Origin of the sequence: Mesorhizobium sp. L-8-10, from assembly GCF_016756635.1 — a bacterium.
Taxonomy (GTDB): domain Bacteria; phylum Pseudomonadota; class Alphaproteobacteria; order Rhizobiales; family Rhizobiaceae.
This window is the reverse complement of record NZ_AP023263.1, coordinates 1,929,857-2,044,649: the sequence shown is the minus strand read 5'-3', so window position 1 is coordinate 2,044,649 and position 114,793 is coordinate 1,929,857. Positions and strand designations below refer to the sequence as shown.

Sequence of the window (114,793 nt, the reverse complement as noted above, 5' to 3'; positions counted from 1 at the left end):
GCGGCTGCGTGGCCCATGTCTGCCCGGAGGTATCACCCCCCGGGGCGCAACGGATAGACTCGCGAGTGCACACCCGTCTGGACGTATGAAAAAGTTAGGCTATTGTCGGGTAACGGACGTTTGCGGGCCGTAACGGGTCTTGTCCTTGCCCGGAAGACGCATCATATTTCGCTGAGGCATGCTGGAGTCCCGCCAGCGGCGCCTGGGCGATCGTAGGTCCGACACCCGACGGGACAGTAGCAACAGAGGAAATCCATGGCTGACCTTCGTAACTATCAGGCACGCGTCGCGGCCGGCAGCCGCGCCGACGCTGCCATCGACGAAGGCCTGCGCGCCTATATGCTCAAGGTCTACAACCTTATGGCGCTTGGCCTTGTCATCACCGGCGTCGCCGCCCTCGGCACGATCATGCTGGCCACGACCAATGATCCGGCTTCGGCTGTCGCCACGCTCGGCAACGGCAAGATGCTGACTGCCTTCGGCGCCGCCATCTACGGTTCGCCGCTGCGTTGGGTCGTCATGCTGGCCCCGCTCGCCGCCGTCTTCTTCCTGGCCTTCAGGGTCCAGACGATGAGCGTAGCGGCCGCGCAGACGGCGTTCTGGGTCTACGCCGCGCTCGTGGGCCTCTCGCTGTCGTCCATTTTCCTGGTCTTCACGGCGCAGAGCATCACTCAGACCTTCTTCGTGACCGCCGCCGCCTTCGGCGCGCTCTCGCTCTACGGCTACACGACGCGTCGTGACCTCACCGCGATGGGCTCGTTCCTGATCATGGGCGTGTTCGGCCTGATCATAGCGATGCTGGTCAACATCTTCCTGCAGTCGTCGGCCCTGCAGTTCGCCATCTCGGCGATCGGCGTGCTGGTCTTCGCCGGCCTCACCGCCTACGACACGCAGAAGATCAAGGAGATGTACTTCGAGGGCGACGACGTTCTGGTCGCCGGCCGCAAGGCCATCATGGGCGCGCTGACGCTCTATCTCGACTTCATCAACCTGTTCACCTTCCTGCTGCAATTCCTGGGCAACCGCGAATAAGCAGGGCAGACAGGCAAATAAAAAGGGCGGCCTCGTGCCGCCCTTCTTATTTGCGCATCGCGGGTCTTGCCCCGTCATCTGCACTTCATCGAGGTTCCGCATTTTCACCGCGATGGGTCGTAAAACCGGCATCATCTGCTACGATAGTCCAAAAGCATGCGGCGAGAGGGACAGAGACGCCATGGTTGCCAGCCAGAAATCCAAGGCTGTGGTCAAGGGGGCGTCCGCCTCCGACAAGCGTGGGGGAGCGGCCGGGAAGCTGGCCGAATATCTGCTCGACCGCGCAGCGGCCGAGGATGTGGCGGCCTATGCGCCGGCCGACCTCGATAAGGCTGCCGCGCTCGCCTGGCAGGCGGTCGCCAGGCATCGCAAGGGCTCCAGTGTCGTCGCCGTCGACAACGGCCGGGAGGTGGAGCGCCAGGACCGGCCGGTGACAGTCATCACCGTCGTCAACGACAACATGCCTTTCCTGTTCGATTCGATCCTGGGCGAAGTGACGGACAGCGCCGGCGAGGCCATGTTCGTCGTCCACCCCGTGCTTGCCGTGAAGCGCGGCCGCGACGGGATCACCGACATCCTCGGCGACGCCGCCCATGCCAAGGGCGATCCGGACCGTGTCAGCGTCATCCATGTCCATGTCGGGCAGATCTCCGATCAGCACGCGGCCGGCTTGCGCGAAAGGCTGCATAAGATCCTCGACCAGGTCCGCGCCGCGGTCACCGACTGGAAGCCGATGCTGGCGCGCCTCGACCAGGCCATCTCGGAATTCCGCTATGCGCCCGTGCCGCTCGACAAGGACGATGTCGGCGAGGCGATCGCCTTCCTCGAATGGTTGCGAGACGACAATTTCACCTTCCTCGGCATGCGCGAGTTCAGATATTCGGGCGGCGAGAAGAGCGGAACCCTGGAGCGCGCCGACGAACCCGGCCTCGGCATCCTCGCCGACCCCGACGTGCTGGTGCTGAGACGCGGAACCGAGGCGGTCACGACGACGCCCGAGATCCGCGTGTTCCTGCACGGGCCCGACCCGCTGATCGTCACCAAGGCCAACGCCAAGTCGGTCGTCCATCGCCGGGCCTATCTCGACTATGTCGGCGTCAAGACCTACGACAAGAAGGGCAAGCTTTCCGGTGAACTGCGCATCGTCGGCCTCTTCACCTCCACGGCCTACACGCGCTCGGTGATGAAGATCCCCTATCTGCGTTCCAAGGCGCAGGCGGTCGTCGCCCGTTCCGGCTTCGATCCGAACGACCATTCCGGCAAGGCCCTCATCAATGTGCTGGAATCCTATCCGCGCGACGAGCTGTTCCAGGTCGCGGTGCCCAAGCTGCGCAAGCATGCCATGGCGATCCTGGCGCTGGGCGAGCGGCCGCGCGTGCGCGCGCTCGTCCGTGTCGACCAGTTCGACCGCTTCGTCTCGGTGCTCGTCTTCGTCCCGCGCGACCGCTACGATTCGGTCGTGCGCGAAAGGGTCGGCGCCTACCTGAAGGACAAGTTCGACGGCCGCCTCTCCGCCTACTACCCGGCCTTTCCGGAGGGTGGGCTGGCACGCGTCCATTTCATCATCGGCCGCTCCGGCGGCAAGACGCCGAAGGTCGAGCAAACGACGCTGGAAGCCGGCATTCGCGACATCGTACGCACCTGGGAGGACGGGCTGCGCGAGGCCGCAGCCGAGTCGGGCGCCGGGACGGAGCTTGCCGAAATCGCCAGGCGGTTCCCGGAAAGCTATCGCGGCTCCTTCACACCAGCCGAGGCGCTGGTCGACGCCGGCCGCATCGCCGAGGTCGGGCCGGACAACCCGATCGCCATCGACTACTACCGGCATGCCGCGGAGAAACCGGAACAGGCCTCGCTGAAGATCTATCATTTCGGCGCGCCGGTGGCCCTGTCGCGGCGCGTTCCGCTCCTGGAGAATATCGGCTTCCGCGTGATCAGCGAGCGCACCTTCGAGGTCGGCGACGCCGATCACGACACCGTCTTCGTCCACGACATGGAACTGGAGAACGCCTTCGGCCGCCCCATCGATCTCGCCGACGGCGGCGCGTTGTTCGAGGAAGTGTTCCTGTCGGTCTGGCGCGGCCTCAACGACAATGACGGCTACAATGCGCTGGCGCAGACCGCCGGCCTGAGGGCCGCCGAGATCGCAGTCCTGCGCGCCTATGGCCGCTACCTCCAGCAGGCCGGCATCCCGCAGAGCCAGGACTTCATCGCTACGGCGCTCAACCGCTATCCCGAATTGGCGCGCGGCCTCTACCAGCTCTTCGTCGCCCGTTTCGACCCGGCCGCCGAGGACGGCGAGGTGACGGCCAGGCATCTCAAGGCCAAGATCCGCGACGAACTGGAAGCGGTGCCCAGTATCGACGACGACACCATCATCCGCCGTTTCCTGAACCTTATCGAATCCTCCCTGCGGACCAACTACTTTGCTTCGGTCATGTCGTCCGATGGCGTCTCCCTGGCGATCAAGCTCGATTCCAAGGCGATCACCGGCCTGCCGGAGCCGCGCCCGTGGCGCGAGATCTTCGTCTATGGTCCCGAGGTGGAAGGCGTGCATCTGCGCTTCGGCCCGGTGGCTCGCGGCGGGTTGCGTTGGTCGGACAGGGCCCAGGACTACCGAACGGAAGTGCTCGGCCTGGTGAAGGCGCAGCAGGTCAAGAACGCCGTCATCGTTCCGGTCGGCGCCAAGGGCGGCTTCTTCCCGAAGCGCCTGCCGGCCGGCGGCAGCCGCGACACGATCTTCGAGGCCGGCAAGCAGGCCTATGTCAACTTCGTCTCGAGCCTCCTGTCGGTCACCGACAATCTCGAGGGCGATCGAGTGGTGACGCCGGACAAGGTAGAGCGCCGCGACGGCGAGGACCCCTATTTCGTGGTCGCCGCCGACAAGGGCACGGCCACCTTCTCCGACACCGCCAACGCCATCAGCGAGCGGCACGGCTTCTGGCTCGACGACGCCTTCGCCAGCGGCGGCTCGGCCGGCTACGACCACAAGAAAATGGGCATCACTGCCCGCGGCGCCTGGGAAGCGGTCAAGCGGCATTTCCGCGAGATGGACCGCGACATCCAGACGACACCGTTTACGGTCGTCGGCGTCGGCGACATGTCGGGCGACGTCTTCGGCAACGGCATGCTCTTGTCGGAACAGACGAAGCTGATCGCCGCCTTCGACCACCGCGACATCTTCATCGACCCCGCACCCGACGCCGCCGCCTCCTTCGCCGAGCGCAAGCGCATGTTCGATCTGCCGCGCTCGAGCTGGCAGGACTATGACAAGGCCAAGCTGTCGCCGGGGGGTCTTGTTGCCTCGCGCTCCCAGAAATCGATAGCCCTGTCGCCCGACGCGGCCGCCGCGATCGGCCTCGCCAGGACGACGGCCACCCCGGCGGAGATCATGAGCGCCATATTGAAGGCGCCGGTGGACCTGCTCTGGTTCGGCGGCATCGGCACCTATGTCAGGGCGACGTCCGAGACCAACGCCGATGTCGGCGACCGCGCCAACGACGCGATCCGCGTCACGGCGGCCGAGCTGCAGGCCAAGGTCATCGGCGAAGGCGCCAATCTCGGCGTCACGCAGCGGGCCCGCATCGAATTCGGGCTGAAGGGCGGCGCGTGCAATTCCGACGCGATCGACAATTCGGGCGGCGTGAACTCCTCCGACGTGGAGGTCAATATCAAGATCGCGCTGGCGGGCGCGATGCGCAAGGGCGCCCTCACCCGGCCGGCCCGCAACAAGCTGCTCGCCGAGATGACCGGCGAAGTGGCCGATCTCGTGCTGGCCAACAACTACCAGCAGACGCTCGCCATCTCCCTGGTCTCGAGGCGCGGCCTGGCCGAGCTGCCCCACCAGGCGCGCTTCATGACGGCGCTTGAGCAGCGCGGGCTGCTCGACCGGGCCGTCGAGCAACTGCCGTCGCCGGCCGCGCTTGCCGAACGCGAGGCGCGCGGCGAGCCGCTGACGCGCGCCGAGATCGGGGTGCTTCTGGCCTATGCCAAGATCGTGCTGTTCTCCGACATCGTCGACAGCGGCCTTCCGGACGATCCGCATTTCGACAGAGACCTGCTCGACTATTTCCCTGAGCGCATGGCGAAGAAATATGCCGAGGAGATCCGCGGCCACAGGCTGCGGCGCGAGGTCATCGCGCGGGTGGTCGCCAACGACCTCGTCAATCGCGGTGGCCCGACCTTCGTCAACCGGCTGCAGGACCTGACCGGCCGCAGCGCGGCCGACGTCGTGCGCGCTTTCACCATCGTGCGCGACGGCTTCGGCCTTGCCGGCGTCTACCGCGACATCGATGCGCTGGACAACAAGATCGACGGCCAGGCACAGCTCGACTTCTATGCCACGGCCGGCCGCCTGATCGTGGCGGCGACGGCGTGGCTCCTGAAGAACGACCGGGACGACACGCCGATGGAGACCCGTATCGCCGAGCTGCGCGACGCGCGCAAGGCGCTCGAGCCGAAGCTCGACAGCCTCCTGCCGGCCTTCATGCGGGAACGCCTGGACGAGCGGCGGCACGGCTTCTTCAAGGCCGGCGCCCCGGAGCCGCTCGCCGCGCAGCTGGCCGCATTGACCGTGGCGGAACTGCTCCCTGATATCGCGCTGGTGTCGCGCAACAGCGGCGCCGACCTCGTCGTGTCTGCGAAGGCCTTCTTCGCCGCGAGCGACGCATTCCGTATCGCCCGCATCGAGGATGCCGCCCGGGGGCTGCAGCCATCCGACTATTATGACGGCCTCGCGCTCTCCCGCGCCAATGACATGATCGGCGCGGCGCGGCGCGGCATTGCCGTTTCGGCGCTATCGTCCTTCGGGCAGGCGGCCGATTCCGTCGCGGCCTGGCTGGAGGCCGGCGGCGAACGGGTGGCGCGCACGCGCGAACGGCTGCAGGCGCTGACCGAGGGCGGCGAGCTGACCGTGTCGCGGCTCTCCGTCGCCGCCGGGCTGATGAGCGATCTCGCCGGACTTTGAGCTCGTGAGGCCGGCGACTGTCGCGCCCGCAATGGAAGAGGGTGAAAGAGGGTACGCCTGTTCCACTGGCGCTCTTCCCTGCAGGGCGGGTTTCAGAAGAACGGCTTTCCGGTAAGCTGCGGCAACGCTGAGCCCGGTCGGACTCGACCGGGCTCAGCCATGCAGGTCTGCTTGGGGCAAGGAGGGGGCATGGCATCGGTGGAAGTTTCGGCGCGACGAATTTCGACGCCGCGGCGCGGCATCTGGGGATGGATGCTGTTCGACTGGGCTGCGCAACCCTTCTTCACGGTTGTCACCACCTTCATCTTCGGCCCCTATTTCGTCTCGCGCATGGCGGCCAATCCTGCCGATGGCCAGGCCGCCTGGGGCTACGGCATCGCCGCGGCCGGTTTCGTGATCGCCATATTGTCGCCTGTGCTGGGATCGATCGCGGACCAGACCGGGCCGAGAAAGCCATGGATCGCCTTCTTCGCGGTCATCAAGATCGTCTCGCTGTCGCTTCTTTGGACGGCGGCACCCGGCTCGCCGCTTGTGCCGATCGTGTTGCTTTTCTCGCTCGCCTCCGTCGCGGCGGAGTTCTCGATCGTCTTCAACGATTCGATGATGCCGCGGCTGGTCTCGAAGGAGGAGATCGGCCGGGTTTCCAACATCGCCTGGGGGCTGGGTTATGTCGGCGGCATGATCACGCTGATCTTCGTCATCGCCTTCCTCGCCGCCTCACCCGAAACAGGACAGACGCTCGTCGGCGTCGATCCGCTCTTCGGGCTCGACCCGCTGAAAGGCGAGGATGCACGCGCGACCGGGCCATTGGCCGCGGTCTGGTATCTGATCTTCATCCTGCCGATGTTCCTCTTCACGCCCGACAGCGGCAAGGGCCTGCCGATCGGCAAGGCCGTGAGCGCCGGCCTCGCCGAGCTCAAGGAGACCATTCTGGAAGCTCGGCGGCGCGCCGGCATCTTCCGCTTCCTGATCGCCCGCATGATCTACCAGGACGGCGTCAATGCCCTGCTTGCGCTGGGCGGCGCTTTTGCGGCTGCGATGTTCGGCTGGTCGATAACCGAGATCGGCCTCTACGGCATCATCCTCAATATAGTCGCGATCGCCGGATGCCTCGCGGCGAGCCGGTTCGATACCCGGCTCGGCTCCAAATCCGTCGTGCTGATCTCGCTGGTCCTGCTGTCGCTCGCCACCCTGGGAATCGTGTCGACCGGCCCGGGCTACACACTCTTCGGCTTCCTGCCGCTGCCCGGCGCCGACACCGGCGGTCTGTTCGGCACCCCTGCTGAGAAGGCCTATATCGCCTTCGGCCTGCTGATCGGGGTGGCTTTCGGCCCGGTCCAGGCGTCGTCGCGCTCCTACCTGGCGCGCAGCGTGTCCGCCGACGAGGCCGGCCGCTATTTCGGCCTCTATGCCCTGGCGGGCCGCGCGACGAGTTTCCTGGCGCCGTTCCTGGTCGCCACAGTCACGGCGGCCAGTGGCTCGCCGCGGCTCGGCATGGCGGTGATCATCCTGTTCCTGGCCGGCGGTCTCGCCGTGCTCCTTGGAACACCCTACCCGGCTGCAAAGCCGGAAGAATGATGCCGGCGGCTGCGGAGCATCCCCTTCGGCCCGGGCCCGGGTCTCAGAAGTCGCTGGTGAGGCCCTTGATTTCCCAGTCGCCGTAGCGGCCGGGCTCATGGCCGCCGCGGCCGCCGATCTCCTTGGGCATGGCGGCCTCGCGCTCATAGTATTCGTCGCGCCGCGCCTCGGCTTCGGCGAGAGCCCTGAGCGCCGCGGGAGACAGCTTCCGGCGGACGGGCTCCGCCTCTTCATCGGCCTTGTTGGAACCGTCGCCCATGCTGGCTTCCCTCGCAGGCTTTGCTATGCAAAGCATTGAAACGTGTCTTTTCCCGTCCCATCATATAGACAGCCCGGCAGGACGGATCGACCCCCTTTCGAGGAACGAATATGAACATCATGCGCACGGCCATGCTGCTGGCCCTGATGACCGCGCTCTTCATGGGCGTCGGCTACCTGATCGGCGGATCGGGCGGCATGACCATCGCCTTCTTCATAGCTGCGGCGATGAACCTGTTCAGCTACTGGAACGCCGACAAGATGGTGCTGCGCATGCACCATGCCGCCGAGGTCGACGAGCGCAGCGCGCCCGAATACTACGGCATCGTGCGGGAGCTCGCCCAGCGCGCGGGCCTGCCGATGCCGAAGGTCTATATCATCGAAAGCCCGCAGCCCAACGCCTTCGCCACGGGCCGCAATCCGCAGAATGCGGCCGTCGCGGCCACGACAGGGCTTCTGCAGCGCCTCTCCTATGAGGAGGTGGCGGGCGTCATGGCGCATGAACTCGCCCATATCCAGAACCGCGACACGCTGACCATGACCATCACCGCGACACTGGCCGGGGCGATCTCCATGCTCGGCAATTTCGCCCTCTTCTTCGGAGGCAATCGCGAGAACAACAACAATCCCCTGGGCTTCGTCGGCGTGCTCGTGGCCATGATCGTGGCGCCGATGGCCGCCGCCGTGGTCCAGATGGCGATCAGCCGGACGCGCGAATATTCGGCCGACCGGCGCGGCGCGGAGATCTGCGACCATCCGCTGTGGCTGGCCTCGGCCCTCGACAAGATCGCCCGCAATGTCCAGCGGATCCACAATCCCGATGCCGAGCGCAACCCCGCAACCGCTCCGCTCTTCATCATCAATCCGCTCTCGGGTGAGCGCATGGACAATCTCTTCTCCACCCATCCCGCGACGGAGAACCGCATCGCCGCGCTGGAGGAGATGGAGCGCACATGGTCGAGCAATGCGCCCGCGCAGTCGGAGCCACACGCGGCACCCCGCGCCCGGGAGAGGCCGGCCGAAGCGCCACGCGCCCAGCCGGGCCCTCAGCCCGGTTCCGGACCCTGGAGCGAGGGGGCTTCCAAGCCGGCTGAGCCACGTTCGTCCGGGCCATGGGGCCGCAACCCGAGTGGACCGAAATCCGGGCCGAAGGGCCCGTGGTCGTGAGTTTCGCGACAGACAAGCCCAGCCGTCCAAGGGGAAAGACCGACAGACCCGACGAGAACGTGCCCGGGCTGCCGGCACGCAAGGCAGCGGCAAAACTGCTCGCGGCCGTCGTCGACGCCGGAACACCGCTCGACGGGCTCACGGATCATGAGCACGGCCACCCGCAGTATCGCGCGCTTGATCCGCGTGACCGGTCGCTCGTGCGCGCCATATTGGTGACGGCGCTGCGCCACCGCGTCACCATCGGCCGACTGATCGAACGACGCCTGGAGCGCCCATTGCCGGCCAATGCCCATGCGCTCGGGCACATATTGCATGTCGCCGCTGCCCAGGTCCTGTTCCTCGATGTCCCCGACAGCGCCGCGGTCGACCTTGCGGTGACCCACGCCAAGTCCGACCCGCGGACCACACGTTTCTCCGGCCTGGTCAACGGAGTGCTGCGCGCTCTGGTGCGCGTAAAGGAGCGGGCGCTGCCGGCCGAGCTCGCAAAGAACGACGACGCGCCGGACTGGTTCTCCCGGCGGCTTGCCGACGCCTATGGCGAGGACAAGGCGCGCGCCATCCTCGCCGCCCATCGCCTCGAGGCGCCGATCGATTTCACCGTCAAGTCGGATCCGGACGAATGGGCGGAGCGCCTCGGCGGCATCGTCCTGCGGACAGGCTCGGTGCGGGTGGAGCGCCTGACCGCGCCGGTCACCGAGTTGCCCGGCTTCGCCGAGGGCGAATGGTGGATCCAGGACGCCGCAGCAGCCTTGCCCGCCAGGCTGCTGGGCGACATTGCCGGCCTCGAGGTCGCCGACCTCTGCGCCGCACCGGGCGGCAAGACCGCGCAGCTCGTCCTCGCCGGCGCGCGCGTCACGGCGGTCGACATGTCGAAAAGCCGGCTGCGACGCCTCGCCGCCAATCTCGAAAGACTGCGCCTTTCGGCCGACATCGTCGAAGCCGATCTGGCGACATTCACCCCGCCGAGGCTGTTCGACGCGGTCCTGCTCGACGCACCCTGCTCCTCGACCGGAACGGTACGACGGCATCCCGACGTCCCCTGGACGAAGTCGCTGCAGGACATCGGGAAGCTCGCCGGCGTCCAGCGCCGGTTGCTCGCCCGGGCCGTGCAATTCGTGAAGCCCGGCGGGCGCATCGTCTTCTCGAACTGCTCGCTCGACCCGGCGGAAGGCGAAGAGCTGCATGCGGCCTTCCTGGCCGAAAGCCACGGCATCTCGGACGACCCGATCCGGCCAGGCGAGATCGCCGGCGCCGAGGGCTTCGTGACGCCGGCGGGCGCTCTGCGGACGACGCCGGCCGACATGAATCTCGGCACATCGGCGCTTTCCGGCATGGACGGTTTCTTCGCCGCGCGCATGCGCCGTACGGGCTGAGCCGCGGCGCTAACCAAATATTCACCGTCGTGGTAAACCATTGATCAACCAAACTGGCCGCGTCCGATTCCACGTCAAGTCCCCGAAGGGCGACGACGCCGACCAGGTAACTTGTTGTTTCTGATTTTTGTTTTGGATTTGAGTTCCCGAACGCCGATGTCGACGAAACAGATGGGAACAGCAAATCCTCCAATAGGAGCGGCCCTTGGCCCGTCGCTCCGGAAAGCCTTGTCCGGGGTGGCGGAGACGGGAGCAGGAGGGATCTTCTTGGCGAACGCGGCGGGCGGCTCACCGCGTCTGTGGGGGCTTGTGGCGCGCGAATTGTGGCGCCGCACGCGCCGGCGCCTGCGCGCCGGCCCGGTCTATCGCTGGCGGTTCACCGGCCGCACACCCGAACGCGTGCTCATCGCTCCGCCGGACCTGCGGCTGGCCGATCCGCAGATCGCCATAGAGATCTACTACGGACGCTTCCCTTTATCCGGCCATCTGGTCGAGACCGGCGGCCAGTCACCCTTCCAGATCGAGGTCGCCAATCGCGGCTGGCAGAAGTCGCTGCACGGCTTCCGCTGGCTGCGCCATATGCGCGCCGCGGGCACCGAGCTGGCTTCGGCCAATGCGCGGGCGCTGGTGTCCGACTGGATCGCCATCCATGGCGGCCGCATAGCCGGCCTCGCCTGGGATCCCGCCGTCACCGCGCGCCGCATCATCGCCTGGTTGCAGCATTCCTCGGTCGTACTGCAAGGCGCCGAATTCCCCTTCTACCGGGCGTTCCTGAAGTCGCTCGCCATCCAGATCCGCTATCTGCGCTCCATGGCGCCCGAAATGCCCGACGGGAGCGAAAGGCTGCGCGCCAGGATCGCCCTGGCATTCGCCAATCTCTCGCTGCCCGCTCCCGCCTCGGCACTGCGCAACGCCACGCGCAACCTGTCGGAGGAGTTGGAACAGCAGATCCTGCCGGATGGCGGCCATGTCTCGCGCAACCCTTCGGTGGTGATGGAGCTGCTCGCCGACCTGCTGCCGCTGCGCCAGACCTACGCCAACCAGGCGGAGTCGCCACCTCCCGCATTGCTCGGCGCCATCGATCGCATGCTGCCGGCACTGCGTTTCTTCCGCCACCAGGACGGCAGCCTCGCCCGTTTCAACGGCATGGGGGTGACCATCCACGACCGCATCGCCGCGATCCTGCGCCACGACGACACGGTCGGCGCGCCGCTACTGCACGCCCCGCATTCGGGCTATGAGCGGCTATCGACCGGCGGCGTCACTGTCATCGCCGACACCGGCGCGCCTCCGGCAGCCGAACTGTCGGAAGACGCTCATGCCGGATGCCTCTCCTTCGAGATGTCGTCGGGGCGCCAGCTCTATGTCGTCAACAGCGGGGTCGACACGTTCGGAGCCGACGACTTCCGGCCCCTGGCGAGGGCCACTGCAGCGCATTCGACGGCAACCCTCAACGACACCTCGTCGGCGCGCTTCACCCATTCGTCCAGCGTCAACGACCTCATCGGCCGGCCCCTTGTCGGCGGCCCGAAGGAAGTGCCTTGCGAACGCACCGACCAGGACGGCAAGCAGGGTTTCGTCGCCAGCCATGACGGCTATCTCGGCCGCTTCGGTCTCTACCACGAGCGCGAGATGCTTCTGTCGCAGGACGGCAACCAGCTCGACGGCGCCGACCGTTTCTTCGGCGCCAAGGGCGTCCTGCCCCGCAACAATGGCCGCGATGTGGTGACGCTGCGCTTCCACCTGCATCCCGATGTCAGCCTGTTGCGTGACGAGTCGGGCCGCTTGATCCTGACCGCGCCCGGCATGGACAGCTGGCGCTTCATGGCGAACGGCGTCCAGCCCACGATCGAGGAATCGATCTTCTTCGCCGGCCTCTCCGGGCCGCGGCGCTCACGCCAGATCGTAATCAGCTTCAAGGCCTCCGAAGTGCCGGAGATGCGCTGGCGCATGCTGCGCATCGGCACCGCCGCGCAGCAGGCCAGACGTTGACCAAAGCATGTCTCCCGAAAGCGGGTACCGGGTTTCGGGACAAAGACATGCGTCAAATCAAAGACCTGCAGTGTGTTGCGTGAATCCGTCTTCACGCAACACGCTGCAGGCACTGATGTTCCGATGCAGGAAGCCCCTCCGGAGCGGGGCTGGTTTGCCGACGATGCCGATCGGAGAGCCGCGGAGAAGCGCTATGCGGCCTATTCCTCGTCTTCGTCCTGCTTCGCCTTGAGCGAGGAGAGCTTGGCGAAGACCGCGTTGGGGTCGAGTTCGCGCTCCTCGTCGTCGTGCCTTTCGGCTTCCGGTGCCAGGCGTTCGGTGAGTGCGGCCGGCAGCAGCGTATCGCCGACCGGGGCGGCCGGCTGCTTGCCGTGCGATGCGCGCTGGACCTCGATGTCGAGGTCGACCTGCGAGCAGAGGCCGAGCGTCACCGGATCCATCGGCACGAGGTTCGACGAGTTCCAGTGGCGGCGTTCGCGGATCTGCTCGATCGTCGACTTGGTGGTGCCGACGAGGCGCGAGATCTGCGCGTCCTTCAGCTCCGGATGGTTGCGCACCAGCCACAGGATGGCGTTCGGCCGGTCCTGGCGCTTCGACAGCGGCGTGTAGCGGGGACCCTTCCGCTTCGATTCCGGCACACGAACCTTGGGCTCGGAAAGCTTCACCCGGTAGTTGGGGTCCTTCTCGCCCTTGGCGATCTCGTCGCGCGTCAGCTGGCCGGTCATGATCGGGTCCATGCCCTTGATGCCCTGCGCGGACTCGCCGTCGGCGATCGCCTTCACCTCCAGCGGATGCAGCGTGCAGAATTGGGCGATCTGGTCGAAGGAGAGCGCGGTGTTGTCGACGAGCCAGACGGCGGTCGCCTTGGGCATCAGAAGCGTGTTGGCCATGGAGTAAAATCCTCTCGTTCGCTCGCGTCCCTGGCGCGAGCGGTGGATGGAAGCCACCAAAATGGGGAAATCACGGAGTCATATAGCGGTTCCGCTCCTCATTCGCAACGATTTAGCAAAAGCGAATAGCGAATAGCGAGTAGGGAATAGGGAGCCTGCGGCCTTTCCCCCTACTCGCTATTCGCTACTCGCTATTCGCTCAAGTAACGTCGAGCACGATCTTTCCGACATGCTCGCCTTCCTCCATGCGCTCATGGGCACGCCAGGCCTCGCGCAGAGGGAAGATCATGTCCATGACGGGCGCGATGCGACGGCTGGCGAGCAGGGGCCAGACCTGCGCCTCAAGAGCTGCCGCTACGCCTGCCTTGAACTCGGTCGTGCGCGGCCGCAGCGTCGAGCCGGTATGGGTGAGGCGCTTGACCATCAGCTTGGCGAAATCGGCGCTGGCGATCGCCCCGCCCTGGGTGGCGATCTGCACGATGCGGCCGTCGACCGCCGCGGCATCATAGTTACGCGCGACATAGTCGCCGCCAACCATGTCGAGGATCAGATCGGCGCCGCGGCCGCCGGTCGCCTCCTTGGTCGCGGCGACAAAATCCTCGTTCCGATAGTTGATCGCGCGGTCGGCGCCGAGCTTCAGGCAGGCGGCGCATTTCTCGTCGGAACCGGCGGTCGCCAGCACATGGGCACCGAAGGCCGAAGCGAGCTGGATCGCCGTGGTGCCGATGCCCGAGCTTCCGCCATGGACGAGGAAGGTCTCGCCCTTCGTCAGCGCGCCGCGCTCGAAGACGTTGTGCCACACGGTGAAGAACGTCTCGGGAAGCGCGGCGGCCTCGGTGAAGGTGAAACCCGCCGGCAGCGGCAGCGCGTTGGTCTCGTGCACCTTGGCATATTCGGCATAGCCGCCGCCCGGCGTCAGGGCACAGACTTCGTCGCCGACACGCCAGCGCGACACGCCTTCGCCAAGGGCGACGACCTCGCCCGACACTTCCAGGCCCGGCAGGTCCGACGCGCCCGCCGGCGGCGGATATGCGCCCTTGCGCTGCAGCACATCCGGCCGGTTCACCCCGGCTGCGCGGACCCGGATGAGGATCTCCCCCTGGCCGAGCTCCGGCACGTCCCTTTTCTCCGGCTTCAGGACACGCGGCCCGCCCGGCACCGAAATGGCGATGGCCGTCATCCTGTCGGAAATTTTCTGTGCTTGCGCCATCCTCTCACCATCCCTGTCTCGCCTGTCGGCGGCATATTTGCGTCATTGTTTCCCGACTATGTATTGTCACGGGCGGAACAATCAAACCGGAGAAGCGAGATGGCGATCTTCGACGAGGAACCCGTCAAAAAGCAGCGTGTCCATGAGATCGGCCAGGATCTGTCGCTTCTTTCGGTCGGCGAGCTCACCGAGCGGATCGGTCAGCTCAAGGCCGAGATAACCCGGCTTGAAGCCGAACTGAAGAGCAAGGGTGCGACGAAGGCGGCGGCGGAGGCGCTGTTCCGACGCGAAACTTGAAGCCGATGCCGCCGGCGCGCCGCCGAAAAGCCTGAAAGCCTGTATTGTCAGGCAACATCCGTTCCCGAATCGCTTGCCGGATCGCCGTATGTTCGTTGCCTACCGCCCGATCATTTCGCTCCTGCGCGGCACCGCCTTCCTGCTCGCCGCCACCGGCCTTCACGGGCTCTTGCTGCCGCTGCGCGGGCAGCTCGAAGGATTCTCGACCGCCGCGCTGGGCCTGATGGGAACGGCCTGGGCAGCCGGTTTTGTCGCCGGGTGCTTTTTCGCGCCGCGGCTCGTGCGCCGGGCCGGCCATGTCAGGGCCTTCGGCGCTTTCGCCGCGTCGGGGGCCATCATCGCGCTGCTCACGGGGCTGCTGATCGACGAGTATTTCTGGATTCTGCTTCGCGCCTGCACCGGCTTCACCATGGCCGGCGCCTTCATGGTGATCGAAAGCTGGCTGAACGAAAAGGCCACCAACGAGAACCGCGGCCGGGTATTCGGCCTCTATATGATGGTCACCTATACCTCGATCATGGCCGGCCAGATGATTGTCGCGGTCGGCGATGTCGGCGCGGCCTCTCTGTTCATGGTGACCGGCATCTTGTTCTGCTGCTCGCTGATCCCGACAGCCGTCTCCACCCAGGCCCATCCCAAGCCCCTGCAGGATGTGTCGCTCGACCTCAAGGGCCTCTACGCGAATTCGCCGGTCGCCTTCGTCGGTTGCCTGTTGGTCGGCGTCGCCAACGGCGCCTGGGGCACGCTCGGCGCGGTCTATGGCGCGCGCATCGACCTTTCGACGGCGGAGATCGCCCTGATGATGAGCCTCGTGGTCGTCGCCGGCGGCGCACTCCAGCTGCCGGCCGGGCGCATCTCCGACAGGACGGACCGTCGTTATGTGCTTGCCGCCGCGGCACTGGGCGCGGCCGTCATCGGCGTTTCCATCTTCCTGGCTGCGCCGCGCATCGGCTCGCTCGTCATCGTCATGACCGCGGCCTATGGGGCGCTCGCCTACACGCTCTATTCGATCGCGGTCGCCCATGCCAACGATCACGCCGATGCCGCCGATTTCGTGAAGGTCTCCGGCGGGCTGCTCCTGCTCTACGGCTTCGGCACGATGATCGGCCCGCTTCTGGGCGCCGGTCTCATGGGGCTCCTGTCGCCGGAAGGCCTGTTCCTGGCCACCGCCTTCGCCCACTTCGCGCTCGCCGGCTACGCGGTGCTGCGCATAGGTCGCCGGGCGCCCGTCCCCCTCGAAGAACGCGAAGCATTCAAGACCTTGCCGGCAGAACGTGCCGTGACGCCGGAAGCATTGCGGCTCGATCCTCGTACCCAGGCCGACGAGGGCAGTTGATATTCCCGAAGTGCTGCCGCAAAAGGAGGCATGATCCTCGACGATGCTTTTGTGGCCATCTCAGATCCGAACCGGCGATTTCTTCTCGAAGAACTGCGCCGCGGCCCCAAGACGGTGAACGAACTCGCAGCAGGCCTGCCGGTGTCGCGGCCCGCCGTTTCCCAGCATCTCAAGGTCCTGCTGGATGCAGGGCTGGTCAGCGCCAGACCGGAAGGCACGCGCCGCGTCTACGCCATCAGCACGGAAGGCTTCCTGCGCCTCAACATCTGGCTCGATCAGTTCTGGGACGGAGATACGAACGGCCTATAGACCGTTGCGGCGTGGGGCACGCACCCCTGCGTCGCCAAATGATTGATCTGCAGCTTCCGCGAGCGCATCACGACGCCTCACGCAGCAGGGGCAGATTTGTCGATGGAACGCACCGCTGCTAGAGATTTGACACGATCGTAGGACCGATCCGTCCGTGTCGACGCGCAGCAGGACAGTCGGCGCTATCGTCTTTCCGCCCACCCTTTCATTCTCAACGGCGTGCCCGAAGCACCGCAGCCGTCCTCGACGCCGGTAGGCGCGGCTTGAACGGCATGGCGTTCGCTCTGCCGCACCAGTCGGAGCCACGCCTCAAGGGGAAGATTTGGACATGGATCAAGCCCGGCCGACGGCTGTGCGGATTACCTCTTGCTATTCCGCAACAAGTGCGCCCCACCGCCTTGGTCGAAGTCAGCTTGTAACACCGCGGCACACTGCCCTGATTAACCTGAAACGAATGAAACACTTCTCAACGGCGCCGGAAAAACACCCGATACACGTCACTGCTAAGGTCTTTCAGGATGCCGGACGAGCAAGCGTCTCCCATCGGGCATCCTCCAAAGCCGCCACCGGTTGCAAATCTCGCTCGTCCGGCGTCGTGGCGACCTATCGCCGGGAACAGGCGCCCTGGCGCCAAGCAAGGAAGGACATGCAATGGCTGTAACTGCCTTTTTTAGTCCCACCACCGGCGTTCTGACGGTGTTCGGGGACAATCTCGACAACAATATCGTCATCAGCCGCAACGCCGCCGGCCAGATCCTGGTCAATGGCGGGGCGGTCGCCATAATCGGCGGTACGCCGAGCGTCGCCAACACCGTGCTGATCCAGGCGTTCGGCCAGAACGGCAACGACACGATCACCCTCGATGAATCGAATGGCGCGCTGCCCAGGGCCAATCTGTTCGGCGGCGCAGGCAACGACATCATCACCGGCGGTTCGGGCAACGACATGCTGTTTGGCCAGAGCGGCAACGACGTTCTGCTCGGCAAGAGCGGCTCCGACGTCCTGTTCGGCGGCGCCGACGATGACACCCTCACTGGCGGCAACGACGACGACCAGGTGTTCGGCGAGAGCGGCAATGACCGCATGATCTGGAACCCGGGCGACGACACCGACCTGAATGAGGGCGGCGGCAACACCGACGTCACCGAGGTAAACGGCGGCGGCGGTGGCGAGACCTTCAGCCTGACGGCGAACGGCACGCGGGTGCGCTTCGACCGGCTCGATCCTGCGCCGTTCTCCATCGATATCGGCACGACCGAAAACCTCGTCCTCAACATGAATGGCGGCAACGACAAATTTAGCGCCACCGGCAATCTGGCGGCGCTCGTCAACGTCACCGTCGACGGCGGCGCGGGCGACGACACGATCCTGGGCAGCAATGGCAACGACCTTTTGCTCGGCGGCGACGGCAACGACTTCATCGACGGACAGCAAGGGAACGACACCATCCGCCTGGGCGCCGGCAACGATGTGTTCCAGTGGGACCCCGGCGACGGCAGCGATATCGTCGAAGGCGAGGACGGAACCGACACGATGCTGTTCAACGGCAGCGCCGGCTCCGAACTCTTTGCCGCCTCGGCCAATGGCGGCCGGGTTCTGTTCACGCGCAATCTCGGCAACATCGTCATGGATCTCGACGACGTCGAGCGGATCGATCTCAACGCACTCGGCGGAACGGACAGCGTGACGGTGAACGACCTTTCGGGAACCGATGTGGTGGAGGTGAATGTGAACCTCGCCGGCACGGTCGGCGGCACGTCGGGCGACGCTGCGGCAGACGTTGTCACCACCAATGCGACGAACGGCAACGACATCATCGACGTCGTCGGAAGCGGGACCTCGGTCTCGGTCGTCGGCCTTGCCGCACGGGTGAACATCTCGAACTCGGAGGGCGCCAACGATTCGCTGGTCATCAACGGCCTCGGCGGGGATGACGCCATCACGGCCACGACGCTGCCGGCCGGCGTCATCAAGCTGACGCTGGATGGCGGCGCCGGCGACGACACCATTCGCGGGAGCCAGGGCGCGGACACGATCCTGGGCGGCGCCGGCAACGACTTCGTCTTCGGCGACAACGGCAACGATGTTGCGCTCATGGGCGCCGGCGACGACGTCTTCCAGTGGGACCCGGGCGACGGCAACGACACGATCGAGGGCCAGGAAGGCGACGATACGATGCGGTTCTTCGGCTCGAACGCCTCCGAGAACATCAACATCGTGGCAAACGGCGGACGGGCCCTGTTCCTTCGCGATGTCGCCAATGTGACGATGGACCTCAATGACGTCGAGAACATCGACTTCCGCGCACTCGGCGGCGTCGACAACATCGTCGTCGGCGACCTGAGCGGCACGGATGTGAAGAAGATCGGCATCGACCTTCGCGGACCGAACGGGGGTGGCGACGGCGCGGCCGATACCATCACCGTCAACGGGACGCAGGGCGCCGATGTGTTCGGCGCGGCAGGCGATGCCGGAGGCGTCACCGTGTTCGGCCTGCAGGCTGGAGTGAACATCTTCTCCCCGGAGGCGGCCAACGATCGGCTCGTCCTCAACGGGCAAGGCGGCGACGACGTGATCGACGCCACGAGCCTCGAGGCCGACGGCATCAAGCTCACCATGAATGGCGGGCTTGGCGCCGACGTGCTGCTCGGCGGCGAGGGCGACGACCTCTTCAATGGTGGCGACGGCAACGACCTGGCGTTGATGGGCGCCGGCGATGACACCTTCGTCTGGAACCCGGGCGACGACAACGACACCCTCGAGGGCCAGGCGGGCTTCGACACGATGCTGTTCAACGGTGCCAACGTGAATGAGATCATCGACATCACGGCCAATGGCGGACGGACCACATTCTTCCGCAACGTCGCCGCCGTGACGATGGACCTGAACGACGTCGAGAGCATCGACTTCAACGCGCTCGGCGGTGCCGACCTGATCCGCATTGGTGATCTCAGCGGCACGGATGTGACCGAGATCAACATCAACCTCGCCGAATCCCCTGCGCTCAGCGGAGCCGACACGGTCAGTATCGACGCCACCAACGGCGACGACGTGATCCTGGTTGTCGGCGATGCCAACGGAGTGACCATTCTGGGTCTCGGTGCCGCAATCAACATCACGGGCTTCGAGGCCGCGAACGACCGGATCGTTATCAATGGTCTCGACGGCGACGACGTGATCGAAGCCTCCGGCCTCGCGGCCGGGGCTATCCAGCTCACCGCAAACGGGGGCAACGGCAACGATGTCCTCGTCGGCCGCGACGGCAACGACGTGCTGACCGGCGGCGACGGCGACGATGTGCTGATCGGCGGCCTCGGCCTCGACGTCCTCGATGGCGGAGCGGGCGACAACGTCGTGATCCAGTAGGCGGTGACGCAGGAAACACCGCCAATCGCCGGGGCGCCTCGACATCGAGGGCGCCCCGACTTCCCGAACGCAACTAGATTCACGTTTCGGTTCTTATGGGGAACTCCGTGACACCCTCAATCTCGTCGGGCTCGAGCAAGAACCCGTTCTCGACCGCCCTCGCTCGCTCCCGCGCGGCGCTTACCTTCGTTGCCTTCTATTCCGGCGCGATCAACGTGCTGACGTTGACCGGCTCCCTTTTCATGCTCCAGGTCTATGACCGCGTCCTGCCGAGCGGCAGCGTCGACACGCTCGTCGCGCTCGTGGTGATCGTTGCCTTCCTCTATAGCGTGCAAGCCGTGCTCGAGACCGTGCGCACGCGCATGCTGACCCGCGTCAGCCGCCGCCTGGATGAAGATCTTTCCGGCCTTGCGTTCCGCTCGGCCACAGCGCCGACGACGGCGGTAAATGGCGAGCGCGGCGACCCCGTCCGCGACCTCGACCAGATCAGGCAGTTCTTCGCGACGCCCGGCCCGGCTGCGCTGTTCGACCTGCCGTGGATGCCGCTCTACCTCCTGATCAGCTTCCTGTTCCACCCCTGGCTTGGCTGGCTGACGGTCGGCGGCGCGACGACCGTCTTGCTGCTTGCCGTCTGGGGCGAAGTCCGGGGACGGGCAGCCGCCAGAAACAACGCCCGAACGGCGGCGCAGCGTCAAAACCTGGTCGACCGCACGCGGCAGAACGCCGAGGTGCTCGCGACCATGAACCTGCGCGCGCGCTTCGAGCGGCGCTTCGAAGTCGTGACGCTGGACTTCCTGTCGGTCGTCCAGAAAGGCAGCGACCGCGCAACGGGCATGAGTTCGGCGGTGCGGGCGCTGCGGGTGCTTCTGCAATCGCTGGTGCTGGCCCTGGCCGCCTGGCTCGCGATCCGCGGCGACATAACGATGGGCACGATCATTGCCGCGTCGATCCTCGCCTCTCGCACCCTCGCGCCGATCGACATGGCCGTTTCGCAGTGGCGGTACTTCGTTGCCGCGCGCCTCGCCGCGAAGCGCCTCCAGCGCTCCCTGGCAGAAAGTGACGTTCGAGAGCCAACGACGCGCCTGCCTGCACCGCACGCGCGTCTCGAAGTCGAGGACGCCTATGTCGCGCCGCCGGGAACACGCGTCGCAACCCTTTCTGGGGTCAGGCTTTCGTTGCAGGCGGGCGATGGTCTCGGGATCATCGGCCCCTCGGGTTCCGGCAAGACGACCCTCGTACGTGCCATCACCGGCGTCTGGCCGGCCATGCACGGCGAGGTTACCCTCGACAGCGCTCCAATCGCGCAATACTCGGCCGAAGATCGCGGCGCAGCGATCGGCTACCTGCCGCAGTATGTCGAGCTGTTCGACGGCACGATCGCGGAAAACATCGCGCGCTTCGATCCCGACCGAGCCGACCAGGCCGTGGTTAGGGCTGCGCAGCTCGCCGACATCCACCGCATGATCCTGAAGCTCCCCGGGGGCTACGACACCAGGATTGGCGAAGGCGGCCTCCAGCTCTCCGCCGGCCAGCGCCAAAGGATTGGGCTGGCGCGCGCGATCTACGGCGATCCCTTTGTCGTCGTTCTCGACGAGCCGTACTCCAACCTGGATGGCGACGGCGAGATCGCACTCGGGCGGACGCTGGCCGGCATCAGGGCTCGGGGCGGCATTGTCGTGGTCATAGCCCATCGCCGGAGCGCACTGGCGGCAGTCAACAAGCTGGTCGTCATCTCCGACGGCAAGCAGATGGCGTTCGGAAGGAAGGAAGAGGTTTTGGGACAGGTCGGCACGATGAGCGAAGCAGCGGAATCCGCCATCGCGTCCGAACGTCCAAGCAATGTGAGGGTCCTGAGCCATGCGAGCCGTTGACATGACCGCCAAGCGCAACGATGGCTCCATCCGCAACCACGCGATCTTCGGCCTGCTGATCGTGTTCGGCCTGCTCGGCGGGTTGGGCACATGGGCGGCGATGGCCGAGATATCCGGCGCTGTGATCGCTCCCGGGCGCATCGCCGTCGACAGCAACGCCAAGAAGGTCCAGCACCCGGAGGGAGGCGTCGTCGCCCGGCTCGAGGTGCGCGAAGGCGCCCATGTCGGTGCCGGCGACCTGCTGATCGTGCTGGACGATACGATCCTGCGCGCCGATCTCGCCATCGTATCCAAGGCGCTCGACGAACTTGGCGCCCAGCAAGCCCGGCTGGTCGCCGAGCGCGACGGCTTGGACGAGGTGGCGTTCCCCCTGGAACTGGAGAACGCGGCGCGATCGAACCCTGACGCCAGGGATTCGATCGAGGGCCAGCGCATCATCTTCGAAAGCCGCAAGCGTGCGCATGAGACCGCCGAGACCCAACTCTCCGAGCAGATCGCGCAGCTCGAGTCGCTGATCGAAGGCCTTACGGCGCAGCGCGCAGCGCGAGAAGAAGAGCTGACGCTGATTGGCACGGAACTCGAAGGCGTGCGCGAGCTCTATGAAAGGAAGCTGGTGCCGCTTCCGCGCCTCGTTGCGCTGGATCGGGACCGCACGCGCATCGCCGGCGAAAGCGGCAAGCTGGTTTCGGACATCGCGACCGCCCGCGGATCGATCGCCGAGAAAAGGGTCGAAATCGTGCGCCTGAACGACGACTTCCACTCGGAGGTCGTGAGCGAACTCGCCGAAGTGCGCAACAAGATCAATGAGAACGCCGAGCGTAAGATCGCGGCAACCGTGCGCCTCTCGCGAATCGAGATTCGCGCGCCGGTGTCCGGGAAGGTGCACCAGCTCAGCGTCTTTACGGTCGGCGGCGTCATAAGCGCCGGCGAGGTCGCCATGTTGATTGTGCCCGAGGACGACCAGCTTGTGGTAGACGCACAGATCGAGCCGCGCGAGATCGAGGAACTGCGGATCGGGCAGAAGGCGGTCGTTCGCTTCAGCGCGTTCGCTGATCCCAACCTCCGGGACGGAGCGGGGGAGGTTACGATGATCTCTCCGGACTTGTTGACGGACGAGAAGACTGGCCGGGCCTACTATCAGGTGAAGCTCTCGGTCGATGCGCCATCAGGCGCGAATGGAACCGCCCTGAAGCTGGTGCCCGGCATGCCCGTCGAGACCTTCATCACGAAGGGCGACCGCACCGTGCTCGCCTATCTCACGCGGCCGGTCAGGGATCAGATGCAGCGCATATTCAGGGAGTAGGTGGCCGGATGAGCTCAAGGGCGCAAGCATGGCCGCCACCGGCGGTGTGCTGGATCCCGCTGCATGGTCGATGACATGGAGCCACGTCCCGTCGGCCTTTCGGCGGACCAGTTGGGCGCCCCTCCCCGAAACGACGAGCCTGCCCCTCACGCTGCACGAACTGCCCGGCATCACGCCCAAGGTCATGGCCGAACGGCCGGATGCGCCTGGGGACGGCGGGCTCGTCGCCCGATCCCGGCTGTCGCGGTTTCCGCGCGGCTTCTTCTACGATGTCACGCATCGCGGCAGGGCGATTATCCTTATCCTTGATCAGGTCGAGACCCGGGCGGCGCAAGGGTAACGGCCCGGCATGGAACGGCGAGATCGGTCGCCGCGATGTCAGTCAAGAATGACCATTGTGTTACACCAAACCCGCACCGCGGCTCGCCGCGGGCCGCAAGTCCGATTTGGCACGATGCAGAGCGTCCCCGTCTCCTTAGGACACGAGAGCGACGCTCTGCATTCTTCGTTCAACGCGTTCGAAACTTCGCCCCGTTCCCGGAACGACGCGGAAGAGGACCTCCCTGGGTCAGTGGGTCGTGCGCGACCTCAGTTTCTCAATCTCGTCCTTGAGCGCCAGCTTGCGCCGCTTGAGATTCACGATTTCGAGATCGTCCACCGACGGATGGGCCATCGCCTCGTCGATCTCGCGTTCGATATCGCCGTGTTTCCGCTGCAGCTCCTCAAGATGGGATGCAAGAGACATGATTGGCTCTCCCTTTCATGGTTGCTCGACGCACCATCACGGCCCCACCCGCCGCCAGCCTGTGACGGTACTGTGACACTCTGGCATCAAGTCATATGAATGTCGAACGTGCGGTAGTAGCATTTCCCGACGCTTTGAAATGTGGTAAGAGCACCGCGCCGGATTCGAAAGTTTCCGGACCCGCCGGTGTGGCGCCATGACGGGGCGCCGGAGACTCTGCAGACGGTAAGCATGTCGGAACAGGAACAGGCCGAAATTCGTCTCGAGTTCGCGCGCTTGAAGCAGGAACACGCCGATTTCGACGCCGCGATCAACGCGATGATCGCCATGGGTTGCGACCCGCTGCAGATCCAGCGTATGAAGAAGAAGAAGCTGGTGCTGAAGGACCGGCTGAAAGCGCTGGAAGACAGGATCATTCCCGACATCATAGCCTGACGACGCCCCGTCGGCCGCACTTCTCGGTCGACCCTGGAGCGCCGCGCGTCCATTTGGGCGCGTAACGGACGCTCCACACTTTTCCGCATACGCATCGTGCTTTCCGGGAATCGATTTCCGATCTTCGGGCCGATGCAGAGCGCCCGGTGCCGTTGCGGTCGACAAGCATTTCGGCTAAGCCGCCGCTGACGATTTTTGGGGAATTGCTGGTGCAGCACAAACGCGCCGATGTCGCGATCATCATGGGCAGCCAGTCCGACTGGGCGACCATGAAACACGCCGCCGAGACCCTCGAGGCGCTCGGCGTCTCTCACGAGGCGCGCATCGTCTCGGCCCACCGAACGCCCGAAAGGCTCTACGACTTCGCCAGGGGCGCAAGGGAGGCTGGTTTCAAGGTGATCCTCGCGGGCGCCGGCGGCGCCGCGCACCTGCCGGGCATGACCGCCGCACTCACCCCGCTGCCGGTCTTCGGCGTCCCCGTCGAATCCAAGGCGCTGTCGGGGCAGGATTCGCTTCTCTCGATCGTGCAGATGCCGGCAGGCATACCGGTCGGCACCCTGGCCATCGGCCGGGCCGGCGCCGTCAACGCGGCCCTGCTCGCCGCCGCCGTCCTCGCCCTTACCGATCCCGCGCTCTCCGGCCGCCTCGACGACTGGCGCTCCGCGCAGACCGCCAGGGTGGCCGACAGACCGTCGGACGAGGCATGAAGCCCGTCGGACGAGGCATGAAGCCACTTCCGCTCGGCGCGACCATCGGCATCGTGGGCGGCGGTCAGCTCGGCCGGATGCTGGCGATGGCCGCGGCCCGCCTGGGCTACCGGACGGTCGTGCTCGAGCCGCAGGCGGACTGCCCGGCCGCGCAGGCCGCGAACGGCCAGATCGTTGCCGCCTATGGCAGTCCGGACGCCCTGGCCGAGCTTGCCCGCCGGAGTGCCGTCGTCACCTACGAATTCGAGAACGTCCCCGTCGAAGCCGCGGCGACGCTTGCCGCAAGCGTGCCGGTCTTTCCGCCGCCACGTGCACTCGAAGCGGCTCAGGACCGCCTCGTTGAGAAGACCTTCCTGAACGGCATCGGCATCGCCACTGCCGGGTTCCGCCCCGTTGACGACGATGCGCAGTTGGTCGAGGCGCTGGCCGTGTTCGACGGAGCAGGCATCCTGAAAACCCGGCGCCTGGGTTATGACGGCAAGGGCCAGCGCCTGTTCCGTGCCGGCGACGGCCAGGTCCTCACCGGCGCCGTCGCCGCCATGGGTGACGTGCCGCTCATCCTGGAGAGCCTGGTGCCCTTCACCCACGAGATTTCGATCATCGCTGCACGCGGCTTTGACGGCGCGCTCGCGGCCTACGACCCGGCCGAGAATGTCCACCGCGACGGCATTCTGCACCGCTCCACCGTGCCCGCCAGCATTTCTCCAGACACGGCCGATGCGGCGCGCGAGGCGGCCTTTGCCATACTGACGGCTCTCGATTATGTCGGCGTGATCGGGGTCGAGTTCTTCGTACTCGCCGACGGCAGCCTGCTAGCGAATGAGATCGCCCCGCGCGTCCACAATTCCGGCCACTGGACCGAAGCCGCCTGCGCGATCTCGCAGTTCGAACAGCATATCCGCGCAGTCGCCGGTCTCCCGCTCGGCGACGCCCGCCGGCATTCCGACTGCGAGATGGAGAACCTGATCGGCGACGAGGTGCTGCGGACGCCTGAACTGCTCGCCGAACCCGGCCTCGTGCTGCATCTCTATGGCAAGGCGGAGGCGCGGCCCGGCCGCAAGATGGGGCATTTCACGCGTCTGACGGGATGAGTATAGAATGTCGGATCCGGCGAAGTACTTCTGCCGCTCTTAGCCCTTCCAGGAAATGGTCCCGCTGCACTGGATCGAAGAACGGCTACGGCGCTCGTGAGGGCGCGCTCGCGAGCGGCTGCGCTACCGCCGGGCTACGCCACTCGGTGCGACGCGACCCCCGGGCCGGTCGGGATCAGCTACCCGAGACGCGGGGAGATTGCGTGATTTGAACCCTTCGCTGATCTTGTCGAGCGCCGATATCGGGCCCTTCGGTGCTGAAGAACGTGGGATCGAAGACGCCGGGGGCGGTCTCGAAGAGATGCTCGATCAGCCGTCCCGAGGCCAATTTGGCGCCGATCACGACGAGTTTCTGTGTCATCATTCCTTCCCTATTCCGCGGCGATGGCTTTGAGCCGGGACTTGGTAGAGGAGGTCCGACCCATCCGTTTCTGTTTGATCTGTTCGAGGAGCGCGGGGTCCGGCTTTGCCCCGCCTTCGTAGGCTTCGAGGAAATCGAGGAGTTCCTCGCGATAGGCGTAGTAGTCGGGGTGAGCGAGCAGCGCCTTGCGCGAACGCGGGCGCGGCAGGTCGACCTCCATGATGTTGCCAATCCTGGCGCTCGGACCGTTGGACATCATGACCACGCGGTCCGCGAGCAGGATTGCCTCGTCAACGTCGTGCGTGACGCAGACCGCCGTCACCTGAGTGCGCATCCAGACCTCCATCAGGACATCCTGAAGCTCCCAGCGTGTGAGAGAATCAAGCATTCCAAATGGCTCGTCGAGCAGCAACAGCTTCGGTGAGAGGGCAAAGGCCCGCGCAATGCCGACACGCTGCTTCATGCCGTTCGACAGGTCGGTCGCGAGCTTGTGCATGGAATCGCCAAGCCCGACACGATGCAGGTAGTATTCGATGATGTCCTTGCGCTCGGCGGGCGAAGCATCGGGGTAGACCCGGTCGACCCCGAGGGCAACGTTCTCGCGCGCGGTCAGCCACGGCATCAGCGACGGCGCCTGAAAGACGACGGCACGGTCGGGTCCGGCTCCGGACACTTCCTTGCCGTCCAGGATGACCCCGCCGCTCGAAATCTTGTTAAGCCCGGCCACCATCGAAAGCACGGTCGACTTGCCGCATCCCGAATGGCCGATGAGCGTGATGAACTCGCCCTTCTTCACCTTGAGGTCGAAGCCGTCGACGACGGTGAGCGGACCTTTCGGCGTCGGATAGACTTTGCGCACGTCGCTGAATTCGACATAGCGCTTCTCGATCGGCGAATGGGCTGCCTTGACATAGGCCTCCGGCGGGGGCCGCGTCGAGACTTTCCGTGTGATCGGCACGACGTTCGGCAGTCTGATATTTGTCTCCAGTTCGGTGCCACGCTCCGCACCGACATCCATGAGGTAGGCCGTTACTTCCGCGCGCAGCTTGATGAAAACCTCGTTGTGATTCATCGCGGCGCGGTCGCGCGGCCGCGGCAGATCGACGGTGAACGAAGGTCCCAGCGTCGCCTTCGGTCCAGGATTGAGGGGGACGATCCGGTCGGCAAGCAGGATCGCCTCATCCACATCGTTGGTGATGAGGATGATCGTCTTCTTCTCCGTCTGCGAAATGTCCGCCAACTCGTCCTGCAGCTTGGCGCGCGTCAGCGCGTCGAGCGCCGAAAGCGGCTCGTCGAGCAACAGGATCTCCGGTTGGATCGAGAGGGCGCGGGCGACCGCTACGCGCTGGCGCATGCCGCCGGAAAGCTCCGCCGGCTTGCGATCCGCGGCATGGCTGAGCCCGACCATTTCGATATATCTGCGCGCGATCCGATCACGCTCGGCCTTCGGCTTGGCGTTGAACACATTGTCGACTGCCAGCGCGACATTGCCGTAGACCGAAAGCCACGGCATCAGCGAGTAGGACTGAAAGACGACACCGCGGTCGGGACCCGGTCCGTCGATCTTCTTGTTGCGCACCAGCACGCCGCCTTCGTCCGGCTCGATCAGCCCGGCGATCGCCGAGATCAGCGTCGTCTTGCCGGAGCCGGAGAAGCCCACGACGGCAATGAACTCGCCCTCTTCGACCTTGAGGTCGATGCCCGAGAGGATCTCGGTCCGGTTGGCGCCGTGGCCGTATGACTTCGAAAGGCCGGTGATTTCGAGGAATGCCATTCTTCACCCCTGTCAGCGGCTCGAAGAGAAAGTGAAGGCCGACTGCAGCGCGTACATGATGCGGTCGAGCACGAAGCCGATCAGCCCGATGGTCAGCACCGCGACCATGATGCGGGCGAGCGAAGCCGACGAGCCGTTCTGGAATTCGTCCCAGACGAATTTGCCCAGCCCTGGGTTCTGCGCAAGCATTTCGGCCGCGATCAGCACCATCCAGCCCACACCGAGCGAAAGCCGCAGGCCGGTGAAGATCAGCGGCAGCGCCGAGGGCAGGACCAGCTTGCGGATGGTGGTCGGCGTCGAGAGCTGCAGCACCTTGCCGACATTGACGAGGTCCTTGTCGATCGAAGAGACGCCGAGCGCGGTATTGATCAGCGTAGGCCATAGTGAGCAGAGCGTCACCGTTACGGCCGAAATCACCAGCGATTTCGGAAGTGCGTCCGAGGGATTGAGATAGAGCGCCGAAACCACCATCGTGACGATTGGCAGCCAGGCGAGCGGCGAGACCGGCTTGAAGATCTGAATCAGCGGGTTGATTGCGCCGCTGAACGTCTTCGACAGGCCCGATGCGATCCCGAGAGGCACGGCGATCAGGGTGGCGATCAGGAAACCCAGGCCAACCGTCTTCAGCGATGTCAGGATCTGATCGAAGTAAGTCGATTTGCCTGTATAGCCGCGCCACTTGATCTTGTCGGCCTTGCCCTCGGATTCAAGCTTGGCGTTGCGCTCCTCCTGACGGACGTAGAAGGCTGCTTCCTTCTCGCGTTCGGCTTTGTGATCGGCATAGAGGTTGAGCGCCTGATTCCAGACCTGTGCAGGGCCGGGTATTGCGCCGAGCGAGGTCTGGACCTTTGGAGCCAGGAAACCCCACGCAAGGAGGAACACCACGATCCCCATCAGCGGGATCACCAGCACGCGCTTCAATTCGTTCAACTGCTCGGCCGGATTGTCGCCGGCCGCAATCTTCAGGATGGGCGTCAGCCACCCGAGACCGAGGGCGTCGAGCCAGCCGGCGGCCTTGTTGATACGCGTGAACAGCCGTTCCTTCCGTTCGAGCCGCGCTGCAGCGGCGCTTGTGATCGTGTCGGTCGCATTGCTCATGAGCGTTCGGCTCCTGATATCTGGTTCAGGGAGGGCGGCCACGATCTTGAGCGGCCGTCCGCTGTCGCGGCGTCAGCCGCCGACGACTTCCGTGCCGGAGACGGTCTGGCCGCTCTTCAAGCCGATCGAAAGGCTGTCGATATAGGCGTTGGGCTTTCTGCCGTCATAGGTCATGCCGTCGATGAATTCCGCGGTCGGTTCGCGGTAGCCGTCGGATTCCCACGGAAAATCCGCTTCCTCGGCGAGGCCTTCTTCGACGAGCATCTTCGCTGCCTGGAGGTAGATGTCCGGAAGATAGACCGACTTCGCGGTCTGCTCGTACCAGGCGTCGTCCTTGTGCTCCGGGATCTGGCCCCAACGGCGCATCTGGGTCAGGTACCAGACAGCATCCGAATAGTAGGGATAGGTCGCAAAATGGCGGAAGAAGACGTTGAAGTCCGGCACGTTCCGCTTGTCGCCCTTCTCGTATTCGAAAGTGCCGGTCATCGAATTGGCAATGACCTCGGCATCGGCGCCGACATATTCCGGCCTTGCCAGGATCTCGACCGCTTCCATCCGGTTGGCATTCTGGTTCTCGTCCAGCCAAATGGCAGCGCGGATGAGCGCCTTGGTGAGGGCAAGCGTCGTGTTAGGATATTTCTCGGTGAACTCCCTGGTGAGGCCAAACACCTTCTCGGGATTGTTCTTCCATATCTCGTAGTCGGTGATGACCGGCACGCCGATACCCTTGAACACGGCCTGCTGGTTCCACGGTTCGCCGACGCAGTAGCCGTTGATGGTCCCGGCTTCGAGCGTCGCCGGCATCTGCGGCGGCGGTGTGACGGAGAGAAGCGCTTCAGCCTTGATCTGGCCGGAGACGTCGGTCTCCGAATAGAAACCGGGATGGATGTCGCCGGCTGCCAGCCAGTAGCGCAGTTCGTAATTGTGCGTGGAGACCGGGAAGACCATGCCCATGTTGAAAGGCCGGCCCTCGGACCTGAACGCGTCGATGACCGGCTTCAGCGCGTCCGCCTCGATGGGATGGACCGGCTTGCCGTCCTCCATCGGGATGTGCTGCTTCATCTTTTCCCAGACTTCGTTGGACACGGTGATGCCGTTGCCGTTCAGGTCCATCGAGAAGGGGGTGACAATATGGGCCTTGGTGCCGAAGCCGATCGTGGCGGCGAGCGGCTGGCCGGCGAGCATATGAGCACCGTCCAGCTCGCCGGTGATCACCCGGTCGAGCAGAACCTTCCAATTCGCCTGCGGCTCAAGCGTTACGAAGAGGCCTTCGTCTTCGAAATAGCCGAGCTCCTTCGCGATCGCGAGCGGCGCCATGTCGGTCAGCTTGATGAAGCCGAACTTCAGTTCGTCCTTCTCGACGTCCAGCATCTCGGCACGTGCATGTGATGCAGCGACTCCAAGCAGGATCGCGCCAAGCCCGGCGCCAAGCATCAGGCGTCGGGTCAAATCGACTGTGGTGGCTCTTGCAGTCATCACGTTCTCCACTGTTGAAGGGCCCGGTGGGAGGGTCGGCCCCGGCTTCGGTTCGTTTGTGGCGCAATAAAAAAGCTGCCGGCCAAGACCGCGCGTCCGTACATCCGGGATCGCGTAGTCCTGATCGGCAGCTCTGCCTGGGGCGCCCATCGTTGGACGCCGATTCTTTGGCCCAAGGGCCTGTGAACTTAAAAGCAAGCAGCGTGCCAGTTTCCTGCCGTCAGAATTTCTTCATAAGAATCAGATTGATAGTGGAATGTTGCGTCCACACGTCGCCTAAACCCGCCAGCGCGGTTGTGGCAAAAACTTTCGCGCTGCGCACAAAAATTGTGCATTGCACAAAGATGATGAAGAAGTAGGCAGCAGCAAAATCAGCCCGGCTTCCGGCGCTCCAGGCACGCCTCGATCCGGTCCGGATCGTCGGGTCGGGCGTCTCGGCATAGAGGTCGAGCACATCCTCCATGCGCGCGACACAACCGGCAAGGAGAAGCCTTGCTGGTGGCCACCGCCTGCTCCAGCCCGCCGCCGGGCCGCAGCCGCTGGATGCTGGAGCTGTTGGCCGGCGCGTTCGTCAAGCTGACCGAGCATGAGCAGCTGTCGCGCGAGACGGTGCGCCGACGCGGATCGGGCCGACCGGCGTTTCGGCAAGGCCCGCGACGAGACCACGGGTCTTCGATGCCTACAGCGGGTCGCGTGAAGAAGGATTCAAGCAAACACGCTGCAGGTTCTTTGGAGCATGTCTTTTTCCCGAAACCGCTGCACACCTTCGGGAGACATGTTTTATTTCTTGCGGCCCTTCTGGCGGTATACGTCGGCCACGACCGCGGCGATGATGATCAGGCCCTTGATGATCTCCTGGTAGAAGGCGTCGACGCGCAGGAAGGTGAAGCCTGATGTCATGGTGCCGAGGATGATGGTGCCGATGACGGTGCCGGTGATGCGCCCGACACCGCCGGTGAGCGAGGTGCCGCCGATGACGGCGGCAGCGATCGCGTCGAGTTCGTACATCACGCCCATGCCGGCCTGGGCGGTCTGCGCACGGGCGGCGGTGACGACGCCGGCCAGGCCGGCGAGCAGGCCGGCGATCGCATAGACCTTGATCAGGTGCCGCTCGACATCGATGCCCGAAACGCGGGCGGCCTGGACATTGGCGCCGATCGCATAGGTGAATTTGCCGTAGCGCGTGTAGCGCAGCGCGATGTGGAAAATCGCCGCGACGGTCAGGAAGATCACGACCGGCCAGATGCCAGAGCCGATCATGTTGAAGGAGTCCGTCAGGCCCGAGACCGGCTGGCCTTTCGTGTACCATTTGGATACGCCGCGCGCCGACACCATCATGCCCAGCGTGGCAATGAAGGGCGGGATCCTGGTGTAGGCGATGAGGGAGCCGTTGATGGTGCCGGCCAGAAGGCCGATGCCGAGGCCGATCACCACCGGAACGATGACAGGCAGATCGGTCAGGGCGGGATAGAGCGCCTTTGTCCAGGTCGAGGATTGGGCGAAGCTCGCCGCGATCATGGCGGTGAGACCGACGACCGATCCTGACGAGAGGTCAATGCCGCCGGTGATGATGACCTGGGTGACGCCGACCGAGATGATGCCGATCACCGAGACCTGCAGGATCATGATCGTCAGGCGCTGCGGGTTCGCCAGGAAGCTCTGGCCGATGAAGATCCAGCCGAGCAACTCGAAGACGAGCGCGATGCCGATGAGGATGAGGAGGATGTTGGCCTCGACCGGCAAACGGCGCCTGGTCGCTCCCGGAACGGCGACGGAAGACGGTGTCGCGGATGTGTTCGGCACGGACATTTTCGTTCCTCCCGGCTTTCGCGTGGTTACCTGGCTGCCAGTTCCATGATCTTGACCTGATCGGCTTCGGCGCGATCGAGGATGCCGGTCACACGGCCTTCGTGCATGACCATGATGCGGTCGCTCATTCCAAGCACTTCGGGCATCTCGGACGAGATCATCACGACCGCGACGCCATCCCGCGCGAGTTGGGTCACCAGTTTGTGGATCTCGGCCTTGGCGCCGACATCGATGCCGCGGGTCGGCTCGTCAAGGATGAGGATCTTCGGCCTGGTGAGCAGCCAGCGCCCGATCAGCACCTTCTGCTGATTGCCTCCGGACAGGTTCTCGATGCGCTCATGAAGGCTGGGTGTCTTGACCCTGAGCTTGTCGCTCATGGTCTTGCAGGCTTCGGCGATGCTGCGTTCGGACACGAATCCTCGGGAGACGAAGTCCTGCTGGAGCACGGCGAGCTGCATGTTCTCCAGCACGTCGAGGATCAGCAGGCAGCCGGTCTCCTTGCGATCCTCGGTGAGCAGCGCCATGCGGTGGCGGATGGCGGCATTGGGCGAGGTGATGCTGACGGGCTTGCCAAGGATCTCGATCGTCCCCGATGTCGCCGGGGTCACGCCGAAGATCGCCTCCGCGACATTCGAGCGGCCCGAGCCGACCAGGCCGGCTACACCCAGGATCTCGCCGGCGCGCACGTCGAAGGAGACGTCGTGGAAGACGCCGTCTAGATTGAGGTTCTTCACCGACAGCACGACGTCGCCGATCGGAACCTCTTCCTTCGGGAACATCTGGGTGATCTCGCGTCCCACCATCATGCGGATGATGTCGTCCCGCGTCACGTCGGCGGAGGCGTGAGTGCCGATATAGCGGCCGTCGCGGAATACCGAGAACTCGTCGGCGATCTCGAACAGCTCGTTCATCTTGTGGGTGATGTAGACGATGCCTTTGCCCTCGGCCCGCAAGTCGCGAATGATGGTGAAAAGATGCGACACCTCGCGCTCGGTCAGGGCCGAGGTCGGCTCGTCCATGATGAGCACGTCGGATTCGTAGGACACCGCCTTGGCGATTTCCACCATCTGGCGATTGGCGACGGAGAGGTCGCGCACCTGGACCTGCGGATGGATACTGATGTTGAGGCGTCGGAAAAGATCGGCAGTCATCCTGTTCATGACCGCATGATCGACCAGGCCGAGGCGGTTCAGCGGTTCGCGGCGAATCCAGATGTTCTCGGCCACTGTCATGAAGGGCATCAGGTTCAGCTCCTGATGGATCATCGCGATGCCGTTCTCCAGCGCATCGAGCGGCGACTTCAGGCGGATCGGCTGGCCGCGCAGGCATACCTCGCCGCCATCGGGGTGATAGATGCCGGCGATGATCTTCATCAGGGTGGACTTGCCGGCGCCGTTCTCGCCCATCAGCGCATGCACGGTGCCGCGCTTCAGCTTGAAGGAGACGTCGTCGAGCGCCAGCACGCCCGGGAATTCCTTGCGCACGTTCTCGATCGTCAGGAGATATTCCGAACCGGGAACGGCGCCGCTGGCGCGGACAGCCGCCATCGTCGATGGGCTGATCATCGCGTGCTCCTCCTCGAAGCGCGGTTTGGTCGGGGACGCGCCTGTCGCGCGTCCCTTGCTCGGCAGGCGGGTCAGTTCTTGGCCTGGTACTTGTCGAGATTGGCCGGCGTCACCAGCTCGAAGGGAATGTAGACCTTGCGATCCACCTTCTCTCCCTTGGCCAGCTTCAACGCCGCATCGACCGCGCCCTGGCCCTGGCCGGCAGCGTTCTGGAACACGGTCACGTCGAGGTCGCCGGCGCCCATGGCTGCGAGCGCATCCTGGGTGGCGTCGACGCCGCCGACGATCATGGTCTTCATATCCATGCCGGCCGCTTTCATCGCCTGGATCGCGCCGATCGCCATCTCGTCATTGTTGGCGACGACCGCGTCGAACTTCAGTCCGGCCGAGAGCCAGTTGCTCATGAGGTCGGCGCCCTGGGTGCGCTGCCAGTTGGCGGTCTGCTCCTCGACGATCTTCATGAAGGAGCAGTCCGGCGTGGCGATCACGTCATGGACGTCCTGGGTGCGCTGGCGCGCGGCCTGGTTCGAAAGCTCGCCCATCATGACCACGATCCCGGCCTCGGTCTTGCCGGCCTCCTTCAGGAGGCGGCATACCTCCTTGGTTTCGAGCGTGCCGGACTCCTTCTCGTCCGATGCGACGAAGGCCTGGGTATCGGGCAGATCGTCCACATTGACCGGCTCGCGGTTGACATAGACCAGCGGAATCTTGGCTTCGGCCGCGATCTTCGACATGGCGGCGGTGGCATCGGTGTCGACCGGATTGACGATGATGGCGCTGACGCCGGCCGCGATGAAGTTCTGGATCTGGCTCTGTTGCTTGGCGACGTCGTTCTGGGCGTCCTCGACCTGCAGGGTGACGCCGTCCTGGGTCTTGGCATAGTCGATCATGCCGTTACGCAGCACGGTCAGGAAATTGTCGTCGAACAGTGCCATCGACACGCCGATATTCTCGGCCAGCGCCGATGTCGTCATCAGCGCCGAGACGGCCGCGCCCAAGAGCAGTTTCTTCATCGTGTCTTCCTCCACAAACCGGGTGTCCGGTCGCACCCCTCTTCCGGAAACTCCCCTCCTCCGGGGAATTCAAGAGAGACGCATCGCATCCGCTTCACCGCCTCCTCGGCGGAGCCATTCGCGCCAGTTCGCCGAATGAAAATGAAACGTTTAGTCTGATGCGATCTCAGTTTGGACTATTTATTCTAAATTTTGTCGAGACGTCAAGGGCGTTTCGAAACGCATGGTCGCGACGTGGTGATTTCTTCCCCGGGGAAGACGGCTCGTGGCGATCTGCAGATGTCGTGCTTCCGTGCGAAGATGACCTCACCGCCCGGATACGTCAGATGTTTTCGGCGACGAAGATGTCGAACGGCAAGAAGATCTGGCCCGGCGTTTCGGCGGGTCCGTTCTCGATCGCATGGACCATCTGCGCCACCAGTTCGCGCGACAGCCTTTCAAGCGGAGTCCCGATGACCATGGCGACAATGTCGTCGGCGAGTGCGGCGCGGGAATCCGCGGTCAGTTCATTGCAGATGGCGACGATCCGCCCGGCCATTCCTTCCTCGCGCAGGGCCGCGATCACGCCCTCCATGCCGCCGCCGCCGACATAGAGCCCAACGAGATCGGGGCAGCGCCTGAAAAGGTCAAGCGTCGCCTCATGAGCGATGTCGCCGTCCTCGAGATTGACCACGGTCTCGACCAGTTCCAGCCCGGGCGCATATTCGCGGAAATAGCTGCGGAACCCGATCTCGCGCATTTCCTGGCCGTGAAAGCGATGGCTGCCGATGAAGACCGCAACTTTCCCAGGGCGGCTCGCGGTACCAGCGCGGCTCGCCGTCCCAGGGCGGCTCGCCGTCCCAGGGCGAGTAGTCGTACCAGGGCGGCCTGGCGTCCCCGGCTGGCCTGTCGTGCGGGCGATCAGCCAGGCTGCCGTCCTGCCGACCTTGCGGTTGTTGAGCCCTATATAATTCTCCCGGATGCCGGGCGCGAAGTCCGACAGCAACGAGAACACCGGCACCCCCTTCTCCCTGGCTTCGGCGACCGCGGCGGTGACGGCGGGGTGGTCGATCGCCACCATCCCGACCGCGCGGCAACGGGAGGCCGTCTCGCGTAACCTGGCTGCGATCTCGGTCGGCGTCTGGGTATCCAGATGGACGATGTCCGCAGTGCCCCGAAACCGCTCGGCCGCGTTGACGACGTGGTCCAGTTCACGAGCGAAGGCCTGGTAGAACGGTTGATCCGGGCGCTGCAGGATGAAACCCAGCCGGTATTGCGGGAGTTCCTGCTCGATGCGTCGCCGGATCAAGGCAGCCGCGTGATAGCCGATGGCATTGGCGGCGTCATAGACACGCCGCGCCGTCTCTTCGCGCACGGGCAGGCGACCGTTGAGCACACGGTCGACGGTCGCGACGCTGACACCCGAAGCCCTTGCTATGTCGGACACGGTCGGGCGGCGCGCCATGGCCATGCCTCCTGCAAAAAATTCATCATCGCATGATAATCCATGATGATAGCTTCTGATAGAATCTATCATACCTGGATTGAACCTGCCAGCCGGCGGTATTATCGTTCCAATCCGGTGGACGGCTGGAACGAAGTCGTTGTCGAGAGGAGCCGGAGGGAGGAATGAGCAAGCGCGACTACAGCTTGATTGGCCGCGACTCCCGCGCCGCCGTCGCCAGCGGGCTTGCGGCGGCACAATGGTATCACACCGATGTACCGCGAAAGCAGATGAAGGAGTTGATGAAGCGGAGCGACGGGCCGGCGATCCGCGACACGGCGATCTGGCTCGCCGCCTTCCTGCTCGCCGGGACCGGCGGCTGGTGGTTCTGGGGCACCTTGTGGTGCGTGCCGTTCTTCTTCTGCTACGGCGTCCTCTACGGCTCGTCGAGCGACTCGCGCTGGCATGAGTGCGGCCACGGCACCGCCTTCAGGACGCAGTGGATGAACAACGCCGTCTACCAGATCGCATCCTTCATGATCATGCGCAACCCGGTGACCTGGCGCTGGAGCCATGCGCGGCATCACACCGATACGATCATCGTCGGGCGCGACCCGGAGATCGCCGTGATGCGTCCGCCCGACCTCGCGCGGCTCTGCCTGAACCTGTTCGGCATCGTGGATATGTGGCATGCCGTCCCCGATATGCTGCGCAACGCCGCCGGCGATCTCAGCGCCGAGGAAAAAACCTTCATCCCCGAGCAGGAACAGCACAAGGTCGTGCGCATCGCCCGCATCTGGGTCGCCATCTATGCTGCGACGGTGGGTCTGGCGGTCGCTCTCGGCTCGATCCTGCCGTTGATGTTCGTCGGCCTGCCCCGGCTCTACGGCGCATGGCATCACGTCATGACCGGGCTGCTGCAGCATGGCGGCCTCGCCGACAATGTCGTCGACCACCGGCTGAACAGCCGGACCGTGCTGATGAACCCGGTCAGCCGCTTCATCTACTGGAACATGAACTACCACGTCGAACACCACATGTTCCCGATGGTGCCTTATCACGCGCTGCCGCGGTTGCACGCGATGATCGGGCATGACGTGCCCGCGCCGAACACCTCGATCCTCGATGGTTATCGCGAGATGATCCCGGCGTTCCTGCGGCAGCTCCGCAACGAGGATTTCTTCGTCGAGCGCCTGTTGCCCGCCACGGCGAGGCCCTACCGGGCCGAACTGCACGAACTCACGGCCGCTGCCTCCGCCGCGTAGCCCCTCGACCCGGCGGACACGGGCGGTGGACGGCACCGCGTGGGAGCCGCCCGTTCGCCGGACGATTTCAGATGCATCCGATTTCAACGGAGGTCCCGATGAGTGACTGGATCGAAGCCTGCCGCATGGACGACGTCGACGAAGAGGATGTGATCCGCTTCGACCATGGCGGACGCACCTTCGCCATCTATCGAAGCCCGGACGATGCGTTCTTCGCCACCGACGGGCTGTGCACCCATGAGCACGTCCATCTGGCCGACGGTCTGGTAATGGACGAGATCATCGAGTGCCCGAAGCACAATGGCCGCTTCAACTACAAGACCGGTGTCGCCCGCGGCACTCCGGCCTGCGTGAACCTCAGGACCTATCCGGTTCGCGTCGACGCCGGGAAGGTCTTCATCCAGATCTGAGGATGCGCCCATGAGCGGCATGGTCATCATCGGCGGCGGCGAATGCGGCGGGCGCGCCGCGTTGGCCTTGCGCGAAGCAGGTTACGAAGGATCGGTGACGCTGGTCGGCGCAGAGCCGCATCTGCCCTATGAGCGGCCGCCGCTTTCAAAGGAAGTGCTTGTCGCCGAGACGGCGCCCGACCCCAGATGGATCGGAACCGGCCTGGGCTATGAAGAGGCGGGCATTCGCTGCATCACGGGGCTGGCTGCTGCCGCCATCGATCGCGCGGCCAAGACCGTCACGCTGGCGGACGGCGCCACGCTCGCCTACGACCGGCTGCTGCTCGCGACGGGCGCAGCGCCTCGCCGGCTTGCGGCGGCCGACATGGCGGGACCGAGGATCGCCTATCTGCGCAGTTATGCGGATGCCCTCGCCCTGCGCGACCATCTGGCAGCCGGCACCGACCTTGCGATCATCGGCGCCGGCTTCATCGGACTGGAACTCGCGGCGAGTGCCCGGCGGCGCGGCGTCAAGGTTACCGTCATCGAGGCCCAACCGCGTATCCTGATGCGTGGCGTGCCCGAGCCGATCGCGGCGGTCGTGGCACAACGCCATCGCGATGAAGGGGTCGATCTGCGCACAGCTTGTCGGATCGCGGGTTTCGCCGGGCGCCCGGACGGCGTGACCATCCTGCTGGAGGGCGGAGAGAGGATCGATGCCGGCCTCGTGGTCGTCGGCATCGGCGCGCTGCCCGTCACCGGCCTCGCCGAGGCGGCCGGCCTGGCGGTCGACAACGGCGTCGTTGTGGATCGCCTCCTCGCGACCTCCGACCCCGACATCTTCGCCGCCGGCGACTGCTGCTCTTTTCCGCTCGCCCTCCACGGCGGGCGGCGCGTGCGGCTGGAATCCTGGCGCAGCGCCCAGGAGCAAGGCGCGCTCGCGGCGCACAACATGCTTGGCACGGCCGACCCGGTGTCGTCGGCCCCCTGGTTCTGGTCGGATCAGTATGAATTGTCCCTGCAGGTCGCCGGGCTGGCCGACGGCAGCGAGCGGACTGTGCGGCGCGACCTGGACGACCAGGCTTTCATCCTTTTCCACCTCGACGCCGGAGGACGACTGGTCGCCGCGAGCGGCATCGGCCCCGGCAATGCCGTCGCCCGGGACATAAGACTGGCCGAGATGCTGATCGCCAGGGGTGCCAGGCCCTCGGAAATGGAACTCGCCTCGCTCGATGTCAGGCTGAAGGCATTGCTCGCCGCCTGACGCGGCACTCAGGGAGGAACGACATGCCACGATCGCTCCGGCCCACCGTTGCGGACCTTCTGAGGCTGAAGGGGCAACGACAGCTTGTCATGTTGCGGGTCACGACGCTGGAGGAAGCCGAGGCCGCCCAGCGGGCCGGCGTCGAAATGCTGTCCGTCACGCCCGAACTGATGACCGACAGGTCTTTTCGCGATGCCGCGCCGGATTGCTTCGCCGTCCCCGGCGGCGAGCAGAGCGTCTACACGCCGAAGGAGGACTGCCTGCGGGAGGCGTTCCGCATGATGCGCGCCGGGGCGGATGCGGTCTACTGCGCGGCCGGGCTCGACACGATCCGCGCACTTCGGGCCGAAGCCGTTCCGGTCTGCGGCCATTGCGGTCTGGTCCCGTCCCAGGCGACCTGGACCGGCGGCTTCCGCGCCGTCGGCAAGACCGCGGCCGGCGCTTTGTCGGTCTGGAAGAAGGTCCGGGATCTCGAAGCAGCCGGAGCATTCGCGGCCGAGATCGAGGTCGTGCCGGCAGAAGTTGCCGCGGCAATCTCCGGACGAACCTCGCTGTTCATGATCTCGATGGGGGCAGGGGACGGCTGCGACGCGCAGTATCTATTCGCCGAAGACGTGCTCGGTCAGAATCGCGGCCGCTATCCGCGTCATGCCAGATCCTACCGCAATTTCGCCGCCGAGTTCGATCGGCTGCAGCAGGAACGCGCGACCGCCTTTGCCGAATTCGCCGCCGATGTGCGCTCAGGCCGTTTTCCCCAGAAGCGACATCAGGTCGGTATCGATCCGGCCGAGCTTTCCAGCTTCCTGGAGGCCTTGGAGGCTGCGCAATAAAATTACGCGACCGGCATCAAATACGACGCGAAGCGCTTCTTACCTTCTGAAACCGCCGTGATAGAGTCCGGCCGCGATTGACCCCCGGGCCGCAAGTCCCGGCGAAGCGTCAGAGGGAGGCCGCGTCGTGACACCGCAAGCTGACAATCCCGCGCCCTTGCGGCTCCATGTTCCGGAGCCGGAGGTCAGACCCGGCGGAACGCCCGACTTCTCGAGCGTGAAGATCGCGCCGGCCGGCTCGGTGCGGCGGCCCGAGGTCGACGCCAACCCGGAAGACATCCGCGATCTCGCCTATTCCATCATCCGGGTGTTGAACCGCGAGGGCGAGGCGGTCGGGCCCTGGGCCGGTCTGCTCAGCGACGACGACCTAGCCGAGGGCCTGAAGCACATGATGACGCTGCGCGCCTTCGACGCGCGCATGCTGATGGCACAGCGCCAGGGCAAGACCTCCTTCTACATGCAGCATATGGGCGAGGAAGCCGTAAGCTGCGCCTTCCGGCGCGCCTTGTTGCCCGGCGACATGAACTTCCCGACCTACCGGCAGGCCGGCCTGCTGATCGCCGGCGGCTACCCGATGGTCGACATGATGAACCAGATTTTCTCCAACGAGTCCGACCCGCTGAAAGGCCGGCAACTTCCGATCATGTATTCGTCGAAGGAGCATGGCTTCTTCTCGATATCGGGCAATCTCGGCACCCAGTTCGTCCAGGCGGTGGGCTGGGCGATGGCCTCGGCGATCAAGAACGATACCAGGATCGCCGCGGGCTGGATCGGCGACGGCTCGACCGCCGAATCCGACTTCCATGCGGCTCTCGCTTTCGCCTCGACCTACCGCGCGCCCGTCGTGCTCAACATCGTCAACAACCAGTGGGCGATCTCCACCTTCCAGGGCATAGCGCGTGGGGGTTCCGGCACCTTTGCCGCGCGCGGCCTGGGCTTCGGCCTGCCCTCGCTGAGGGTCGACGGCAACGACTATCTGGCCGTCCATGCGGTCGCCTCCTGGGCCCTGGAGCGCGCGCGGCGCAATCTCGGGCCGACGCTGATCGAATATGTCACTTACCGAGTTGGCGCCCATTCGACATCGGACGATCCATCGGCCTATCGACCGAAAACGGAATCGGATGCCTGGCCGCTCGGCGATCCCGTCATCCGGCTGAAGAACCATCTGATCCTGCGCGGCCGCTGGTCGGAGGAGCGTCACAAGCAGGCCGAAGCGGAGATCCTCGACACGGTGATCTCGGCGCAGAAGGAGGCCGAACGCCACGGCACGCTGCACGCCGGCGGGAAACCTTCGGTGCGCGACATGTTCGAGGGCGTCTATGCCGAGATGCCGCCGCATCTGAGGCGCCAGCGCCAGCAGGCGGGGGTTTGATCCGATGCCGCGCAAGACAATGATCGAGGCGATCCGCGACGCCATGGACGTCATGATGGGCCGCGATGACGATGTCGTCGTTTTCGGCGAGGACGTCGGCTATTTCGGCGGCGTCTTCCGCTGCACCCAGGGCCTGCAGGCGAAATACGGCAAGACGCGCTGCTTCGACACGCCGATCAGCGAACTCGGCATCGTCGGCACGGCGATCGGCATGGCCGCCTACGGGCTGAAGCCCTGCATCGAGGTGCAGTTCGCCGACTATGTCTATCCCGCCTACGACCAGATCGTTTCGGAAGCGGCCCGGCTGCGCTATCGTTCCAACGGCCAGTTCACCTGTCCGATCGTCATCCGCATGCCCGCCGGCGGCGGCATCTTCGGCGGCCAGACCCACAGCCAGAGCCCGGAAGCGCTTTTCACCCATGTCTCCGGCCTGAAGACGGTCGTGCCCTCCAATCCGCACGACGCGAAGGGCCTGCTGATATCGGCGATCGAGGACCCGGACCCTGTCATCTTCCTCGAGCCCAAGCGCCTTTACAACGGCCCCTTCGATGGCCATCACGACAGGCCGGTCACGCCCTGGTCGAAGCATGCCCTGGGCGAGGTCCCGGACGGCCACTTCACCGTGCCGCTCGGCAAGGCGGCGATCCGCCGGCCGGGCACCGCCATGACGATCCTGGCCTACGGCACCATGGTCTATGTCGCCGAGGCGGCGGCGCAGGAAACCGGCATCGATGCCGAGGTGATCGACCTGCGCACCCTCCTCCCGCTGGACCTGGAGACGATCGTGGCTTCGGTGAAGAAGACGGGACGCTGCGTCGTCGTGCACGAAGCGACGTTGACGTCGGGCTTCGGCGCCGAACTTGCCGCTCTCGTCCAGGAGCATTGCTTCTTCCATCTCGAGGCGCCGGTGGCACGGGTCACGGGATGGGACACGCCCTATCCGCATGCGCAGGAATGGGACTATTTCCCCGGCCCGGCCCGTCTCGGCCGCGCCTTGCTCGATACCATGGGAGTCTGACGGAATGGGCGAACACGTCATAAAACTCCCCGACGTCGGCGAGGGCGTCGCGGAGGCCGAGCTTGTCGAATGGCACGTCAAGGTCGGCGACCTGGTGCGCGAAGACAGCGTGCTTGCCGCAGTGATGACCGACAAGGCGACCGTGGAGATCCCGTCGCCGGTCGACGGCGAGATCCTGTGGCTGGGCGCCGAGATCGGCGACACGGTCGCGGTCGGGTCGCCATTGCTCAGGCTCAAGGTCGAGGGCGAAGGCAATGCCGCGCCCGAGCCGTCCGCACCCAAGGCAGCGAAGCCGTCAGCAGCCGCGCCAGCCGAGCCGATCGCAGCGCCAACGCCGGTCGCCGCCGCGACGCCGACGGCCAGACCCGAGATCCCGGCACTGGAGAAAGCCCCCGCGCGGCTCGCCGCTCCGGCCGCAGCACCCCGCGCCGAAGGCGAGAAACCGCTCGCCTCACCTGCGGTCCGGCTGCGCGCCAAGGAGGCCGGCATCGACCTGCGGCAGGTGCCCGGAACCGGCCCTGCCGGCCGCATCGGCCATGACGACCTCGACGCCTTCCTGCGGCAGGGCCCGCAGACCGCCCGGGCGCCGGCGCGGCTGGCGGAAAACAACAGCGTCGAAGAGATCAAGATGGTCGGCATGCGCCGACGCATCGCCGAGAAGATGGCGCTGGCGAAGACGCGCATTCCGCACATCACCTATATAGAGGAGGTCGACGTCACCGCGCTCGAGGAACTGCGCGCCACGCTGAACAAGGACAAGCGCCAGGACCGGCCGAAGCTGACCCTGTTGCCCTTCCTGATGCGGGCCATGGTCAAGGCGATCGCCGAGCAGCCTGGGATCAACGCCTTGTTCGACGACGAGGCGGGTATCGTCTACCGTCACGGGGGCGTCCATATCGGCATCGCCGCGCAGACGCCGTCCGGACTGGTGGTCCCGGTGGTGAAGCATGCCGAGGCACGGGACATCTGGGACTGCGGCACCGAGGTCAACCGTCTCGCCGAGGCGGCAAAGGCCGGCACCGCGACACGGGAAGAACTCACCGGCTCGACCATCACCATCACCTCGCTCGGCGCCATGGGAGGTGTCGCCACCACGCCGGTCATCAACCACCCCGAGGTCGCCATCGTCGGCGTCAACAAGATCATGGTGCGGCCGGTCTGGGACGGCTCGTCCTTCATCCCGCGCAAGATGATGAACCTCTCGTCGAGCTTCGACCATCGCGTGGTCGATGGTTGGGACGCCGCTGTCTTCGTCCAGCGGCTGAAGACGCTGCTGGAAGCGCCGGCACTGATTTTCGTGGATGATTGATTTGGACGCCGCGTGGAACGGAGATCGGGGATGATGAAGGAAATCTCCTGCAAGTTGCTGGTCATCGGCGCTGGCCCGGGCGGCTATGTCACGGCCATCCGCGCCGGCCAGCTCGGCGTCGATACCGTCATCGTCGACTTCCAGAAGCCCGGCGGTACCTGCCTCAATGTCGGCTGCATCCCCTCCAAGGCCCTGATCCACGCGGCAGAGGAATTCGAGAAGGTCGTCCATGCCGGCCACGCCAAGAGCCCGCTCGGCATCTCGGTCACCCAGCCGACCCTCGACTTTCCCAGGACCATCGCATGGAAGGACGGGATCGTCGGGCGCCTCAACACCGGCGTGTCCGGCCTCCTGAAGAAGGCCAAGGTCAAGATCGTCGACGGCCACGCCAGGTTTCGCGACGGCAAGACGGTCGAGGCCGAGACCGAGATCGGCCAGCAGGTGATCCGCGCCGAGGCGGTGGTGATCGCCACCGGTTCCGCCCCGGTCGAGCTTCCCGCCCTGCCCTTCGGCGGACCGGTGATCTCGTCGACCGATGCCCTGGCGCTGACCAAGGTTCCCGAGCGGCTCACCGTGGTCGGCGGCGGCTATATCGGCCTGGAACTCGGCATCGCCTTCGCCAAGCTCGGCGCGAAAGTTGCGGTGGTCGAGGCCGAAGGCAAGGTTCTGCCGCTATACGATGCCGAGCTGACGCGGCCCGTGTCGAAACGCCTTGCCGAGCTCGGCATCGACGTGCTGACCGGCGCCAGGGCGAAGGGACTTTCGACGAAGGGCGATGCGCTGGTCGTCGAGACGGCGGACGGCGCCGAGAAGAAGCTCGCAGCCGAAAAGATCCTGGTCACCGTCGGACGCAAGCCGGTGACCGAAGGCTGGGGTCGCGAGGAGATCGAGCTCGACATGGCAGGCAGGTTCATCCGGATCGACGACCAGTGCAGGACCTCGATGCGCGGCATCTATGCAATCGGCGACGTCACCGGCGAGCCGATGCTGGCGCATCGGGCAATGGCGCAGGGCGAGATGGTGGCCGAGATCGTCGCCGGCCATAGGCGCAGCTGGGACAAGCGCGCCATCCCGGCGATCTGCTTCACCGATCCGGAAATCCTGTCGGTCGGCCTCTCGCCCGACGAGGCGAAGAAGTCGAGCCGCGAGATCAAGACCGGCCTGTTTCCGTTCCAGGCCAATGGCCGCGCCATGACACGGCTCGGCGAGGACGGTTTCGTCCGTGTCGTGGCACGCGCCGACAACCATCTGGTTCTGGGCATCCAGGCGGTCGGCCAGGGCGTCTCGGAACTGTCGACGGCCTTCGGCCTCGCCATCGAGATGGGCGCAAGGCTGGAGGACATCGCCGGCACGATCCACGCCCATCCGACAATGGGCGAGGCGTTTCAGGAAGCGGCGCTGCGGACGCTGGGGCATGCACTGCATATCTGAGGGTGTGCAGTCAATTCGTTGAGGTGCCGGGTAGCCATGGTGGCGTCCGCCTCGTTTCGAGTTAAGCTCTGACACGAGACATGGCAGGAGCCTTTCGATGCCAAGGGTCAAAGAGGGAAAATCGTTGCCGGAAGAGGTGACGATACAATTCCGCATCGTGGAGATGAGCCACTGCGGGTTTCACGACTTTATGCAGCGAACCGATGGGCCGGGCGTTCCCGTGCCCGAGATTGCGGAATTGGTGCGCCGATCGGCACCTTGGGACGCCTCCTGCACCACGTCAAAGCTCTGAACACCGAATCGCCTGTGACGTTGGCCTACCGTGAAAGTGCCTCTGAAATCCGTTTTGTTTCAGTTGGATAACGGATTCGTTTACACCGTGCTGGGCCCCTCATCCGCCTGCCGGCACCTTCTCCCCGCATGCGGGGAGAAGGTGCCGGCAGGCGGATGAGGGGCAGCGCAATCGTCGCAGGACGTGCCCTCAGCCCTTCACATGGGCGTCGATCTGGCGGGCGAGCTCGGCATATTCGGCGCAGCCCTTGCCGCAGCGCTTCTCGATCTCCGCCAGTTGCTTGCGTGCCGCCGTCACGTCGCCGAGTTGGAGATGGGCCTCGCCCATATATTCGCGTACCAGCGTGTAGTCCGGGTCGACGCGCAGCGCCTCCTCGTAATAGCCGAGGCCGACGAGCACGCGGCCTTGCTTGCGATGCGAATAGCCGAGATAGTTGAGGATACGCGGATCGGACTTGTCGGCGGCCAGGCTGAGGATTTCGATGGCCTCGCCATACCGCCCCTGCATGGCAAGCGAACGTCCCGTCTCATAAATGCTGTCGTTGCCGAGCTGGCTCTGCTTGCTGACGCATTTCTTCCTGTTCTTGTCCCAGACCTTCCCGCCTTCGCATTTCGGGACGGGCGCCGGCTCGGAACTGCCGCCACCGCCGGCGGCGAAAGCAGGCGAGGCGGCGAGCAGGAAGGCGAGGCTCGTGATCAGGCGGGCATTCATTCGGTCCTCCTTCTATGGCATGCACGGTCGGATCAACGGCACCGGCCGCCGATTTCTTCCCGAAGCTACCACAAATTGCGGCGATTCGGGGAGGTCTGTGCCGGAGGGGCATCGAATGCCGGCGCACCGGCAGGGGAGAGGCCATCCCCAGGCAGCCCCCGCTGCGAATTCAGTGGAACTTCAGGTGGCCCCTGCCGTCGCGATGTCGGGTCTCGCCATGGCTCAGGCCGCCGCGTTCCCGGCAGCGCGCGGAAAGAAGATCGCGCGGCCGGGATCGAATTCGTAGCACGCCTCGAAGAGCGTGGCGTCGCTTGCGAGCGCGGCGACCGAGGCCAGTATGAACTCCACCTTGTCGTCGGGGAGAAGCACGCTGAAATTCAGTCGCGTGAAGCCCGGCTTGGCGATCTCGTCGCCGGCCAGGATGGCTTGGCGCATGCGCTCCGAATCCGCTGGTCCGATGCCCAGCAGCCGATGGACATAGGGCCCAGCGCAGGCACAGCCGCCGCGCGCCTGGATGCCGAAACGATCGCTCAGCATGCGGGTGACGAGTTGCTGATGCACATGGCCGCCCTTGCCGTTGCCGACGCGGAACGAAAAGATGGGCAGCCTGTCCGGAGATGATGGTCCGAGCAGTTCGAGCTGCTTCACGCCGCGCCAGGCCTCGAATGCGCGAGCGGCAAGTTCGGCATTGCGCTTGCGCATCGTGTCGACGCCGATCGCGTCCTTGACCAGGAAGGCGAGCGCGGCACGGATGTCGCCGACGACATTCGGCGTGCCGGCTTCCTCCCGAGCCTCGACACTGTCGCTGTAGTCATGAGCGGTCGGCGAGACGAACTTCACGGTGCCGCCGCCCGGCCAGGATGGCTTGGTGGCCGCGACCGCGTCGCGGCGCAGGATCAGCACACCCGACGCGCCGGGGCCGCCGATGAATTTGTGCGGCGAGACGACGACCGCGTCGATCTCAACGCCAGGCCTGGGCGACATGGCGATCGGCAGATAGGGCCCGGCGCCGGCGTAGTCCCAGACGACCCTGGCGCCCGACGCCTTCGCCAGCCGGGTGACCGCGGCGACATTGGTGACGATCCCCGTCACATTGGACGCGGCCGAGAAGGCGCAGACCGTGAGATCGGCCGGCTGCCGCAGCGCCTCGCCGAGACCGACGAGATCCGGCCCCCCGTCCGGGCCCTCGGCGATCTCGATCACTGTGGCGCCGCTTTCCCGCCAGGGCAGGATGTTCGAGTGATGCTCATAAGGGCCGATGATCACACGGGCTCGCTTGCCCGCGGCCACGGCGTCGGTCAGGCCGAACAGCGTCACGAGGCGGTTGATGCCGGCGGTGGCGCCCGAGCCCGCAAAGATTACCGCATGCTCCGCACTTGCTCCGCAGCAGCGGGCGATGGCCGCGCGGGCCTCCCGGCGAAGCCGTGTCATGAAGCCCCCGCAATAAGAAGCCTCCGTGTGGCTGTTGGCGTAGAAGGGCAGCACCTCCTCCAGCACGAACCGTTCGACCTGGGCGAGCGCCCGCCCCGAGGCGACGTAGTCGGCATAGACGAGAGGCTTTCGGCCGAATGCACCGTCGATCGACGCGTTCCGGCCGATCAGTCCGGCCTGCAGCGCCGCGATCGTGTCGCCGGACAGAAGGTCGCGGCTGAAACCCTGCAGCAGGCCGGCCGCGCCGGCTTGGTCCTGTTGCGTCATGCGCATCGTTTCTCTCCCGGGAAATGCCAGGGAGATTCTATTCGCTTCTGCGCGATGAAATCACATCGACTTCATGCAATTTTTCGGCCACTATGGGTCATATGATCGAGAAAATTACAAAGATCGATGCAATCGATCTAAGGATCCTTACCCGCCTGCAACGCGACAGTGCGATCTCCCAGCGGGACCTGGCCGATCAGGTGGGGTTGTCACAAAACGCCTGCTGGCGTCGCCTGCGGCGGCTGAACGAGAGCGGCCTGATCCGCGGCTCGCGCGCCGATGTCGATCTCACCGCGCTCGGCTTCGACCTGACCGTCTTCGTCATGATCCGGACACGCCACCATTCCAAGGAATGGGCGGACAATTTCCGCAAGCATGTGGAGCGGTTGCCAGAGGTGATCGATTTCTACCGGATCGGCGGCGACTGGGATTACCTGATCAAGGTCGTGACGCGCGGCATGTCTGGTTATGACGGCTTCTACCAGAAGCTCATCACCAATTTCGACCTCGCCACGGTCACGGGCTTCTTCTCGATGGAAGCCATCATCGACAACCGGCCGGCGGATCTCGCTCGCCTGCGCTGAGCGCCCTTGGTCCGCCGGCTGGCGGTTCAGCTCTTGCGGACCTGCCAGGCAAGATAGGCGATGGAGGCGCCCACGCTGACGAGTTGCAGGCCGAGCAGCAGCCCGATCAGCCACATCGCCGTCACCGGCATGCTGGCCAGGAGGATGATCGACAGGGCGATGCCGACGAGCCCGCTCGCAAGGACCCAGCCCCAGTTCGGGAAAGGCCGGATGGTGAGGGCGAAGACGACCTTCGACATGCCCTCGATCATGAAGAACACGATCAGGAGCAGCGTGACCGTCACCAGCCCCTGCTCGGGATCGCGCAGGAAAAGGAAGCCGATCAGTACGGCGAGGATGACGGAAATGAGCTGCAACCAGAAATGCGGCACCTGACCGGCCCCGATCAGGCCGAAGCCCTGAATGACGCCGCTCAGGATCAGCAGCCAGCCGAGCAGCACGACGACCGCGACCGACGAGATGACGGGATAAATGATCGCCAGTACCCCGGCTACGACCAGAAGCGCGCCCTGGATGAGATACCAGAGCGAATGACGCTTCACGGCCTGGCGCATCGCCTCGCGAAAGACTTCCGCCGCCGCATCCACCGAAATCGACATGCCCGCCTCCTGCAGTTCCGGTTTACCTTGCGGCAGCATTGCCCCAAACGGGTCGGGCTGCAAGCATCCTTTGCGTTGACAAAGCTCCGGGGAAGGCGCGGGCCGCCACCATTGCCGCCGATCCTTCCGTCGAGCGATCACATGGCGGCGTATAGGACCGCGTCATCCCTATCGCCTTAACGCCCTGAAGCTGCGGGCCAATCGGGACATACTGAAGCTCGCCTTGCGCAATCTCCACGAGAACGCGGTCGAGCACATGGCCAACGGTGGCAGCGTCGCCTGGCGTCCGGTTCGCGACGGTTGCGGCGTGATGGTCGAGGACGATGGACCGGGAATTCCGGAAGAGGATTTGCCGCTCGTCATCCGGCGTTTCTATCGCGGACGGCACAGAAGCGCCGCCGGGACGGGGCTCGGCCTGGCGATCGCCGAACTCGCGGCGAAACGGTCAGGCGGCGGGCTCATGCTGCGCAACCGCGACGGCGGGATCGGCCTCGGGGCCGCCATCTTGCTGCCGCCCACCGACGACGAACCGTCGACCCGGAATGGGGTCTGATCTATCTCGCTTTCGAACCTTGTTTTCTTTACGATTTTTCCAGAACCGGCGTGCAACTTTCGGTACGGTTGCGCTATTGTGACTCGGGGAATGGCGAGGCAAGTGGTTAGGGAGTCTTTCTCATGAAGAAAATCATCGCCGCACTGGCCGTTGTCGCCGCTTTGAGCGGCTGCACGACGACCGAGCGGGATATAAGCGTGGGCACCGCCGCGGGCGCTGTCATCGGCGGCATCGCCGGCGGCGGCGAAGGAGCAGCGATCGGCGCCGTGGCCGGCGCGGTCGGCGGTGTGCTTGTCCGCAACCTGCGCAACGGATATTGCCAGTACCGTGGCCGGGATGGCCGCATTTACACGGCCCGCTGCTGATCCGGGCTTCAACGCTGAAACGGCGGCCCTGATGGGATCGGAGCCGCCGCGTTTCCTGTCCTCGCGCTCGGAGCCTTCCCGGTTCAACGACGCGGCCATCAAGCGGCCACGGCGCGCAGCTTTGCCGTTTCGTTGCCGCCCGCTGATGCGGTCGGGGCCTTGAAGCGCCGCAGCCGCAGGGCATTGCCGAGCACGAAGACGCTCGATAGCGCCATCGCCCCGGCCGCCAGCATCGGCGACAGCAAGGTGCCGCCGATTGGGTAGAGCACACCGGCCGCGACCGGGATCAGGCCGGCATTGTAGGCGAAGGCCCAGAACAGGTTCTGCCTGATATTGCCGATCGTGGCTTTCGACAGCGCGATCGCGTTGGTCACGCCGTTCAGATCGCCCGACATCAGCACGACGTCGGCGCTTTCGATCGCGACGTCTGTGCCCGTCCCGATCGCCAGGCCTACATCCGCCTCGGCCAGCGCCGGCGCGTCGTTGATGCCGTCGCCGACAAAGGCGACTGCCCGCCCGCGGTCCCGAAGCCGCTTGACCGCCTCGACCTTGCCGTCGGGCAGAACCTCGGCCACGACCTCGTCGATGCCGAGCTCCGCTGCGATCGCCTCGGCCGTGCGCCTGTTGTCGCCGGTGATCATCGCCACCTTCAGGCCGAGCCCATGCAGCGCCCGGATCGCCTGCGGCGTCGTCGGCTTGACGGGATCGGACACGGCGATGATTGCGGCCAGTCGGCCGTCGAGCGCCGCATAGAGCGGCGTCTTCGCCTTGCGGCCGAACGCAAGAGCCAGTTCGGCCAAGGGAGCCGGGTCGACGCCGAGTCGGCTCATGAACCGGTCGGCACCGATCGCGATCCGGTGTCCGCCAACGACCGCCGTGACGCCGTAGCCGGGAACCGCCTCGAATTCCGCGACCGAATGCAGGGCCAGCCTCTCGGCCTTGGCGGCGGCGACGATGGCCGAGGCCACCGGATGCTCGGACTGGCCCTCGACCGATGCCACGAGCGCCAGCACCCGCTCGCGATCGAAGCCCGGCGCCGGCACGAGATCGGTCAGCAGCGGGCGGCCTTCCGTCAGCGTGCCCGTCTTGTCGAGCGCCACCACCTCGACGCCCTTGAGCGTCTGCAGGGCCTCGCCGTTGCGGAACAGTACACCGAGCTCGGCGGCGCGGCCCGTGCCGACCATGATCGAGACGGGGGTGGCGAGCCCCATGGCGCAGGGGCAGGCGATGATCAGCACCGCCACGGCATTGACGAGCGCGAAGGTGAGCGCAGGCTCGGGACCGAAGGACAGCCATACCAGGAAGGTGATCGCGGCGGCCGCCATCACGGCAGGCACAAACCAGGCCGTCACCTTGTCGACCAGCGCCTGGATCGGCAGCTTCGATCCTTGCGCTGTCTCGACCATCCGGATGATCTGGGCAAGCAGCGTGTCCGCCCCGACCTTGGTCGCGCGATAGGTGAAGCTGCCCGTCTTGTTGATCGTGCCGCCGACGACCTCGTCGCCCTCGCCCTTGGCCACGGGAACGGGCTCGCCCGAGATCATGGATTCATCGATGAAGGAGGAACCGCCGAGCACCAACCCGTCGACAGGCACCTTGTCGCCCGGCCGCACCTGGATCACGTCGCCGGCTCGGACCGCGTCGAGCGGTGTCTCGACGAACGCGCCATCGCGCTCGACGCGCGCCGACTTCGCCTGCAGACCCATCAGGCGCTTGATCGCCTCGCTGGTGCGCCCCTTCGCCTTGGCCTCGAGGAACCGGCCGAACAGGATGAGCGTGATGATGACGGCGGACGCCTCGTAATAGACATTGGCCGTGCCCTCGGGCAGGATCGACGGCGCAAATGTCGCAACGACCGAATAGCCCCAGGCCGCGGTAGAGCCCAGCACGACGAGAGCGTTCATCTCCGGCGCGAGCCGCATCAAGGCGGGCAGGCCCTTCCTGTAGAAGCGCAGGCCGGGGCCGAACTGCACGATCGTCGCCAGCAGGAAATAGGCGAGATAGAGCCGCTCCCGGCCGATCGCCATCCACAGCCAGTGATGCAGCGGCGGATAGGCATGCGACCCCATTTCCAGCAGGAAGATCGGAAGCGTCAACACGCCGGCGAAACGCAGGTCACGCTTGAGGTTGAGCAGTTCCTTGTCCTTCGCCTCCTGCCTCGCATCCACGGCGGCTCCATCGGCTGCGGCGATGCGGCGAGCCTGGTAGCCGGCTCCCTCGATCGCAGCTTCGACAGCCGCGACGGGTACCGGCCCCGCGGCCTCCAGGGTCGCCCGTTCAGTGGCGAGGTTCACCGACGCCCGGAGGACGCCCGGGACGGCCGATATGGCGCGTTCGACCCGGCGCACGCAGGAGGCGCAGGTCATGCCCTCGATCCCGATCTCGGCCGTCTCGATCGCGACCTCGTAACCCGCTGTCCGGATCGCTTCGATCACGTCGCTCGGCCGGGAGACGCCGTCGAAGGTCACCTCGGCCGTTTCGGTCGCGAGGTTGACTGCGGCACGTGTCACGCCCCGCACGTTGCCGACCGCGCGTTCGACCCGGCGCACGCAGGACGCGCAAGTCATGCCCTCGATGCGGAAGCTCTGCGGTGCTGCGGCGGGTGAAGAATGCGCATTCATCTGTCTCGTTCCCTCATCCAAGTATCTGGATCGGAACGCGGTGTAGAGGTTCCAGTCATTGGAAGGTCAACAGACCGACCAGGATTTTTCTTCCCGGCTCTCCCTTGACCCTCCAGTTGCTGGAAACCCCATTTGCTGCGACGTGGCCATGCGCCAGGCAACAGAACAGGAGATCGAAATGCTGAAACTCAACGTGCCCGACATGACGTGCGGCCATTGCGCGAGCACCGTCACCAAGGTGGTGAAGTCGGTCGACGCAGGCGCCGAGGTCACCATCGACCTGCCGGCGCAGACCGTCACCATCGCTTCGGCCGCGGATGCGGCGAAAATCACCGCGGCCATGGATGCGGCGGGTTATCCCGCGAAGGCGGCGTGAAACGCGACACCAGGGTCGGGAAATGCGAGCCCGGGCAGCCGTCCGGGCAATCGCGACGGGACCACACTATATGGACGGGTAACGAACGGACCGGGGACGTAGCACCCCTCACAAAGCACTTGAGCTTCCAGTGACTGGAAGGGCTATGGAGCCGGTATTGCAGGGAGACGTGTATGAACATCGGACTGGCTGCGGAAAAATCGGGCCTCCCCCCCAAGACGATCCGCTATTACGAGGATATCGGCCTGCTCACCGCCGACCGGGCCGGTAACGGATATCGCGATTACTCCCTGACGGATGTGCATCGGCTGCGGTTCCTGAAGCGGTCGCGCAGCCTCGGCTTCTCGGTCGAGGAATGCCGCCAGCTGCTTTCCCTTTATGACGACAAGACCCGTGAAAGCGCCGAAGTGAAAGCCGTTGCGGAGGCCAAGCTCGACGAGATCGAGAAGAAGCTGGCCGAACTCATCGGGCTGCGCGACATGCTGAAGGAGCTGGTGAGCAGCTGCCATGGCGACCACCGGCCCGACTGCCCGATCATCGAAGGCCTCTCGGGGGGCAAGGCGCCACGGTAAGGCGCGACTCCGCGGCCTTACCCCGGTCTTTCATGAGTCTTACAAGTCCGAAAAGATCGTCGAGATCACGATCACAAATGCGCGCAGCGCCGCCGTCGACAGGCGTCGGCGGTTGACTTGTACAAGCAAATCAGATGCCTGAAGGGGCTATGCAGGAGACGACAGGACATCGGCGGACCGGGGGGATGCTTGCGCGCATTCTCCTGGCCCTGGCGTTCCTGACGATGTCGGCACTCCAGCCCGGCCCTTATGGCGCCCCGGAGAACTCACCCTTACGCGACAGGAACGCCATCGCGGCAGATGCGCTGCAGGTCGCACCCGTCCCGGAACCCGCTTCGATCGATGCGGGCGGGCAGCATGCCGGCGTGTCGGCCAAGAGCGGAAAGGTCGCGGACCAAAACTGCCAGGTCCATTGCGCGCCGACGGCAGCGCTGCTTGTCGGCTACCTCACCATCCAACCGCAGATCGGCGGCTGCCCCGCGCCGCCGCCGACACCGCAATTGCCGTCGGCCGAGCACGCCTCGCCGATCCGGCCACCCAGGCTCGTGGCCTGATCCGACCGCGCCGACAGGGCGCATCAAGGCCGAGCCGACAAGCCCGAGCCTAAGGACAACAGACCGGAGATGCCCTCGCGCGGCTGACGTCGTCCGCCGCGAGGACGCTTGCCGCGAACTCTCCACGGTCATCCCGAATCGAAAGCTCCCGATATGCGCATCCTTCTTGTCGAAGACGACGAACGCACCAGCCAATATCTCGCCAGAAGCCTGACCGGCGCCGGCCATGTGCCGGATGTCGTCAGGGACGGCCGCGACGCTCTGGCCGTCGGCATCCGCGAACCCTACGATCTGGCGATCGTGGACCGGATGCTGCCGGGGCTTGACGGCCTCTCCCTTGTGCGCGGCCTGCGCGCCGCCGGCGGCAAGCTGCCGATCCTGTTCCTCACCTCGATGAGCGGCGTCGATGACCGGGTCGAGGGGCTGGAGGCCGGCGCCGACGACTATCTGGTCAAGCCCTTCGCCCTTTCCGAGCTCATGGCCAGGGTCAACGCGCTCGCCCGCCGCCCGCCGCTCAGCAACGAGCGGGTCCGCCTGCAGGTGGCCGATCTCGAACTGGACCTCGTCCGTCGCATCGCCAGGCGGGGCGACAACACAATCGAGCTCCTCCCACGCGAATTCGCCTTGCTGGAACTGCTGATGCGCAATGAAGGCCGCATCCTCACCAGATCGATGCTGCTGGAGCGGGTCTGGAACTTCAATTTCGACCCCCAGAGCACGGTCGTCGAGACGCATATCAGTCGGTTGCGCGCCAAGATCGACAAGCCTTTCAGGGTACAGTTGCTGCACACCACCCGCAACACCGGCTACAGCATTCATGCCCCCCGCTAGTGTTCCGACTCTAACGCTTGGTTCCTGGTCTTGGCGGCGTCAAGAGCAGCGCGGGCGCGGTGGACTTTGGCGAGGATGACATCGGCGCTCTTGGTCCACACGAAGGGCTTCGGGTCGGCGTTGTGCGCGTCGAGATAGTCGCAGATAGCGGTCTCGAGCTGGGCGACGCTCGTGAAGACGCCGCGCCGGATGCGCTTCCTCGTGATCTCGGCGAAGAAGCGCTCCACCTGGTTGAGCCAGGACGACGACGTGGGGATGAAGTGCAGCTTGAAGCGCGGATGCTTGGCGAGCCAGTCCTTCACCGCCTGGGTCTTGTGGGTGGAGTAGTTGTCGACGATCAGGTGCACGTCCAAGGACTTCGGTGTGTTGCGGTCGATGGTTCTGAGGAAACGGATGAACTCCTTGGCCCGATGCTTGGGCTGGCATTCTCCGATCACCGCGCCAGTCTTCACGTCGAGCGCGGCGAACAGCGTGGTCGTGCCGTGGCGCTTGTAGTCGTGGGTCATCGTGCCGGCGCGGCCTTTCTTCATCGGCAGGCCGGGCTGGGTGCGGTCGAGCGCCTGGATCTGGCTCTTCTCGTCCACGCAGAACACCAGCGCCTTGTCCGGCGGGTTGAGATAGAGGCCGACGACGTCGGTCACCTTTTCGGCGAACTTCGGATCATTCGACAGCTTGAACGTGGTCACCAGGTGCGGCTTCAAGCCCGCCTCCGCCCAGATGCGCTGCACGCTCCTGTGGCTGATGCCGACCGTCCTGGCCATCGTCCGCGCGCTCCAGTGCGTGCCGCCGCCCGGCGGCCGCTCCTGCGCCGTCTTGGTCAGCACGGCGAGCTTCACCTCCACCGAGAGCGGCTTCTTGCGCGCCGGCCGCGTCTTGTCGCGCAACAGCCCGTCGACGCCGGCCTCGATGTAACGCTCTTGCCAGCGCCACACGGCGGGCTTCGACTTCCCCGTGCGCCGCATGATCGCCATCGTGCCGAGCCCGTCCGCCGTCGCCAGCACGATCTCGGCCCGCCAGGCCGCCTTGCGCGACGTGTTGCGATTCGCCACAAGCCGCTCGAGCCGAGCCCGGTCCGCCGGGCTCACGTAAATGCAGATGTCGTTCCTCATGGCCGCACACTGACTGATTTGCGGCCCGAAGGGAATCATTTGTTAGCGCCTGAACACTAGCATTGCGCGCAGCACGGCGTTCCGGCTTGCAGCCCTCTATGTCATGCTGTTCCTGGCGTCTTTCCTGGTCGCCAATATCTTCGCCTACAACATGGTCGCCGCCTACCTCTATGAAAGGCTGGATTCGCACGTGACGGAGCGGTTTCGCGAGATCGAGGCAGCCTATGATGCCAGAGGGATCGACGGCGCCGTCGCCATGATCGGCAACCATGGGCCGGCGATCCGCGGACAGGAAACAGTCTATGCACTGACGTCGGACAACGGTGCCCGGCTTGCCGGCAATGTCGAGGCGCCATCCGTACCGCGTGGCTTCTCGACGCTGCCGCCTCCGAGCGAGCCCGCCATGCCCTCGAGCTATCGGCTCCTGCGCCGCAATCTCGGCGACTTCGACCTGATCGTCGGCGTCAGCTACGACGATACCGACAGGCTGCGCGAGATCGCGCTGGTGAGCTTCGGCTGGGCGACCGCGATCGTTTTGGCATCGGGCCTGGGCGGAGGTGCATTGCTGGCCTTCAGGACACGTCGTCGCATCGCCGCGCTCTCCGTGAGGGCCAAGGCTGTCGGCGCCGGCGAACTCGCAACCCGCCTGCCCATCTCTCGCCGGCGCGACGACCTCGACATGCTCGCGGCGGAAATCAACGTCGCGCTCGCCCAGCTCGAATCCAGCGTCAATGCGATGCGTCAGGTGACGACCGACATCGCCCACGATCCGAAGACACCGATCTCGCGGCTCTATCTGCTGCTGGAGCAAGCCCGCGACGCCGCGACCGGCGGCGCCGATGTCGCCTCGATCTTGGATCATGCGCTCGACGAAGTCGCTCTGATCACTGACACTTTCGAGGCGCTGCTGAGGATCTCCCAAATCGAAGCCGGCGCGCGCAAGGGAAAAATCTCGCGCATCGACCTTTGCTCCCTGATGGACGAACTCCACGAGATCTATACGCCGATCATCGAGGATAGCGGACGCTCGCTTCGCCTGCCGAAGACAGATCGCTCGCAGGGCCTCGATGTGACAGGAGATTTCGAGCTCCTGCGGCAGATGTGCGCAAATATCCTCGACAATGCGATCAGGCATACCGACAAAGGCGCCGTCGTCACCATGGGTTGCGGGATTGCCGGGGGAAGATGCGTGATTGCGATCGCCGACGACGGTCCGGGCATACCGGAAGCGGAGCGGGCGAAGGTCTTCAAGCGTTTCTACCGGCTGGAGAAAAGCCGGACGACCGATGGCTCCGGCTTGGGTCTAAGTCTGGTGAAGGCCGTCGCCGACTTCCACGGCGCCCAGATCGTGCTGGACGACAACCATCCTGGACTGGTCGTACGCATCCTGTTCACATCGGGTCAATAAAAGCCCCGCCCGCGCGGTCAGATACGCGGGCGGGGTAGTTTCGGGTCGGGGTGAACCGTCCCTACTGGAGATGCGACCGGGACGTTATTCGCATTTCCTTGGAACGACCTGTCCCGGATCTTACATCTTTGTGATCTCCGGCGAGATCACCGGGCGTGCCGGTGGTTTCTGTCCCAGCGCTGCACAGGACCGCGGACCTCCGAGGTTCCGAAACGATCGTTGCTTCGTTTGATCAGCCCGTTCTCCAGCACCCTGTAGCTCACCGCCGGGTCGGACGCCGACACGACAACATCACCGGGGCGCCCCTCGCCGTGGATGATCGCTTCGATCCGCTTTGCCGTCGCCTCGACGCCGGGGCGCGCCGCAGGATGCGCTAGGGCCTGCCGTGCCGTCATGGGAACGGCGAGCAACAGGGCGATGACGAGATATTTCATGTCTTTCTCCTTGGATGCCGGCTCGCAGGCATCGATGATTGTCCGCAGGTCGATGCGTGGGGCCAAACGGAAGCGCAGTGATTACCTGCCCGAGTGCAGATCGGACCGGGTGATGTTCGCCGAATAGTTCCGAAGCGTCGGATCGGGATTGACGGCGACCGTGGTCCTCGGCGCGGCAGGCGCGATCGGATGGGTTCCGCCGAACGTCGACGTCCCCGCATTGTCGTCACGCGCGACCGGCGGCCGATAGTCGCCCCTGTAGGCAGGGGCCTCGCCGGCAAGGGCCGGAGCGGCGAAGAGGGGGAGCGCAATCGACGCGACGGCGACAAAACGTGTCATCTCGGTACCTTTCCTGTCCTGCAGGGCCCTGCGGTCGCGATGACCTTCAAGGGCCTCGATTGACGACCCTGGCACCGTGAGGCGGCTGCGTTCCGGCTGCTTTTCGGGAACCTTACATTCGCGCAACCGCACGCGATCGTGATCGGCGGCGGCCGCCTCCCGATGCGCCGGGCACGGTTCGAACTGTCCTGGCATCACTGCCCCGGATTCGACCGCGATCCTGTAAAAACTGGGAAATAACAGGACGGGCCTGTTATTTCGGTATGCCGTCGAGGGCGGGGTGACGGGGCAATGCTTGCGTCGCCCTCGCCTGGCTGCTGACATCTCGCGAAGGCTCGGAGAAGACCCCCTGCCGAGACGGCTCGCCTCGTTATGCGGATATGTGCATCCTTCGGCGGCTCGGCCAGAGCCAGCGGACGCAATTCATCACGTTGAAAGCAAGCGTCAAAAATCCACTGCAAAGAACTGGGCGTTTGCAGGATCGGGCGCGAATCCCCCGGCAATACCGACGGCTCAATCGCCGGCGCGGCCCCTGCGGGCATCCTGGCAGCGGCATCAGCAGGCGCGGGCCAAGCAGCCGCGTCCTCCGGTCGATCTGATCGACCGCCGGCATCGGAAGCCCGCCGCGGCTGGTACAGGGGCGGGCGCAATTCCTCGAAAATGAAAAGATAGGTCGGAAAATCCGCGATAGGGCGGGAAAGTCAACGGCAAAAGCGGTTGGTCAGCAAGAATTGATCGCGCTCCGCGCCGAAATCCAGGCGCAGCGAGATCCGGCCCAGGGCCAATGCTGCGGCGGCGGAAGACCTGATGGCCTCACCGGACTGTGGCCGAACGGTCACAGCAATGGCAGCAAGCGGCAAAGACAAGCCCTTCTTACAGCGATGTAAGCCCCTCGCAAAATCCGGGAAAACGCCGGGGCTCCTATTCCGACCGGCTGTCGGCGGCCGGTCGCGACCGCTCCCGTCGCCAGCAGAGAACCAGCTTTTCCTAGGAGACGGGAACAATGAAATATGCAGCAATTCTGCTCGGCTCGGCTGCCGGACTGATCGGCGTGCCGCTGGCCCAGGCGGCCGACGCGGTCGTCGTGGCCGAACCGGAGCCGGTCGAATATGTCCGGGTCTGCGAAACCTACAGCGCGGGCTTCTTCTACATCCCCGGCACCGAGACCTGCCTCTCGGTCAACGGCTGGATGTGGTACCAGATCGGCGCCGAGGGCTACAAGAATTCCAGCGACACGCCGGCCTTCATCGGCGGCGCCGCCGATGCCGATGGCTGGATCAAGAGCAGCAGGGCGCGACTGAACTTCGACGCCCGGTCCGAGACCGACTGGGGCACGCTGCGCAGCTTCATCCGCCTCGAGGCGGAAGGCGTCTCGACCGGCGGTGTCGACTTCCCCGTCGGTGTCGACCAGGCTTTCGTCCAGCTGGGCGGTTTCTACGCCGGCTATACGGAATCGGCGTGGTCCGCGACACGCAACGGCGGCGCCTCCAACTGGGGCGCCCATTCTTATTACGGCATGTATTACGGCTACAGCCAGGCGCAGCAGATCGGCTACGACTTCACCGGCGCCTACGGGCTGTTCGGTACGATCTCGCTGGAGGACGACGCGCTGGCCGGCGACGGCTACATGCCCGACATCGTCGCCAAGGTGGGCGTCAACCAGGGCTGGGGCTCGGTCTGGGCCAAGTTCGGCTATGACGAGAGCCGGCCCGGCGCCTTCGCCGACGAAGCAGGCTGGGGCGCCGGGCTCGGCCTGCAGCTCAACGTGCCGAACAGCCCCGGCTCCTCGCTCCGCGTGCTGGCCTTCTACTCCGACAGCGACAACACCTACGGTTCGTCGAGCGCGCTCGGCGTCAACTCCGAATGGTCGGTTCTGGGCTCCTACTTCCACCAGTTCACGCCGGAATTTGCCGCCTCGGCCGCCTTCCAGTATTTCGGCGACCTCTATTCGGACGTCGGCTCCGACGTGAGTTCGGGCCTCAACGCCTATGGCGCCGAGTTGAACCTCGTCTGGTCGCCGGTGCTGAATTTCGAAATCAGCAGCGAGATCCATTTCGACAAGGTCGACGGCCTCGACGGTACCCCTTCCGGCTTCCTCCGTTTCAAGCGCTACTTCTGAGAACGCTTCGGCTCGCCGGCGCCCGGAGCTTCCGGGCGCCGGTGAACCACTCGCACCATCTTACGCTCGCACGGAATTCGCCCTTCCGATCCTGCTCGCTTCCGTCGCGAATGCGATGTCGCAGATCATGGGTCGAGATTTCCTTCGAAGAAGGAACGGCGGCAGTGTCCTTCGACGACGCACTGGCCGACATCGCCGCCCTGACCGCTGCGACCGCCGAAGCCGGCTATCGGTCGCGTCCGTCCAGGGATCCAGCCGATGAGTGACCGGGTCCCGGTCGTATCCGGCACTATTCGCGACCCCGACGTCTCAGGGAGGGGGACAGACCACATGACGGTCCTGCGGAGCACGATCACTTGCCCCGGCTGCGGGCATCGGGAGACCGAGACGATGCCGATCAACGCCTGCCGGTTCCTCTACGACTGCAAAGGCTGCGGAGCGCTGCTGCACCGCTGCGCTGCTGCGCAGATATTTGTCGAGCGCCGCAATCGCGAACACGACAATGGCGAGGGTCAGGACAGGCTAGCGCCATCCCGCCTGTCCATCATGCCGTCCCTGGCGATAGCCCAAGCCGGGCGGAACCGACCGGTCGCGCCTCGGCAGCATCAATGCGACCGGATGAGTTCCCCATAGGCTTCCATCAACGCGCAATGGCAGCGCGCATGATCCCGAATGCCCGGTTCCCGTTCCAAGGTCTCCAGGGCGCGCAACAAATGCTCGGCGACATCCGGCCTGTTTGCCCGGCACGCAACCTTGAAGAGTCTGACGATCTCGCGTTCCAGCCTGTCGACGCGTTCTGCCATCCCCGGTTCCTCCGAGTTTTGGAAAGCTTACCGCTTCCAGCAACTGGAGGGTCAAGTTCGCCGTTTATCGAGAGGAGATATCGTCATCCGGATCTGGCCGCGGTCCGGGAATCCATACCAATCGCCGGCGCGGCCCCTCCGGGCCGCTTGGCTTTCGCGCCAACGGGCGTGGGCCACGCCCCAACGGTATGAAATCAGCCCAAGGCAAAGTCCGGCATTTCGAGCCGGAAGGGCGCCGATTTCAAGCCTGGAAAGGTTCTGTTTTCTGCTCTTGCGGTGAGTAAGTGCGCCATGTTCAATTTTGAATTGAAATTCAGAGCTTTCGCCGAAATTCATAAAATTTTCTTAATGATATCGAACTGAGAGTAAGGCTTTACGCGAAATGCTGTACGTTCTTGATCGAGCCAATGTCTTTTTTTGAGAAAGCGCTGCACATTTTCGGAAGGAATGCCTTAGATTCTGGTTGAGATACCAATCTATACATAGTACAATCAAATAACCGTAACGGTGAGGTCTCGCTATGCTAGACATATCGGACTACCTGACCACCTTCCGAAATGGGCTCGCCGCACTCAGCCTTGGCGAACAGAAACTCATCTTCGACGGCCTCCCGGCTGCCTACCAGGCTGCACTCTGGCAGGACCGGCTGCGCGAGGGGATCGAGGCGGTGTACGACAAAGGGCAGAAGGCGACGCTGTCGGATCTCGCCGAGCGGTTGCGTCCCGAAAGCTACTCGGACCCCAAGAAGAACAAGGCAGCGGTGGCATATATCGACAAGTTGGCGCCGAGGCTGGAAAAGCTCTTTCCCGATTTCACGCTATTGCAAAAGTACACTCAGTACCTTGGCGATGGCGCTTGCAAGAGCCCGGTCATCATGCAGGCCGGCGGAGCCTTGCCAGCCTGCGAATGTCGTTCCGCCGATTCGGGATTGCTGCGAGGCAATCCCTGTGGCGCGCTGATTCAATGCCGCGCCGGCGGCTGCACCCCGGTCAGGGGCTGCGGCTTTTTCTGGCTGCAGATCTGCGACGGTCTATGCACGGGGCAGTTCGGTCCGTGAGCCTCCAGGGCCGCGCGTCGTCTGAGAGGTCGCAACGTTCTCGCGAGGAGACGTCATCATCCGGGTTCGACCGTGATCCGGGAGCTCATGCGGCGGAACTTCGAGATTGCGGCTGCGGGCCCTGCACCCTCCGGCACAATCGTGGATCGAGCCGTGGCAGAAGCAGAACCATCCAGTCGTAGGGACCGCGGGGATCATCGTCCCTCCGGCCGAGCGGAATGCAACCGGCCGGTGGCGACCGGTCCTGTCGCCAGGCGTTCCGGTGCCCGCCAACTCAGGTCGGCGGGATCGCGACCTCGTCGGCGGCTTCCTCGATCCGTTCCATGTCGTCGTCGGAAAGGCCGAAATGATGTCCGATCTCATGGATCAGCACATGGGTGACGATGGCGCCCAGCGTCTCCTCGTTCTCGGCCCAATAGTCGAGAATGGCGCGGCGGTAGAGCGTGATGCGGTTGGGTCCCTCGCCGGTCTGCGGGGTCCAGCGTTCGGCGATGCCGCGGCCCTCGAACAGGCCGAGCAGGTCGAAAGGCGTCTCCAGCGACAGGTCGTCCATGATCTCGTCGGTCGGGAACTCGGAAAGCTGGATGATGATCTCGCCGGTGAGGGTGCGGAACTCCTCCGGTAGATGGGCATAGGCTTCCAGCGCCAGAAGTTCCATTTCCTCGATCGACGGCGACAGCTGGTCGTGCCAGGCTCGGGTCTGATAGATGCGGGCCATTCTTTGTCCTTTTGGCGGGATATAGCCTTTCGGCCGGCATTTCTCAAACTGGATGTGGTTCGCCTTATTCATGAAGACGACAGCACAGGGCGCCACGCTTAAGGAATAAATTCTCAATCGACACGCTTGACTCTTGAGGCCGGCTCTGGAATCCATAAGAACATAACAGGAACAGACCGGAAGCAACCGACATGGCGACCTCCGCCGTGGCGCGGGAAACTATTTTGTCCTTGCGCCGGAAAATCGCCAGGATCGAAGGCACTCTCGCCGAGCGGTTCGATGCCCCGCCCGCCCCGGATGTCGCGGCTGTGCCGGCCGCGGCCGACGGCGTGATCCTGCGCCAGGCCGGCCTGGCAGCCAAATCCCGGCTTTCGGCGGGGCTGAGGACGGGAGCGGCACGCCTCGACGCCGCACTCGGCGGCGGCCTGCCGGAAGCCGCGCTGACCGAAATCCACGGCCCCGATGCCCGCGACGCTGGCGCCGCCGCCGGCTTTGCGCTGGCGCTGGCCGGGCTTGCCCGCAAATGTCATGCCGGCGCCCCCATATTGTGGATCGGCACGGGTGAAGCCTTCCGCGAGGGGGGTTTTCCCTATGCGCCCGGGCTTCTTGCTTTCTGTGGGCTGGCGCCGGGCGACCTGCTCGTCTCTGATGTGCAGAAACCCGCCGACGCCTTGTGGGTCGCGGAGGAAGCCGCTCGGCTGAGCGGCCTCTGCGCCGTCTTCCTGGAAATACGCGGCAATCCGCACAGGCTCGACCTCACCGCGACGCGTCGGCTGCATCGGCGAGCGCAGATCGCCGGGCATCCCGTCTTCCTGCTGCGCCAATCGGCCGCGCCGGAACCGACGGCCGCACCGCTTCGCCTCGTCGTATCGGCTGCCCCCGCCACGCCGCGCGCGACGGTGGCCGGCCCGCTCGCCGGCTCCGTCGGCCATCCGGCCTTTTCCGTCGGCATCGACAAGAGCCGTTTTGCCCTTGCCGGGCAGTTCATCGTGGAGTGGAACCCCCATGACCTCTCATTTCAGGAAAGAGGGTCAGAGAATCCTGACTCTATGGTTCCCCTATCTCAGCGCGGAGCGGATCCTGCGCCAGCGGCTGGGTCGGTCCTGGCGTTCCGGTCCGGCGAGCGCCAGGCCGCCGCTCGTCTTCAGCCATCGCGAGAACAACACCCAGTGCATCGCCGCCCTCGACGAGCAGGCTGAGGCGTTGCGCCTGAAGCGCGGCATGGGCATCGCCGACGCCCGCGCCATGCATCCTTCCCTCGACGTCGTGGAGGCCGATCCGGAGGCCGACCGGCGGCTGCTCGAAAGCCTGGCCGACTGGTGCGATCGCTACACGCCGCTGGTGGCGCTCGAGGGAGGGGACGGGCTGTTCCTCGACATCACGGGCTGCGCCCATCTCTTCGGCGGCGAAAGGGCGATGCTGGACGACCTCCTGCTGCGGCTTTTCCACCAGGGTTTTTCCGCACGGGCCGGCCTTGCATCCACGCCGGGAGCGGCCTGGGCCGGAGCGCGTTTCTCCTTGTCCCCTATCGCGCCGGGCGACGAGGCGGCGGCGCTGGCGCCCTTGCCGCTCGCCGCCTTGAGGATCGCCCCAGAAACCCGCAGCGGCCTCGAAAGCGTCGGGTTGCGAACGGCCGGCGTCATCATGGCGGCGCCGCGCGCGCCGCTCGCGCGGCGCTTCGGCAAGGGGTTGCTGATCCGGCTCGACCAGGCGCTCGGCCGGATCGACGAGGCGATCTCACCGCGCCTGCCGGTCGCCGACCTTTCGGCCGAACGGCATCTGGCCGAGCCGATCATGCTCACCGATCATATCGAGGAGCTGGCCTTCATCCTCGCCACGACGCTGAAGAAGGGCCTCGAACGGCGCGGCGAAGGCGCCCGGGCGCTCGAACTGGCGCTGTTCAGGGTGGACGGCGCCGTCTCACGCATCGCGGTCGGTACGTCGCGGCCGCTGCGCGAGCCGCGTCTGGTCCGGCGCCTGTTCCACGAAAGGCTGACGGCGGCAGAAGGAGTGATCGACGCCGGCTTCGGTTTCGACCTCGTCCGCCTCTCCGTGCTTCAGGCCGCGCGTCTGGAGATCGGGCAGGCCGATCTCGGCGGCGTGGAGACAGACGAGGGCGAGGAACTCGCCGTCTTCGCCGACCGGGTGCGCGCCCGGCTCGGCCAGACGGCGGTGCTGCGGCCGCTGATGGTCGAAAGCCGCATTCCCGAACGCGCCGCGATCGCCGTTCCCTTCGCCGAGGCAGCCGGCGGTCCCGCCGCCAGGGAGCAAGTGCGCGGACATGGACCGGCCGACAGGCCGATCCGGCTGTTCCGACCTCCCGAGCCCGTCGAGGTGATGATGGCCGAGATTCCCGAAGGACCGCCCGCGCGGTTCCGCTGGCGGCGCGCCCTGCACGACGTCGCCCGCGCCGAGGGGCCCGAGCGCATCGCCCCGGAATGGTGGCGCGAGAAAGAGGATGCGGCCACGCGCGACTATTTCCGCATCGAGGACGCCAAGGGCCGCCGCTACTGGCTCTTCCGGCAAGGCTTCTACGGCGCCACGGAGGCTACGCCGCGCTGGTACATGCACGGAATCTTCGCATGAACGCGCCCTATGCCGAATTCGCCGTGCAATCGAATTTCTCCTTCCTGCGTGGCGCGTCGCGGCCGGAGGAGTTGCTCGTCTCGGCGCAGCGTCTCGGCTTTTCGGCGATCGGGCTCGCCGACCGCAACACCGTGGCGGGCGTGGTGCGCGCCTGGCAGCAGGCCAAGGTGGACGGTTTTCCCTATCATCCCGGCTGCCGCCTGGTGTTTTCCGACGGCACGCCCGACATCCTCGCCTATCCCCGGGACCGCGCGGGCTGGGGCCGGCTGTGCCGCATGCTGACCGAAGCCAATATGCGGGGCGAGAAAGGCAATCCGGATCTGCGCCGCGACGATCTCCTTGAATGGGGTGAGGGCCTGTCGCTCGCCGCACTGCCCGATCTCGCCGCCCATGGGGAAGAGCAGGACGCCTTCCTCCGCCAATTGAAGGAGCGCTTCGGCGAAGCCTTGTGGCTGGCCGTCTCGCCGGATTATTCGGGCAATGACCGCTTCAGGCTGGAACAGGCGGCCGCGATCGCGGCGGCCTGCGGCCTGCCCCTGATGGCGGTCAACGACGTGCTCTATCATGCGCCGGAGCGTCGTCCCCTGCAGGACGTGCTGACCGCGATCCGGCTCAACGTGCCGGTGGCCGAGGCGGGTTTCGACCTCATGGCCAATGCCGAACGTCACCTGAAGGGCCCGGCCGAAATGGCGCGGCTCTTTCGCCGCCACCCCGAGGCGCTGGCCGAGACGCTGCGTTTCGCCGGAACGCTGAGGTTCTCCCTCCAGCAGCTCGAATACAACTATCCCGACGAGCCGACCGAATCCGGCTTGGAACCGCAGGCCGAGCTGGAAAGGCTGACCTGGGAGGGCGCGAAGAACCGCTATCCGGACGGTGTTCCGAAGAAGGTGGAGGAACTGATCCGGCACGAGCTCGGCATCGTCGAGAGGCTGAACTATGCGCGCTATTTCCTCACCGTCCACGATATCGTCAGCTTCGCGCGGAGGAAGAAGATCCTCTGCCAGGGGCGCGGTTCGGCCGCCAATTCGGTGATCTGCTTCTGCATCGGCATCACCGAGGTGGGTCCCGATATCATCGACTGCCTGTTCGAGCGCTTCATCTCCGAAAAACGCGGCGAGCCGCCCGACATCGACGTCGATTTCGAGCATGAGCGCCGCGACGAGGTGATCGCCTATATCTACGAGAAATACAGCAGCAAGCGTACCGCACTTGCCGCCTCGGTCGTCACCTATCGCGGCCGTTCGGCATTGCGCGAGGTCGCCAAGGCGATGGGCCTCTCCGAGGACGTCATGAGCGCGCTCTCCGGATCGATCTGGGGCTGGTCGTCCTCCGAGCTCGGCGGGAGGGAGACCCGGGCGGCCGGCTTGGCCGAGGCCGATCCCGTGACGCGGCATGTGATCGCCCGGGCGAACGAGATCCTCGGCTTTCCGCGCCATCTCTCCCAGCATGTCGGCGGTTTCGTCATCACCAGGGACCGGCTCGACGAGATCGTGCCCATCGTCAAGACGGCGATGGAAGAACGCATGATGGTCGAATGGGACAAGGACGACCTCGATGCGGTGAAGATCCTGAAGGTCGACGTGCTCGCGCTCGGCATGCTCTCCTGCCTGCGGCGGGCGCTCGATCTCCTGGAAGCGCATTACGACGAGCGCGATCCCCATGACAGGCGGCTGGAGCTGGCCACGATCCCGGCGGAGGACGAGCGCGTCTACGACATGATCTGCCGGGCAGACACGCTCGGCGTCTTCCAGATCGAATCGCGCGCCCAGATGAGCATGCTGCCGCGGCTCAGGCCCCGCGAATTCTACGATCTGGTCATCGAGGTGGCGATCGTGCGCCCCGGGCCGATCCAGGGCGACATGGTCCATCCCTATCTGCGCCGGCGCCAAAAGAAGGAAGAGGCCGAATATCCCAAGGAAGAGCTGAGGGAGATTCTCGGAAGAACCCTCGGCGTGCCCCTTTTCCAGGAACAGGCCATGAAGATCGCCATCGTGGCCGGCGGCTTCGCGCCCGACGAGGCCGACCAGCTTCGCCGCGCCATGGCGACTTTCAAGCGTACCGGCACGATCGGCAATTACAAGCAGCGCATGATCGACGGCATGGTCAGGAAGGGCTACGAGCGGGATTTCGCCGAGCGCTGCTTCAAGCAGATCGAGGGCTTCGGCGAATACGGCTTCCCGGAAAGCCATGCCGCAGCCTTCGCGCTGCTGGTCTATGCCTCCTGCTGGCTCAAGACCTTCTATCCCGACGTCTTCTGCGCCGCGATCCTGAACTCGCAGCCGATGGGCTTCTACAGGCCGGCGCAACTTGTGCGGGACGCGGCCGACCACGGCGTCGACATCCGCCCGGCCGACGTCAATCTTTCCGATTGGGACTGCACACTCGAAGCCTTCACCTTCGATCCGTCGCGGGTCGCGCCGCGCCATGGCGAGATGCGCGGCGTCATCCGCAGCAACCATGCCGTCAGGCTCGGCTTCCGCCAGATCAAGGGCCTGTCCGAGGAACGCATGATCGAATTCGTCGCCCGCCGCGGCGACGGTTATCATTCCGTGCACGACGTCTGGCTGCGTTCGGGGCTCGACATGGGCGAGATCGGACGGCTGGCCGAGGCCGACGCCTTCCGCTCGCTCGGCCTCGACCGGCGCGCCGCGCTCTGGGCGGTCCGGGCGCTCGACGCCAGGAACGCCGCCCAGCGCCTGCCGCTCTTCGACCGGCCCGAGCTGCGGCTGGCCGACAACGAGCCGAAGACGGCGCTGCCGGCCATGCCGCTTGGCCAGCATGTGATCCATGATTATGAATCGCTGGGCCTGTCGCTCAAGGCGCATCCCGTTTCCTTCCTGCGCACAAGGCTCGACCGCGCCGGCGTCACCCCGCACGGCCGATTGTCCCTGGTGCACGACGGCCGGCGCGTCTCGGTCGCCGGCCTCGTCCTGGTGCGGCAGCGGCCGGGCAACGGCAATGCGATCTTCCTCACGCTGGAGGACGAGCAGGCCGTGGCCAATGTCATCATCTGGCCCAGGATCTTCGACCGCTACCGTCCGGCGGTGATGGGTGGGCGTTTCATCCGCGTCGACGGGCGGCTGCAGTCGGAATCCGGCGTCATCCACATCGTCGCCGACAGAATCCGAGACCTGACCCATTGGCTGGGCGAGCTTTCCGAACAGGCGCGCTTCCTGCGCGGGCTCGCCGACCAGCGCAAAGCAAGGGAGAGTGATGGTCCAACCGGAACATCAGGTGGAGCGAATGTCGTCCGGCTTCCCGCGAAACCGCCCTCGGTGGTCGACGACTACGAGGATCTCGCCCGCGCCCCGGGTCAGGTCATGCCGAAGGGGCGGAATTTTCAGTAGAAGATGGTGAATGGTGAATGGTGAATGGTGAATGGTGAATGGTGAAGAACGAACGCTGTGCGCGCCGGTCCGTCAACTTCTTAACCATTCACCATTTTACCATTCACCATTCACTCTTCTATCTGTCGCGCCTCCGACGGCAGCATCACCGGAATGCCGTCGCGCACGGGATAAGCGAGCCCCGCAGCCTTCGATATGAGCTCGCAGCTTTCGGGAACCCAGGTCAGAGGGCCTTTGGTCAGCGGGCAGGCCAGAAGCTCGAGCAGCTTGGTGTCGATGGCAACGCTGCGCTCGTCCTTGACCATGCCGCCCTCACTGCAGGCTCGAGCCGAAATCGTCCTGCTCGCGGGCCAGCGCCATCTCGGTGATCGCGATCAGCGTGTCGGCCCGCGTCTTCAGGTCGGGCGATTCCAGAAGCGCCTGCTTCTCGGCCGGCCCGTAAGGCGCCATCATGGAGAGCGCATTGACCAGCATCGCATTGTCGGCGCGGCTGACGCTTTCCCAGTCGGCGTCGAGGCCATTGGCTTCGAGATAGGAACGAAACGCCTTGAGCAGGGCCGGACGGTTGACCTCCCTGGCGCCGCTCTCCTCGTCGAGATCGCCGGCGAAGGGCGTGATCCGGCACTGCCGGAAGGGAGTCCTGACCGTTATTTCCTCGGTGACACGGAAGCGGCATACGCCCTGCAGCGCGATCAGATAGCGGCCGTCGCCGGTCTCGGAGAGCGACGTGATCCGGCCCAGACAACCGACCTGACACAGCTCCGGTTCCCCGTCGCCGCGCAGCCGGCCGTCGAGGCTCGGCTGGATCATGCCGATGATCCGCTGGCCGCCGATCGCCTCGTCGATCATCTGCAGATAGCGCGGCTCGAAGATGTTGAGGGGCATGCGCCCGCCAGGAAGCAGCAGTGCCGCCGCCAGCGGGAACACCGGTATTGTGGCAGGCAGGTCCTTGCCCCGCCGGTAATAAGCATTTCCCGCCTGCACGGCGATCGCCTTTCCGTGTCAACAGTCCCTATCTGGCGCTTGCCGGCCCGAAGTCGAGCCGCACGGGAAGCGCAAGCCGTTCCTTCTTACGAAAACAGCACCGACGACAGCTTGCGCCGGGCCGCGAGGGTTGCTTCGTCCGTCGGCCCCCACGCCTCGAAGAACTTCACGAGCTGTGCCCTGGCGCCGTCATCCTGCCAGCTCCGGTCGGCCTTGACGATGGCGAGCAGGTTGTCGGCCGCCTCCATGCGCTTGCCCTCGGCATTCTGGATCATGGCGAGGTCGAAGCGGGCCTGATGGTCCTTGGGGTTTGCGGCAAGCCGGCTCTCGAACTCCGCGGCGTTGCCGAGTGAGGCGGCTTGTTCCGCGAGCGCGATCCTGGTGCGGATGGCGGCGAGTGCCGGAGCATCCTTCTTCTCGGCCGGCGCGCCGTCGAGCAATGACAGCGCCCCCTGGGCGTCCCCGCTCTCCAATACCAGTTCGGCCAGACCCGCCAGCGCCTCGACATTGTCGGGGAACTGCTCGACCAGCGCCGAATAGATGTCGGCCGCGGTCCGGGCGTCGCCGGCGGCCCGCGCCTCGGTGGCTGCAGCGAGCGCCTCGGCGATACCCGTCTCGGCTTCGCCCTTGCCGCCGACGCGCTGGATGAATTCCTTCACCTGGCTCTCGGGGACCGCGCCCATGAAGCCGTCGACCGGCTGGCCGTTCTTGAATGCGATGACGGCCGGGATCGACTGGATGCCCAGTTGCCCGGGGATGGCCGGATGGTCGTCGATATTCATCTTGACCAGCTTGACGCGACCTCCGGCGGCCTGAACCGCCTTCTCCAGGACCGGGGTCAGTTGCTTGCAGGGGCCGCACCACGGCGCCCAGAAATCGACCAGCACCGGCTGTTTGCGCGATTCCTGGATCACGTCGGCACTGAAGTTGGCCGTGGTCGTGTCCTTGATCAGCGTCTTGTCCGCGCCTGCGGGCCCGTTACCCTGCGGAGTGCCGAACTGCACGTTGGTGGCGTAGCCGCCGCCATTTCCTGCATAGGGATTGTTCTTGTCGTCCATCGTCATCCTCTCGGCCGGTCGGATTTCCCTGCGCCGTCAGGCGCCTTGCGGCTCCATGTGGCGATCACTGGGAAACTTTCAAGATAACAGCTTCGTGGCCCGTCGCATTCAGAAATCTGAGCAGGTCGTCGGCCGCGATCGACGTCGTCGCCTCATTGGTCAGCGGATGGGCATTGACGATGCCGTGCGCGAGCAAGGGTTCGTCGATCACCACCCTCACCTTGCCCCCGGTATCGTTGATCGCGCCGAAGGCGGTGACGGCGCCCGGGATCACGCCAAGCAGGTCCATCAGGGCTTCCGGCTTTCCGAACGAGACCCGGCTCGCGGCACCGATCGCCTGATGGATCGTCTTCAGGTCGACGGTTGCGTCCTCCTCGACCGTGACGAGAAAGAAATTATCCTTCTTATCCTTCAGGAAGAGGTTCTTGGTGTGGCCGCCCGGGATCTCGCCGCGCAGCGACTGCGAATCGGCGACCGTGAACAGCGGCGGATGGCTGACCGTCTTCACCGCGATGCCAAGCCCGTCGAGGAAGGCGAAAAGGTCGGCCGGCGTCTTCGGCATGTCTGGTCTCCGCTTGCTCGAAAAACCGTCTATGGCGAAAAGCGGCGCGGCCGCAAGTCCCGCCTCATGTTTTGGCGGCAATGTCGCCCGACGGCACGAGGCGCGTCAGCCCTGCCTGCCGCTACGGCACGGAAAACTGGAACCAAAACGGGGCATCGAGCCGCCGATTTCCCCAAAAACGGCACTTCGAAAAAAGATGACGGACCCCTGTTGCAATCCCCGCGCTCTTCGGCCATATAGGCGCGGCTTGCGGCGGAGACGCCGCGCGAGCGGGTGTAGCTCAGGGGTAGAGCACAACCTTGCCAAGGTTGGGGTCGAGGGTTCGAATCCCTTCGCCCGCTCCAGTTTTCTTCAATAAAATCAATAAGTTAGCAAACGCCCTATGGGGCGTTTTCTGCTTCCCCGGCCTCGTCCGTGAAATCGGGGAAGCAGGGGGGAAGCAGTTGGAGGCATTTCGCTTTGTGTGCAATGCAGCAACGGCACAGTGCGCCGGCCGCCCTCTTGGTGTCCTGTCAGGCGCGCAAAACACCCTCTTAGGAAGGTTAGCCCGGGATGCGGTGGGCGCATTCAGAACTATCCTGATGCTTCGCTCTGTCGATCCCCACATTTCTATCGTTCCGCTATTTAAGCAGGCTTACCTTATCACAGGCGCTAATTAATCCAAGAGCCAATTGCTTAAATAACTCACGCCATCCATAATGTGGGAATGGCAGACGATCACAAGACCGATTCGCGGCTCGGCCGCTACGCCGAAACGCCCATTGGAGGCGAGATTGTGCGCGCCTTCGTTCCGCCTCCGCTGCCGCCGCAGCCATCTATCGACATTCTGTCCCTCTTGCCTCATCTCAGCTTGGCCGAGCGGGCACTCGGCCGCCTCGATGGCATTACGACGCTCCTGCCGCGCCAAGAGCTCTTCCTTTACATGTACGTGCGCAAGGAGGCAGTGCTCTCCTCTCAGATCGAAGGGACGCAATCGACCCTCACGGATCTGCTGCGCTTTGAGACGGAGGCTCAAGCCGGCCAGCCGATCGACGACATCCGCGAGGTCTCAAACTACGTCGACGCGATGATGTACGGCCTGGAGCGGCTGAAGGAACTGCCGCTCTCGCTCCGACTCATGCGCGAGATGCACGCTCGGCTTCTGGAGAGCGGCCGTGGCGGCACAAAGAGTCCCGGAGAGTTCCGGCGCTCTCAGAACTGGATTGGCGGTACCCGACCGGGCAACGCGCTCTTCGTCCCACCGCCGGTGACCGAACTCGATGGCTGCCTCACAGCGTTCGAGGCCTTCATGCACGAGGACCAATCCCGATTGCCAGCGCTCATCAAGGCCGGGCTGCTCCACGTGCAGTTCGAGACGATCCACCCGTTCCTCGACGGCAATGGCCGCATTGGGCGTCTTTTGGTGACGCTCTATCTGTGTGTCCATGGAGTGCTGCGGCGGCCGCTCCTGTATCTCAGCCTGTATCTGAAGACGCACCGGGCCGACTACTATCGCCTCTTGCAGGAGGTGCGCGAGCGGGGTGCCTGGGAGCCTTGGCTCGAGTTCTTCCTCGATGGAGTCGCCGAAACAGCAAACCAGGCCTTCGATGCTGCGACTCGCATCGTCGATCTATTCAAGGCAGATCGCGATAGAATCACAGCGGAAAGCGACCGCGCCGGCTCCGCACTCCGCGTCCACGAGTTGCTTCAGCAGCACCCATTTGTGACCGCCGGGCAGCTCGTGGAGCAGACGGGCCTCTCGATGCCAACGGTCAACGCCGCGCTTGCCGATCTCGAGCGGCTGGGGATCGTAGAAGAGGTGACGGGGCGTAGGCGAGGCCGGGTGTTCGGATATAGTCGCTACCTCGCCATACTGAACGAGGGCACTGATCCGCTCCCTGCCGCACCGTAGCAACGACGCCATCGGTGGATCGCGGCACCGCCTTCCTGAAGCCTCACGCTTGTTGATGGTGGCGGCACGTAGCCACCGATGCGGGCAAGTTTAGAGGTTGGCCATCTGACGCGCAAAGCCAGCCATGAGCAAGTGACGTGAAATGCAGCCAAACCGGCTAACACTTGGAAAGTGGACACGTCGGCGTCCCTTAAGCTCCCGCAACGGACCGGTAACCTCCCGAGGCCACCTAGTCAGGTTACCTCTTCCGGCCGAGCGTTACCGCACGCCACGCAAGCAGCGGTCGGCCAAGGTCGATCAAGCGTCCGCACCCCGGAACCTACCTGCCCATGGGCAGACAGCCACGCCTCGCTCAAGCGCCCACCGAGCTTCGCGATCCGACTGGGAGATGTGACAAGCACCCGACTGAACGATTGCGAAGGCGGATCCAGCAGGCAGTCCAACGCGAGCTCGCCGACCATCGCGGTCACATAGCTCAGCTCGACTGGACCATAGGGCTGGTAGTGCGCGCCGCAGGCCGGCTCCTCTTGATTGGCGTCACCCCCGTCAGGCCACTCCACGACCTTGAAGGCGGGCGCTCCCGTGCGACCGATGTGGCATTGGAGGCACCCGCCCCCGCCCGCGATCACGACCCCGTGCCCCGCACAGGCATGCGCTTCGGTCCAGGCATAGAGAACCGGCATCCGCCGACCCTGATCGACGTGCAAACGGTTGAGGGCGTTCTCAGCAGCCCAGCTTCCCGTCGCCGCGATGATCAGATCGGCTCCCTCCAGGAGATCGGCGTCGGTTAGAAGGAGCTCATACAGCCCGCATGGCCGGCCCTCGATTTGCAGATGTGGGTAGTCGGTCTGCAGACGCTCGGCCAAGGCCTCGGCCTTGTTGCGACCGACCGCCGATGCGCCCAACGGGTGCCGGCCGACATTCGGCCAACTCAGCGTGTCATGATCGAAAAGAACGATCCGCCCGACGCCGGCTCTGGTGCATTCGCACCATCCTGATTGCCCGAGGCGCCGAACGGCGCGATCCGGTCTTTGCTCCACAACAGCTCGCGGAGCAAACGCGATCTGTTTCAGCACGCGACCTACTCGGTAACCGCCGACGGCCACACCATGACACCGTCGTGCGTGAGGCACTCCGTGAGTTTCTCGAGAACGAAGTACCGGAGGACCGAGTACTAGAGCACGCGGATCGCGATGCCTTCATGACAAAGTTCGCCGCAACGTCCAACAAGGTCGCGCTGCAAACGCTACGGCAGGAAGAGAAAAGCCACGCAAGCTATCTAGGATAGCGCATAGCGCCTTCGCTGTGCTGCCCCATCGGCCCCCGTTCCGATTCTATGCTTGTGCCGGCCACTCCCCCAGCGGAAGATCGTTCAGATGCTTTTTCACCTGCCGCCAGTTCGGCATGTGTTGGTCGAGCAGGACTATGAATCCTTCGCTGTGGTCAGGCGCGATGAAGTGCGCGAGCTCGTGCAGGATCACGTAATCCAGGCATTCGATGTCTTTCTTGGCAAGCTCCAGGTTGAGCCGGATCGTGCCGCGCTGCGGGCTGCTGCCGCCCCACTTTGTCTTCATGCGCTGAGTAAAGAAGCGCTGTACATGCACCCCGAGCTGTTCCTGCCGCCTTTCGATCAGGGCCGACGCCGCCCCGCGCAGCTCTTCGCGGTACCAGCCGTCGAGCACGGCCCGCCGCTTCTCAAGATCGGCGCCGGCGGGGATACCGAGCTCGATGTAGCGATGGCTCCTTGCCGTAGCTGCGTGAAGCGGCGGCTCTGTTCGCCGCCGGCATCGCCGCTCGCACCAAAGGCCGCGTGCTCTGGTGCATCACGCAGGCGGACATCTTCGCCCCAGCCGTCGCGCAGGCCGGACTACCACTCGACCGCGTGATCTATCTGGAGGCCGGCGACCAGACCAGCGTCCTTGCCTGTATGGAGGAAGGCTTGCGGCATGGCGGCCTCGGCGCCGTGGTCGGCGAGGTGACGCAGCTTTCGATGAAAGCCTCGCGGCGTCTCATGCTCGCCGCCGAAGGGACAGGAACGATCGGTCTTGCGCTGCGGCGATGGCGCCGTCAGTCCGACGCAATGGATTTCGGGCAGCCCACCGCCGCCGCCACGCGCTGGCGGGTTTCGGTGTTGCCCTCCACCCCTTTACCGGTGCCGGGCGTCGGCCGGGCGCGCTGGCTGGTCGAACTGATCCGTGCCCGGGCCGGTGAGTCTGCAGATTTCGAGTTGGAAGCATGCGATGAGAAGACGGGTCGTATCGCTGTACCTGCCGAGCTGGTCCACGGACCGGATCCGGCGGATGTCCGGCGACAACGCGCCGCCCGCTGACGCTCCGTTGATGGTCGTCGGCCGGGAGGGAAGCAGACGGTTGGTGACGGCCGCCGACGCGGCGGCTGAGGCCCTTGGCGTGCGCATCGGCATGCCTGCCGCCAAGGCGCAGGCGCTCGTGGCCGGCCTCGTGATCCGTGACGCCGATCCGGCAGGTGACGCAGCGGCGCTGGAGCGCCTGGCACTCTGGATCCTCCAGCGCGTCGCGCCCATCGTCGCCGCCGATCATCCGGACGGCATCGTCATCGACTCCGCCGGCGCCGATCACCTCCATGGCGGCGAGGTCGCTATGCTCGACGGTTTGGTGGGGCGGCTCGCCATGTCGGGCGTCGCCGCGCGCCGCCATCGCCGACACCTGGGGCGCCGCTCACGCCCTTGCCCGCTTTATCGCGAGGCCTACCTTCGTCGCGCCAACGGGCCACAGTTCCTCCGTCATCGAATCCTTGCCTGTTGAAGCGCTGCGGCTGCCGCCCAACATGCCAGCCGAACTGCGCCAGCTCGGCTTCGAACGGATCGGCGATCTGCTCACGCAGCCGCGCGCACCGCTGGCGCTGCGCTTCGGACCGGAGCTCGGTCGCCGCATCGACGAAGCTCTCGGCCGGTCGGCCGAGCCGATCGAACCCATTCGCCCACCGGACCTGGTTGAGGTGCGGCGAGTCCTTCGCAGAACCCATCTCGGCGGCCGAGACCATCGCCCGCTACATCGCCAAGTTGGTCGAAACCCTTTGCATCAAGCTTGAAGAAGGGAGCCAAGGGGCGCGGCGCCTCGACCTGATCTGCCAGCGCGTCGACAGCCGCGCACCGTGCGTCCGTAATCTCCTGCACCATTGGCCGAGCAAACTGCGGCGACACCGGCATCCTCGGCGGCCGTGGCCATCGCCACACCGGCGCCTAGGATAGGGACCTATACATTCATCTGATTTTGTTTGATTCTTTGCCTCTGATTGGGGATTGGAGGCAAGCAATGGCAAAACAGTCGCTGTTTTGGCTCTCGGATGAAGCATGGTCGGCGCTTGAACCGCACCTGCCGCATGGAAAGCCCGGCAAGCCGCGCGTCGATGATCGCAGGGTGATCTCCGGCATCCTTCATGTCCTGAAGGTTGGCTGCCGATGGCAGGATGTTCCTGCTGAATACGGGCCGGCAAAGACAATCTACAACCGCTATCACCGTTGGTCGCAACGGCGCATCTGGCACCGTGTCTTCGAGAAGATGGCGGCCTCCGGGCCGGTTCCCGAAGAGCTTTCCATCGACAGCACCCACGTTAAGGCCCACCGTTCGACACAAGGCTCAAAAGGGGGCGTGGGCGCAAGCGATTGGCACGTCGCGTGGCGGAAGAACAAGCAAAATCCATGCTTTGGCCGATGATTGCGGCAGACCGGTCGCCTTCGCCCTGACACCGGGCAATGTCGCCGATATCAGGATGGCCATCCCATTGCTAGAGATCGCCAGCCCAACCAAAAGGCTACTCGCCGACAAGGCCTTTGACGCCGACAGTCTGCGCAAGTGGCTGAAGCAGGCAAAGATCATACCGGTGATCCCGTCTTCCGCCGCGCGCAGGACCCCATATCCGCTCGATCGCAAAGCATATCGAAGACGAAACGTCATCGAACGCTCTTCTGTAGGCTCAAGAACTGGAGACGCATCGCTACGCGTTATGATCGCCTCGCCACCAACTACCTATCCGCTGTCGCTCTCGTGGCCGCCGTAATCTCTTGGATCTGAATCAGTCCCCATCCGCCTAGAGGTCCGGCCCGGGAGCAGCGCTCCTTCCCGTTCGCCGTTCATGTCTCCGCGCATTTCGGCACACGGCGCTTTCCTGTGCTCCAGCGCCCTCTGCACTGCACCGAGGTGTTCAATTTAACACACCGCGAAGGCGAGGACGGGCCTGAAGTCCTAGCCGCATTCATTAGTAGATGCCTATGACATACTGGTTATGCCGCCTGTGGGGCCACAACGCATGGCTCCGTTGAAACTGAAGAACAACCCTGGTTGCGTGTGTGCAGGTGAGCGTCGACAACTCTCCACCGTGACGGCGATGGCAATCGCGGCAGGCTGACCTTCCTAGGTGTGCTGCGCAGCGTTGTTTCAACATCATCATGGATTTTCGAAAGGCCCATCAACGGCCAATGCTCCTGCGCCTATGTCGCTCAGCAGCTCGTATTGAGGTCCAAGCCCTGCAACCTTGTCGTCTCGGATACAGAAGTTTCGGAAAAGTCGGCCGCGAACTGACGTAACATCCGTGCGTGGTCGCACAGTAAACCGATACACTGCCGCGATCGCCCTAACCAGCGCACGCTACTCTAAGGACCTAAACTTGGCACCGTTGGTGCGGGCAACCATTGGCGAGGTTCACAACCCACTCATATCGTGCAGCACGCGTCTACGTCCGCGCTAAATCGGCACTATCACGTTTGTTCTTCGCGCTTAGTATTATTACTCTGCGTTCATCGATGCTCTGCGATCTAGTGGAACAAAGCGATCGAAAGAAACACTTTTGCAGCTAATGGATCGTCAGGGTCAGCCTGTATCGGTGTAACTACAGCCCGGGCCAGGGCCAACCCGAGTACGCTGCAAACGATCAAGATCATTCGCCAATGTGATTTCACGTGCTCACATCCTCTACCTAAGACGCATCCTCCCAATACAGGGAATTGCTCGACAATTGAAGCAGGTCAGCGTCTGTGACTGGCACTTCCAGACTCCCCCCGCAGGGCGCTGCTCGGCGTCTCACGGGGCGGAGCGCAGCCGCCTGAGACGCGGAAAGGCCGGAATCAAAATCGCGCCGAACTGCAATGTCTCATCAATGCGCCGTGGCATCTGAACGTGTCCAGCTGCATTCTTGCGGCCATGGTGATCGAGCTCCAGGCAACCGAGTTGGCCGACCCACCGTTGAGCAGCTATCAGAAGCCTGCTCAGCGCCTAGATGCGAACTCAATACATTTGCCGCCCCGTCAAGCTATTTCCCAAACTACGAGGGCGAACAACAACCTTGCAATAGGCAGGGCGGTATGGAAACGGCTCCGATCCTAGCCATCTCGGCGGATAAATACTGGAAGCTCCGCCCGATTTGCGCCCTTGGAAGAGACTCCGTTCCGGTCCGAAAAAATTGCTGGACATCCATTCAATTTTGCGGCTCTATCCCGGTGGGAACCAGCACAACACCTGAATGGGAGCTTTGAGATGACGACCCGTCTTCCACTACGATCCATCAAGCGGCGCGCATTCCTACAAGGCTCAGCAGCAGCTTTGAGTGCGCCTTTTGTCCTCCGGCTGACTTCGCCCCTTCTCGCCCAGACAAGGACATTGAACATCGCATCCTATGGCGGAACCTACGGCGAAGCCGTCAAGAAAGCGTGGCTTGACCCGTTTGAGAGCGAAACAGGCATCAAGGTCAACCTTGGGTCGAATGCAAGTCTAGCTTTGGCCAAACTGCAAGTTTCGAACCCCGGTGGTGCTGAGTGGGATATCGTGGACCTCGCTGGTCCTGAAATCGAGCTCGCGACAAGGGAAAATCTTCTGCTCCCCCTCGACAGTAATGTCGATACGACAAAATTCTATCCCGAGTTTGTCAAGCCAAATTCCATTGGATACGCGCAGTTCATCTGGGTGGTGGGCTGGAATAGAGACAAGATTCCGGACGCGGATGCTCCGCAAGACTGGTCGCAGCTTTGGGATACCAACAAGTATTCGGGTAAGCGTTCTCTCATAACAGTGAGAACGAACGGGAACTCGTTGATCGCGGCGTTGGCTGCGGACGGCGTCGCGCCGGACGGGATTTTTCCTCTCGACTTGGACCGGGCTTTCGGTAGCTTCGAAAAGCTCGGAAAAGACAATATTATCTGGCAAAATACAAATCAGGAACCCATCCAGCATCTAACAACAGGTCAGGTAGACCTTGCGGGGATGTACACGGGTCGCGCTCTTATCGCGAATCGGGCTGGAGCAAACCTTGGCTTCAGCATGAACCAAGGCCTTATCGGCGGCGACTGGCTTGGCGTGATGCGGACTGCCCGAAACGCTGAAGCGGCATTCGAGCTGATCAACTATATCGCAACTCGGGGCGATCGAGCGGCCGAATTCACGGAGTTGACATCCTATCTCGTACCCCACGTTGAATTGGACAGTCTGTTGCCAGCCGATTCAGATGTCCGGTCCGCCGTACCTACAACCAAGGAAGTTCTTGATAGGCTTATTCGCGACGACGAGGCCTACTGGGGCGATCACCTCGAGACGGCGATCACGCGATTCACTGAGTGGCAGTTAACCTAGCTTCACGACAGCTACCTCCCAAGGCTCGTGAAAGTTCCGGTGGGGCACATACTATTGTGTCCCACCGGGTTTTTTTTACGACAGAGCCCGCTATTGCGCGTCAGTAGGGCTATTCTCGCGGTCGAACGGCGACGTTCTTCGCGCATGTGCTGATCTCGGCCAGGTCTCGACACTGTCTCAAGGCGCGGTGCGCTAGTGTGATCGTGATCGTGATAACCCTATAGGCGGGGGCGGGCACAAGAGGCGGCCGCGCTCCCACCGCTTCGAGAACACGCAGGCACCTTGGGCATCGTGCCACCGAACCTTGATCAGATCGCCGCAGCTCGTTTCATAATGCATCCCCTTGTCAGAGTCCGGGCAGTCGGATGAACTTATCGTATTGATATTGCACGTAAACCTTTGGTCTCCTGTCGATCACGCGCTGCACCCCTATGTGCACCTCTTCGGAGGCGAGCGCTTCGACCGGCACTAGCCATGGCGAGCCAGGCAGGATCTGTTTCGCCGGCAGGATGCCCTTGAGGACCAGGCTCTTTGCGGACCCGACGCAGATGCCAAGCCGTTCGGCGGCTTTCATCAGGCTGATCATCTCGCCGTCAGCCTTGGCCGGATCGTATTCGGGTATGCCGAGCCGCTCGCGCATTTCGCGCACGCGGAACGTCGTCCACGTCTCGCCGCTGCCGGTCTTGCAGCGCATCCGGTTGAGCGAGACGGCAAGCTCGCGGTCCGGCCAGTGTCCGGCGAGCTTGCGCAGCGCTCCGACGGCGCTCGGCGCCATGTCTGGACATCGGCCGGTCTTGACGCGCGGAACCCGCACCTCGGAGTGACGCCCGCCGGTCCAATGGATCAGCAGCACGGCCTCGTTGGTCGCCTCGTCGAGGTCGCACACGATTTCCTGAACCAGGATATGGATGAGGCGCTGCTTAGTCCGGGTGTCGGTCGACGGGGCGTTCCACACCGCTGGCAGGTCGTGGGCGAGCTGGAGCAGACGGGCGCGATCGATCTTTGGGCGTGTCGCCGACTGAGCCGACAGCTCGGCGATCCGCCGCTCAAGTGCGGCCACGCGCTCCAAAGCATCGTTCCAGCGCGCCTCCAATTCGCGGGCGACGTGACGCTTTGGCTGGGTCCACCAGCTCATATCGACGCCCGGCCAGCGATGCGTCGTAGCGGGCGGCTTCGAGTTCCCGCTCGACGGCAGCAATGATGTCCTTGCTCGAACGCTCGGCCTGATCCGAGGCGAAGATCGCGGCTTCTACGGCGCGGTCGGAGACGGCTTCCAGGATCTGCATTGCGACCGCACGATCGATCCGCACGCCACCGATGCCGATGCATAGCCCCACGCCGACATGAGCATCATCGCCACGGCACTGGTAGCGATGGGCGTTGCCTTTTGCCATGCCGTAGCCGACGCGCATCATCCGTCCGCAGTGCCCGCACCGCATCAATCCGGTGAGCAATGCGCGGCCACCGCGCGCCGATTTGCGCGCGCAGCTCTTCTTCATGTGCGCGTTCTCAAGCAGGAGCTTCTGGTTGTCCTCATATTCCTGCCAACTGATGTAGCCGGGATGATGATCGCGCAACAGCACATGCCATTCGTCGCGGGGTTTCCGGATCCCGCTGGCCTTGCGGGCGCGGCCATCGACGATCCGTGTTCGCTGCGCGGTTCTGCCGAAGGCATAGGCGCCGGCATAGAGCGGATTGTAAAGGATCTGCATGACGCTGTGATAGGCGGGCGCCTTCCAGACGAGCTTGCAGACGTCGACGTTACGCCGCGCCACGGGCATCTTGATGTCGGCCGACCGCAACCACAGGAAGACCTGACGTGCGCTGCCCAGTTCGCGGAACATCGCGAAGACCAGCCGGATCGCGTCGGCGACGTGCTCGTCGGGATCGATCTCGATCTTGCCGGCCTCGCTCCAGCAGAAGCCCGGCGGAAGCATGAAGCGGAACTCGCCGCGCTTGGCCTTCGAGTCACGGGCGGCGATGCCACGCTGTCGCATCAGGCTCAGTTCGTATTCCGACATCGTTCCCTTCAGGCCGAGCAGCAGCCGGTCGTTGACCAGCCGCGGATCGTAGGCGCCATCCGGATCGACGACCAGCGTGCCGGCCAGGGCGCACAGGTCGATCAGATGATGCCAGTCACGTCCGTTGCGCGCCAGGCGAGAGGCCTCAATGCAATACACCGCGCCGACGTCGCCAGAGCAGACCATGGCGACGAGCCGCTCGAAACCGGGACGTTGCATCGCCCCAGAGCCCGAGCGGCCAAGATCGTCGTCGATCACGGTCACCGACGCAAAGCCTGCCGCTTCCGGCGCTCCCGCAAGGTCATACTGCCGGCGCTGGCTTTCGAGGTTGCCGGTCACCTGCGACATGGTCGACTGACGAACGTAGACCACCGCCGCGCGGGCAAGGTGGTCAGGCGTGATCTTCACGCTCATCCCCGCCTCCCTGCTCCGCTTCGGCCGCCAGCGCCTCCAGCAGAAGGTCGGCCAGAGCCTCGACCAACCCCTTCGTGTTTTGGCTCACTGGGGGATGAAGAATTTGACGTTCCAGCTCGAGGACGAGCTGCGCGCGATCGCGATATCGGCTTCTCCGCACTGTCCCTCTCCTTCTTCCTTGGAGGACGGGATTGTGCGCCTCGCTTCCGATTCGCGCCGAGCGACGCGAGAACGGCAGCGAGTTCGTTGAGACCCTCAATGCTGATCTCGGGCGGTCCGAGCGTCATGCCCGCGCAGTAGCCGGCGTCAAACATCCAGTTCGGGAGTTCGCGGCCAAGGTCAGATCGTTCGTCCGTGTAGATGAACGTCAGGTCCTTGCCGCGACGAAACGGCGAGACCTGCAACGTTCGCCCGAACAGCGGATGCCAGGGGTAGGCGACTGTCGCAAATCGAAAACCGTATGCAGAATGTCGGTAGTTGGCCGCGACGGCCGCGGAAGACGAACAGGTTGCCGCCGCACTGATTGTGCTTCAGCGTCCCCGCGGCACCAACGCGAGACTCGGAAAGCGCTTCCCCATCTCGGTGTGGCCAGTCACCAGCTACGCGCCGACGCTAATCGTGTTTGGGATCATCAAGACCCGAGCGCCTCCAGAACGTAGCGCAGCGCCTTGGCATCCACGTCGTGGTGATCAAAGCGGACTCGCCGCCCGCCGCCAAACTCGATCTCGATGATGCCTCTTCTGCGGCGACGTCGGACGGGAGACGACGATGGCACCATCTCTTCATTGCCGCGATAGCATGAACGATCTCGACCGGCGCCAAGTGCAATGAACCGGAAACGACCCAGGCGCACAGGTCCTTGCGCCATTTGAACAACTGGCCCGAGTGAATGCCTGCTGTCCGCGTCATCACCAAGCGCCCTCATGACCGGACCCGTCTCGATCGCCCCTGAAGCCGCATGGATCGTCTTGGTCTCCGTCCCCCTCCAACGAAGCCAGGTGGTCGGGTTTGCTTGGTCATGACGTCAATGGCGACCCCAATTCGCGCATAATTCGCATACTGGCCCGCCACGTGCACAAGGCTCGCCGCATCGATCTAATCCACGATAGCGTGCATCGGCAGGAGACTGGATTCTCATGATATAGTTCCCTACCGAAGCGGCAACAGCCACTGTCAGCAAACCTTCGCCGCTAGGACCAAGATCAACTGGGCATCCTGGGCGCGCAATCGAATGCGAACAATGGGGCGGCTTCGTCGGAATTGGCACTCCGAGCCTATGAAATCTTTCCGATGAGGCTATAACATGCCAAACTGATTCCCGTTGATAATGAAAATCGGGCTTTTGTCGTGGATGAGTTGGAAACCGTTAAGGCAAATCGAATTGCTCGCCGGCAGAATCGTAAACCTTCACGGATCGCCCAAGAGCGCAAGTTAGACCTGATTGATGCCGCAATTCGGGATATCGCGGCGAAAGGGTATGACAAGGTAACTGTTAGCACCATCTGCGAGGAAGCTGGATTTTCACGCGGGTTGATTGGTCACTACTTCAGCAGCAAGGATGCTTTGCTCCTTGAGGCCGTCGAAACCGTCGCGCGGAGGCTAGGGGATGCTATCCGACGTGCCGCGGCATCAGCAGGTCCAAATCCAATGGACCGTCTATATGCCGTGATCCATGCGAGTTTCACCCCACCTGGCTGCACTGCAGAGCACATGGCTGTTTGGGTGGCTTTGACGGGCACCGCGCGATGGTCGCCGGATCTGAGAGATCTCTATCAGCGGATCTGGCGAGGATATCGCACCGATGTCGGGCGGCTGTTGGATCGCGCAGCGAAATCACAAAAGATCGAAATCGACGTGAAGGTTTGCGCTTTGGCGTTTTCTCAGATTGTCGAAGGTCTATGGATCAGCTGCAATGCCGACCCGGATGTTGTTTCGACAGAGGAAGCGGAGGAGTGCTGCCGCACGTTCGTCAATGCGATCTTCCAGATCAGAGACTGATTTGATGTCCGGTGGTGCTCAGCTGACGAATATAGACACTCTGAACTACGAAGCCTGCACTTTCTTGTAGACACTACCCGGCTTTTTCAGGCGTAGATGCTCCCTCAGGGTGTTGCCCTGGTATCCCTTTCTGAATAGGCCCCGCCGTTGCAGCTCAGGCACAACGAGTTCGGTGAAGCGTCTGAAGCCATTGGGAAAGGTTGGAAAGACGCACATGAAGCCATCCGCGGCTCTCGAGCTCGTCCAATCCTCCATCAGGTCTGCAACGTCAGCGGCCGAGCCGACAGCGAACTTTGATCCCCGTGCAATTGAATAGTATTTGTATAGTTCCTTCACTGTCGCGCCGCCTTCCTGCTGTATCAGCTCTTGAAAGTAGCGTAGGAAGCTTTGGCCACCTTGAGTTGACGTTGGGACTTTCTCCATGGGGAAAACGTCATCGTCCGCGACATCAGAGAGATCAATCCCGCCAAGATCGTAGGACATGATCTCACGTCCGACGTCAGGATGTATTCGCTCCTGCAGGTCTGCAAGGATGTCGTCTGCCTCAGACCGGGTGCGCCCGACGATGGGCATAAGTGCAACCAGGATCTTCACGTCGTCGGCATCACGACCGTACGCTACCGCGCGGTCCTTTACATCCTTGTAGAAGGCACGGCCGGCATCAATTTCGGGTTCGGCGCTGAAAACTACGTCGGCCGTCCTTGCTGCCAGATCTCGCCCAGGCGCCGAGCCCCCCGCCTGGATGATCACGGGATGACCTTGCGGCGGCCGTGCAATGTTCAATGGCCCTTTGACGGAAAAATGCTCGCCAGAAAAGTTCAGCGTATGTAGCTTCTCTGCATCGAAGAACAGGCCTGTCTCCCGGTCACGGGTGAAAGCGTCGTCGTCCCAACTGTCCCAGAGTGCCTTCGCGATTGTCAGAAACTCAGTGGCGCGAGAATATCGGGCCTGATGGTCTGCTCGCGGATTGGAGCCAAAATTGAGCGCAGCTGCTGCTGAGGATGTCGTTACGACGTTCCACCCAATTCGTCCCTTGCTGAGATGATCGAGCGATGCAAACTGCCGGGCCAGATTGTAGGGTTCCGAATATGAAGTCGACGCCGTTGCCGCCAATCCGATCTTGGATGTCTTTCCAGCGAGCATGCCCAAGACAGTTACTGGCTCGAACTGGGCGGCGAACATTGGCCATCGCCGGATGGCCTGCAGGTTCCCTTCGCGAACAGCCGGCACGTCGGCGAAGAAGATGAGATCCAACGCGGCTCGCTCTGCAATCTGTGCCACGTTTGTGTAGTGATCGACATCGATCTCGGCGCCAAGTGGGGCGTCGCCACTGAGCCACGCCGCAACGTGGCTACCGTAAGGATGCAGGATCACTCCGAGGTGCATTTCTTGCTTCGACAATGAACTCTCCAATAAGCTCTGATACGCCCGCGCCGGCGGGCTCACCGCTTCATGTTTCGTGGATAGATGAGAGCGGATACGTCTGGATTGCTTGCTATTGCGACAACTCGCCCAAAGACGAGGACGGTGCCATCCTTCTCGAAATAGCCATCCAGCTCGCAGTCCATCGCGCCGGTAACGCTGGTGAAGACCGGAGCACCAGTCCGCATCGTGTGCCATGAGAGTTCGCTGAACCGGGCGCTTCCTTTTGGCGCCTCCGCGGATGAGAAGCGCTCGTAGATCAAATCGGCATCGGCACTTAGAAAATTTATCGCGAAAGAGCCGCTGTGCAGAATTGTCGATAGGGCGGATGTCGACCTCGAGATAGCGACGGACATCACCGGAGGCGATCCGGAGAAGTGAGTTGCGGAAAGTGCGAGCAGACCTTCCGGGCCGTTTGGCCCCATTGTGGTTGCGATCGACACACCAATCGGGCGGCGTCCCAATGCTCCCCAAAACTCTTTAGGTGCAATCAAATGTTCGGTGGATGTGCCGTTCTGTTCCGAGTCCAAAGTCTTTCGGCTCCTGCCTGGGATCTGATTTTATGGCCGGTTGCACTGTCTGTTCGCACCAGAAACGTCAATAATGATCTTCCCTACATGGGCCTTTTCGACAAATCGTGCTTGTGCGACCGCAACGTCTTCTAGCGGAAACATAGAATCCACCTGCGGCCGAAGGCGACCGTCTTCTACGTACCGAAGGATGTTCTTCATTGCGCTTGCTTGGGAACCTCCCACACCAAGAAGCTCGAGATCGCGATAGATTGGAACCCGAAGATCCAACTGCGTCGCGTAGCCTGCGATGGCGCCAGCGGTTACAAGGCGCCCACCGCGCTTGAGGACATCGAAAAGCGAGGAAAACATCTCACCGCCGACAACATCCAGAACGACATCTATCGAGCGGTCAGAGAGGATCTCAGAAAGTGACTGAGCCAGGCCCTTGTTCTTGTCGATGAAATGGTCGGCGCCCAAAGAGAGTAGCCGCTCAGATTTGTCTTTTGATCCGACAGCGATGACTGTGGCGCCTTTGAGCTTCGCTAGTTGAATATTGCCTGCGCCAACTCCTCCAGAAGCCCCCGTCACGAGGACGACGTCGCCAAGTTTGATCTGTGCTCGAATTTGCATTTCTTCAGAGGTTTGGTAGGCGGTGGGCAGACAGGCGAGTTCCGCGAAACTCAGATCGGATTGTACGGTGAGCGCATTTGAAGCCGGTACAACCAGATACTCCGCATAACCACCATCTTGAGTACTACCGAGGAGACCGACTACTTGAACTCGTTCCGACGCGGAATGATCGCGCATGAACGGATCGACTACCACAGCGCTACCCTTGGCTCTTTCATCAACGCCAGCTCCAACCTGCTCGATCACGCCGGCAGCCCCCGCTCCTTGGATACGCGGAAATGTGAATGATCGTTTCTGGAATGTGTCGACCACCGGACCTTCTGAGCTTTGTCGTGCATACCACCCTTCGCGCATCGCGATGTCGGTGTTGTTCACCGCGGCAGCGTAGACTTTGACAAGAACTTCATTGGGCCCTGGAACGGGAACCGGCTGGTTTGTGTCGAAAGTCAGCTTGTCGAGTCCACCGTGACCTGTGAGTACAACTGCCCGCATTGTCGACATAAGGGTACACTCCATCTCACGCGCGCGGCAGCTGGGCACCACCTCGACGGCATATGTCCAACATTGCACCAGTGTGCTGGACGTTCAACATATTTTTTCCTAGCCTCTTGAATTTTGCTATCCATCCAGCAAAGATTGTAGAGCGGTCGTTGAGATCGAGGCGTTTGAGCTATGGTTGCAGAAAAGTGCAAATGACAATGATGTCCCTTGGTTTGATCATGGATCCCTACGGGAACCACCCAGTCGCTTGGCGTTTGGCAAATGCGCCGAATGGCGCGGAGACGAGTATCGAGCACTACAGCCACGTGGCTAGAACAGCCGAAGAGAGTGCTTTTGACTTCATATTCTTCGCTGACACGCCCGCTGTTCGCGATGGCAACATCGATGCAGTGTCACGATGGCCGCTCTACGCGGCACAGTTCGAACCGCTTACCCTCCTCGGTGCCCTTGCTGGAGCGACAACGAAAATTGGCCTTGCCGCGACCGTGTCGACCAGCTTTTCCGAGCCCTACAACGTCGCAAGACAGTTGCTGTCGCTCGACCACCTGAGTCATGGGCGCATAGCGTGGAATGTCGTCACGACTTCTCAGCCGGCTGCGTCATTCAATTTTGGAAGGGAGCCGCGCAAGGATCATGGAGAACGCTATGCCAGGGCGCGGGAGCACTTGGAAGTCGTCAAGGGACTGTGGCGGAGCTGGGACGACGACGCATTTCTCTATGATAGGGACGGTGGCCGCTTTTTTGACCCCGACAAGCTTCATAGATTGAACTTTGAAGGGCAGCATTTTTCCGTCAGGGGACCGCTCAACGTTCCTCGCTCGCCGCAAGGGAACCCTGTGATAATACAGGCAGGAGCTTCTGAGGCGGGGAAAGAACTTGCTGCAGAGACTGCCGAAGTAGTGTTCACAGCGGATCGCAACATCGACCGCGCGCGCGAATTCTACACGGACCTCAAGGGACGAATGACGAAGTTCGGTAGGGGCCCTAACGAACTTAGGATCCTGTCAGGGCTGAACCCGATCTTCGGTCGCACACGTCAGGAAGCGCAGGACCTACATGGGAAGCTGTGTGAAGCCATTCATCCGGATGTTGGACGCGAGCTTTTGTCGATCGACATGGACTATGTAAGCTTGAAGGATGTTCCGTTGGATGAACCGTTGCCAGCGGACCTATTCCCGAAAGATGTCCAGGGAGGGAAGAGCTACCTTAGCTACATTCGTCAAACGATGAATGACCGCGATCTCACACTCAGGCAATTGTACGAGAGCTATGCAACGGGTCGGGGCGGCAATGTAGTGGTCGGATCCCCCGAGGACGTCGTCGATCTCATGGAGGAGTGGTTCACTACGGGAGCCGCAGATGGTTTCATGATCGGCTTTTCCCTTTTGCCACAAGGCATAGAGGAGTTTGGTAAGCTCATTGTTCCTGAGCTGCGTCGACGGGGTCTATTTCGGGAGACCTATACCGGCGGCACCTTGAGAGAGCATCTCGGACTTTCAATACCACGCTAGTCTCTTTGCTCCCCGCTACAATATTCGAAATGGATATGAAGGTGCCGTCGCAAAGGCTGTTGTTAACAATACTCGTCTTCTTGACGGCGTTGCCGCTTGTGAGCATCAACATATTTCTTCCGTCAATGCCGACCATTATTGATGAATTTGGCGGCAACGTTGCAGCCGGCGTCAGCACAGTTTCGATCTATCTCGCTGGTGTCGGCATCGGTCAACTTTTCTATGGACCAATCTCCGATGTGTATGGCCGGAAGATCTCACTCGTCGCGGGAATGTCCGTCTTCGCCGTGGGTTCTCTCATCTGCACGCTGGCGGGGTCGATAGAACTGTTTCTGCTCGGGCGTTTCGTGCAGTCGTTCGGTGCGGCTTCGGCAATTGTGATAGCGCGCATCCTCGCTCGCGATGTCTATGGTTCTGCGCGCGCGGCAAGCATTCTGGGTTACACGCTTACCGCTGCAACGGTAGCAGCGGGCCTATCTCCGTTCGCGGGCGGAGCCCTTGATGGTATGGTGGGGTGGAGGGGTGTCTTCGCAACACTAGTTGTTGCAGGGGTACTTATGGCCGTGGTTTGCTTGATCGGCGTCAGGGATGGCATACTGAACCGCCCACTTGTCCGTGACCGCGTGAACTTCGCAACCGTTTTCGCCATCACCAGACGTCCATCCTTCTTGATGTATGCACTGTTCTCCGCCTGCCTCTTTGGAAGCTGGCAGGCGTTTCTTGCCGGTGTGTCGATCGTTGTTATTGGTTTGTGGGGCTACAGCCAGTCAGAATTCTCCGCATGGTGGCTGGTTGTGTCGCTATCCTACATGGTCGGGACCATGATCGCCGGCCGCTATTCGACCATTTATGGCAAGCTCGCGATGATCGGTGTGGGATCGATCCTTATCGTCGCGGGGGCCTCTATGCTTCTGGCAATGGCATTGTTCGATTTCCGCCACCCGTTGGGGCTCTTTCCACCCATGAGCATTCTTTTGATTGGGTTTGGTGCGGCGGAACCGAGTGCGGCGGCAGGCGCTCTAGAAGCTAGTCCGGATCGCCTCGGTGTCGCCTCGGCGATCTTGGGCACGATGCAGGTTGGCTTTTCAATACTCGCAATATCTGTTGTCGCATACCTTCCATTTCACACCGCGCTTCCACTAGTTTCGGTAAGTGTTGGCATGGCGCTAGCCGCGGTGGCATTGCACTACGCGTTGAGAAAGGTCGCTTCTCCTTGATTGGCGGGAGCGTGGTTCATTTGCCGCAGCAATCACGGGGAGATTTTTTTGTTTGGCACCACCTTGGCCACCCCTGAGAAGTTGAGGATTGGGCCTTTCAAGCCGCTTACAAGGCCGCGGACGAAGATGAGTGAGCGTCCCGCCCTGACAATCTCTGCCTTCGCCTCAACTCTTTGGCTGGGAAACGTCATTCCGACGAACTCACTATTCATCGATATTGTCACAATCTCATCCGGGTCCGACGCTGTCCTCGCGGTTACGAATAGACAGTAGTCTGCAAATGTGAGCAGCCAGCCGCCATGCACTATTCCCATTCCATTCGCCGAAGCTGGAGGCGGAACGGCAGAGCATTCTACGGACCCATCTGAGGACATACGGTGGAAAAAAGGTCCCGCATGGTCGTTGAAGGGCTCGGACGGGATGTGTTGCCAACCGGAAAATTCTCCACTTGTAACAGCAACCCCGCCGCCAATTGGCTTGAAGTCCATAGCTGATCCTCCCGCGTGCCCAACGTCTTGCGCTGGCAAGGCCGTTTCCTTTTTGATGAATGTTCAACAAGTTAATAGTCGGGTGGTGGAGGATTCACAATCCTGCAATCGGCAAAAAAATTTGCTGGACAACCAACATATTTGTGCAATGTTGGGGGCAAGCAGCCTGCCGCCTGAATAGTGAGTGCTGGGCTCGAAAAATAGAACATTCGGGGAATATGACGTGACTGACATTGGGACGATGGCCGTAGGCATCCTTATGAGCGACGTTGGGGTGCATCCTGCGGCTTGGAGGCATCCGAGCACTCCTGCTGCCGGCGAAACGAGTTTCGCCTTTTTGCTCGAGGTGGCACGGCTGGCAGAGGCAGGAAAGTGTGATTTTGTCTTCTTGGCCGATAGCCTTGCAACGCGCACAGGCAACATGAACTCCATCCGGCGGCAGTCCGGACATATCGCTCACTTGGAGCCCATTACCGCGATCTCTGCGCTGGCAGCGGGCACGAACCGTATTGGACTCGCCGCTACGATATCGACCACATACTCCGAGCCCTACAACGTTGCGCGCCAATTTGCCTCTCTCGATCACATTAGCAATGGGCGTGCAGCTTGGAACGCGGTTACAACCGCTGACGCTGCCGCTGCGCGCAATTTTGGCCGTGAAACACACGAGGATCATGCTCAGCGTTACAGGCGTGCTGGGGAGTTCGTCGACGTTTTGAACGGCTTATGGGATAGTTGGACCGACGAGGCATTTATTCGCGATCGTGAGTCAGGGGTCTTTTTTGACCCCGACCAAATGCGCGCTCCCAACCATAAAGGTGAATTCTACCAGGTCGGCGGACCTCTCAACGTCCCCCGGCCCCCTCAGGGGCGCCCTGTCGCGATCAGCGCGGGCGGATCAGAACCGGGCCGTGAACTGGCTGCCCGAACGTCCGAGGTCGTGTTCAGCGTCAATCGTGATCTAGCGACTGCAAAGGAATTCTACCAGGATTTGAAGGGACGGATGGCCAAATACAACCGGCAACCCGATGAACTAAGAATCCTGACGTCGCTGAACCCCTATATCGGCAGGACTGAAAGCGAGGCGGAGGATAAATTTTCGTCCCTTCAGACGCTTATACATCCGGACGTCGGCCGCGCGATTCTTGCCGTGGATCTTGGTGTCGACTTGAGCTCGCTCGATGTCGATCAAGCAATACCGTTGGAGCTTTTGCCGGAGACCAGCAACAGCACCCGCTCGTATTTCGACATGATGGTGGCCGCTGTCCGGGACGAACGCCTCACAGTTCGGCAGCTCTATGAGCGTTGTGCTGCCGCGCGTGGAGGTATGAACCCTGTCGTAGGCTCCGCAAATACCGTCGCAGACCATATGGAGAAATGGTTCCGAGAGGGAGCATGCGACGGATTCATGGTGAGGGTTCCGTATTTACCGACCGGGCTACAGGACTTCGTCGAGCTTGTTGTGCCGGAACTACAGAGGCGTGGCCTCTACAGAACGGACTACGAGGGCAAAACACTGCGTGATCACCTGCGATTGGCTCGACCGGCCGTTCTCTCGTGATGGAGGCGGAGCTTTGGCATGGCCCTTGCTTGCCATCTTGGGGAACCAAGTTCCCAATGACGCGATCGGGTTCATCTCATCAAGTAGGTATCTGACGGGTAACAAGAACGATGCTTGTAAGACAATTCGACAATAAGAATCTTCTCTTTTTGCCGGTTATCGTAGTCTATGGTGCGATGGCGCTTCTACCAATCGCGATGATTGTGCGGCTCAGCTTCGAAACAGGCCTCGCTCCGTTCCAGAAGCTCTTCTCCTCTCCTCTGTTCTGGCCCGTTGCCGCGAATACGGTCTCGGTCGGACTTTATACCACTGCGATCTCAATCTTTCTTGGCTACATCCTAGCGGCACTATTGTGGCGTTCCTCTGGTTTTACCCGATTGGCAGTGCTCGGATTTGTGTTGTTGCCATTCTGGACGGCAGTGCTCATCAAGAATTTTGCGTGGGCAATACTTCTGCAGGACAATGGAGCTATCAACTCGATGTTGATTTGGCTTGGTTTGACAGATCGGCCTCTGCCTCTCCTTTACAACCGCTTTGCGGTCGTCGTGGGCATGGTTCACTATACAATTCCCTACGCCGTGCTGCCTATTTTTACAGCAATGCTAGCGATTGATGACCGCCTTGAGCGTGCGGCACGCAGCCTTGGGGCGACAAGCCGAGAGTCCTTCTACCATGTGATTCTTCCACTTACGCTCCCTGGCGTTTACTCGGCCGCACTGCTCGTTTTCATCATATCCATTGGCTTCTACGTGACGCCCATCGTTTTGGGTGGCCCACGGCAAATGATGATTGCGAATCTCGTTCAGTTCTATTCGCAGCAGATTATCGACTTCAATACAGCAGCAGCCTTGTCGTTGATCATCCTCGTGAGCAGCGGGCTCTTGATCGCACTCTTCCAATTGCTTCCGAAGGAGGGTCAGTTTGGCCGCGCCTAATAGCATAGCTCTTAAAGCAAACGTCGCATCGGTGCAGGCTTGGCGCCCAACCGGTTACTTCTGGCTATTCCTGGTCAGCGTTCCATTTCTGATCTATTTGATCCTGCCGATACTGATCATCGTGCCCATGGCGCTAACGAAAGGCAACCTTCTGGCCTTCCCCCCTCAATGGGCATCAACTCGCCACTTCACCGAACTCTTCCAGGACGAGGTCTGGATGAGATCGTCGTGGACCTCGCTCAAGGTCGCATTGTTGGCAACAGTCGTGGCGGCAGTGACCGGTACGTCGGCTGCACTAGCGCTCTATCGGAACAACATTTTTGGCAAAGGGTTTATCACTACAGTGATCCTCATGCCGATCATGATTCCTGTCGTCGTTCTGGCGCTTGGGGACTATTTGTTTCTCGCACGTATGGGTTTGATCGGGGGATGGATGTCCATCGGGATGGCGCATGGCGTGCTGGTGACTCCATACGTCTTCATCGCCGTGCAAACAAGTTTGAGCGGGCTGGATCCGGCCCTTGCGCGAGCCGCACGGAGTTTGGGCGGAGGAAATCTAGCGTTGTTCCGCCATGTTTACTGGCCCACGCTGAGAGCTGGGATATTGGGAGGCGGAGTGTTCGCGTTCATCGGTTCATTCGATGAGGTCGTGATCGCCCTGTTCCTTGCTGGATCGAGCTCCATCACTCTGCCTGTCCAGATGTTGACGAGCATTCAGTATGATCTGACGCCAAAGATTGCAGCAGTTTCTTCATTGCTGTTCGCCTTGAGCATCTTGGCTCTTCTCACCCAGGCGTTTGTCACAAAGTCCCGGTCACGCGCTTAGTTGGTCAGTTTCTGTATCCAGAATAGAGGTTATTGATGAGCGAACCGAACATAGTGGCCGACCAAAATGCGATCCGTCGCAGCGGAAGGCTGGTCCTCGACAATGTTTGCAAGGACTACGGTGATTTTGTCGCGGTTGACGACGTCAACTTCGCCCTGGCACCCGGCGAGTTCCTGACTCTGCTTGGCCCGAGTGGCTCTGGGAAGACTACCACGCTCATGATGGTCGCAGGATTCGAAGATCCGACGCGCGGAACCATCAAGGTCGGGGAGCGAGATATGGTGTCGCTTTCTCCGAAGGAGCGCAACTTCGGAGTGGTGTTCCAGAGCTATGCGCTGTTTCCCCACATGACCGCGCGACAGAATGTCGAGTTCCCGCTCAGGATGCGGAAACAGAGTGCTGATGCGCGTCGTAAAGCGGCGTTGGAAATGCTTGAAACTGTTGGGTTGGCCTCGTTCGCCAATCGAATGCCGCGGGAATTGTCTGGTGGTCAGCAACAGAGAGTCGCGTTGGCCAGAGCTTTGGTCTTCAAGCCTGACGCCCTGTTGCTCGACGAGCCACTCGGAGCGCTGGACAAGCAACTGCGCGAACAGATGCAATACGAGATCAAGGATCTACAAAAAAAATTGGGCGTTTCGGTCCTCTTCGTGACCCATGATCAGGAAGAGGCCATGACGATGTCCGATCGCATAGCGGTGATGGACAAAGGACGAATAGTCCAAATGGGCACGCCGCAAGATGTCTATCACCACCCGGCGACGGAATTTGTCGCGAATTTCCTGGGAGAGACCAACCTCATTCCCTGTGTCGTCGAAGACGCGTCTAATGAGCAGGTCACAGTCAAGCTCGACAATGGTCAACGATGCTGTGCGCTGCCTCCCCGTATCGGTGTTCCTCCTTCAACAGGTGAACGGGCGAAGCTTTCTATTCGACCGGAACGCGTAAGAATTCTCTCCGGAGACGAACGAGTGGATACAACGTTCAAGGGAATTGCCCAGACTCAATCGTTTCTCGGCCGTCATTTTCGAAGTGTCGTCTCGGCAATGGACCAGCAGATCGCCATCATCACAAGCGATCTTGACCGAGCGTCGATGGCGCAAGCAGGTCGAGAAATCTCTATCGGCTGGATGAAGCAGGACGCACAGGTTTTGGCGCGGACCTAGCGAGGACGGCCCACCACTTGCGGAATCGCGAAGCCAAAAGACACGAGCATGCGGGGAGCATCATGATTCTTGGAGTGTTTCTAGGCCTGTTTGGAGGGCATCCTGCGGCGTGGCGACATCCGGATGCTCCATCCGCGAAAGCTTACACTGACTTGTCGCTCTACGTAGAGTTTGCTCGCCAACTCGAAGCTGAGAAACTCGACCTGCTTTTTTTGGCTGATGTCCCAGCTATTCGTGAAGGCAATATGGACGCGCTGCGTCGTTTTTCTGCTTACATGATGCAGCTTGAGCCCCTGACCCTTCTATCTGGCATTGCGGCGTCGACAAGCAGGATCGGTCTGGCGGCCACAATGTCCACCAGTTTTTCGGAGCCCTACAATCTTGCACGACAGTTCGCGTCGCTTGATCACCTGAGTAACGGCCGATCTGCCTGGAATTTGGTGACGACCTCTTCATCAGCGGCCAGTCTGAATTTTGGATCGAAAACCCAAGTCCCACATGCTGATCGCTACAGACAGGCTCGAGAGTTTGCGCACGTAGTTTGCCGCCTTTGGGATGGCTGGGACGCGGATGCGGTCGTTGGAGATCGAGAGCAGGGCATACTCTTCGATCCATCAAAGATTCGTAGGGCAGAGCACGCCGGCGAGTTCTATAATGTGAGAGGTCCGCTCAATATCCCGCGTCCTCCACAAGACCGCCCCCTGATCATACAAGCCGGAGGGTCCGAAGCTGGGAAAGATTTGGCGGCCGAGATCAGCGACATTGTATTCTCTGCCGAGCCCAACAAAGAGCGGGCAAGTGCGTTTTACCGCGATCTGAAGGGGCGGCTCGCTAGGTTTGGACGAAATCCCTCCGATCTTAAGATTCTGTACCAGTTAACTCCAATTGTTTGTCAATCGAAACATGAGGCAGAGGACCGTCGGCTTCGTCTGGAGTCATTGCTCCACATTTCGGTCGCCAGGGAGATCTTATCCTTCGATCTCGGCGGCGTAGACCTATCCGATCTGCCAGACGACGAGCCAATTCCTGCTCATCGTATCCCAAGCGACACGGCTGGAGGCAAAACGTACCTGGAAATTATCCGGAGCATCTCTTCTGGCGCCACCCTACAGGACGTTGCGCATCGGTACGCAGCTTCGCGGGGTGGACTCACTCTCGTTGGCCAAGCCGAAGAGATAGCGGATGAGATGGAGGCCTGGATAAGTTCGGAATCTGCCGACGGCTTCATGATTGGATTTTCGAGTGTGCCCGACGACTGGCCAGCATTCCGCGACATGCTGTTACCGGAATTGCGACGTCGAGGGCTAGTGAAGTCAGAATATACGGGACGTACTCTACGCGAACATCTGGGATTGACGGAAGTCGCTGCAATAAAAAGCGGTTCAGCGCTTTGGACGAATTAGTTGAGTGGGCCACCCTTGTCTTTGGAGCGAAAAATGACATTCGACCGGTTTGCGAATTCGGGTTTTCGTTTGAATAAGCGAGATTTCCTTGCCGTTGGAGCAGGCGGAGCCCTATCCATGCCAGCCTTGCTGAATTTGGTCCGGCCAGCTCGATCTGCTGATACAGGGGTCTTGAACGTCGCTTCCTATGGAGGGAGCTATGGTGAAGCTTTTCGTAAGGCCTGGCTTGATCCGTTCCAGGAAGAGACTGGCATAAAGGTCAATCTTGGCGCGAACGCTAGCCTGTCGCTGGTGAAACTTCAGCAAGACAACCCCTCTGGGTCTGAATGGGACATCGTAGACCTTTTTACGTCCGAGTACTATCTCGCCGTAAGTCAGAATCTCTTAGCGCCACTCGATCCGTCTACCGTTGATGTTTCACAAATCCTGCCAGAGTACGTGAAGAGTCATGGCTTCGGCTATGCACTTTACATCTGGGCCCGCGGTTACAACAAAAGCGCGGTGGCCGAGAGCCACATTCCAGAAAGCTGGCGCGAGTTCTGGGAGGTTGGCAAGATTCCGGGGCGGAGGTCATTGGCTAGCGGAGATGGCCAAACTCTTGAAGCTGCACTTCTGGCGGACGGCGTTCCAATAGGCGAGATTTACCCGCTCGATGTTGATCGTGCATTCCGAAGTCTTGATCGCCTCGGCAAGGGCAACATCTTGTGGGCGAATACCTATCAGGAGCCAGTCCAGCATCTGATTAGCGGAGAGGTCCCACTGGCTGGGATTTATACGGGGCGTGCGATCATCGCAAATAGAGACGGAGCAGATATCGGGCTTTCAGCTAAAGAGGGCCTAGTTTCTGGCGATTTCATTTCGGTTGTTCAAAACGCGCGGAATAAGAAAGAGGCGTTCCAACTGATGAACTACATGGCCACTCGTGGTGATCGTGCTGCCGAGTTTACCGCGCTGACTTCGTATGCGGTCCCCCACGCTGATGTTGAGCGCCTGTTGCCTGCCAACGCGAACGACGTTCGTGCTCTGCTGCCCACCAATCCGGATCTTCGCGATAATCTCCTCGTTAGTGATGCTGATTGGTGGATAGCCAATCTGGAAAGTGTGAAGGCGCGCTTCTTGGAATGGCAGGTCCAGTGAATTCAACTCGGGTTGACATGACCCATAGGGCAGACCTGCTGACCTTCCGGTGGCTCGAGCATTTCACCGGTACAGGTAGAGCAACCCGGAAAAATCCATGCTGAACATTGCTCAATGCCGAAGGGGATGCCTATGTCGTCGAGACGCGGCAAAATGGTCCTTAGCGCTCTTCTTTCGCCTGTTGGCTATGATTGGCATGCTTGGCGGTTGCCTGGAAGCCGATCGGAAGAACTCGCAACTCTCGCGATTCTCGCAGATACGGCTCAAAAATGGGAGCGTTCGAAACTCGATTCCATTTTTCTGGCTGATATCCCGGGGGCGTCGTTCCTGTTGGAAAACGACCTGTCCCTGGGTAGTCCGTATGAGCCGGTTTCTGCATTGGGGGCTTTGGCGGCTTCCACCAGCAACATCGGTCTCATAGGCACGATCTCGACGACGTTCAGTCATCCCTTCACGACCGCGAGACAGCTTGCCGGCTTGGATATGCTAAGCGGCGGGCGGGTTGGCTGGAACATCGTCACATCCTCCTACGGGGCAGAGGCCTACGGGATAGAACTGCCGGTCAAAGCCGATAGATATCGGCGAGCGACAGAGTTCGTCAAAGTGGTAAGGGGGTTGTGGTCGGCATGGAGCGATCGTGCTGTGATCAACGACCGCTCAATGGGGGTATGGGTTGATCCAGATCTCATTAAAGTTCGTGAGCATGACGGAGAGTTTTTCAAGCTCCGCGGCTATGTGAACATTCCACGCTCACCTCAGGGGCATCCGGTCCTCGTTCAAGCAGGCCAATCATCTGAGGGTCTCGGGCTTGGTGCCGAAGTTGCTGAGATCATCTATACCACCCAGCCTCTACTTGATGAGGCAGTACGGTATTATCGAGAACAGAAAGCAAGAGTCCAGGCGGCGGGGCGCGATCCCGCACACGTGAAAATCCTTCCGGGAATTATCCCGTATGTCGGCCGGACCGAGGCGGAAGCCAAGGAGATGATGGAATCCGTTGTTCAGTTCATGAACTTCAGCCTTTTGGCTGAGCGGTTTGAGAGATTGTATTCCGTGAAGCTCTCCGATCTCGACCTCGGCGAAGCTGTTCCTGACGAGCGCTTTGACAATTGGGAGTCGCATCCCTCAGGACCGAGAATTGCGGCGTACAAATCGTACGCTGCTCAGCCTGGAAGGACTGTGAAAGACTTACTTGTCGTCTATTCAAGCGCAATGGGTCATCATTTGGTATGCGGCTCGGCTACTCAAGTCGCCGACACAATGATCGAATGGTTCGAGTCTTATGCGTGCGATGGCTTCAGTATCAATACTCCGACAGCACCCGCATCGATCGACGCGCTCTGTAAATACTTGATCCCTGAGTTACAGGAGCGTGGGTACGCTCGGACAGAGTATGCGGCTTCGACTTTGCGCGGGAACCTTCAGTTGCCTCATCCCAAAGCATGGGACGGCTGACGCTTCCGCAAGAACTGCGCTCGGTTTGCACTTAACTTCGTTGGCAAAATAGTCTGGGCGCATTCTCTGCATAGTAATCGATATTTGACGATTAGATCGACAATCTTCCGCCGATTTTCCAACGGAGGCTTATTTGGGACTTGGAACAACCTTTCAATACCCGCCGCCTTGTCGATCGGAGCTTGGTGCTTAGCCGGTCGTCACGATAATTTTTCATCGATGCGAACTGCGAGGCTGTAGATCGACTTCTACGACTGTCGATCTGTCGCCAGGGCAATTCCAAGAACCACCCAGGGTGACGCTTGGCGGTCTTCTGGGGCGGAAGGAGCCTTCGGAGAAAGGAGCATGGTATGCGATTTGGAGGCGACACCGACGAAGAGTTTCAAGAACTCCTCCTGCAGCTCGAGGCGATGATGGACACCGCCGAGATTCCCGCGATGCTAGATCGGTTGCTCAAAACTTACGGCCTCAAGTCGATCGCCTACCTGGGAACCTGCATTGTCGAGCGGCCGGACAATCAACCCTACCTCGCTGTCACCTACTCGCGGGATTAGGTCGAGCACTACCAGGCCCAACGCTTCGTGGAGATCGATCCGACCATCCAGATCGGCATGCGCCGCCTCCTACCGATCGATTGGGGGACCTTCGACCGGACCGACGCAAAGGTGAGCCGCCTTTTCGGTGAATCTAGAGAGTTCGGCCTCGGCCGCCACGGCGTTTCGATTCCCGTGCATGGTCGGCAGGGCGAGAGAGCCTTGGTTTCGATCACAAGCGACGCCAGAGACGGCGACTGGCGGAAACTTCACCAGTACTACATGCGCGACTTCCAGGTTCTGGCCCTCCATCTCCACCACACAATCGTGCGGCTCGAGGGTCGCACTATAGACTTGACGCCCCTTTCGCCGCGCGAACGGGAATGCCTACGCTGGGTCGCCGAGGGGAAAACAGCTTGGGAGACCTCGGTAATCTTGGGTCTGTCGGTGAGCACTGTGCGTTGCTATCTCGAGAGCGCCCGCCACAAGCTTGGTGCAACGTGTAACACTCACGCGGTTGCTAAAGCCATCAAGGCGGACCTCCTAGCGAGCATTCCGTAGTCAGGTAGTGATCCGCGCCTTGATGCCAGTTCACGTAAGTTGCACTGCCGGGAGGCTTCGTCCTAGGTGTCCAGCCCGCCAATGCAGCCATACTTCAGCTCGGTAAATTCCAGAATGCCGTGACGCGAGCCCTCGCGCGAGTTGCCGCTCTCCTTGATCCCACCGAAAGGGGCGAGTTCGGTCGACATTAGGCCAGTATTGACACCTACCATCCCATACTCGAGGCGTTCGAGAACGCGAAACACACGTCCGACATCCCGCGTGTAGAAGTAGGCCGCCAGACCGCTATCGGTGTCGTTCGCAGCAGTCATCACTTCGTCCTCTGTGTCGAACGCGAACACCGCCGCTACCGGGCCGAAAGTCTCTTCGCGCGCAATCGTCATGCTCGAGGTGGCGCCGGTCAGCAGTGTTGGCTCGTAGAAGGTGCCGCCCAGAGCATGGCGCTTTCCGCCGGTGATTAGCACGGCGCCTTTCCCGGTCGCGTCGGCCACGTGGCTTTCGACCTTGGCGACGGCCTTCTCCGTGATCAGCGGCCCTTGAAGCACACCGTCAACGAAACCATCGCCAACTGGGAGAGCACGTACCTTCTGGGCAAGTTGTTCAACGAAGGCATCGTGAACCAGACGCTGGACATAGAAGCGGTTCGTGCAAACGCAGGTCTGCCCGGTGTTGCGGTACTTGGACGCGATGGCACCCTCGACGGCAGCATCAAGGTGGGCATCCTCGAAGACGATGAACGGAGCATTGCCGCCGAGCTCGAGCGCCACCTTCTTCACCGTTGTCGACGCCTGTGCCATGAGAAGCTTGCCCACAGGGGTAGATCCGGTGAAGCCAATCAGGCGCACCTTGGGATGGCTGGTCAGCACCCCTCCGATGGCGATGGCGTCTCCCGTCACCACGTTCAAGCTCCCGGCTGGGAAACCGGCGCGTTGCGCCAACGCGGCAAGCGCGAGCGCTGTCAGCGGTGTCTCGGGCGCGGGTTTTACAACGACCGTACATCCGGCAGCTAGCGCTGGTGCGATCTTGCGGGTAATCATTGCCGCCGGGAAATTCCAGGGCGTGATCGCTGCAACGACGCCGATCGGCTGGCGCAACACCACCGTTCGTGCATCGCTTCGATGCGAGGGCAGTACCTCGCCGGCGACGCGCTTGGCCTCCTCGGCATAGAATTGCACGTAAGATGCAGCGTAGTCGATCTCTCCGAGCGCTTCGGCGAAGGGCTTCCCTTGCTCGCTGGTGAGGATTGTTGCCAGATCCGTGCGGTTGTTGACGATCAGGTCAAACCAACGCTGCAGGACGCCGCTGCGGTGCTTGGCCGTCAGCGCGGCCCAGGGGTGGAAGGCATCGGCTGCGGCGGCGACAGCTGCTTCTGCTTCCTGCGCACCGAAGTTGGGTACAGAAGCGAGTTCTTCTCCGGTCGACGGATTGGTCACGGCGAGCACCGGCACGCCGACAAAGGTACCATTGATGAAGGCTTGCTGCTTGAGCAGCGTCGAATCGTCAAGCGGACGCATGTGTTAGGCTCCTTCCTCGAGCGCAGATTTCAGAGCTTCCTCGAGCAGATCGAGCCCTTCATCGAGAAGTTGGTCGCTGATGGTGAGGGGGTTGAGCAGGCGAATCGTGTTGCTGTGGACGCCGCAGGACAGGAGGATTAGTCCCCCCTCGAGTGCGGCCTGGGTTACGCGCCTGGTTGCCGCAGCGTCCGGCGCGTCGCTTCCGACGGTGGCAACGATGTCGAACGCGATCATGGCGCCAGGACCGCGGATCGCAGTGATGGGGACAGTATCATTGCGCTTGGCAATCTTTTCGATTCTCGTTCTCATCTGCTGCCCAATGGCATTGGCGCGATCTACCAATCGCTCCTCGGCGATTACGTCCAGCACAGCGAGTGCGGCTGCGCAAGCGACGGGGTTTCCCGCATAGGTGCCGCCGAGCCCGCCTGGCTCAGCGGCGTCCATGATGCTTGCGCGCCCGATTACGCCGGAGAGCGGAAAGCCACCCGCAAGCGACTTCGCCACTGTAAGAAGGTCCGGCTCGATGCCCGAATGCTCGATACCGAACATCTTGCCGGTGCGGGCGAATCCGGTCTGGATCTCATCGGCAACAAGTACGATGCCGTGCTCGTCGCAGATGGTGCGCAGCCGTTCGAGCAATTCCTGCGGGGCGGGATGAAATCCGCCTTCGCCCTGCACCGGCTCGATGATGATTGCTGCCACGTTCTCGGGTCCGATGTCAGCTCGAAACACAAAGTCTAATGCCTTTAGAGAATCGGCGACGGTGGTGCCGTGCTGCGGCACGGGAAAGGGCAGATGAAATACATTGGGCAGGCCGATGCCGAACTGGGTCTTGTAGGGCGCCACCTTACCCGTGAGCGCCATCGTCAGGGTCGTCCGGCCGTGGAAGCCACCGGTGAAGGCGATGATGCCGGCGCGTCCGGTCGCTGCGCGGGCGATCTTGATCGCGTTCTCGACTGCCTCTGCGCCGGTCGAGAACAAAATCGCCTTCGCGTCCTTGAAGGGTGCGAGAGCGACTAGGCGCTCGCAAACCTCGACATAGGGCTCATAGGGCAGGATCTGGAAGGACGTATGCGTATAGGCGTCGAGCTGCCTCTTGACCGCTTCGATTACCTTTGGGTGCCGGTGGCCAGTATTGAGCACAGCGATACCACCTGCGAAGTCGATGTAGCGCTTGCCATCTATGTCCCAGAGTTCCGAACCTTCGGCACGAGCAACGAATTTGGGATATGCGGTCGCGATGCCCCGCGGGACGGCAGATGTACGACGCTGCTGCAGTTCTGTGTTGGACATGGCGGAGCTCATTCCGACGGGGGGAGATCGAGCGTTACGAATAGCTCCGCAGAAGTGACTTCAGGTATGAGATGAACTATGGCACAGTGGTGCATCTGATGCACCGCCTCGTTGCCCTTGAAATGACGAACGTTACTCCTCGCGCCAAACCGCGCGCCGTCCGTTTTGACCCCGACCGTCCCCTTTCCGGCCGGCTGCCTCCGCTGATCATGCTGCGCGCCTTCGAGGCGACTGCGCGGACCGGCAGTATGCGCAAGGCTGCCAGCGACATAGGCATCAGCCACACCGTAATCAGCCGACACGTGCGCAGTCTCGAACTCTGGATTGGCTGGAAGCTGCTGACCGCGGGTCCGCGGGGCGTTGATTTGACGCAGGAGGGCCAGTCGCTCTATGCCACCACTTCAGTCGCCTTCCAGTCGATCGCGAACATATCGGCGCAGCTCCGAGCCAAGGCTGGCGCGGACGAACTGCATATCTGGTGCTATCCGGGCCTCGCCACGCGCTGGCTAATTCCCCGCCTTGATGAGGTACGGAGCGTGGTCTCATCGGGCGAGGTGCTCTTGCGGGCGACCGACCAGATGCCCGATTTCGCGCGCGGCGAGGCCGACGTCATGATCGGATTTGGCGAGTTCGGCCACCTTCCGGACGGCGCCGTGCCGATCCTTGAGCCCCGTATGTTCCCAGTCGTGAGCGCCAAGTGGCTGGACAGACATGAGATGCCTGCCTCGATAGACGAACTGGCGTGCTTGCCGCTTATCCATGAGGAATCCTATGCACAATGGGCAAGCTGGCTCATGCGGGCAGGCGCAACGCTCGATCATCCTCTAAAGGGACCACGCCTTTGGGACGCCAATCTCGGCTTCGATGCTGCGCTCGCAGGACAGGGTGTCGCCCTGACGAGCAATCTTATGGTAGCGGATGAGATCGAACAGGGTTCGCTCGTCGAACTGTTCAAGACCGACATCCGCGTGGGCGGATATTTTCTTGTTACACCTGCGAATGCATTGGACGAGCGCGTCGGTCGGTTCAAAGAATGGATCGCGTGTTCGCTCAACGCGCATGAATTTGCGAGGAATCCGGCATATCAGCTAAGGCGCAAGTCAAACGCCCTACCTGCGCAAAACGTTGGCTCTCTGTCACCGAGAAAATCGAACACAATACGTACAGAATGACCTTGTGGCCGAACTCGATCGCGCGGATCGTTGGTTTGAGCGCAAGGTCGCACCCGTGACGGCATGCGCAGTAGGGCTAGCGAAAAAGATCATCGCATTCGGTGCGTGGTGCTTCAGGCCAAGCCTCGCTCGATGAGGGCGCGCGCGGTCGTAAGAATTGCTTCTCTGGCGGGAATAAGCGGACGCCCTGCGAGGTTTATCTCACTGTTTCGGCGCAGATCCGCGAAATCTTACGAGCAAACCGATCCGATCGAACCGCTCTCGCTCAAGGGAGAGCCAATCTCAAAGCCACCGACAGCAAGCCGAACATCCCGGTCGCTACCGAGAGGCCAGTACCTCGATCGCGAAAGACGGTCGTTGCGAACTGGCGACATGGCTATAGACTGTAGCCACCGACGATTTGATTGGAGTGGGTCATGGAGCCTCTTTGGGTGCTTTACTTGGACAATGACGATTCCGACGGTCAACGCGCGAGCACCACACGCGGCAGTAATGCCTCCACGTCCGCCGAACGCCATTCCTATGTGTGGCGATGCCGTGCACTGCTCCTGCGCGTAAAGTTCCTACTCAAACGCTCGTTATCTCGTAGGATCAGTTCGTGAGTCATGCCAAGGAGCAATGTGACCCATTGCCAGTAGCAAGGCGGGCATGATCGCAGGTTCTGTTAAGCGTTTCTTGTTTACAGAACAACCGGTTCAATCGACAGTTCCATTCTTTCGGCGCGAATGAAGTTCGTCGCGTCGTCGTTGCTTTTGGCAAATCTGGCTCGCGAGTCGTCTGTGATTGGCACGGGCGAGCTCATTTTTCCAATGGACTGCTCGGACTTCAGCAAGCTTTCAAGTACGGGTCGATGGCGGCGGGCGGAGGTTGCCTTCTCAAAGGCTTCACCGACACGCAAGACCAGGTCGTCCTCGTAGCACCGGCCAACGATCTGGATTGCCAACGGCAGACCTGCCCTCGAGAAGCCGCTAAACACCGACAAAGCTGGCTGGCCAGTAATGTTGAAAGGCCGCTGATAATTGACTGAAAAAGCGAGCGTGGCGTCTCGTTCCAAGATTGGGGCGTCACTCGGACAAGATGGGGTTAGTAGAATATCGACGTCGCGCATAATGATCTCAACGTCATGAATCAGCTTTGCCCGCCGTCTGAGCGCATTGATGTAGTCGTGTGCGGAAACCTCGTCGCCGCCCTCTAAACGCGCTGTAACGAGTGCGCTGAACCTCTGTGGATCCTCACACAAACGCTGGCGATAGAAGGCGAGTGCTTCCGGCCGCCAGATGAGATTGGCCAAATGTAGAAATTCTTGAAGCGAGGGTAGGCGGATCTCCGCTATTTTCGCACCGAGGCTACGGAAGACTTTCACACCGGCATCAAAACAAGCTCGCACCTCGTCGTCGGGTAGGAGGTCTTCATCGTAGAAATTGCGCACTAGCCCAATGCGGACACCGTTCAGCTTTGTCCCGTTCGTCAGAGCGACCTTCCTCTTTATGCGCGCGTCACTCGCGATCGCATCGAGAAGCAAACGGCAGTCTTCGCTTGACCAAGCCAACGGGCCGCAATGATCCATCGTGAATGAGATTGGGAGAGTGCCTCGCCTGCTTACTGCTTCATAAGTAGGCTTGAAACCGGCAACTCCACACAAGGCTGCTGGTTGCCGGATAGAGCTTCCTGTGTCGGTGCCAACAGCGCCTGGAAAGAAGCAGGCGGCAACCCCCGCCGCGGGACCGCTCGAAGATGCTCCAGGGTCTCGCGTGATGTCCCATGGGTTCCGAACAGGTGGGTGGAGCACATCATGCACATCGCCGAGCGCAAGTTCCATTGTGGTCGCCTTGCCGATGATTATCGTGCCAGCTTTTCGCAACGCCGCAGTTACGTCAGAATCAGACATGGCAATATGGTCCGAAAAAGCACGGCAATTGCCCGCGGTTCGGAAGCCCTTTACGTCGAACACATCTTTAAGACCTATCGGCACTCCATGGAGCGGACCGCGCCATTGGCCCGCGGTGATTTCTCTCTCTGCTTGCAGGGCTTCACCAACGGCACTTTCTTCAAGGAGCTCAGCGTAAACATTCAGTACTCTGTCATATTTCTTTGCGCGAGACATAAAGCTTTGCAGCACGTCCCGTGGAGAGATTTCTTTCGACTTCAAGTTGAACGATAGCTGAGCGATCGTCATCTCGTGGATAGCTTCCATTGGCAACTCGTTCACTAAAGAGGAAGTGCTCGATGTAATTCTAGGTCTCTACGTCGTAGTGCCGTCTGTCTCATTGATGCGAATGGGAACGGATCTATATTCCCTATTGACGGGTGGGTTCTTACGCGTAATTGTTGGCACTTGATTAAAGCATCTATGGCCGCACCTGCTGCCAAGGATCTCCTGCGAATTTCAGCGCTGTATTGTTGAATGCCCGCAATGGTATAGATCAAGGTTTTTATCACTGCGTCGGCGCGCCTACTTGTAGGCCGCAATCCAGCGGAAACGCTTCCCGCTACTAATTAGTGCTCCATTTCGCGCGCATAGACTACACACGAAATTCGCTGTGACGCGTTAGTATGTGAACACGGGTTGATCCGACGGCATTCGTCGGCGGAACCTATTCTATATGGGGCGAAGGAGCGAAGGACTTCTTTTCTAGGAAGTATGCAGCCTTCAAAATCCCAAGGTCATCAAATCGCTTTCCCACGATTTGAACGCCAATCGGTTTACCCTCTGTATCGGCTCCCAATGGCAACGAAATCGCGGGTTGTTCGGTAAAGTTGAATAGGCATGTGGTGGACCACAGCGAGAATGGACTTTGCCCTTCCGGAGCAAATCGCTCAGCTGCAAAAGCTGTGTCGGCTGTACTAGGCAAGATGATGAAATCTGCCTCCCCAGCGAGTTTGTACGCGCGATCACGCAATCGCTGAATGGCGTTCCAGCTCTCCTGATACTGAACTGCAGAATATTCACGCCCGGGCTTGGTCCAGGAATAGATGAAGGGCGATAGTTTTTGTTGCTCCTCAGGGACCTTGAGGAGTTCGGCTACACATCTCACCATGTAATGTAGTTCGATGTCGGCCATATCCTGCGCATCAAACGGAGGGGCTGCTGTGCGCTCGACGCTTGCGCCCGCTGCACGGAAGAAGCCTTCAGCCTTTACCAATGCCGACTTTACCGCGGGCGAGGTTTTCGCGCCCAGACCCAAATCGTTGATGACTAGAATTCGAAGGGTCGCAGGATCAAACTCTTCCAATTCCTTGGTGAAATCTACGTGGGCTGGCGGCAGGGCAGAAAAATCGCTCCTGTCTGGCCGGGCAAGCACATTGAGCAGGTGAGCCGCGTCGACCACGTTGCGAGCGATCGGACCAGCGACGAGAGCGGGATGATTTGGAAAGTAGTACGGTACCCTTCCTTGAGAAGGTTTGAGCCCGACCAACCCGCAGTAGGAGGCAGGGATCCGTATCGATCCAACAATATCAGTCCCTATCGTAACAGGCTCTATGCCGGCGGCGACGGAGGCCGCTGCGCCCGAAGACGACGCGCCGGTGTTCCACTTTGGATTGCGGGGATTGCGAGTGACACCGAAGCGTGAGCTGACGCCTGAGGCGAGAATGCCGTAGTCGCACATAGTGCTCTTTCCGACGACAATCGACCCAGCTTCGCGCACCCTCGAAACGGTCGGGTGATCGGCTTCTGCCACATGGCCCGGGTCGGCAGCTGATCCTCGGTATGTTACCATACCCTTGGTCGCAAGCGCGTCCTTTACGGTGATCGGGATACCGTCGAGCGGTCCAATTGGAGCGCCCGCTCTCCATCGGCGCTCCGACGCTGCTGCAGCAAGAAGCGCTCCTTCACGATCAACTTCGTATATCGCATTGATGACGGGATTGATCTCATCGATTCGATCAAGGCTATCGCGAACGACCTCGACCGGAGAGAGATCTCCACGTTTGAACATCTCGATCGTTTGTTGCACCGACGACGTGCTCGACATCCTGGTTGACCGCTCTAGACGACTACGAAAGAAACGTCATTCCTGGACCTTCGTCACGCAGTAAATCTTCGCAGCGATCCGCCAGCGATCGTTCTCTTTGACCAGTGTCAAGTAATCAACGAAATAGCGGGGCTGAACTGCACATTCGACTTTGACGAACGCAGTGTTGTCGCTCGATTGGTCGATAGAAACGACGCGCCCATAGCGCGGATATCCTGCATCTTTAGGTGACTTCCTCGACGCGACAAGCTTCACATACGCTTCCAGGTCAAGAACCGTGACCGATCCATCTGATTGTGGAGCAAAGAGGTGACAGTTCGGCATGAACATTGCCTTCGTCGCATCGACATCACCCTCGTGCAGGACTCGGAAGTATTCATCCATGAGGGTTTCGATCCGCTCAAAGTCTTTCATTTAGCGCTCCATCGTCTGCTTGTTAGGCCGCGTGAAGGGGTTCGACGCGATGTAGGGATTTGCGGGCATAGATCAGAGGTGATGCCTCTGGGCGCAACCACACCTCCTCGACCATTCCGAAAAACACCGCATGGGTTTTCGTATTGGCCCAATTGTCTACTTTGCAGCTGAATGCGGCGACCGCTTCTCCAAGGATGGGCATGCCGCTTTCTGAGGTCGACCACGTTCCCGCAGCCCGAAACTGCTCTTCGCTATCTCCTTTGGAAGCGAATGCCGCAACAATCTCAGGCAGGGTATCTGGGATCAAATTGACTGCGAACCTTCTGCTGTCCATGATCACTCCGTACGTCCTGCTTGTACGGTTCGTGCAAATTAGCAAAGACGGTGGATCCACGGTCAGCGACGACACAGCCGTCGCCGCCATGCCTGCTCGACGTCCATCTACTGACGACGTGATTAGTGTCACGGTTGCAGCTAGCAACTGCATCCCAGTTTTGAACATATCTTCTTTTGTCGTCATCGCTACCATGTCACTCTCACTGCTTTTCCGCGTGATAGACGCCCTTTGCATGAATAAAGTGATCGAGCAGGGTTGAGCGGAACTCGCTCGTCAATCGGAATTCGACGAGATCCGCGATAGTACCGATACGGAGACCATGCTCGCGCCCGAACGCTATCAGGTCGGGTAACCGCGCCATTTCCCCATCATCACGCATGATCTCACAGATGATGCCAGCATCGATGCGTCCAGAAAGCGAAGACAGATCTACCGCTGCTTCTGTGTGGCCGGCGCGCTCCAGAACGCCTCCCGGCCGCGCCACCAACGGGAAAAGGTGTCCCGGCATAACCACATCCTCGACAGTCGTCGTCGGAGAACAAAGTACACCTGCGGTCGCTGCACGGTCCGCGGCTGAAATCCCTGTCGATACTCCACGCTTTGCATCCACAGAAACGGTGAACGCCGTTTTCCGAGGATCCGTATTATTCGAGATCATCGGAGCTAGTCCGAAACGGTCCGCACGATCCGCATTTATCGCCATGCAGATCAGGCCCCGGCCATAGCGTGCCATAAAGTTAATGGCTTCCGAGGTGGCAGCTGATGCTGAGATGATCAGATCGCCTTCATTTTCGCGATCCGCGCTATCCACCATAATGACCATGCGCCCATCGTGGATATCTCGCAGGATTTCTTCGGTCGGACTGATTGCCTCGTCTAGACTGTATCGTGTCCGGCTGGTTGTGACGCAACTCATTCGGACGTCTCCTGTCCGAATGATAGCACTGCCGGAGCAGTCCCCTGCTTACTGGACGGAAATCCCCAATCTTCCGACAGACAACGCTGTTGACCTATCATTTTGAGTTTCCTGGGGGATGGAGCGCAGAGGGGCGTCATGATCATGAGCCGAGGATCAGTGTAGCCTGATGAGACAGCGTCCCACCATTGCCATGGGCAATCGCCGTTTTGGCGTTTTCGATTTGCCTGGCGCCCGCGTCGCCACGGAGCTGAACGACCGCCTCGATGATGCACAGCAATCCGTACATGCCCGGATGCGTAAAACAGAGTCCGCCACCATTCGTGTTTACGGGAAGCTTGCCGCCTGGAGAGATAACTCCGTCCGCGACCAGTTGCGCGGCGCCGCCTTTGGAACAGAAGCCCAGATCTTCCAAGAACAGCAGAACGTTCAGCGTGAAGGCGTCATAGAGCTGGACAACATCAATGTCTTCAGGGCCCAGACCTGCCATTTCATATGCACGGCTGGAAGATTCCGTAGCGGCCGTAGTTGTCAAATCTGGCATCTGCGTAATTTCTCGATGCCAATGCGCGGCACCAGCTCCGAGCAGATAGATTGGCTTGCGACGCATATTTCCTGCGAGTTCGGCGCGCGATAGAACAAGAGCTGCGCCCCCATCGCTCACAAGACAGCAATCGAACTTACAGAATGGTGTCGCGATCATTCTGCTTGCCAGATACTCCTCCATTGACAACGGAGCCCGCAGTTCGGCTTCGGGATTTAGAGCCGCCCACTGGCGGGCGGCGATATGAACGCGCCCAAGATCCTCTCGCGAGAGGTTGAACTCGTGCATGTATCTTGACGCTGCCAAAGCGTACCCGCTGAGGGGGACGAGAGGCTCAAACGGCGATTCTGTCAGCGGTGTTTCAGCAAGACCATTGAGATTGCGGCTCGATCGAGCGTCGGAACCGTAGAGGATTAGCACATGATTACAGAGACCGGCACCAATAGCAGCGGCGGCATGGATCACGTGGTTCATAAAGGACGAACCACCGACCATATCCGCGTTGCTCCACCGAGGCTTGATGCCAAGTTGCTCGGCTGCAGTAAGCGTCGGGAAAAAATGATAGAAGGTCGAGGCGCAAATGCCATCGACATCGCTCAATTTCAGGCCCGCATCATCCACGGCCCTCAGCGCTGCGGCTTGCATCAACTCCGGTGGGTTCCAGCCTGGCGCGCTTCCAAGGCCAAAAGTGCCGATGCCCGTGATTGCGACGTTCTTCGCGATTGTCATGACTTGGTAGCCGCGGATACGGGTTCGAACAATACGGCCGCCTGAGTGCCTCCCTTTAGGGGACCAAAGTCAGGGATTTCGATCCGAGCTCTCACCTTCATGCCAATGTGTAGGCGCGAAGGGTCCGCTCCAACCACTCGTGTCATGACGCGTGGACCCTCTTCCAGCTGTACGAGGCTGATGTTGTAGTCCCCTCCTCGTTCTGGCTTGCGGCTTACGATGGTAAACGCGTAGATTTCGCCATAGCCTGACGCTTCTTCCCACTCCAGATCATCATTTCCGGTGCCCGGCGCTCTCACTCGAGGCGGAAAGCAATAGGCGCCGCTCGATCTGCTCCGCTGCAACAGAAATCGCCCCTCGTTCAAAGCTAAATGAAATGCCGCGGTCGGGCCTGGCTTGCCCTCGGTCGAGGTCATGGGGCTGCCACTTCGACAGGAGATTCAGCGGCGACACATCGATCGATGATCTCTCGCTTCTGGATTTTCCCCGTCGGCCCCTTGGGAAGCTTGTCCCAGATATGAACCTGCTTGGGAATTTTGAAGTTCGCGATCTTCCCGCGGCAATACTCGCGGATCTCATCGGAATCGGTTGCGCCACCGGGCGATAGTGAAATGACTGCAACGATACGGTCGCCCCATTTCGGGTCCGGCACACCAAAAACAGCTACCTCGGAGACCGCAGGATGCTCGGCAATGCAGTTTTCAATCTCAGTCGGGAATATATTGTACCCACCGGACTTGATGCGGAACTTGGCTCGGTCCTTCATGTAGATGAAGCCATCATCGTCCCGAACGGCGATATCCCCGGTGTGGAGCCAGCCGTCCCTAACTGTTTCCGCGTAGTTCAGGTTCTGGTTCCAGTAAGCAGGGATGACATACTCCGTTTTGATGAGGAGCTCGCCCTCTGCGCCATTCGGAACGTCATTGCCCTCTTCGTCGACGATTTTGACGTCCACGTAGAAGAGTGGTCTCCCTGCCGACTCCAGACACTTGTGACCACTCGTGAGACCGGCTTCATGCTCTGAAGCGGTCATCATCATCGCCATGCCCATCAACTCGGTGGTGCCATACATTTGCAGGAACCTGCATCCGAACGCCTTCATCGCTTCACGGACGGTAGATGGCGGCAATGGCGCGGAACCATATCCAAGTTGGCGAATCGAGCTGCAGTTGAAATTGGGAATCAGACCTGAAGAGAGGAGGTCCGTCAGCATCGTCGGAACGAGCACGGTGATTGAGCACCGCTCCTGTTCGATGAGTTTCAATGCGCGCTCGGCATTCCAATCCCCCAGGATGGCGCACTTGGAGCCGTGAAACACGTTTCGGAGCATATGCATGATCGGAATGCCTGACGCCGGCATGGCATGGAACCAAACGTCGTCAGGAATAGCTCCCTCGCAGAGAGCGATGGCCGCCATCGACTCCATCATCTTGATGTGCGGATAGATGGCGCCTTTTGGCAGCCCTGTTGAGCCCGTCGTATAGCAGATCATCAGATTCGAATGCGGTGTTTGTGGCAGTGGGCCCTTGCTCTCCCCCTGCTGTACCAGCGCTTCGTAGCCTTGATCCAATGTGTGATCGCCATTCATCCCGACCAATTTGACTGGGCGGGATACCTTTTCGAGTGCTGGTATAATCGTCTCAACCAGCGAAGCCTGTATGAAGAGAACGTCGATACCCGCGTCGGCGACGAGCGCAGCGAGCTCAGGGCCAGCAAGTCGGTAATTCAACCCGACTCTAATAGCTCCGATCTTCGCACAAGAGATAATCGTTTCAGCGACCTCGATAGCATCTTTCGAGATCACGCCCACACGATCGCCCGAGCGAATTCCTAGCCCCTTCAGCGCCCAACCAAGGGCATCTGTGCGTTGATGAATTTCGTTCCAGGTTCTACGTCTGCTTAACTCAACATATGCGTCGCTGCTCCCCCGGCTGCGCGCTGCGTTTTCCACCAGCTTGCCTAGTGTCATCTCAGACATTTCAGATGCTCATCTACTAATTGTTGACCCTGCGGATGACGCCTTCGGAGAACTCAATCAACGCTTCCTGTTCCAGATCGTCACCAAAGAAGCCGACATGGTGCCATAGGAAGATTTCATCGATCTTGTAACGTTCCGCCAGCTCCATCACGCTGTCCAACGTTTCCTGACGAGACCCGCCGAAAATTCGTCCCATCGGTACATGATAGGGAGGCGCGTCGTAGGCATAGGACCAGATTTCTTGGAACATTGATTGATACCGCGACGCCTTCTCTGGTGTTTTGCCCATCAGAAGGTGGGCTCCCAACGCAAGCACGTCGTTGTTGGTGACTGCCGTCCGTCCTGCTTCACGGGCCGCCTCAAGGCAGTTCTCAAGTATGAGCGGCATAAATTCTTCTTTGTCCGCAGTGACGAATGATACCATCTTCGCCCCCTCGGCAGCCCAGAAACGTGCCGTTTCCATGGAGTAACTGAAAGGTGCATATACGGGCGGATGTGGCGTCTGGAGCGGGCGTGGAACGATACCGCCTCTTTTCAGAATATTGTTGGCGTCGACTGCACCCTCACCGCCCCAATCGCGCGTGGGATTAAATGTCCACTCCACTTCCTGTGGCATGTTCCAGAATTCGCCCTTGATCGACGTAAGATCGTCAGTCCACAACGACTTCACCAATCTCCAGTTCTCGTAGAGTGCACGGCGATTTCGTTGATCAGCTTCGGATTTATCAGATTCGGCCGACGTCAGACCCAGATGCTGGCCCATCGTCGCTGTCCACCGGGGTGTGTTGCCTCTCGAAAATCCTGCGAACACACGGCCGCCTGTCATATGGTCCAGCATTGCGATGTTCTCGGCGAGAACGATCGGATTCATGGCCGTCAAATTCATGCCCAGCTGCCCGACCAAGAAGTTCTTCGTATGCTGCGCAATGTACATGTTCCAGAACAGCGGGTTCGTGGTACACTCGATCCCTTCCACCTGCATATGATGCTCGGTGAGGCAAAAGCCCTCGTAACCGAGCTCCTCTGCGAGCACCATTTGATCGCGGAGCTTATGCATCATGACCTGGAACCGCTCCGGATCCCTACCCGCAAGCTGAATGTTCTCCCCATACTGGCGGGCAAACGGAATCGCTAGAATTTTGAAACGCACGGAACACCTCTTCGGGCGAGTATCAAATGTCGCCCATATTCCCAGTGGCATACTGGCAAGTCAACAGTTTTGTTGGACGTTCAGCTATTTCTTGCAAAGCGTCTTGCTTTCCGAGATCGATCTCAGTTCGATCAGCCAAGCGATTTGACGTTCTCAAGTTGGTTCGTGCACTCGGCGGCAAATTCCGGAGGTACCGAGCAGCGCTTCTCAAGGATCAGGGACTGGTGCGGTGCTGCAACGGATTTTGTATGAAAATCGGACACATTGTCTCAGCAATCTGCTTAGTAAAACGGCTAATCTCGATTCGCTAAAAAAGCTGCGAGCTTTGAACAACATGTTCAGGGTCTGAGTCTTGCTACAGCGTTGCCGATGTAACGGGCTGCCGACATCG

General features: G+C 62.3%; 101 protein-coding genes, 1 tRNA gene and 5 pseudogenes. 61 read left to right on the top strand and 46 right to left on the bottom strand.

Annotated features, from left to right (window positions below):
• Window positions 1-255: 255 nt before the first annotated feature.
• The 3 genes from JN280_RS09510 to JN280_RS09500 all read left to right on the top strand — a co-directional run bounded on the left by JN280_RS09510 (window position 256) and on the right by JN280_RS09500 (window position 7,573).
• On the top strand, window positions 256-1,032 hold the full coding sequence (locus JN280_RS09510; protein ID WP_202311718.1) for a Bax inhibitor-1/YccA family protein: 777 nt from the start codon (window positions 256-258) through the stop codon (window positions 1,030-1,032).
• A 181-nt stretch (window positions 1,033-1,213) separates the two neighbouring features.
• Entirely contained in the window at window positions 1,214-5,995 is a 4,782-nt protein-coding gene (locus tag JN280_RS09505; protein WP_202311716.1) for an NAD-glutamate dehydrogenase, read from the top strand.
• Window positions 5,996-6,184: 189 nt separating this feature from the next.
• Window positions 6,185-7,573, top strand: a complete 1,389-nt coding sequence (locus JN280_RS09500; RefSeq protein WP_244743152.1) for an MFS transporter — start codon at window positions 6,185-6,187, stop codon at window positions 7,571-7,573.
• Between the two features lie 43 nt (window positions 7,574-7,616).
• On the opposite strand, the gene JN280_RS09495 is transcribed toward JN280_RS09500, so the two are convergent.
• A complete protein-coding gene (locus tag JN280_RS09495; protein WP_202311713.1) occupies window positions 7,617-7,832 on the bottom strand; it encodes a DUF1674 domain-containing protein in 216 nt (71 codons plus the stop codon).
• Window positions 7,833-7,942: 110 nt separating this feature from the next.
• Between JN280_RS09495 and htpX the strand changes: the two genes are divergently transcribed.
• The 3 genes from htpX (at window position 7,943) to JN280_RS09480 (ending at window position 12,366) form a co-directional block, all read left to right on the top strand.
• A complete protein-coding gene (htpX, locus tag JN280_RS09490) occupies window positions 7,943-8,998 on the top strand; it encodes a zinc metalloprotease HtpX (protein ID WP_202311712.1) in 1,056 nt (351 codons plus the stop codon).
• A complete protein-coding gene (locus JN280_RS09485) occupies window positions 8,944-10,374 on the top strand; it encodes an RsmB/NOP family class I SAM-dependent RNA methyltransferase (RefSeq protein ID WP_202311711.1) in 1,431 nt (476 codons plus the stop codon). The genes htpX and JN280_RS09485 overlap by 55 nt, the downstream gene beginning before the upstream one ends.
• Window positions 10,375-10,641: 267 nt before the next feature.
• Window positions 10,642-12,366 carry a heparinase II/III family protein gene (locus JN280_RS09480; protein WP_244743148.1) on the top strand — a complete coding sequence of 575 codons (1,725 nt, stop codon included), beginning with the start codon at window positions 10,642-10,644 and terminating at the stop codon, window positions 12,364-12,366.
• Between the two features lie 200 nt (window positions 12,367-12,566).
• Here JN280_RS09480 and JN280_RS09475 read toward each other — a convergent pair whose 3' ends face one another.
• Both JN280_RS09475 and JN280_RS09470 read right to left on the bottom strand, forming a co-directional pair.
• Window positions 12,567-13,256, bottom strand: coding sequence for a DUF1013 domain-containing protein (locus tag JN280_RS09475; protein WP_202311709.1), 690 nt, complete (start codon window positions 13,254-13,256; stop codon window positions 12,567-12,569).
• Between the two features lie 199 nt (window positions 13,257-13,455).
• Window positions 13,456-14,466 carry an NAD(P)H-quinone oxidoreductase gene (locus JN280_RS09470; protein ID WP_202311708.1) on the bottom strand — a complete coding sequence of 337 codons (1,011 nt, stop codon included), beginning with the start codon at window positions 14,464-14,466 and terminating at the stop codon, window positions 13,456-13,458.
• A gap of 99 nt (window positions 14,467-14,565) precedes the next feature.
• On the opposite strand from JN280_RS09470, the gene JN280_RS09465 reads away from it, so the two are divergent.
• The 7 genes from JN280_RS09465 (at window position 14,566) to JN280_RS09435 (ending at window position 23,288) form a co-directional block, all read left to right on the top strand.
• The gene (locus tag JN280_RS09465) at window positions 14,566-14,763 is read left to right on the top strand and encodes a DUF1192 domain-containing protein (RefSeq protein WP_202311707.1); all 198 of its coding nucleotides are present in this window, start codon (window positions 14,566-14,568) and stop codon (window positions 14,761-14,763) included.
• 88 nt (window positions 14,764-14,851) lie between these two features.
• Window positions 14,852-16,099, top strand: a complete 1,248-nt coding sequence (locus tag JN280_RS09460; protein WP_202311706.1) for an MFS transporter — start codon at window positions 14,852-14,854, stop codon at window positions 16,097-16,099.
• A 30-nt stretch (window positions 16,100-16,129) separates the two neighbouring features.
• Entirely contained in the window at window positions 16,130-16,408 is a 279-nt protein-coding gene (locus tag JN280_RS09455; RefSeq protein ID WP_202311705.1) for an ArsR/SmtB family transcription factor, read from the top strand.
• Between the two features lie 651 nt (window positions 16,409-17,059).
• Window positions 17,060-19,774: a beta strand repeat-containing protein gene (locus JN280_RS09450; protein WP_202311704.1), complete on the top strand. Its 2,715-nt coding sequence runs from the start codon at window positions 17,060-17,062 to the stop codon at window positions 19,772-19,774.
• Between the two features lie 107 nt (window positions 19,775-19,881).
• Window positions 19,882-21,645: a type I secretion system permease/ATPase gene (locus JN280_RS09445; protein WP_244743146.1), complete on the top strand. Its 1,764-nt coding sequence runs from the start codon at window positions 19,882-19,884 to the stop codon at window positions 21,643-21,645.
• A 1-nt stretch (window position 21,646) separates the two neighbouring features.
• Window positions 21,647-22,948: an HlyD family type I secretion periplasmic adaptor subunit gene (locus tag JN280_RS09440; RefSeq protein ID WP_202311702.1), complete on the top strand. Its 1,302-nt coding sequence runs from the start codon at window positions 21,647-21,649 to the stop codon at window positions 22,946-22,948.
• Between the two features lie 28 nt (window positions 22,949-22,976).
• Complete coding sequence (locus tag JN280_RS09435; RefSeq protein ID WP_202311701.1) at window positions 22,977-23,288, top strand: hypothetical protein; 312 nt, start codon at window positions 22,977-22,979, stop codon at window positions 23,286-23,288.
• 228 nt (window positions 23,289-23,516) lie between these two features.
• On the opposite strand, the gene JN280_RS09430 is transcribed toward JN280_RS09435, so the two are convergent.
• Window positions 23,517-23,693, bottom strand: coding sequence for a YdcH family protein (locus JN280_RS09430; RefSeq protein ID WP_202311699.1), 177 nt, complete (start codon window positions 23,691-23,693; stop codon window positions 23,517-23,519).
• Between the two features lie 231 nt (window positions 23,694-23,924).
• Between JN280_RS09430 and JN280_RS09425 the strand changes: the two genes are divergently transcribed.
• The 3 genes from JN280_RS09425 (at window position 23,925) to JN280_RS09415 (ending at window position 25,926) form a co-directional block, all read left to right on the top strand.
• Window positions 23,925-24,128 carry a YdcH family protein gene (locus JN280_RS09425; RefSeq protein ID WP_202311698.1) on the top strand — a complete coding sequence of 68 codons (204 nt, stop codon included), beginning with the start codon at window positions 23,925-23,927 and terminating at the stop codon, window positions 24,126-24,128.
• Window positions 24,129-24,337: 209 nt separating this feature from the next.
• A complete protein-coding gene (gene purE / locus JN280_RS09420; RefSeq protein ID WP_244743144.1) occupies window positions 24,338-24,835 on the top strand; it encodes a 5-(carboxyamino)imidazole ribonucleotide mutase in 498 nt (165 codons plus the stop codon).
• A gap of 17 nt (window positions 24,836-24,852) precedes the next feature.
• The gene (locus tag JN280_RS09415; protein WP_202311697.1) at window positions 24,853-25,926 is read left to right on the top strand and encodes a 5-(carboxyamino)imidazole ribonucleotide synthase; all 1,074 of its coding nucleotides are present in this window, start codon (window positions 24,853-24,855) and stop codon (window positions 25,924-25,926) included.
• Between the two features lie 175 nt (window positions 25,927-26,101).
• Here the strand turns inward: JN280_RS09415 and JN280_RS09410 are convergent, their stop codons facing one another.
• The 5 genes from JN280_RS09410 to JN280_RS09390 form a co-directional block, all read right to left on the bottom strand.
• A complete protein-coding gene (locus JN280_RS09410) occupies window positions 26,102-26,287 on the bottom strand; it encodes a hypothetical protein (protein ID WP_202311696.1) in 186 nt (61 codons plus the stop codon).
• 10 nt (window positions 26,288-26,297) lie between these two features.
• Complete coding sequence (locus JN280_RS09405) at window positions 26,298-28,061, bottom strand: ABC transporter ATP-binding protein (protein ID WP_202311695.1); 1,764 nt, start codon at window positions 28,059-28,061, stop codon at window positions 26,298-26,300.
• A gap of 12 nt (window positions 28,062-28,073) precedes the next feature.
• On the bottom strand, window positions 28,074-29,159 hold the full coding sequence (locus JN280_RS09400) for an ABC transporter permease (RefSeq protein WP_202311694.1): 1,086 nt from the start codon (window positions 29,157-29,159) through the stop codon (window positions 28,074-28,076).
• A 72-nt stretch (window positions 29,160-29,231) separates the two neighbouring features.
• Entirely contained in the window at window positions 29,232-30,593 is a 1,362-nt protein-coding gene (locus JN280_RS09395; RefSeq protein WP_244743506.1) for a CmpA/NrtA family ABC transporter substrate-binding protein, read from the bottom strand.
• Between the two features lie 262 nt (window positions 30,594-30,855).
• Entirely contained in the window at window positions 30,856-31,089 is a 234-nt protein-coding gene (locus tag JN280_RS09390; protein ID WP_202311692.1) for a hypothetical protein, read from the bottom strand.
• 32 nt (window positions 31,090-31,121) lie between these two features.
• Between JN280_RS09390 and JN280_RS09385 the strand changes: the two are divergent.
• Window positions 31,122-31,256 (top strand): annotated as a pseudogene (locus JN280_RS09385) (IS630 family transposase); the annotation flags it as partial.
• 159 nt (window positions 31,257-31,415) lie between these two features.
• Here the strand turns inward: JN280_RS09385 and JN280_RS09380 are convergent.
• From JN280_RS09380 to JN280_RS09365, 4 genes are all read right to left on the bottom strand, one after another.
• On the bottom strand, window positions 31,416-32,444 hold the full coding sequence (locus tag JN280_RS09380; RefSeq protein ID WP_202311690.1) for an ABC transporter permease: 1,029 nt from the start codon (window positions 32,442-32,444) through the stop codon (window positions 31,416-31,418).
• Between the two features lie 26 nt (window positions 32,445-32,470).
• Window positions 32,471-34,009 carry a sugar ABC transporter ATP-binding protein gene (locus tag JN280_RS09375; protein ID WP_244743142.1) on the bottom strand — a complete coding sequence of 513 codons (1,539 nt, stop codon included), beginning with the start codon at window positions 34,007-34,009 and terminating at the stop codon, window positions 32,471-32,473.
• Between the two features lie 71 nt (window positions 34,010-34,080).
• Window positions 34,081-35,022, bottom strand: coding sequence for a sugar ABC transporter substrate-binding protein (locus tag JN280_RS09370; RefSeq protein ID WP_202311688.1), 942 nt, complete (start codon window positions 35,020-35,022; stop codon window positions 34,081-34,083).
• A gap of 322 nt (window positions 35,023-35,344) precedes the next feature.
• Window positions 35,345-36,466 (bottom strand): LacI family DNA-binding transcriptional regulator, encoded by a 1,122-nt coding sequence (locus JN280_RS09365; protein ID WP_202311686.1) that lies wholly within the window; start codon window positions 36,464-36,466, stop codon window positions 35,345-35,347.
• Window positions 36,467-36,630: 164 nt separating this feature from the next.
• On the opposite strand from JN280_RS09365, the gene JN280_RS09360 reads away from it, so the two are divergent.
• From JN280_RS09360 to lpdA, 8 genes are all read left to right on the top strand, one after another.
• A complete protein-coding gene (locus JN280_RS09360) occupies window positions 36,631-37,710 on the top strand; it encodes a fatty acid desaturase family protein (protein WP_202311685.1) in 1,080 nt (359 codons plus the stop codon).
• Window positions 37,711-37,808: 98 nt separating this feature from the next.
• Window positions 37,809-38,120: a MocE family 2Fe-2S type ferredoxin gene (locus tag JN280_RS09355; protein WP_202311684.1), complete on the top strand. Its 312-nt coding sequence runs from the start codon at window positions 37,809-37,811 to the stop codon at window positions 38,118-38,120.
• 10 nt (window positions 38,121-38,130) lie between these two features.
• The gene (locus tag JN280_RS09350) at window positions 38,131-39,363 is read left to right on the top strand and encodes an NAD(P)/FAD-dependent oxidoreductase (protein WP_202311683.1); all 1,233 of its coding nucleotides are present in this window, start codon (window positions 38,131-38,133) and stop codon (window positions 39,361-39,363) included.
• Between the two features lie 23 nt (window positions 39,364-39,386).
• The gene (locus tag JN280_RS09345; protein ID WP_202311682.1) at window positions 39,387-40,193 is read left to right on the top strand and encodes a 3-methyl-2-oxobutanoate hydroxymethyltransferase; all 807 of its coding nucleotides are present in this window, start codon (window positions 39,387-39,389) and stop codon (window positions 40,191-40,193) included.
• A gap of 127 nt (window positions 40,194-40,320) precedes the next feature.
• Window positions 40,321-41,565, top strand: coding sequence for a 3-methyl-2-oxobutanoate dehydrogenase (2-methylpropanoyl-transferring) subunit alpha (locus JN280_RS09340; RefSeq protein ID WP_202311681.1), 1,245 nt, complete (start codon window positions 40,321-40,323; stop codon window positions 41,563-41,565).
• A gap of 4 nt (window positions 41,566-41,569) precedes the next feature.
• The gene (locus tag JN280_RS09335) at window positions 41,570-42,583 is read left to right on the top strand and encodes an alpha-ketoacid dehydrogenase subunit beta (protein WP_202311680.1); all 1,014 of its coding nucleotides are present in this window, start codon (window positions 41,570-41,572) and stop codon (window positions 42,581-42,583) included.
• Between the two features lie 4 nt (window positions 42,584-42,587).
• Window positions 42,588-43,892, top strand: coding sequence for a dihydrolipoamide acetyltransferase family protein (locus tag JN280_RS09330; RefSeq protein WP_202311679.1), 1,305 nt, complete (start codon window positions 42,588-42,590; stop codon window positions 43,890-43,892).
• Window positions 43,893-43,925: 33 nt separating this feature from the next.
• Window positions 43,926-45,323, top strand: coding sequence for a dihydrolipoyl dehydrogenase (gene lpdA, locus JN280_RS09325; RefSeq protein WP_202314658.1), 1,398 nt, complete (start codon window positions 43,926-43,928; stop codon window positions 45,321-45,323).
• 481 nt (window positions 45,324-45,804) lie between these two features.
• On the opposite strand, the gene JN280_RS09320 is transcribed toward lpdA, so the two are convergent.
• Together JN280_RS09320 and JN280_RS09315 are read right to left on the bottom strand one after the other, a co-directional pair.
• Entirely contained in the window at window positions 45,805-46,326 is a 522-nt protein-coding gene (locus JN280_RS09320) for a tetratricopeptide repeat protein (protein WP_202311678.1), read from the bottom strand.
• A gap of 222 nt (window positions 46,327-46,548) precedes the next feature.
• Window positions 46,549-48,030, bottom strand: a complete 1,482-nt coding sequence (locus tag JN280_RS09315) for an aminotransferase class V-fold PLP-dependent enzyme (protein WP_202311675.1) — start codon at window positions 48,028-48,030, stop codon at window positions 46,549-46,551.
• A 95-nt stretch (window positions 48,031-48,125) separates the two neighbouring features.
• Here JN280_RS09315 and JN280_RS09310 point away from each other — a divergent pair, with 95 nt between their 5' ends.
• Entirely contained in the window at window positions 48,126-48,608 is a 483-nt protein-coding gene (locus tag JN280_RS09310) for an Lrp/AsnC family transcriptional regulator (RefSeq protein ID WP_202311673.1), read from the top strand.
• A 26-nt stretch (window positions 48,609-48,634) separates the two neighbouring features.
• On the opposite strand, the gene JN280_RS09305 is transcribed toward JN280_RS09310, so the two are convergent.
• Window positions 48,635-49,207 carry an HdeD family acid-resistance protein gene (locus tag JN280_RS09305; RefSeq protein ID WP_202311671.1) on the bottom strand — a complete coding sequence of 191 codons (573 nt, stop codon included), beginning with the start codon at window positions 49,205-49,207 and terminating at the stop codon, window positions 48,635-48,637.
• A 136-nt stretch (window positions 49,208-49,343) separates the two neighbouring features.
• Between JN280_RS09305 and JN280_RS09300 the strand changes: the two genes are divergently transcribed.
• A complete protein-coding gene (locus tag JN280_RS09300; RefSeq protein ID WP_202314657.1) occupies window positions 49,344-49,760 on the top strand; it encodes an ATP-binding protein in 417 nt (138 codons plus the stop codon).
• Between the two features lie 122 nt (window positions 49,761-49,882).
• Window positions 49,883-50,125 carry a hypothetical protein gene (locus JN280_RS09295; RefSeq protein ID WP_202311668.1) on the top strand — a complete coding sequence of 81 codons (243 nt, stop codon included), beginning with the start codon at window positions 49,883-49,885 and terminating at the stop codon, window positions 50,123-50,125.
• A 98-nt stretch (window positions 50,126-50,223) separates the two neighbouring features.
• On the opposite strand, the gene JN280_RS09290 is transcribed toward JN280_RS09295, so the two are convergent.
• Window positions 50,224-52,746, bottom strand: a complete 2,523-nt coding sequence (locus JN280_RS09290) for a heavy metal translocating P-type ATPase (protein WP_202311666.1) — start codon at window positions 52,744-52,746, stop codon at window positions 50,224-50,226.
• Between the two features lie 58 nt (window positions 52,747-52,804).
• Between JN280_RS09290 and JN280_RS40110 the strand changes: the two genes are divergently transcribed.
• The 4 genes from JN280_RS40110 (at window position 52,805) to JN280_RS09270 (ending at window position 55,079) form a co-directional block, all read left to right on the top strand.
• Window positions 52,805-53,122, top strand: a complete 318-nt coding sequence (locus tag JN280_RS40110; RefSeq protein ID WP_342216180.1) for a heavy-metal-associated domain-containing protein — start codon at window positions 52,805-52,807, stop codon at window positions 53,120-53,122.
• A gap of 173 nt (window positions 53,123-53,295) precedes the next feature.
• The gene (gene cueR, locus JN280_RS09280; protein ID WP_202311664.1) at window positions 53,296-53,694 is read left to right on the top strand and encodes a Cu(I)-responsive transcriptional regulator; all 399 of its coding nucleotides are present in this window, start codon (window positions 53,296-53,298) and stop codon (window positions 53,692-53,694) included.
• A gap of 185 nt (window positions 53,695-53,879) precedes the next feature.
• Window positions 53,880-54,248: a hypothetical protein gene (locus JN280_RS09275; protein ID WP_202311661.1), complete on the top strand. Its 369-nt coding sequence runs from the start codon at window positions 53,880-53,882 to the stop codon at window positions 54,246-54,248.
• Window positions 54,249-54,401: 153 nt separating this feature from the next.
• Window positions 54,402-55,079 carry a winged helix-turn-helix domain-containing protein gene (locus JN280_RS09270; protein ID WP_202311659.1) on the top strand — a complete coding sequence of 226 codons (678 nt, stop codon included), beginning with the start codon at window positions 54,402-54,404 and terminating at the stop codon, window positions 55,077-55,079.
• Here the strand turns inward: JN280_RS09270 and JN280_RS09265 are convergent.
• Window positions 55,076-56,188: an IS630 family transposase gene (locus JN280_RS09265; RefSeq protein WP_202311656.1), complete on the bottom strand. Its 1,113-nt coding sequence runs from the start codon at window positions 56,186-56,188 to the stop codon at window positions 55,076-55,078. The two genes, JN280_RS09270 and JN280_RS09265, sit on opposite strands and share 4 nt — an antisense overlap.
• A gap of 103 nt (window positions 56,189-56,291) precedes the next feature.
• Between JN280_RS09265 and JN280_RS09260 the strand changes: the two genes are divergently transcribed.
• The gene (locus JN280_RS09260; RefSeq protein WP_202311654.1) at window positions 56,292-57,596 is read left to right on the top strand and encodes a sensor histidine kinase; all 1,305 of its coding nucleotides are present in this window, start codon (window positions 56,292-56,294) and stop codon (window positions 57,594-57,596) included.
• Window positions 57,597-57,742: 146 nt separating this feature from the next.
• On the opposite strand, the gene JN280_RS09255 is transcribed toward JN280_RS09260, so the two are convergent.
• Both JN280_RS09255 and JN280_RS09250 read right to left on the bottom strand, forming a co-directional pair.
• Window positions 57,743-58,030, bottom strand: coding sequence for a hypothetical protein (locus JN280_RS09255; protein WP_202311652.1), 288 nt, complete (start codon window positions 58,028-58,030; stop codon window positions 57,743-57,745).
• An 81-nt stretch (window positions 58,031-58,111) separates the two neighbouring features.
• Window positions 58,112-58,369 carry a hypothetical protein gene (locus JN280_RS09250; protein WP_202311650.1) on the bottom strand — a complete coding sequence of 86 codons (258 nt, stop codon included), beginning with the start codon at window positions 58,367-58,369 and terminating at the stop codon, window positions 58,112-58,114.
• Between the two features lie 1,003 nt (window positions 58,370-59,372).
• Here JN280_RS09250 and JN280_RS09245 point away from each other — a divergent pair.
• Together JN280_RS09245 and JN280_RS40280 are read left to right on the top strand one after the other, a co-directional pair.
• Window positions 59,373-60,488 (top strand): porin, encoded by a 1,116-nt coding sequence (locus JN280_RS09245; protein ID WP_202311648.1) that lies wholly within the window; start codon window positions 59,373-59,375, stop codon window positions 60,486-60,488.
• Window positions 60,489-60,746: 258 nt separating this feature from the next.
• On the top strand, window positions 60,747-61,121 hold the full coding sequence (locus JN280_RS40280) for a GDCCVxC domain-containing (seleno)protein (protein WP_446720719.1): 375 nt from the start codon (window positions 60,747-60,749) through the stop codon (window positions 61,119-61,121).
• Here the strand turns inward: JN280_RS40280 and JN280_RS09240 are convergent.
• Complete coding sequence (locus JN280_RS09240) at window positions 61,094-61,291, bottom strand: hypothetical protein (protein WP_202311646.1); 198 nt, start codon at window positions 61,289-61,291, stop codon at window positions 61,094-61,096. The genes JN280_RS40280 and JN280_RS09240 overlap by 28 nt on opposite strands.
• 51 nt (window positions 61,292-61,342) lie before the next feature.
• The gene (locus JN280_RS09235) at window positions 61,343-61,627 is read right to left on the bottom strand and encodes a hypothetical protein (protein ID WP_202311644.1); all 285 of its coding nucleotides are present in this window, start codon (window positions 61,625-61,627) and stop codon (window positions 61,343-61,345) included.
• A gap of 184 nt (window positions 61,628-61,811) precedes the next feature.
• Between JN280_RS09235 and JN280_RS09230 the strand changes: the two genes are divergently transcribed.
• Window positions 61,812-62,348 (top strand): bacteriocin fulvocin C-related protein, encoded by a 537-nt coding sequence (locus JN280_RS09230; RefSeq protein WP_202311642.1) that lies wholly within the window; start codon window positions 61,812-61,814, stop codon window positions 62,346-62,348.
• 274 nt (window positions 62,349-62,622) lie between these two features.
• On the opposite strand, the gene JN280_RS09225 is transcribed toward JN280_RS09230, so the two are convergent.
• Window positions 62,623-63,066: a metallopeptidase family protein gene (locus JN280_RS09225; RefSeq protein WP_202311640.1), complete on the bottom strand. Its 444-nt coding sequence runs from the start codon at window positions 63,064-63,066 to the stop codon at window positions 62,623-62,625.
• Between the two features lie 191 nt (window positions 63,067-63,257).
• Here JN280_RS09225 and JN280_RS39365 point away from each other — a divergent pair, with 191 nt between their 5' ends.
• From JN280_RS39365 to JN280_RS09215, 3 genes are read left to right on the top strand one after another with little or no spacing between them, the layout of a single operon-like run.
• Window positions 63,258-64,265, top strand: coding sequence for an ImuA family protein (locus JN280_RS39365; protein ID WP_244743140.1), 1,008 nt, complete (start codon window positions 63,258-63,260; stop codon window positions 64,263-64,265).
• Window positions 64,147-65,652, top strand: a complete 1,506-nt coding sequence (locus tag JN280_RS09220) for a Y-family DNA polymerase (protein WP_244743504.1) — start codon at window positions 64,147-64,149, stop codon at window positions 65,650-65,652. The genes JN280_RS39365 and JN280_RS09220 overlap by 119 nt, the downstream gene beginning before the upstream one ends.
• Window positions 65,649-68,999, top strand: a complete 3,351-nt coding sequence (locus JN280_RS09215; RefSeq protein ID WP_202311638.1) for an error-prone DNA polymerase — start codon at window positions 65,649-65,651, stop codon at window positions 68,997-68,999. Before JN280_RS09220 ends, JN280_RS09215 begins: the two co-directional genes overlap by 4 nt.
• Before the next feature lie 110 nt (window positions 69,000-69,109).
• Here the strand turns inward: JN280_RS09215 and JN280_RS09210 are convergent, their stop codons facing one another.
• The 4 genes from JN280_RS09210 to JN280_RS09195 form a co-directional block, all read right to left on the bottom strand.
• Entirely contained in the window at window positions 69,110-69,304 is a 195-nt protein-coding gene (locus JN280_RS09210) for a Trm112 family protein (RefSeq protein ID WP_202311637.1), read from the bottom strand.
• Window positions 69,305-69,311: 7 nt separating this feature from the next.
• A complete protein-coding gene (locus JN280_RS09205; RefSeq protein WP_202311636.1) occupies window positions 69,312-69,983 on the bottom strand; it encodes an LON peptidase substrate-binding domain-containing protein in 672 nt (223 codons plus the stop codon).
• 86 nt (window positions 69,984-70,069) lie between these two features.
• Entirely contained in the window at window positions 70,070-71,041 is a 972-nt protein-coding gene (gene trxA / locus JN280_RS09200; RefSeq protein ID WP_202311635.1) for a thioredoxin, read from the bottom strand.
• Between the two features lie 64 nt (window positions 71,042-71,105).
• Window positions 71,106-71,603 (bottom strand): prolyl-tRNA synthetase associated domain-containing protein, encoded by a 498-nt coding sequence (locus tag JN280_RS09195; RefSeq protein ID WP_202311634.1) that lies wholly within the window; start codon window positions 71,601-71,603, stop codon window positions 71,106-71,108.
• Window positions 71,604-71,872: 269 nt separating this feature from the next.
• On the opposite strand from JN280_RS09195, the gene JN280_RS09190 reads away from it, so the two are divergent.
• Window positions 71,873-71,947: transfer RNA gene (locus JN280_RS09190), tRNA-Gly, on the top strand.
• 362 nt (window positions 71,948-72,309) lie between these two features.
• Window positions 72,310-73,494 (top strand): Fic family protein, encoded by a 1,185-nt coding sequence (locus JN280_RS09185; protein WP_202311633.1) that lies wholly within the window; start codon window positions 72,310-72,312, stop codon window positions 73,492-73,494.
• A 233-nt stretch (window positions 73,495-73,727) separates the two neighbouring features.
• Here the strand turns inward: JN280_RS09185 and JN280_RS09180 are convergent, their stop codons facing one another.
• Window positions 73,728-74,570 carry a HesA/MoeB/ThiF family protein gene (locus JN280_RS09180; protein ID WP_244743138.1) on the bottom strand — a complete coding sequence of 281 codons (843 nt, stop codon included), beginning with the start codon at window positions 74,568-74,570 and terminating at the stop codon, window positions 73,728-73,730.
• A gap of 258 nt (window positions 74,571-74,828) precedes the next feature.
• Window positions 74,829-75,239 (bottom strand): annotated as a pseudogene (locus JN280_RS09175) (M48 family metallopeptidase); the annotation flags it as partial.
• 17 nt (window positions 75,240-75,256) lie between these two features.
• On the opposite strand from JN280_RS09175, the pseudogene JN280_RS09170 reads away from it, so the two are divergent.
• From JN280_RS09170 to JN280_RS09155, 5 genes and pseudogenes are all read left to right on the top strand, one after another.
• Window positions 75,257-75,823: pseudogene (locus JN280_RS09170) on the top strand (ImuA family protein); the annotation flags it as partial.
• Window positions 75,795-76,277, top strand: a complete 483-nt coding sequence (locus JN280_RS40275) for a Y-family DNA polymerase (RefSeq protein WP_446720819.1) — start codon at window positions 75,795-75,797, stop codon at window positions 76,275-76,277. The pseudogene JN280_RS09170 and the gene JN280_RS40275, both read left to right, overlap by 29 nt.
• Window positions 76,278-76,299: 22 nt before the next feature.
• Complete coding sequence (locus JN280_RS40270; RefSeq protein ID WP_446720818.1) at window positions 76,300-76,563, top strand: hypothetical protein; 264 nt, start codon at window positions 76,300-76,302, stop codon at window positions 76,561-76,563.
• A gap of 224 nt (window positions 76,564-76,787) precedes the next feature.
• Window positions 76,788-77,546, top strand: a pseudogene (locus JN280_RS09160) (IS5 family transposase).
• A 1,581-nt stretch (window positions 77,547-79,127) separates the two neighbouring features.
• On the top strand, window positions 79,128-80,093 hold the full coding sequence (locus tag JN280_RS09155; RefSeq protein ID WP_244743136.1) for an extracellular solute-binding protein: 966 nt from the start codon (window positions 79,128-79,130) through the stop codon (window positions 80,091-80,093).
• 346 nt (window positions 80,094-80,439) lie between these two features.
• On the opposite strand, the gene JN280_RS39360 is transcribed toward JN280_RS09155, so the two are convergent.
• Window positions 80,440-81,162: a hypothetical protein gene (locus tag JN280_RS39360; protein WP_244743134.1), complete on the bottom strand. Its 723-nt coding sequence runs from the start codon at window positions 81,160-81,162 to the stop codon at window positions 80,440-80,442.
• Window positions 81,140-82,528: a recombinase family protein gene (locus JN280_RS09150; protein ID WP_244743132.1), complete on the bottom strand. Its 1,389-nt coding sequence runs from the start codon at window positions 82,526-82,528 to the stop codon at window positions 81,140-81,142. Before JN280_RS09150 ends, JN280_RS39360 begins: the two co-directional genes overlap by 23 nt.
• Between JN280_RS09150 and JN280_RS09145 the strand changes: the two genes are divergently transcribed.
• Both JN280_RS09145 and JN280_RS09140 read left to right on the top strand, forming a co-directional pair.
• Window positions 82,512-82,778 (top strand): hypothetical protein, encoded by a 267-nt coding sequence (locus JN280_RS09145; RefSeq protein WP_202311627.1) that lies wholly within the window; start codon window positions 82,512-82,514, stop codon window positions 82,776-82,778. The genes JN280_RS09150 and JN280_RS09145 overlap by 17 nt on opposite strands.
• 1,097 nt (window positions 82,779-83,875) lie before the next feature.
• The gene (locus tag JN280_RS09140; protein WP_202311625.1) at window positions 83,876-84,526 is read left to right on the top strand and encodes a TetR family transcriptional regulator C-terminal domain-containing protein; all 651 of its coding nucleotides are present in this window, start codon (window positions 83,876-83,878) and stop codon (window positions 84,524-84,526) included.
• 45 nt (window positions 84,527-84,571) lie between these two features.
• On the opposite strand, the gene JN280_RS09135 is transcribed toward JN280_RS09140, so the two are convergent.
• The 3 genes from JN280_RS09135 to JN280_RS09125 are packed head-to-tail and all read right to left on the bottom strand — an operon-like array spanning window position 84,572 to window position 87,591.
• On the bottom strand, window positions 84,572-85,927 hold the full coding sequence (locus JN280_RS09135; protein WP_244743129.1) for an LLM class flavin-dependent oxidoreductase: 1,356 nt from the start codon (window positions 85,925-85,927) through the stop codon (window positions 84,572-84,574).
• A 41-nt stretch (window positions 85,928-85,968) separates the two neighbouring features.
• Window positions 85,969-86,478: a flavin reductase family protein gene (locus tag JN280_RS09130; RefSeq protein ID WP_202311623.1), complete on the bottom strand. Its 510-nt coding sequence runs from the start codon at window positions 86,476-86,478 to the stop codon at window positions 85,969-85,971.
• Between the two features lie 30 nt (window positions 86,479-86,508).
• Window positions 86,509-87,591, bottom strand: a complete 1,083-nt coding sequence (locus JN280_RS09125; RefSeq protein ID WP_202311621.1) for a zinc-binding dehydrogenase — start codon at window positions 87,589-87,591, stop codon at window positions 86,509-86,511.
• Window positions 87,592-87,782: 191 nt separating this feature from the next.
• On the opposite strand from JN280_RS09125, the gene JN280_RS09120 reads away from it, so the two are divergent.
• Both JN280_RS09120 and JN280_RS09115 read left to right on the top strand, forming a co-directional pair.
• Complete coding sequence (locus JN280_RS09120) at window positions 87,783-89,102, top strand: LLM class flavin-dependent oxidoreductase (protein ID WP_202311619.1); 1,320 nt, start codon at window positions 87,783-87,785, stop codon at window positions 89,100-89,102.
• 29 nt (window positions 89,103-89,131) lie between these two features.
• On the top strand, window positions 89,132-90,319 hold the full coding sequence (locus tag JN280_RS09115; protein WP_202311617.1) for a multidrug effflux MFS transporter: 1,188 nt from the start codon (window positions 89,132-89,134) through the stop codon (window positions 90,317-90,319).
• Window positions 90,320-90,351: 32 nt separating this feature from the next.
• Here JN280_RS09115 and JN280_RS09110 read toward each other — a convergent pair whose 3' ends face one another.
• The gene (locus tag JN280_RS09110; protein ID WP_202311615.1) at window positions 90,352-90,807 is read right to left on the bottom strand and encodes a PaaI family thioesterase; all 456 of its coding nucleotides are present in this window, start codon (window positions 90,805-90,807) and stop codon (window positions 90,352-90,354) included.
• Between the two features lie 184 nt (window positions 90,808-90,991).
• Here JN280_RS09110 and JN280_RS09105 point away from each other — a divergent pair, with 184 nt between their 5' ends.
• The 10 genes and pseudogenes from JN280_RS09105 to JN280_RS39960 all read left to right on the top strand — a co-directional run bounded on the left by JN280_RS09105 (window position 90,992) and on the right by JN280_RS39960 (window position 100,381).
• Window positions 90,992-92,368, top strand: a complete 1,377-nt coding sequence (locus JN280_RS09105; RefSeq protein WP_244743127.1) for an LLM class flavin-dependent oxidoreductase — start codon at window positions 90,992-90,994, stop codon at window positions 92,366-92,368.
• Between the two features lie 110 nt (window positions 92,369-92,478).
• Window positions 92,479-93,303, top strand: coding sequence for an ABC transporter permease (locus JN280_RS09100; RefSeq protein ID WP_244743125.1), 825 nt, complete (start codon window positions 92,479-92,481; stop codon window positions 93,301-93,303).
• Window positions 93,290-94,129, top strand: a complete 840-nt coding sequence (locus tag JN280_RS09095; protein ID WP_202311613.1) for an ABC transporter permease — start codon at window positions 93,290-93,292, stop codon at window positions 94,127-94,129. The genes JN280_RS09100 and JN280_RS09095 overlap by 14 nt, the downstream gene beginning before the upstream one ends.
• 35 nt (window positions 94,130-94,164) lie before the next feature.
• A complete protein-coding gene (locus JN280_RS09090) occupies window positions 94,165-95,292 on the top strand; it encodes an ABC transporter ATP-binding protein (protein WP_202311611.1) in 1,128 nt (375 codons plus the stop codon).
• 62 nt (window positions 95,293-95,354) lie between these two features.
• Entirely contained in the window at window positions 95,355-96,695 is a 1,341-nt protein-coding gene (locus JN280_RS09085; protein WP_202311609.1) for an LLM class flavin-dependent oxidoreductase, read from the top strand.
• Window positions 96,696-96,728: 33 nt separating this feature from the next.
• Window positions 96,729-97,832 (top strand): extracellular solute-binding protein, encoded by a 1,104-nt coding sequence (locus JN280_RS09080; protein ID WP_202311607.1) that lies wholly within the window; start codon window positions 96,729-96,731, stop codon window positions 97,830-97,832.
• A gap of 132 nt (window positions 97,833-97,964) precedes the next feature.
• Window positions 97,965-99,287 carry an NtaA/DmoA family FMN-dependent monooxygenase gene (locus tag JN280_RS09075; RefSeq protein ID WP_202311605.1) on the top strand — a complete coding sequence of 441 codons (1,323 nt, stop codon included), beginning with the start codon at window positions 97,965-97,967 and terminating at the stop codon, window positions 99,285-99,287.
• A gap of 350 nt (window positions 99,288-99,637) precedes the next feature.
• The gene (locus tag JN280_RS09070; RefSeq protein ID WP_202311603.1) at window positions 99,638-99,841 is read left to right on the top strand and encodes a hypothetical protein; all 204 of its coding nucleotides are present in this window, start codon (window positions 99,638-99,640) and stop codon (window positions 99,839-99,841) included.
• A gap of 12 nt (window positions 99,842-99,853) precedes the next feature.
• Window positions 99,854-100,132: pseudogene (locus JN280_RS39965) on the top strand (autoinducer binding domain-containing protein); the annotation flags it as partial.
• A 15-nt stretch (window positions 100,133-100,147) separates the two neighbouring features.
• Window positions 100,148-100,381 (top strand): helix-turn-helix domain-containing protein, encoded by a 234-nt coding sequence (locus tag JN280_RS39960; protein ID WP_274609093.1) that lies wholly within the window; start codon window positions 100,148-100,150, stop codon window positions 100,379-100,381.
• A gap of 62 nt (window positions 100,382-100,443) precedes the next feature.
• On the opposite strand, the gene JN280_RS09060 is transcribed toward JN280_RS39960, so the two are convergent.
• On the bottom strand, window positions 100,444-101,895 hold the full coding sequence (locus JN280_RS09060) for an NAD-dependent succinate-semialdehyde dehydrogenase (RefSeq protein ID WP_202311599.1): 1,452 nt from the start codon (window positions 101,893-101,895) through the stop codon (window positions 100,444-100,446).
• Window positions 101,896-101,898: 3 nt separating this feature from the next.
• Window positions 101,899-103,188: a 4-aminobutyrate--2-oxoglutarate transaminase gene (gene gabT / locus JN280_RS09055; protein WP_202311597.1), complete on the bottom strand. Its 1,290-nt coding sequence runs from the start codon at window positions 103,186-103,188 to the stop codon at window positions 101,899-101,901.
• A 71-nt stretch (window positions 103,189-103,259) separates the two neighbouring features.
• Between gabT and JN280_RS09050 the strand changes: the two genes are divergently transcribed.
• A complete protein-coding gene (locus JN280_RS09050; RefSeq protein WP_202311596.1) occupies window positions 103,260-104,360 on the top strand; it encodes a LysR substrate-binding domain-containing protein in 1,101 nt (366 codons plus the stop codon).
• A 679-nt stretch (window positions 104,361-105,039) separates the two neighbouring features.
• Here the strand turns inward: JN280_RS09050 and JN280_RS09045 are convergent.
• The 9 genes from JN280_RS09045 to JN280_RS09005 form a co-directional block, all read right to left on the bottom strand.
• Window positions 105,040-106,554: an amidase gene (locus JN280_RS09045; RefSeq protein WP_202311595.1), complete on the bottom strand. Its 1,515-nt coding sequence runs from the start codon at window positions 106,552-106,554 to the stop codon at window positions 105,040-105,042.
• A gap of 400 nt (window positions 106,555-106,954) precedes the next feature.
• Window positions 106,955-108,334 carry an amidase family protein gene (locus JN280_RS09040; RefSeq protein ID WP_210387836.1) on the bottom strand — a complete coding sequence of 460 codons (1,380 nt, stop codon included), beginning with the start codon at window positions 108,332-108,334 and terminating at the stop codon, window positions 106,955-106,957.
• 36 nt (window positions 108,335-108,370) lie between these two features.
• Window positions 108,371-108,748, bottom strand: a complete 378-nt coding sequence (locus JN280_RS09035; RefSeq protein WP_202311593.1) for a nuclear transport factor 2 family protein — start codon at window positions 108,746-108,748, stop codon at window positions 108,371-108,373.
• Window positions 108,749-108,770: 22 nt separating this feature from the next.
• Complete coding sequence (locus JN280_RS09030; protein WP_202311592.1) at window positions 108,771-109,277, bottom strand: flavin reductase family protein; 507 nt, start codon at window positions 109,275-109,277, stop codon at window positions 108,771-108,773.
• A gap of 7 nt (window positions 109,278-109,284) precedes the next feature.
• Window positions 109,285-110,001 (bottom strand): 3,4-dihydroxy-2-butanone-4-phosphate synthase, encoded by a 717-nt coding sequence (ribB, locus tag JN280_RS09025; protein WP_202311591.1) that lies wholly within the window; start codon window positions 109,999-110,001, stop codon window positions 109,285-109,287.
• Window positions 110,002-110,143: 142 nt separating this feature from the next.
• Window positions 110,144-111,274, bottom strand: coding sequence for an acetyl-CoA acetyltransferase (locus JN280_RS09020; protein WP_202311589.1), 1,131 nt, complete (start codon window positions 111,272-111,274; stop codon window positions 110,144-110,146).
• Window positions 111,271-111,690, bottom strand: coding sequence for a Zn-ribbon domain-containing OB-fold protein (locus JN280_RS40105; protein ID WP_202311587.1), 420 nt, complete (start codon window positions 111,688-111,690; stop codon window positions 111,271-111,273). Before JN280_RS40105 ends, JN280_RS09020 begins: the two co-directional genes overlap by 4 nt.
• The gene (locus JN280_RS09010) at window positions 111,687-113,252 is read right to left on the bottom strand and encodes a class I adenylate-forming enzyme family protein (RefSeq protein WP_202311585.1); all 1,566 of its coding nucleotides are present in this window, start codon (window positions 113,250-113,252) and stop codon (window positions 111,687-111,689) included. The genes JN280_RS40105 and JN280_RS09010 overlap by 4 nt, the downstream gene beginning before the upstream one ends.
• A 16-nt stretch (window positions 113,253-113,268) precedes the next feature.
• Entirely contained in the window at window positions 113,269-114,402 is a 1,134-nt protein-coding gene (locus JN280_RS09005) for an LLM class flavin-dependent oxidoreductase (RefSeq protein WP_202311583.1), read from the bottom strand.
• Window positions 114,403-114,793: the final 391 nt, after the last annotated feature.

Excerpts from the sequence above, each read along its gene's own strand:
- JN280_RS09510 (WP_202311718.1), top strand. The coding sequence starts at position 256 with ATGGCTGACCTTCGTAACTATCAGGCACGCGTCGCGGCCGGCAGCCGC.
- JN280_RS09505 (WP_202311716.1), top strand. The coding sequence starts at position 1,214 with ATGGTTGCCAGCCAGAAATCCAAGGCTGTGGTCAAGGGGGCGTCCGCC.
- JN280_RS09500 (WP_244743152.1), top strand. The coding sequence starts at position 6,185 with ATGGCATCGGTGGAAGTTTCGGCGCGACGAATTTCGACGCCGCGGCGC.
- JN280_RS09495 (WP_202311713.1), bottom strand. The coding sequence starts at position 7,832 with ATGGGCGACGGTTCCAACAAGGCCGATGAAGAGGCGGAGCCCGTCCGC.
- htpX (WP_202311712.1), top strand. The coding sequence starts at position 7,943 with ATGAACATCATGCGCACGGCCATGCTGCTGGCCCTGATGACCGCGCTC.
- JN280_RS09485 (WP_202311711.1), top strand. The coding sequence starts at position 8,944 with ATGGGGCCGCAACCCGAGTGGACCGAAATCCGGGCCGAAGGGCCCGTG.
- JN280_RS09475 (WP_202311709.1), bottom strand. The coding sequence starts at position 13,256 with ATGGCCAACACGCTTCTGATGCCCAAGGCGACCGCCGTCTGGCTCGTC.
- JN280_RS09470 (WP_202311708.1), bottom strand. The coding sequence starts at position 14,466 with ATGGCGCAAGCACAGAAAATTTCCGACAGGATGACGGCCATCGCCATT.
- JN280_RS09465 (WP_202311707.1), top strand. The coding sequence starts at position 14,566 with ATGGCGATCTTCGACGAGGAACCCGTCAAAAAGCAGCGTGTCCATGAG.
- JN280_RS09460 (WP_202311706.1), top strand. The coding sequence starts at position 14,852 with ATGTTCGTTGCCTACCGCCCGATCATTTCGCTCCTGCGCGGCACCGCC.
- JN280_RS09455 (WP_202311705.1), top strand. The coding sequence starts at position 16,130 with ATGATCCTCGACGATGCTTTTGTGGCCATCTCAGATCCGAACCGGCGA.
- JN280_RS09450 (WP_202311704.1), top strand. The coding sequence starts at position 17,060 with ATGGCTGTAACTGCCTTTTTTAGTCCCACCACCGGCGTTCTGACGGTG.
- JN280_RS09440 (WP_202311702.1), top strand. The coding sequence starts at position 21,647 with ATGACCGCCAAGCGCAACGATGGCTCCATCCGCAACCACGCGATCTTC.
- JN280_RS09435 (WP_202311701.1), top strand. The coding sequence starts at position 22,977 with ATGGCCGCCACCGGCGGTGTGCTGGATCCCGCTGCATGGTCGATGACA.
- JN280_RS09430 (WP_202311699.1), bottom strand. The coding sequence starts at position 23,693 with ATGTCTCTTGCATCCCATCTTGAGGAGCTGCAGCGGAAACACGGCGAT.
- JN280_RS09425 (WP_202311698.1), top strand. The coding sequence starts at position 23,925 with ATGTCGGAACAGGAACAGGCCGAAATTCGTCTCGAGTTCGCGCGCTTG.
- JN280_RS09415 (WP_202311697.1), top strand. The coding sequence starts at position 24,853 with ATGAAGCCACTTCCGCTCGGCGCGACCATCGGCATCGTGGGCGGCGGT.
- JN280_RS09410 (WP_202311696.1), bottom strand. The coding sequence starts at position 26,287 with ATGACACAGAAACTCGTCGTGATCGGCGCCAAATTGGCCTCGGGACGG.
- JN280_RS09405 (WP_202311695.1), bottom strand. The coding sequence starts at position 28,061 with ATGGCATTCCTCGAAATCACCGGCCTTTCGAAGTCATACGGCCACGGC.
- JN280_RS09400 (WP_202311694.1), bottom strand. The coding sequence starts at position 29,159 with ATGAGCAATGCGACCGACACGATCACAAGCGCCGCTGCAGCGCGGCTC.
- JN280_RS09395 (WP_244743506.1), bottom strand. The coding sequence starts at position 30,593 with ATGCTTGGCGCCGGGCTTGGCGCGATCCTGCTTGGAGTCGCTGCATCA.
- JN280_RS09380 (WP_202311690.1), bottom strand. The coding sequence starts at position 32,444 with ATGTCCGTGCCGAACACATCCGCGACACCGTCTTCCGTCGCCGTTCCG.
- JN280_RS09375 (WP_244743142.1), bottom strand. The coding sequence starts at position 34,009 with ATGATCAGCCCATCGACGATGGCGGCTGTCCGCGCCAGCGGCGCCGTT.
- JN280_RS09370 (WP_202311688.1), bottom strand. The coding sequence starts at position 35,022 with ATGAAGAAACTGCTCTTGGGCGCGGCCGTCTCGGCGCTGATGACGACA.
- JN280_RS09365 (WP_202311686.1), bottom strand. The coding sequence starts at position 36,466 with ATGGCGCGCCGCCCGACCGTGTCCGACATAGCAAGGGCTTCGGGTGTC.
- JN280_RS09360 (WP_202311685.1), top strand. The coding sequence starts at position 36,631 with ATGAGCAAGCGCGACTACAGCTTGATTGGCCGCGACTCCCGCGCCGCC.
- JN280_RS09355 (WP_202311684.1), top strand. The coding sequence starts at position 37,809 with ATGAGTGACTGGATCGAAGCCTGCCGCATGGACGACGTCGACGAAGAG.
- JN280_RS09350 (WP_202311683.1), top strand. The coding sequence starts at position 38,131 with ATGAGCGGCATGGTCATCATCGGCGGCGGCGAATGCGGCGGGCGCGCC.
- JN280_RS09345 (WP_202311682.1), top strand. The coding sequence starts at position 39,387 with ATGCCACGATCGCTCCGGCCCACCGTTGCGGACCTTCTGAGGCTGAAG.
- JN280_RS09335 (WP_202311680.1), top strand. The coding sequence starts at position 41,570 with ATGCCGCGCAAGACAATGATCGAGGCGATCCGCGACGCCATGGACGTC.
- JN280_RS09330 (WP_202311679.1), top strand. The coding sequence starts at position 42,588 with ATGGGCGAACACGTCATAAAACTCCCCGACGTCGGCGAGGGCGTCGCG.
- lpdA (WP_202314658.1), top strand. The coding sequence starts at position 43,926 with ATGAAGGAAATCTCCTGCAAGTTGCTGGTCATCGGCGCTGGCCCGGGC.
- JN280_RS09320 (WP_202311678.1), bottom strand. The coding sequence starts at position 46,326 with ATGAATGCCCGCCTGATCACGAGCCTCGCCTTCCTGCTCGCCGCCTCG.
- JN280_RS09315 (WP_202311675.1), bottom strand. The coding sequence starts at position 48,030 with ATGCGCATGACGCAACAGGACCAAGCCGGCGCGGCCGGCCTGCTGCAG.
- JN280_RS09310 (WP_202311673.1), top strand. The coding sequence starts at position 48,126 with ATGATCGAGAAAATTACAAAGATCGATGCAATCGATCTAAGGATCCTT.
- JN280_RS09305 (WP_202311671.1), bottom strand. The coding sequence starts at position 49,207 with ATGTCGATTTCGGTGGATGCGGCGGCGGAAGTCTTTCGCGAGGCGATG.
- JN280_RS09295 (WP_202311668.1), top strand. The coding sequence starts at position 49,883 with ATGAAGAAAATCATCGCCGCACTGGCCGTTGTCGCCGCTTTGAGCGGC.
- JN280_RS09290 (WP_202311666.1), bottom strand. The coding sequence starts at position 52,746 with ATGAATGCGCATTCTTCACCCGCCGCAGCACCGCAGAGCTTCCGCATC.
- cueR (WP_202311664.1), top strand. The coding sequence starts at position 53,296 with ATGAACATCGGACTGGCTGCGGAAAAATCGGGCCTCCCCCCCAAGACG.
- JN280_RS09275 (WP_202311661.1), top strand. The coding sequence starts at position 53,880 with ATGCTTGCGCGCATTCTCCTGGCCCTGGCGTTCCTGACGATGTCGGCA.
- JN280_RS09270 (WP_202311659.1), top strand. The coding sequence starts at position 54,402 with ATGCGCATCCTTCTTGTCGAAGACGACGAACGCACCAGCCAATATCTC.
- JN280_RS09265 (WP_202311656.1), bottom strand. The coding sequence starts at position 56,188 with ATGAGGAACGACATCTGCATTTACGTGAGCCCGGCGGACCGGGCTCGG.
- JN280_RS09260 (WP_202311654.1), top strand. The coding sequence starts at position 56,292 with ATGCTGTTCCTGGCGTCTTTCCTGGTCGCCAATATCTTCGCCTACAAC.
- JN280_RS09255 (WP_202311652.1), bottom strand. The coding sequence starts at position 58,030 with ATGAAATATCTCGTCATCGCCCTGTTGCTCGCCGTTCCCATGACGGCA.
- JN280_RS09250 (WP_202311650.1), bottom strand. The coding sequence starts at position 58,369 with ATGACACGTTTTGTCGCCGTCGCGTCGATTGCGCTCCCCCTCTTCGCC.
- JN280_RS09245 (WP_202311648.1), top strand. The coding sequence starts at position 59,373 with ATGAAATATGCAGCAATTCTGCTCGGCTCGGCTGCCGGACTGATCGGC.
- JN280_RS40280 (WP_446720719.1), top strand. The coding sequence starts at position 60,747 with ATGAGTGACCGGGTCCCGGTCGTATCCGGCACTATTCGCGACCCCGAC.
- JN280_RS09240 (WP_202311646.1), bottom strand. The coding sequence starts at position 61,291 with ATGGCAGAACGCGTCGACAGGCTGGAACGCGAGATCGTCAGACTCTTC.
- JN280_RS09235 (WP_202311644.1), bottom strand. The coding sequence starts at position 61,627 with ATGAATTTCGGCGAAAGCTCTGAATTTCAATTCAAAATTGAACATGGC.
- JN280_RS09230 (WP_202311642.1), top strand. The coding sequence starts at position 61,812 with ATGCTAGACATATCGGACTACCTGACCACCTTCCGAAATGGGCTCGCC.
- JN280_RS09225 (WP_202311640.1), bottom strand. The coding sequence starts at position 63,066 with ATGGCCCGCATCTATCAGACCCGAGCCTGGCACGACCAGCTGTCGCCG.
- JN280_RS39365 (WP_244743140.1), top strand. The coding sequence starts at position 63,258 with ATGGCGACCTCCGCCGTGGCGCGGGAAACTATTTTGTCCTTGCGCCGG.
- JN280_RS09215 (WP_202311638.1), top strand. The coding sequence starts at position 65,649 with ATGAACGCGCCCTATGCCGAATTCGCCGTGCAATCGAATTTCTCCTTC.
- JN280_RS09210 (WP_202311637.1), bottom strand. The coding sequence starts at position 69,304 with ATGGTCAAGGACGAGCGCAGCGTTGCCATCGACACCAAGCTGCTCGAG.
- trxA (WP_202311635.1), bottom strand. The coding sequence starts at position 71,041 with ATGGACGACAAGAACAATCCCTATGCAGGAAATGGCGGCGGCTACGCC.
- JN280_RS09195 (WP_202311634.1), bottom strand. The coding sequence starts at position 71,603 with ATGCCGAAGACGCCGGCCGACCTTTTCGCCTTCCTCGACGGGCTTGGC.
- JN280_RS09185 (WP_202311633.1), top strand. The coding sequence starts at position 72,310 with ATGGCAGACGATCACAAGACCGATTCGCGGCTCGGCCGCTACGCCGAA.
- JN280_RS40275 (WP_446720819.1), top strand. The coding sequence starts at position 75,795 with ATGTCCGGCGACAACGCGCCGCCCGCTGACGCTCCGTTGATGGTCGTC.
- JN280_RS40270 (WP_446720818.1), top strand. The coding sequence starts at position 76,300 with ATGCCAGCCGAACTGCGCCAGCTCGGCTTCGAACGGATCGGCGATCTG.
- JN280_RS09150 (WP_244743132.1), bottom strand. The coding sequence starts at position 82,528 with ATGAGCGTGAAGATCACGCCTGACCACCTTGCCCGCGCGGCGGTGGTC.
- JN280_RS09125 (WP_202311621.1), bottom strand. The coding sequence starts at position 87,591 with ATGTCGACAATGCGGGCAGTTGTACTCACAGGTCACGGTGGACTCGAC.
- JN280_RS09120 (WP_202311619.1), top strand. The coding sequence starts at position 87,783 with ATGACAATGATGTCCCTTGGTTTGATCATGGATCCCTACGGGAACCAC.
- JN280_RS09115 (WP_202311617.1), top strand. The coding sequence starts at position 89,132 with ATGGATATGAAGGTGCCGTCGCAAAGGCTGTTGTTAACAATACTCGTC.
- JN280_RS09110 (WP_202311615.1), bottom strand. The coding sequence starts at position 90,807 with ATGGACTTCAAGCCAATTGGCGGCGGGGTTGCTGTTACAAGTGGAGAA.
- JN280_RS09100 (WP_244743125.1), top strand. The coding sequence starts at position 92,479 with ATGCTTGTAAGACAATTCGACAATAAGAATCTTCTCTTTTTGCCGGTT.
- JN280_RS09090 (WP_202311611.1), top strand. The coding sequence starts at position 94,165 with ATGAGCGAACCGAACATAGTGGCCGACCAAAATGCGATCCGTCGCAGC.
- JN280_RS09085 (WP_202311609.1), top strand. The coding sequence starts at position 95,355 with ATGATTCTTGGAGTGTTTCTAGGCCTGTTTGGAGGGCATCCTGCGGCG.
- JN280_RS09080 (WP_202311607.1), top strand. The coding sequence starts at position 96,729 with ATGACATTCGACCGGTTTGCGAATTCGGGTTTTCGTTTGAATAAGCGA.
- JN280_RS09075 (WP_202311605.1), top strand. The coding sequence starts at position 97,965 with ATGTCGTCGAGACGCGGCAAAATGGTCCTTAGCGCTCTTCTTTCGCCT.
- JN280_RS09070 (WP_202311603.1), top strand. The coding sequence starts at position 99,638 with ATGCGATTTGGAGGCGACACCGACGAAGAGTTTCAAGAACTCCTCCTG.
- JN280_RS09060 (WP_202311599.1), bottom strand. The coding sequence starts at position 101,895 with ATGCGTCCGCTTGACGATTCGACGCTGCTCAAGCAGCAAGCCTTCATC.
- gabT (WP_202311597.1), bottom strand. The coding sequence starts at position 103,188 with ATGTCCAACACAGAACTGCAGCAGCGTCGTACATCTGCCGTCCCGCGG.
- JN280_RS09050 (WP_202311596.1), top strand. The coding sequence starts at position 103,260 with ATGAACTATGGCACAGTGGTGCATCTGATGCACCGCCTCGTTGCCCTT.
- JN280_RS09045 (WP_202311595.1), bottom strand. The coding sequence starts at position 106,554 with ATGGAAGCTATCCACGAGATGACGATCGCTCAGCTATCGTTCAACTTG.
- JN280_RS09040 (WP_210387836.1), bottom strand. The coding sequence starts at position 108,334 with ATGTCGAGCACGTCGTCGGTGCAACAAACGATCGAGATGTTCAAACGT.
- JN280_RS09035 (WP_202311593.1), bottom strand. The coding sequence starts at position 108,748 with ATGAAAGACTTTGAGCGGATCGAAACCCTCATGGATGAATACTTCCGA.
- JN280_RS09030 (WP_202311592.1), bottom strand. The coding sequence starts at position 109,277 with ATGGTAGCGATGACGACAAAAGAAGATATGTTCAAAACTGGGATGCAG.
- ribB (WP_202311591.1), bottom strand. The coding sequence starts at position 110,001 with ATGAGTTGCGTCACAACCAGCCGGACACGATACAGTCTAGACGAGGCA.
- JN280_RS09020 (WP_202311589.1), bottom strand. The coding sequence starts at position 111,274 with ATGACAATCGCGAAGAACGTCGCAATCACGGGCATCGGCACTTTTGGC.
- JN280_RS40105 (WP_202311587.1), bottom strand. The coding sequence starts at position 111,690 with ATGACCTCGACCGAGGGCAAGCCAGGCCCGACCGCGGCATTTCATTTA.
- JN280_RS09010 (WP_202311585.1), bottom strand. The coding sequence starts at position 113,252 with ATGTCTGAGATGACACTAGGCAAGCTGGTGGAAAACGCAGCGCGCAGC.